Genomic DNA, 111,665 nt, shown 5'->3' with positions numbered 1-111,665 from the left:
GTGGCCCTGCGGATGGGTTTCATCGACGCCGAGGCCTGTCACGCTCTCGGTGCCGAGTTGGCGCATACCGACTACGGCCGGTACGTCCTGAACGTGGCGGCGCAAGCACGCTGAGCTTTGACTGCGCCGGGCCGGCGGAGCCGGCGCGGTACAGGTGGTCCGCGGTGTGTTTGGTTATGCGGACGGAACGGAACGGTCGGGCGAGAAGAGATTGATCAGGGCTGCTGTCAGGGCGACGGCGAAGAGCCCGACGATGACCAGCACTGGTATGCGGAAGGCGGTCAACCAGTCGCCGGTCCGGTCGAGGCTCGCGAAGAGGGCCGCACCGACGAGACCAACGCCCAGCCCGCCACCGAGTGCCTGCCCGGCCTCGAGCATCCCGCCAGCGCTTCCGCCCTGGGTCTGTGGCACGGGAGAGAGGGCAACGGTCAGGTTCGGGGCGATCACCAGGCCGCCGGCCACCCCCGAGGTGATCAGTCCGCCACCCAGCCCGACCAGAAGCAGCGGCAGCGTGGCCGCGTGCGGGGAGTCCGGGTCGGGAAGAAAGAGGTCGGCGACGAGTAGGGCGGTGAGCCCGACTCCCGCGAGGAGTAGACCCGAAACCACCAACGGTTTGCCGAACCGCCCCGCCTTGGACCCGGCGATCACGGCACTGATGGCGGCCCCCAGGGCCAGTGGGGTGAGCGCGATCCCGGTCACCAACTCGTCATGACCGAGTCCGTGTTGCAGATATTCCGACATCAGGTAGTAGATGCCGTCGTAGCCGGCGGTGTAGCAGATGGCGATGATGATCCCCGCCGAGAAGGAGCGGAACCGGAACAGCCTCATGTTGAACATCGGTTCACCGTGCCGGGCGTATCGCGTCTCCCAGCGCACGAACCCCACCAGCACCGCCACCGCCGTGGCCAGGAGCGTCCAGGTCAACCAACCCGGCATCTGCTCACCCTGGACCAGCCACAGAAAGCCCAGCCCGACCGTCAACAGGACGGCGCCCACCAGGTCCATTCGTGGCCGCTCGGCCCGCTCCGCGACGGGGAGCAATCGCCACCCGAGAACCGCGATGACGATCCCGATCGGCACGTTGACCAGAAAGGCCCACCGCCAGCCCCACTCGGCGCCCCCGACGGCGATGAACCCGCCGCCGAGTACCGGGCCGATCAGCCGGGCGACGCTGATCCCGGCGGTGACCGCTCCGAACGGGAATCCCCGTTCCCGGGGGGAGAATATCCGCTGGATTGTCCCTAACACCTGGGCGAGCGCCAGCCCGATGCCCGCACCCTGAACCAGTCGGGCGGCGATCAGCCACGCCTCGTGTGTGGCCAACGCCGCGGTTGCGCTGGCCACCACGAACGCCACCACGCCGGTCACGAAGATGTTGCGCCGGCCGTGTATGTCACCGAATCGGCCCGCGGGCACCAGCACCAGGCCGATCGCCAGGTAGAACGCCGACACCAGCCACTGCTGGGTACTCGAATCCAACTCGAGCGCCGTGCGGATCGTCGGCATCGCGATCACCACCAGGGCGATGTTGAGCCCGGCGATAAAGGTGATCAGCGCACTCACCACCACCACCGGGCCCCGCGGCACCGGACGACCGGATCCGGTCCGGGGCAGTCCCCGCTGATGCTCCGTGGTCACGACAGGGCTGCCCGAAGCGCTGAGCGAAGGGTCATGTACGCCATAACGATCCGCGGCGGAGCTTGGCCGCGCGGGAGGCTCCCTGCGGTCTCGACGCACCCGTGCTGGCACGTGGTCGATCGGTCCGTCGCCGAACGTGGTGCGCCCTGCCCAGCTGTTCCCGGCCGGCGGCGAATGTCACTGGTCCGTGGGATCGGTGTTGCGGCCGGGGCAGCGGCTGGCAGCATCGGTGCCGTTGCCAATCAAGAGGAGGCCCACCCTGAGCGCCCAACATCCTGCCGCCGTCCTCTTCGACATGGATGGCACCCTGGTGGACAGCGAGAAGCTGTGGGACATCGCGCTGCGCGAGCTGGCAGTCACCTACGGCGGCGTGCTCTCCGAGACCACCCGGCGGGCCATGATCGGAACGAGTATGGCGGCCTCGATGCAACTCCTCCACGAGGACCTGGGCCAGCCGGAACGCGACCTGCAGGCCAGTGCCGCGTGGATCAACGCGCGGATCCTGGAGCTGTTCGGCGACGGGCTGCAGTGGCGGCCGGGCGCGCTGACCCTGCTGCGCGCCGTCCGTGCCGCGCGGATCCCGACAGCCCTGGTCACCTCCAGCGCTCGGACGTTGGTGGAGGTTGCCCTCGACACCCTGGGGCGGGACAGCTTCGACGCGGTGGTGTGCGGGGACGAGGTGGACGCGGCCAAACCACACCCGATGCCCTACCTGACCGCGGCCCGGCTGCTCGGCGTGCCGATCGGCCGCTGCGTGGCGATCGAGGACTCCCCGGCCGGGGTGGCGAGTGCCCTCGCCGCGGGTGCGGCGGTACTCGCGGTACCGGCGGAGGTGCCGGTGGAGCCCTGCGCCGACGTACACCAACTGGCGAGCCTGGCCGCGGCAGACCTGGAGCTCCTGACGGCGTTGCTCGGGGAACGCTCGCGAGATGTCGCCTTCGGCGCTCGGTAGCGCGCGGCCGCTCCGGCCCTTCCCACAGCGTGTGGAAGGGCCCCGGTGCGCGGGGCCCTTCCAAGCTGGCTCAGTCGTGGGCGATGGCGCCCAGGACATCGATGCGGGCGGCGCGGACCGCGGGAATCACCGCGGCGAGGACGCCGACGAGTGCGCCGAGGCCGACCATTGTCCCCATGTCCGCCCAGGGCAACACCAGGTCGGTGATTCCCTCATCGCGCAACGCCTCGACGACGGCCGCACCGAGGCCGGCGCCGACGGCGATGCCGAGCAGCGCACCGAAGACCGAGATCACCACTGCCTCTACAGTGATCATGCCCATGGTCTGCGCCCGGCCGAGGCCGACCGCGCGGAGCAGCCCGAGCTCCCGGGTGCGTTCGAGCACCGACAGGGCCAGGGTGTTGATGATGCCGAGCACCGCGATCACGATGGCCAACAGCAGCAGGATCTGGATCATTCGTAACAGGCCGTCGAGCGGTTCGGTCTGCTGCTCGATGAACGCTTCCCGGTCGGCCACCGACACCTCCGGGCTGTCCGCCAGGAGCGGCTCCACCTGCGGCAGCACGTCAGCGGCCTGGGCGCCGGGCGTGAGCTGGATGAAGCCCGCGATCGGCTGGGGGATGGTGAAGCCCTGCGCCGCGGAGACCGGCAACGTGATTGGATCGAGGAGCTCATCGGCTTCGTAGATCCCGCTGACCGTGTAGGTCTTCGGCTCGGCGCGGGCCAACTGCACCGGCACGGTGGAGCCGACGGAGAGTCCGCGCGAGGCCGCCACATCCGAGCTGACCAGCATCTGATCCGGCCCGAGTCGACTGATGTCCCCGGCGGTGGCCCGCGCGCCGAAGATCTGCGTCAGCGTCGACACGTCGCTGTTGGCGCCCACCCAGGTGCGTTCGTCGCCGACCTGGGCCAGATCGCCGTATGCTCCACCGACCAGCGCCACCCCGGGCAGCGCCGCGGTCTTCTCCAGCACCGCCGGGTCGAAGGTCGGCGGTCGGGGCCCGGTCTGCGCGCCGCCGATCACCAACTCGGCCTTGATCTTGTCCTCGGCCAGGCTGCTGATGCTGCTCTTGGTGGAATCCAGAATGACGGTGACCCCGGTGACCAGGGCGATGCCGACCATCAGCGCGGCCGCCGTGATCGCCGTACGGCGCGGGTTTCGTCCGGAGTTGAGCCGGCCCAGCTTGCCCGGCATCCACCAGGAGAAGATCCCGCCGAGTAGACCGACCACCGGCCGGCTGATCATCGGGGTCAGGAGCGCCACCCCGATGAAGGCGAAGAGCACGCCGCCGAGGATGGTGATCAGGGCGTTGTCGCCGGCGTGCCCGCCGAGGCCCAGGAAGAGCAGTGTGGCGCCGGTTGAGGTCACCGCCGCGCCCGTCACCGTGACCTTGGTCAGCGGCCGGTCCGGGGTCGCGACGTCCTGCATCGCCGCGATCGGCGGAATCCGGGATGCCCGCAGCGCGGGCAGCAGTGCCGCCACCACCGTGATGATCAGGCCGACCCCGAACGCCCCGACAACCGCCGCCGGGGGCACAGCGATTCCCGCCAGGTCCAGCCCGCCGGAGAGATTGCCGAACAGGTACGCCAGCAGCGCGCCGATGCCGACGCCGGCGCCGAGGCCGAGCACGGAGGCGAGTAGGCCGACCGCCACCGCCTCCAGCACCACCGAGCCAATGATCTGGCGGCGGCCCGCCCCGACGGCGCGCATCAGCGCCAACTCCCGGGTGCGCTGGGCCACGATGATCGAAAATGTGTTGAGGATCAGGAACGTGCCCACCAGCAGTGCCACCGCGGCGAAGCCGAGCAGGATTCGGTTGAAGAAGGACAACCCCTCCTTCAGCGTCGCCGAGGCCTCCGCGGAGACCTCGGCGCCGGTCTTCACCTCGAAGTCGGCCCCGAGTGCGGCGGCGATGTCGTCGCGTAGCCGATCGTTGGCGACGCCGTCGGCGGCGGTGACCGTGACGTTGGTGAAGGCGTCGCCCTGGCCGAGCATCAACTGCTGCGCTACCGGAGTGGTGAACATGACCTCGTTGACGCCGCCGATGGCGTCGCGGCCGCCGCTGTAGCCGAAGACCCCGACGATGGTGAACTCCTGCTTCGGCTCGAGCGTGAGTACGCCCACTCGATCGCCGACAGCGACCCGGCCGGCCTTGGCCAGCCCGGCATTGACCAGAATCTCGTCGTCCGCCTGCGGCTCCCGGCCCTCGCGCAGCTGGACGAGATCGCTTGTGCCCACCCAGTTCGCACCGATTTGAGGCGGCCCGAAGGAGGTGACCACCTTGCCGTTGCTGCCGATCAGGCGCGCGCCGTCGGCGGCCACGATGCCGGTGGCGTCGGCCACCCCGGCAACGTTCCGGATTCGCTCCACCGTCTCGGCCGGCACCGGCGCCGCCACCGCCTCGCCCTCGAAGTCACCCACCTCCATTCTTGACTTCGCGGAGACGTTGACGTCCACCCCTTCGTACGCGTCGGCGAAGACGGCGTCGAAGGAACGGCCGAGGGTGTCGGTGAGCACGAACGCGCCCGAGACGAACATGACGCCGAGTACCACCGCCAACCCAGACAGGATCAGCCGGAGCTTGCGTGCCAGCAGGCTCTTGAGGGTCGCCCGGAACATCAGTCGCCCACCTCGACCTGGGTGTCGAGCTTCTTCATCGTGTCCAGCACCGTCTCCGCCGTCGGCTCGATCAGCTCGGAGACGATCTGTCCGTCGGCGAGGAAGACCACCCGGTCGGCGTAGGCGGCGGCGGTCGGATCATGGGTGACCATGACAATGGTCTGCCCGTGCTCCCGTACCGAGTTACGGAGGAACTTCAGCACCTCCGCGCCGGCCCGAGAGTCGAGGTTGCCGGTCGGCTCGTCCGCGAAGATCACCTGTGGGCGGCTGACCAGTGCCCGCGCGCACGCCACCCGCTGCTGCTGCCCACCGGAGAGCTGCGCCGGCCGGTGATCCAGCCGATCCCGCAGGCCGACGGTCTCGATCACCGTGTCGAACCAGGCTTGGTCCGGCTTGCGCCCAGCGATCGACAGCGGCAGCAGGATGTTTTCCTTTGCGGTCAACGTCGGCAGCAGGTTGAACTGTTGGAAGATGAATCCGACCTGCTCGCGGCGCAGCTTCGTCAGACCGGCATCCCCCAGGCCGGTGACCGTGGTCTCGCCGATCGAGACCGTGCCCCGGGTCACGGAGTCCAGCCCGGCGAGGCAGTGCATCAACGTTGACTTGCCCGACCCGGATGGACCCATGATCGCGGTGAATCGGCTCTGCTCGAACTCACAGCTGACCCCGCGAAGCGCGATCACCTGTGCCTCCCCGCTGCCGTACACCTTCCACACCTCGCTCGCGCGGGCCGCGGCCTGCGCCTGACGGCCTACCGTCGCGGTCACGTCTTCTCCCTCTCGTCGTTCGGTCCGCGCCGTCCCCCTCGGTCGGCGCGGCAGTCCCATCATGGGCGTTCCCCGGCCCGGATCCCTCCGACTTGGGGCGGAGCCGTGGCGGATTTTGTGCTGCGGGTACCCCCGATCGCCGCTCAGGGTTGTCCCTGAGCGCCCGTGGTGTCGTGCCGCGTCCCGACGGCTCGACCCGGCACGGTGAGGTCCAGTGATGGTCAACCCGTCCTGCCCGTTGTGGGTCACCGTAGGTGAGCGGGACAACCCGCGGTGCGGGGCGGACGGTCAGCTCCGGGGCCGGATCAGCCCGGCCCGTACGCCAGCACCACCGCCTGCACCCGGTGCCCACTCAACCGTTGGCGCCGGTCACTCGTCGGCGGCGGGGGAGATCGGCCGGGGCCGCGGGTCACGGAGCGAGTCGGCCGGGTCCGGGCCGACCGGGAACGGCGGCGGGGTGCCCCCGAAACTCGGACACAACCGCTGGTGGCTGCACCAGTCACAGAGTCGGCTTGGCCGCGGGCGGAAGTCCTGGGCGGCGGTGGCCGCCTCGATCGCCCGCCACAGCGCCACCACCGTGCGCTCGAATCGCACCAGTTCGTCGGCGTCCGGGGTGTAGTCGCAGACCTCCGCATCTTTGAGGTAGAGCAGCCGTAGTACCCGCGGCACCACGCCGCGGGTACGCCACAGCACCAGGGCGTAGAACTTGAGCTGGAACAGCGCCCGCGCCTCGAACGCCTCCCGCGGTGCGCCGCCGGTCTTGTAGTCGACCACCCGCAGCGCGCCATCCGGCGCCACGTCCAACCGGTCCAGGTAGCCCCGGATCAGCAGCTCCTCGTCCACCACCGCGGAGACCAGACTCTCCCGCTCGGCCGGCTCCAGGCGGCGCGGATCCTCCACCGCGAAGTAGCCCTGAAGCAGCCCCGTGGCCGAGCGCAGGAACGTCGATCGGGCCTCGGTGTCGTCGGCGAACAGGGCGGCCAGCTCCGGCTGCTCGGTGACCAGCCGTTCCCACTGCGGAGCCACCAGATCGCTGGCCGCCCTCGGGGTGCGACCCGCGGGGGACAGGTCGAACAGGTGTTCCAGTACGGCGTGGACCAGGGTGCCCCGGGCCTGCTCCACGCTGGGCTGCTCGGGTAGCCGGTCGATGCTGCGGAATCGGTAGAGCAACGGGCAGGTCTTGAAGTCGGCCGCCCGGGAGGGGGACAGCGAAGCTCGTACCGTGGCCGGCAGCTCCGCCGCGGGCGAGAGCTGCTGGGCTGCCACCGGATCCGCTGTCATGACCGGAAAGGGTAGGGCACCGGGGTGACAGCCTGGACCGCGCCGTCTGCAGGGCATGATCCGCTCCCGCGTAGCATCGGGCCGGTGGAGTCCAGAAGGCGAGTTCCGCACCGGTCGGCCGGGGTAACCGTCGGCCGGGTGATCGGGGTGCCGCTGCACCTCGAGTGGTCGATGCTGCTGCTCACCCTGGCCGTTACCGTGCTGTACGCCGAGTTCGCCCGGAAGGAACTCGCCCTCTCTCCGGCCAGTGGCTACCTGATCGGCCTCGGCTTCGTCGTCTCCCTGCTCGGATCGGTGCTGTTGCACGAGCTCGGTCATGCCCTCACCGCCCGCCGATTCGGGATCGGGGTCCGCCGCATCACCCTGGAATTACTCGGTGGCTACACCGAGATGGACCGCGATGCCCCGACGCCCCGGGTTGATCTGCTGGTGTCCCTCGCCGGGCCGGCGGTTTCCGCGGTACTCGGTGCGGTGGCGGTCGCCGTCACCCTGGCGTTACCCGAGCACACCCTGGGTCATCAGCTCGCCTTCCAGCTCGCGGTGAGCAACGTCGTGGTCGCGGTGTTCAACGTGTTGCCCGGGTTGCCGCTCGACGGCGGTCGCGCGCTGCGGGCCGCCGTCTGGGCCGCCACCCGGGACCGGCATCGGGCCACCGAGGTGGCGGGCTGGGTTGGTCGGGTTGTCGCCGTCGGCACGGGCGGGGCCGCCGTCGTAATAGCCCTGCTCGGGCCCCCGACGCCGCTGGTGCTACTCGCGATGCCGCTGATGTTGCTGGTCGCGTTCACCCTCTGGCGCGGTGCCGGGCAGTCCATTCGGCTGGCCCGGATCACCCGCCGGCTTCCGCTGATCGATCTCTCCCGGCTACCCCGTCCGGTCTGCGCCGTTCCGACCGGCACGCCACTCGCCGAGGCGCAGCGCCGCGCCGCCGGAACCGACCCACCGGCCGCGCTGCTGGTCACCGACTCCGCGGGCTGCCCACACGCCCTGGTCAACCCGGCTGCCGCCGCGGCGGTCGCGGTCAACCGTCGGCCCTGGTTGCCGGTGGACGAGGTGGCTCGGTCGTTGGCCGAGGTGCCGACCGTGTCGGTCGGCCTCGACGGCGAGCAGGTGATGGAGACCGTGCGGCAGCACCCGGGCGCACAGTACGTGGTGACCTCAGGCGAAGATGTCGTCGGCATCCTGTACCTCGCGGATCTTGCTCAACTGCTCGAACCCCACCGGAGATGAACACGTGACCGCACCGCCCTCCGACGCGCCCGACCAGCACGTCCCCGCACCGCCTCCAGCGCGCCGGGGGCCGTTTCAGCCCGGTGACCGGGTGCAGTTGACCGACCCGAAGGGTCGAATGCACACCGTCACCCTCGAGCCGGGCAAGGAGTTCCACACCCACCGCGGCATCCTGCACCACGACGCCCTGATCGGTCAGCCCGACGGCAGCGTCGTCAGCACCGCCGGCGGTGGTACGGCGTTCCTGGCCCTGCGCCCGCTGCTCGCCGACTACGTCCTGTCGATGCCGCGCGGCGCCCAGGTGATCTACCCGAAGGACTCGGCCCAGATCGTCGCGATGGGTGACGTCTTTCCCGGCGCGCGGGTGCTGGAGGCGGGGGCCGGGTCCGGCGCGCTGAGCTGCTCCCTACTGCGCGCCGTGGGCCCCACCGGAGAGCTGCACTCGTGGGAGGTGCGCGACGACTTCGCCCAGATCGCCCGACGAAACGTCGAGGCGTTCTTCGGCGGGCCGCACCCGGCCTGGCGGCTGCGGGTCGGGGACGTGGCGGCGAATCCGGAGACCGGCTTTGACCGGATCATCCTGGACATGCTCACGCCCTGGGAGAAGCTCGACATGGTCGAGCGGGCCCTGGTGCCCGGCGGGGTGCTGATCGGGTATGTCGCCACCACCCCGCAGCTTTCCGAGCTGGTGGAGGCGCTGCGGGAGCGGGGCGGCTGGACGGAGCCGCGGGCCTGGGAATCCCTGGTCCGGGACTGGCACGCGGAGGGGTTGGCCGTTCGGCCCGACCACCGCATGATCGCGCACACCGCGTTCCTGGTGTCTGCGCGTAAGCTCGCCCCGGGAGTTACCGCCCCACCTCGCCGGCGCAAGCCCAGCAAGGGGATGGAGGCCTACGCGCAGCGCCGTGCGGCGCTGCGGGAGGCGGCGGCCGCCCAGGCCGACTCGGCGGAGGAGGGACGACGGTCATGACGGTCGAGCGGGACGGCGGGGAATGACGCGACAGCGGCCGACCGGCGTGGACCGGTGGTGCGGGGAGGCGGAATGAAACGGCCGGGCCTGGGCGGCGGTGACGTGCCAGCGGTGTTTCCGGACTGGTCGCCGTATCGGGATCTCGAGTCCGCGGCACGCGCCTACCTGCGTGATCCGGATGTGGCCCTGGAGACTCTCGGCGGGGTGCTCCGCGGCGCCTCCGTGCTCGGCTTCACCCTGGAGCGGTTCGTCAACGAGGTCAACGGCGTCTGGCAGGAAGTGGTCATCTGCGACGGCAGCCGCCTGGTCCTGTGGCACGGCGAGGACATCCCGCCCGGGGACGGCCCACCCGGCTCGATGACCTCGTCGCTGCGGGTGGTTCCGGTCTCCTCGGTCACCGAGGTCGGCTGTCGGCGACGGCTCACCCGCGCCGACGACGGCACCGTGCGGGTGGAGGGCATCGATGTTTACCTGTTGTTGAGGTCACTGGACGAGGCGCCGCCGGGCGAGGAGGGGGCCAATTCTCCCCGGCATGACGCGTTGCGCTTCGGCAAGACCCTGGACGACGGCGGTGCCGGGCAGATTGCCCGCCTTGAGGAGTTTGCTCGGTTGGTTGCCTCGGCCGTCGGTCGGCCACTGCGCTGAGCAGCACCCACCCGGCGCCGAGCAGCGCCACCCGGCTGAGGGCTACCGCGTTCGCGTTCGGCGGGGAGCCACCCGGGTGCGCGCGACCGCACCACGCCCGGGGCGGCGCCCAACCGGCGGCAGCAGCGCCCATCCGGCGGTGGCGGTCAGTCCTCGGTTTCGGCGATCAGTCTTCGGCTTCCGGGCCGGCGACTGGCGTGCCGTCGCCGGTGCGGAGCACGTGGATGCACTCGCCCGGGCACTCCTTCGCCGAGTCGATGACCTCAAGGCGGAGGTGTTCCGGCACCTCCACCCGGCCGCCCGGGGCCTGCACCAGCTCACCGTCCGGCCCTTTGACATAGGCGAGTCCGTCGATGTCGAACTCGAAGACCTCTGGCGCGTACTGGACGCAGAGCCCGTCGCCCGTGCACAGGTCCTGGTCCACCCAGACCTGTAGCTGGCCCGTCGCGACCTCGATCACCGTTCCCCCAGGTTCGTCCGTCGTTCGCCTTGACGGTACCCGAACCGTCGGATCTGTTCCCGGGCCCACCCGGGGCGATCAAGGTTCGGTGACGAGGGTGTCGCATGGGACCGAATCGGCCTCATAGCGGCTAGTGTTAGGGCAGAACGTTCAAGCCCCGGGGAGGTGGGACGTGGCACGCAGCGACGACGTGGACTCGCGCGCCGCACGGTGGGAGAAGGAGGCCCACGATCTCTCCACGCAGGTCGCGTTCCTGCAAGAGGAACTCGCTCTGGTGCGGCGCAAGTTGACCGAAAGCCCCCGACAGGTCCGGCAGCTCGAAGAGCGGCTGGCGGCCGCCCAGGCGCAACTGGCGCGGCTGACTGAGAACAATGAGCGGCTCGTGAGCACTCTCAAGGAGGCGCGAGCGCAGATCGTGACGCTCAAGGAGGAGATCGACCGGCTCGCCCAGCCGCCGAGCGGCTACGGGGTCTTCCTGGCGCGCCACGACGATGGCACGGTGGACGTGTTCACCGGTGGCCGCAAGCTCCGGGTGGCCGTCTCACCGTCTCTGGAGGTCGCCGAGCTGCGCCGGGGGCAGGAGGTGCTGCTCAACGATGCGCTCAACATCGTTGACGCGTTCGGTTATGAGCGGGCCGGTGAGGTGGTCATGCTCAAGGAGGTGCTCGCCGGGCCGGACGGCGCTCCTGGCGACCGCGCCCTCGTGGTCTCCCACTCTGACGAGGAGCGCGTCGTGCACCTCGCGGAGACGTTGATCGACGCCCCGATTCGCGCGGGTGACTCCCTCATGATCGAGCCGCGCTCGGCGTACGCCTATGAGCGGATTCCGAAGAGTGAGGTCGAGGAGCTGGTCCTGGAGGAGGTGCCGGATGTCGACTACACCGACATCGGCGGCCTGCACGCGCAGATCGAGCAGATTCGCGACGCGGTGGAGCTGCCGTTCCTGCACGCTGACCTGTTCCGGGAGCACCAGCTTCGGCCGCCGAAGGGCATTCTGCTCTACGGGCCGCCGGGCTGTGGCAAGACGCTGATCGCCAAGGCGGTGGCCAACTCGCTGGCGAAGAAGATCGCCGAGCGACGTGGCGAGGAGAAGCACACCAGCTACTTTCTCAACATCAAGGGCCCGGAGCTGCTCAACAAGTACGTCGGCGAGACCGAGCGGCACATCCGGCTGGTCTTCCAGCGGGCCCGGGAGAAGGCCGGAGAGGGCACGCCGGTGATCGTGTTCTTCGACGAGATGGACTCCGTGTTCCGTACCCGGGGCTCCGGTGTCTCGTCGGATGTGGAGAACACCATCGTCCCGCAGCTGCTCAGCGAGATCGACGGGGTGGAGGGCCTGGAAAACGTCATCGTCATCGGCGCCTCCAACCGGGAGGACATGATCGACCCGGCGATCCTGCGGCCGGGTCGGCTCGATGTCAAAATCAAGATTGAGCGGCCGGATGCCGAGGCGGCGAAGGACATCTTCTCCAAGTACATCCTCCCCGGCCTGCCCCTGCACCCGGACGACCTGGCCGAGCACGGCAGCGATCCGCAGGCCACCGTGGCGGCGATGATCGATGCGGTCGTGCTGCGGATGTACTCGGAGACCGAGGAGAACCGCTTCCTCGAGGTCACCTACGCCAACGGCGACAAGGATGTCCTCTACTTCAAGGACTTCAACTCCGGGGCGATGATCCAGAACATCGTGGACCGAGGCAAGAAGATGGCCATCAAGGAGTTCCTCACCTCGGCCCGCAAGGGCCTGCGGCTGCAGCACCTTCTCGACGCCTGTGTTGACGAGTTCCGGGAGAACGAGGACCTACCCAACACCACCAACCCCGACGACTGGGCACGCATCTCCGGAAAGAAGGGCGAGCGGATCGTCTACATCCGTACGCTCGTCTCCGGCGGCAAGGGCGCCGATGCGGGCCGGTCCATCGAGACCGCCAGTAACACCGGCCAGTACCTCTGACGACGGAGGAAACGGGCCCGGGTCGTGGTTGGACCCGGGCCCGTTTCCTCCGCTGGGTACAGGCCCGTAACGGTCGCTGGGTAATTGCTCCGCACCGCCGCGTCACGATCGGGTGCGGTGCCGACTACTCTCGACGAAGGGATCGGTCGGGGCTAGTGAAGCGGGTAGGTTGATGAGCGTTAGACGGATCATGGGCACCGAGGTCGAGTACGGCATCTCCGTGCCCAGCCAGGCCGGGGCCAACCCGATGGTCACCTCCTCGCAGGTGGTCAACGCCTACGGGGCGCGCCCCGAGCTCAACCGCGGGGGGCGCGCTCGCTGGGACTACGAGGAGGAGTCGCCGCTGCGCGACGCCCGCGGTTTCACCTATTCCGGTGCCGCGTACGACCCGGCCGAGGCCCTCGCCGACGAGGATCTCGGCCTGGCCAACGTGATTCTCACCAACGGTGCCCGGCTCTACGTGGACCATGCCCATCCGGAGTATTCCACTCCCGAGGTGACCACGCCGTGGGACCTGGTGCGCTGGGACAAGGCGGGGGAACTGGTGATGGCCGAGGCAGCCCGTCGTGCCGCCACCATCCCCGGTAGCCACCCCATTCACCTCTACAAGAACAACACTGACAACAAGGGTGCCAGTTATGGCGCCCACGAGAACTACCTGATGCGGCGGCAGACTCCTTTCGCCGACATCGTCACATTTCTGACTCCGTTCTTCGTCACCCGGCAGATCGTCGCCGGGGCCGGGCGGGTCGGCCTCGGCCAGGACGGCGGGCAGAGCGGCTTCCAGATCTCCCAGCGCGCCGACTTCTTCGAGGTCGAGGTGGGGCTGGAGACCACGCTCAAGCGGCCCATCATCAACACGCGCGACGAGCCGCACGCCGATGCCGACAAGTACCGCCGGCTGCACGTCATCATCGGCGACGCCAACCTGTCGGAGATCTCCACGTACCTCAAGGTCGGCACGACCGCGCTGATCCTCACCATGATCGAGGAGAGGGCGCTCGTCCCTGACCTCGGCATCGCAGACCCGGTCAGCGAACTCCGTGCGGTCAGCCACGACCCCTCCCTCGGCCACCTCATGCGGCTGCGGGACGGGCGGCGGCTCAGCGCGTTGGATGTTCAGTGGGCCTACTACGAGCGGGTGCGCTCCTTCGTGGACGACCGGTACGGCAGTGACGTGGACCAGCAGACCGCCGACGTGCTGTCCCGTTGGGAGAGCGTGCTGGACCGCCTGGGCCGGGACGTCTTTCTCTGCGCTGACGAGCTCGACTGGGTGGCGAAGCTGCGGTTGCTGGAGGGCTACCGGGAGCGGGAGAAGCTCGGCTGGGGGGCGTCCAAGCTGCAACTGGTCGACCTGCAGTACTCCGATGTTCGCCCCGAGAAGGGGCTCTACCACCGGTTGGTGTCGCGCGGCGCGATGAGGACACTACTGCCGGCGGAGTCAGCCCAGGTCGCGATGACCGAGCCCCCGGAGGACACCCGGGCCTACTTCCGGGGCCGCTGTCTCGCCCAGTTCGCCTCCGAGGTGGTTGCGGCGAGTTGGGATTCGGTCATCTTCGACGTGGGCCGGGAGTCGCTGGTGCGGGTACCGATGATGGAGCCGGAGCGCGGCACCCGCGCGCACGTCGGTGCGCTCTTTGACCGCTGCGAGAGCGCCAAGGATCTGCTGGAGACGCTCACCGGTGGTTGAGCCGTCCCACGCGGTGGCCCGGGATCACGTGACTGACGCGCGGCAGACCATTTCGTCGTCCGCGCGAGGTAAGTTCGTCGCAGACGATCGTGGAGGAGGCAGCCATGGCGAGCCGTGACAGCGGTGGGCAGTCGCAGACCGGCCGGTCCCAGCAGAGCGAGGAGATCGAGGACGTCACGACGGAGGCGAGCGCGGAGGCCGCCGAGCGCCACGCCGAGATCACCGAGGACGTGGACGACCTACTCGACGAGATCGACTCCGTCCTTGAGGAGAACGCCGAGGAGTTCGTTCGGGGCTACGTGCAGAAGGGTGGCGAATAAGCACCGGGCGGGAGTCGCCACCATCTGGACACGATCACCGCCCCGGAAGGGTGCGGGTTACCCTGCTTTAACCGCAACAGTGGTCCTGGCTGGTTCCGGAGAGGTCCGGGCAGACCGACCAGGACGATCACGTACCTGAGAGGAACCACGTGGCAGCGGCTTTCGACCCATCCGGGCGTCTTCCGGATCTGTTCACCAACGCGGGAACGTCCTCCTTCTCCGCGTTCCTGAGCCAGGCGGCGCCGGAACTGCTGCCCGGACGACGGCCGCTGCCGCCCGGGATGGCCACGGACCTGACGCCGCACGCCACCACCATCATCGCCATCGCCGCCGCCGGTGGGGTCGTACTGGCAGGTGACCGTCGCGCCACCATGGGGAACCTGATCGCCCAGCGGGACATCGAGAAGGTGTATCCGGCGGACGCATATTCCCTGGTGGGCATGGCGGGTGCCGCCGGCATCGGGATCGAGCTGATCCGACTCTTCCGGGTCGAGCTGGAGCACTACGAGAAGATCGAGGGCGCGATGCTCTCGCTCGACGGTAAGGCCAACAGGTTGGCGGCGATGGTGCGGGGCAATCTCGGCGCGGCGATGCAGGGGCTCGCGGTGGTGCCGCTCTTCGCCGGGTTCGACCTGGCCGCAACGGACCCGGCGAAGGCCGGTCGGATCTTCAGCTTCGACGTGACCGGCGGTCCCTACGAGGAGGTCGGTTACGACGCGGTCGGCTCCGGCTCCTTGTTCGCCAAGTCGGCGCTGAAGAAGCGGTTCCGGTACGGGCTCTCCGTTGACGATGCGGTGCGCCTGGCCGTGGAGGCTCTGTACGACGCGGCTGACGATGACACCGCGACCGGCGGGCCGGACCTGACCCGGCGGATCTATCCGGTGGTGATGTCCGCCACGGCCGAGGGCACGCACCGACTCACCGAGGCGGAGACGGCGGCGATCGCCGAAAGCGTGGTCGCCGGCCGGATGGAGAATCCGGGCGGCTGAGCCCGCTACCCGACCCCCCCCACCGACCAGCACAGCGCCGTAAGGAGAACTTCTGTCGTGGCCATGCAGTTCTACGCCTCGCCCGAGCAGATCATGCGTGACCGCTCCGAGCTGGCCCGCAAGGGCATCGCCCGCGGGCGCAGCGCGGTGGTCCTGAGTTACGCCGGTGGGGTGCTCTTCGTCGCGGAGAACCTCTCCAGTGCCCTGCACAAGGTCGGTGAGATCTACGATCGGATCGGCTTCGCCGCCGTGGGCCGATACAACGAGTTCGAGAACCTGCGGCGGGCGGGTGTGCGGATGGCTGACCTGAACGGTTTGAGCTACGACCGGCGGGACGTGACCGGGCGGGCGCTCGCCAACGCGTTCGCGCAGACGCTTGGCGCGATCTTCACCGAGCAGTCCAAGCCGTTCGAGGTGGAGATCTGTGTCGCCCAGGTCGGGGCAACGGCGGCGGAGGACGAGCTGTACCGGTTGACCTACGACGGCTCTGTCAACGATGAGCCCGGCCGAATGGCGATGGGTGGTCAGACCGAGGCGATCGCTGCAGTGCTGAAGTCGAACCACCGTCCGGACATGTCACTGGGCGACGCGGTCAAGGTGGCGGTGCAGGCCCTGGGTAGCGTCGGCGGGGAGGGCGGGGCTGCTCGCGCGATCGCTGCCGACCAGTTGGAGGTCGCGATCCTGGACCGCGGCCGGGTCGGGCGGACCTTCCGGCGGGTTACCGGCGCGGCGTTGACGGCCCTGCTCGACGATGGCGAGGCCACGGCAGCATCGGCGGAAGCCTCAACCGAGGCGGCGGACTCGACCGACGCGGCGGAACGCCCCGATTCCTAAGCCCGCCAGCGGCCACCGAAAGCGGCCGTTCACGCCTCGATCAGCGGCTTCCACCAGGCCCGGTTCTCCCGGTACCAGTCGATGGTGGCGGCCAGACCCTGATCGAATTCGACGGCGGGTTCCCAGCCGAGGTCGCGCTTTGTTGCCGTGGAGTCGAGGGCGTACCGGCGGTCGTGGCCCTTTCGGTCGGTCACCGGTGTCACCCGATCCCAACCGACGTTGAATGCGGTGAGTAGCGAGCCGGTCAGTTCCCGGTTGGTCAGGGCAGTGCCCCCGCCGAGGTGGTACACCATTCCGGCCTGGCCGTCCCGCTGCGCCAGCGCGATGCCGCGGCAGTGGTCGTCCACGTGTAGCCAGTCCCGGATGTCGCCGCCGTCACCGTACAGCGGCAGGTTGTGTCCATCGATAAGGTTGGTGACGAAGCGCGGGATCAGCTTCTCGGGGTGCTGGTAGGGACCGTAGTTGTTGGCGCCCCGGGTGATGATCACGTCCAGTCCGTGGGTGCGGTGGTAGGAGAGGGCGAGCAGATCGGCGGCGGCTTTGCTGGCCGAGTACGGGGAACTGGGGTTCAGCGGCGCTGAGGGGGGCGCCGAGCCCTGGTCGATGGAGCCGTACACCTCGTCGGTGGAGACGTGGAGAAACCGTCCGGTGCGGTGCCGCAGCGCGGCGTCGAGCAGGACACCGGTGCCGCCCACGTTGGTGCTGACGAACGGGCTGGCGCCGTGGATGGAGCGGTCCACGTGGGACTCGGCGGCGAAGTGGACGATGACATCGTGTCCGGCGACGGTGGCGTCCACCAGCTTCACGTCGCGTACGTCGCCGCGGACGACGTTCAACCGGGGGTCGTCTCGGACGGGGGCGAGGCTGCCGTCGGTGCCGGCGTAGGTGAACGAGTCGAGCACGGTTACCCGGTCTGGCCGTGGAACTGGTTGTTTGTCGCTGAGTAGCCGGCGCACAAACGCTGAACCGATGAAGCCGGCCCCGCCGGTGACGAGGATCCTCACGGCTTGTACCGTACCCGGGGCCGGGCCGGCGTGGGCCATGGTCGACCCCCGAGCCGGCTGGGACGGGTGTGGTGAGCACTGCCCAGATGTCGCCTTGTGCGGCTAGTGTCTCATCATGGAGCGGCGAATCTTCGGCCTCGAGACCGAGTACGGCGTCACCTGCACCTATCGTGGGCAGCGCCGGTTGTCCCCCGACGAGGTCGCGCGGTACCTGTTCCGGCGGGTGGTGTCGTGGGGTCGGTCGAGCAATGTCTTCCTGCGCAACGGCGCCCGGCTGTACCTGGATGTCGGCTCGCACCCGGAGTACGCGACGCCGGAGTGCGACTCGGTGGCCGATCTGGTGGCGCACGACCGCGCCGGCGAGCGGATCCTGGAGGGACTGCTCGTCGACGCGGAGAAGCGGCTGCACGACGAGGGCATCGCGGGTGAGATCTACCTGTTCAAGAACAACACCGATTCGGCCGGGAACTCGTACGGGTGTCACGAGAACTTCCTCGTCTCCCGGCACGGCGAGTTCGGCCGGTTGGCGGATGTGTTGATCCCGTTCCTGGTCACCCGGCAGTTGATCTGCGGTGCAGGGAAGGTCCTGCAGACGCCGCGGGGGGCGGTCTACTGCCTGTCGCAGCGGGCCGAGCACATCTGGGAGGGGGTCTCCTCGGCGACCACCCGGAGCCGGCCGATCATCAACACCCGGGACGAGCCGCACGCGGACGCGGAGCGGTACCGCCGACTGCATGTGATCGTCGGCGACTCCAACATGAACGAGGTCACCACCATGCTGAAGGTGGGCGCCGCGGACATCGTGCTCCGGATGATCGAGTCCGGGGTGGTGATGCGGGACCTGACGCTGGAGAACCCGATCCGCGCGATCCGCGAGGTGTCGCACGACATCACCGGACGACGGAAGGTCCGGCTGGCTTCCGGAAAGGAGATCAGCGCGCTGGAGGTCCAGCAGGAGTATCTGGCGAAGGCCACGGAGTTCGTCGAGCGGCGCGGCGGCGATCAGACGGCGAAGCGGGTGGTGGAGCTCTGGGGTCGGGTGCTGCGAGCGGTGGAGACCGGTGATCTGGAGCCGGTGTCTCGGGAGATCGACTGGGTGACCAAGCTACGTCTGATCGAGCGTTATCAACGCAAGCATGAGCTGCCGTTGTCGCATCCGCGGGTGGCGCAGATGGATCTCGCCTACCACGACCTCCGTCGCGGCCGGGGTCTGTATGGCCTGCTGGAGCGGCGGGGCCAGGTGGACCGGGCGGCGACCGACCCGGAGATCTTCGAGGCGAAGGAGACGCCGCCGCAGACCACCCGGGCACGGCTGCGGGGCGAGTTCATCCGGCACGCCCAGGAGAAGCGGCGGGACTTCACCGTTGACTGGGTGCACCTGAAGCTTAACGACCAGGCGCAGCGCACCGTGTTGTGCAAGGACCCCTTCCGGGCGTACGACGAGCGGGTGGAGCGGCTGATCGCCAGCATGTGAGCGCGACGGGCGCGGATGAGTCACCCGGCGGTGCCGGGTAGGCTGGCCACGCCATGATGTCAAGTCACCCGGGCGGTTCCGGCTCCGAGAAGCAGAGCTGGACCGAGCGCCGCCGCCAGAAGATTCGTGCCGAGATCGAGCGCAACCGCCGCGGCGAGTACACCGTGCCCACCTGGGTGCTGGCGCTCGCCCTGGCCGCGATGGTGGTGGCGTGTGCCCTACTGGTGATCTTGGCCTGAGCGGCGGTCAGCGGGCGAGGCGCGCGGCGTGCCGCCCCGCCGCGGCGGCGGCGAGGAAGTAGGCGTGGTCCGCGTCCAGACCACGACCCATCGTCGACAGCGGCACCGGGCTGGCCCGCAGCGCGGCGTCGAGGCCGGTCACCGGCACCCGACGCACCTGGTGCCGAGCGGTGAGCGGGGCCAGCGCCGCCTCGACCGCCGTGGCCAGCGCCGGGTCGAGTTGGTTCGGTACGACCAAGTCGGCGGAGGCCAGGGCTACCCGGCCGTACGCGGTCAGGCTGTGGTGGGAGACGCCGTGGTGTCGGGGGCGGGGGTCCGCGGCGGAAATGCGGAGGGAACCGACCGGCCGCCCGCCCAGTGCGGCGATCGCGTTGACCGCCTCGCCGACCGCCACCCCGGAGAAGCCCCAGCGGGTGCCAGTACCGAGGTTGCCGGGGCCCTGGGCGACGACGGCCAGGTCGGCGTGGAGCACATGCCGCGCGGCGAGCAGGCCGGAGTGTAGGGTGCTCGCCTCCAGGTCGCCGCCGAACGCCTGCCCCACGCTGATCGTGCCGGCGAGGTGTCCGCGGAGCTCGGCGAGGGTGCGGGAGAACCACGCCGGCAGCGCGCCCCCATCGGTGAGCAGGTACGCCACCCGTGCGTCGGGTGCGTCGGCGCGGATCCCGGCGAGTACCGCCGGGAGAGCGGAGTGTAGGTCGGCGGTGACTACGGGTAGGCCGCCCAGGTCGTCGGCGTCGGCGAGGGCCGCCCGGTGCGGGGACGCCTCCTCGTCCACGCCGAGCAGGATCGGCTGTAGCGGGGTGTAGCGCGCTTTGACCAGGTGGCCGCCGGCCCGATTGTCCGCCGGTGCGGGCGGGTCCGGTGGCAGCCGGTCCGGCAGGGCCACGACCAGGGCGTAGCCGCCGGTGCCGAGGCCCATCAGCAGGGCGCCGACGTTGAGCAGCACCCGATCGCCGACGCGTGGTCGACCCACCAACTCAGGGTAGGCGAGCGCGCGCATCGTCGAGTCGTCGGGGAGGGTGACGGCCAACTCGACCGCGCCGCTCCACTCCCGTCGGACCGCCGTTACCGTTCCCGACCGCCAGCGCACCATGCGCGCGACGCTAGCGGTCGCGCCGGGTGGGCCCGGCGTCCGGGGGTGCCCTGGGCGGCGGGCCCCCGCCGGACCGGTCCCGGTGACCGACCGGGCGAGACGCGCGGCGTATAGGTACATGTGTTCGCAGCGTTGGCTGCTAGCGTCGTACCGTGTCGCGGACCCGTACCGAACGCCTGGTCAACCTGGTGATCTGTCTCCTGTCCACGCGACGGTTCCTGACCGCCGTGCAGATCGCCGCGACCGTGCCCGGCTACCAGCATGATCCGCACGATGTGCGGGACCACGAGGCGTTCCAACGCAAGTTTGAGCGGGACAAGGCCGAGCTGCGCGAGCTCGGTGTCCCGCTGGAGACCGGGACGGCCAGCGCCTTCGACCTCGAGCCGGGCTATCGCATCGCCCGCCGGCAGTATGCGTTGCCCGAGATCCCGCTGGAGCCGGACGAGGCCGCGGCGGTCGGCATCGCCGCCCGGCTGTGGCAGCACGCTGGTCTGGCCGCCGCCGCGTCGTCTGGGTTGGCGAAGCTGCGCGCGGCCGGCGTTGACGTGGACCCACAGGCCACGCTCGGGCTGGAGCCGATGGTGACCGTCGATCCGGCCTTCGCGCCGCTGACCGCGGCGGCCCGGGACCGCCGCGAGGTGGCCTTCGACTATCGGGTGCCGGACCGGGACGAGCCGTCTGCCCGCCGACTGCAGCCGTGGGGGGTGGTCTGCTGGCGGGGCCGGTGGTACGTGGTGGGGCATGACCTGGATCGGGCCGCGGCCCGCTGTTTCCGCCTCTCCCGGGTGGTGGGGGCGGTTCGGACGGTGGGCCCGTCGGGGGCGTATGAGCCGCCGGTCGAGGTGGACCTGATCAGCTATGTCGCTCGCTCGTCCGGTCCGGTGGAGCGGACCGGACGCGCCCGGGTGCTCGTCGCGCCCCACCGGGCCGCCGGGCTGCGCCGGTGGGCGGTGGAGACGACCTCGGGCTCTACCGGTGACCAGCTCGTCCTGCCGTACGCGGATCCGGAGGCGCTCGCCGGCCAGCTCGTCGGCTACGGCCCGGACGTGCGGGTGCTCGACCCACCGGAGGTGCGGGAGGCGGTCATCCAGCGACTCAAGGAGTTCGCCGCGCGCCACGACGTCGTTGCTGGGAGTGCCCGATGACCGGGTCGGCCCGGCCCGGGTCCCGTACCTCGGCGGACCGGTTGGCCCGGCTGCTCAACCTGGTGCCCTTCCTGTTGGCCCGGCCCGGCATCGAGATCGCCGAGGCCGCGGGTGACCTTGGGGTGACCGAGCGGCAGCTGCGGGAGGATCTGGAGCTGCTCTGGGTGTGCGGGCTGCCGGGTTACGGCCCGGGGGATCTGATCGACATGGCCTTCGACGGCGACCGGGTGACGATCACCTACGACGCCGGCATTGATCGGCCGTTGCGGCTGACTCCCGAAGAGGCCCTCGCGCTGGTCGTGGCGCTGCGCATGCTGGCGGAGACGCCGGGGGTGGCCAACCGGGAAGCGGTGGAGCGGGCCCTGGTCAAGATCGAGAATGCCGCGGGTGACCGGTTCGGCACCCCGGTCGCGGTACGGCTGCCGGCGGACAACCACCGGGTGGCGGAGCTGCGGGCGGCGGTGGAGAGCGGCCGGGCGCTGCGGATCACCTACTATTCGGTGGCCCGGGACGAGACGATCGAGCGGACCGTTGACCCCCTGCGAATGCTCGTCATCGGCGGCCGGGCGTACCTGGAGGCCTGGTGCCGCCGGGCGGAGGGGATGCGAATGTTCCGGGTCGACCGGATCGACGCGGTGACCCGGTTGGACGAGCCGGCGCGGGTGCCGGCGCAGGCGGTGCCGCACGACCTCACCGGCGGTGCGTTCCGGCCCACGGCGGACCTGCCGCTGGTCACCCTGCGCATTGGTCGGAGTGAGCGGTGGATCACCGAGTACTACCCGTGTGAGCGGGTCGAGTCAGGCGAGGGCGAGTGGCTGGTCTCGCTCCGGGTCACCGACCTGGACTGGGCCCGCCGCTTCGTGTTGGGCCTGGGCCCGGAGGTCACCGTGGTGGCGCCGGCGGAGCTGGCCGCACAGGTGCACGCCGCGGCGACCGCAGCCCTTGCGGCGTATGCCACCCCGCCGCCGGGCGCGGTGGCCGACCCGGCGACGGCGTCAGCGGGCCAGTAGGCTGGGTGCCGTGGTGGTGTGGATCGTGGTCGCGCTGGTGCTGCTCCCGTTCGTGCTGCTCGGGCTGGCCGTGCGGCCGGTGTTGACCCGGCTGCGTCGGCTGCGTCGGGCCGCGGTGGCGTTGCAACAGCACGCCGATGAGGCCGCGGCGCTCCAGACGACCGCGGTGGCGCTGCAGGCGCGGGCCGAGGGGCTACAGGAGCAGTTGGCGACCATCCAGCACCGGGCCGCAGCGGTCCGGTTCCGCCGCGGCGGGTAGCAACCGCGCCGCCCCGGCGGCCCGGGTCGGGGCGAAGCGGCCTGTTGGGGACATCCGCGGTTGGCCTAGACTTCACCCAGCCGGCATGGTCCCGTAGCGCCCAGCGGGTGGCAACGCCGCCGGACGCACGTACGATGGCTGCGACACCACCTGCCCGACACCGAGAGACCGGAGCTTCCCATGGGTGCCCTAAGGCCATGGCACATCGCCGTACTCGTGGTCGTGCTGATCCTGCTCTTCGGCGCGAAGCGGCTCCCCGACGCGGCCCGCTCGCTGGGCCGTTCGCTGCGGATCATCAAGGCCGAGACGAAGAGCCTGCACGACGACGACCGTGACCTGGCCGAGAAGGCCGACGCCCAGGCTGGCTACCAGCCGATGCCGCCGCAGGTGCAGCAGGGGCAGCCCTACCCTCAGCAGCCGTCCTACCCCGCCCCGCCGCAGCAGCAGCCGGTCGTTGACCCGGTGCAGCGCACCCGCGACAACTGATCGAGGGGCCCGACCACCGTGGCCTTCGCCCTGCGTAAACGCGGCCCGAGTAGTTTCCAGCGGGCCTCGGAAGGCTCGATGACGCTGGTCGAGCACGTCCGTGAGCTGCGCAACCGGCTGTTCAAGGCGTCGCTGGCGATCCTGGTCGGCTTCGGCATCGGCCTCTGGCTCGCCGGGCCGGTGCGCGGCATCCTGCAGCGGCCCTACTGCGAGCTTCCCCAGGCGCAGACCACCGACGGCGCCTGCGACTTCGTGCAGCTCGGCCCGGCTGACCTGTTCCTGCTCAACCTCAAGATCGGTCTGTGGGTGGGGTTGATCCTCGCCGCACCGGTCTGGCTGTACCAGCTGTGGGCCTTCATCGCCCCCGGTCTGCACAAGCACGAGCGGCGCTACGCCTACGCCTTTACCGCGCTCGCCGCGCCGCTGTTCGCCGCCGGCGCGGTGCTGGCGTACTTCGTGACCTCCAAGGGCCTGGAGTTCCTGCTTCAGGTCTCCGGCCCCGAGATCAATACCACTCTCGACATCACCCGGTACATCTCGTTCGTCACCAACCTGATCCTGCTGTTCGGGGTGGCGTTCGAGTTCCCGCTGATCGTGTTGATGCTCAACTTCGTCGGCGTTGCCAGCGCGAAGCGGTTGCTGGGCTGGTGGCGGGTGGCGGTGTTCGTGTTCTTCGCCTTCGCGGCGGTGGTCACGCCCACGCCCGACCCGTTCGGTATGACCGCGTTGGCGTTGTGCCTGTGTGCCCTCTACTTCGCGGCCGTCGGTGTCGCGTTCCTCAACGACAAACGTCGGGGCCGAGGCAAGGAGACCTACGCCGGCCTCGCCGACGACGAGGCGTCGCCGCTGACGGAGGGGAGTGACCCGATCGAGGCGAGCGCCCCGGTTGGGGCGCCGGAGTCGATCGCGGAGCCGGAGCCGGTCGCCAAGCCCACGCCGATCGAGCGCCGTTACGACGACATGACCTGACGCTGGCGTCCCCCTGCCCCAGCGGTGTCGGGTTGGGGGGTGCGTCCCCGGTCCCGGCCCGGTACGGTGCACGCCGTGACCGCAGTCGATTCCACCGGTGCCGGTCCTCCGGTCGCCGTCCTGGCCAACCCGAGCGCCGGCCGGGGGCGCCACCGCGGGCTACTACCCACTGTGGTGCACCGGCTGGCTGCCGGTGGCCACCCGGTGCGGTTGCTTGAAACGGGGACCCCGGCGCAGGCGCAGGCGGCCTGTCGCGCGGCGGTGGCCGACGGCGCGGTAGCGCTGGTCGCGGTCGGGGGTGATGGCACCGCGCACCTGGCGCTACAGGCGGTGGCGGGAACGCCGGTGCCGTTCGCGGTGGTTCCGACGGGGACCGGGAACGACTTCGCCGGTGACGCCGGCTTCCCGGCCGACCCCCTCGCCGCGGCCGACGTGATCGCCGCCGCGCTGCGGCACGGCCGCTCCCAGCCGATCGACCTGGCTCGTATCACCGCGGCGGACGGCACGCAGCGGTGGTACGGGGCGGTTCTCGCCGCTGGCATCGACGCCATCATCAACGAGCGGGCCAACCGGCTGCGGTGGCCCCGTGGCCCGCGCCGCTATGACCTGGCGATCCTGGTGGAGCTGGCCCGGCTGCGGCCCCGCCGTTACACGTTGCGCCTGGACGGGGTGACCCACGAGCTGGACGCCGTGTTGGTGGCGGTCGGCAACTGCGCCCGCTACGGCGGTGGGATGCGGATCTGCCCCGCCGCCGACCCGACCGACGGGCTGCTCGACGTCGTGGTTGGCGGGCGGTTCAACCGGCGGACGCTGCTGCGGATCAAACGCCGAATCTATCCGGGTACGCACGTTGACCACCCGCTGGTGCGTAGCTTCCGGGCGCGGACCGTGGAGGTGGCCGCCGCGGGCATCACCGGCTACGCCGACGGGGAACCGGTGGCCGAGTTGCCGGTGACGATCACCGCGGCCCCGGCGGCGGTGCGGCTGCTGCGCTGATCGCCGGTCAGCCCGGCCCAAGCTCCAGCCCCGCCCCGCCCGCCCCGTAGCCCGGTAGCCCGGCACGGCCCGGTCAGCCCGGCACAGCCAGGTCCAACACCGCGCCGAGCCCGTTCGGCCGGCCCGCCTCGCCGGTCGGGAGCACCAGCACCGCGCAGCCGGCCGCCACCGCGCCCGCGTCGGCAGGGGTGTCCCCCACCATGAGCACCCGTTCCGGGTCAACGGCCAGCGTCCCGCAGGCGTGCAGGAAGATACCCGGGTCGGGCTTGCAGCGCCCCACCTCGTACGACAGCACGTACCCGTCCACCAGGTCGGCGAGCCCCCAGGCGGCAAAGAGCGGCCGGATGTCGAAGCCGATATTGCTGACCACACCCACCCGTACCCCGGCGGCGCGCAGCGCGGCCAGGGTGGGGGCGGCGTCCGGGTACGGCACCCACCCCTGGGGCACCAGCAACCGCTCGTAGAGCGCGTCGGCGAGCCCATCGATCCCGGCGTCGATCGTCGCCGCGAGTCCGGTGTACGCACCGCGGTGCGCATGCGGGTACAGGTCCCGGTCGGCCCAGAGCTCGGCCAGCGCGGGCGGGACCCGTCGTGGCAGTGGCCCCCCGGCCCGGCCGGCGGTGACCAGCCGGTCGGCGAGGGCGGTGGCGCGGATCCGGTCCAGCGTGGTTCCACAGGTGGCAGCCGCCGCGGTCACCCAGTCGGTGGCCTCCTCTACCTGCGCGAGCGTCCCGTGGAAGTCGAAGAGCACCGCTTCCACGGGACGGCGGGATGCCGTCGGGGTAGCAGCACGACCCGGGGCGGTTGTCTGAGCGGGTTCGGTACGGTCCGGCACGTCGTGCACCCTACCGACCGCCGCGGACGGCTCCGGACGGGACGGCCTCGTGGGGCGTACCGGCGTGGCACGCACTAATCTTGGTCCCATGTCGAGCCCCGCCGAGCGGTACGCCGCGGCACGCCGCCGGGCCGCACAGGCCCCCCTGTCCCCGGCGTTGGACGAGTTCGCCCTCGACCTCGGCGTCGACCTGGACGACTTTCAGCGGGAGGCGTGCCAGGCGTTGGAGCGCGGCAGCGGTGTCCTGGTCTGCGCCCCCACCGGCGCCGGCAAGACGGTCGTCGGCGAGTTCGCCGTCCACCTGGCGCTGCGGGGCGGGAGCTCGGCCGACGCGGGGCGCCGCAAGTGCTTCTACACCACCCCGATCAAGGCGTTGTCAAATCAGAAGTACCACGATCTTGTCGACCGGCACGGCGCCGACCAGGTCGGGTTGCTCACCGGTGACAACGCGATCAACGGCGATGCGCCGGTGGTGGTGATGACCACCGAGGTACTGCGCAACATGCTCTACGCCGGCTCGGCGACGCTGCAGGGGCTGGCGTACGTGGTGATGGATGAGGTGCACTACCTCGCCGACCGGTTCCGTGGCGGCGTGTGGGAGGAGGTGATCATCCACCTGCCCGCCTCGGTCACGCTGGTGTCGCTGTCGGCCACGGTGTCCAACGCGGAGGAGTTCGCCGACTGGCTGGTCACCGTGCGCGGCGAGACCGAGGTCGTGGTCAGTGAGCACCGGCCGGTGCCGTTGTGGCAACACATGCTGGTTGGCCGGCGGATGTTCGACCTGTTCCATGACGCCGACGCCGCGCGCAAGCACGATGTGCATCCGGAGTTGCTGCGCTACAGCCGGGACACGCTGCGCCGCCTCGAGCTGGGGGAGGGGCGCGGTGCCGGCCCGGGGGGCCGCCGTGGGCCGCGCTGGCGCGGGCCGATGCGCCCGGACATCGTTGACCGGCTGGACCGCGAGGGGTTGCTGCCGGCGATTCTGTTCATCTTCAGCCGTGCTGGCTGCGACGCGGCGGTGCAGCAGTGTCTCGCCGCCGGGCTGCGGCTCACCGGCCCGGAGGAGCGGGCCGAGATCCGCCGGGTGGTGGAGAGCCGGATCACCACCATCCCCGGCGAGGACCTGTCGGTGCTCGGCTACTGGGACTGGCTGGACGGGTTGGAGCGGGGCCTCGCCGCACACCACGCCGGCATGTTGCCGGCGTTCAAGGAGGTCGTCGAGGAGCTGTTCGTCCGCGGGCTGGTGAAGGCGGTGTTCGCCACCGAGACCCTCGCGCTCGGCATCAACATGCCGGCCCGCTGCGTGGTGTTGGAACGCCTGGTCAAGTACAACGGCGAGGCGCACGTGGACCTGACGCCCGGCGAGTACACGCAGCTCACCGGCCGCGCCGGCCGACGCGGCATCGACGTGGAGGGGCACGCCGTGGTGGTCTGGTCCCCGGAGACCGACCCGCGGCACGTGGCCGGCCTGGCATCCACCCGTACGTACCCGCTGCGGTCGAGTTTCCGGCCGTCGTACAACACGGCCGTCAACCTGGTCGGCAGCGTGGGCACGGAGCCGGCCCGGGCGTTGCTGGAATCCTCGTTCGCGCAGTTCCAGGCGGACCGGTCGGTGGTCGGGCTGGCGCGGCAGGTCCAGCGCAACACCGAGACGGTCCAGGCGTACGGCGTGGAGGCGGCCTGCCAGCACGGGGACTTCGACGCCTACTTCGCGATTCGGGTGGCGATCGCCGACCGAGAGCGGGAGTTGGCCCGGCAGGGGCAGAGCCAGCGGAAGGCGGCGGCGATCGTCTCGCTGGAGCGGCTGCGGGTCGGCGACGTGATCCGGGTGCCGTCCGGCCGGCGAGCTGGCCTTGCGGTGGTGCTGGACCCGGCGGCCGCCGGCTTCGGGGAGCCCCGTCCGTTGGTGCTGACCCAGGACCGCTGGGCGGGCCGGGTGGGCCCGGGTGACTTCACCACCCCGGCGGAGGTGCTCACCCGGATTCGGGTGCCCAAACATTTCAACCACCGCTCCCCGGCCGCCCGCCGGGACCTCGCCGCCGCGGTCAGCGGTACCGGGTTGAATCGGCACGACAGCCGGCGGGGTGGCCGGTCGCGGCGCGGTGGTGGGGAGGACGACCGGCTCGTGCAGTTGCGCGCCGAGCTGCGCCGCCACCCGTGCCACGCCTGCCCGGAACGGGAGGAGCATGCCCGTTGGGCGGAGCGTCGCCGCCGGCTGGAGAAGGACACCGAGGAACTGCGGCAGCGGGTGACCGGCCGGACCGGTTCCCTGGCCCGCACCTTCGACCGGATCGTGGCGCTGTTGACGGCCCGCGGCTACCTGGCCGCCGACGGGGGCGTCACCGACGCCGGTCGGATGTTGAGCCGGATCTGGACGGAGGCGGACCTGCTGGTCGCCGAGTGCCTACGTCGTGGCGTGTGGAATGGGCTCAGCCCGGCCGAGTTGGCGGCGGCGGTGTCGGTGGTGGTCTTCGAGGCCCGCCGGGACGTTGACGAGCGTGCGTCGCTGCCGCGGGGCGCGGTGGCGACGGCGGTTGACGAGACGTTGAAGCTGTGGGGGGAGATCGAGGCCGACGAGGCGGCACAGGGGCTGACCGTGACCCGGGAGCCGGATCTCGGCTTCGCCTGGCCGGTCTACCGCTGGGCCCGTGGGGAGCCACTCGCGAAGGTCCTCGTCAGCGGCCACATCGACGGCGAGATGCCGGCCGGCGACTTCGTCCGCTGGGCCCGGCAGGTGGTGGACCTACTCGGCCAGTTGGCCGAATCCCGCGGCGCCTCGGCCGAGCTGCGCAGCACCGCGCGGCAGGCCATCGTTGCGGTGAACCGCGGGGTGCTCTCCTACCAGGCCACCGCCTGACGAGTCATGTCTCATCCGGCATCGGGCCGTCCCCAGCACCGGCGAGCGTGGTGCGGCTGGCGGCGGCGGTCAGTCGGCGCGGTGGGCCAGGGCGTCAACCAGGCGTCGGACGGCGCCGGCGAGGTTCCACCGCTCGGCGAGGTCGAGCAGCCGAGCGGGATCGGCCGGTGCGGCTGGCAGGTCGGTGGCCAGGGCGGGCAGCGGCACATCGAGGGCGACCCGGACCACCGTCGGGGCGACGGCCAGGTAGTCCCGCGCGGCGCTGAGTTTCGTCCGTAGCCCCGGCGCGAAACCGGCAGCTGGATCGTCCAGGGCGGCCAGCACACCGGCGATGTCGCCATACCGGTCAACGAGCCGGGCCGCGGTCTTCTCGCCGACGCCGGGAACCCCCGGCAGTCCGTCGCTGGGGTCGCCGCGCAGCGCGGCGAAGTCGGCGTAGCGGGCGGCGGGCACCCCGTATCGGGCCTGGACCGCAGCGTCGTCGCAGTCTGCCAGCTTCGCCACCCCCCGCCCGACATAGAGCAGCCGCACCCGGCGGGCGTCATCGACCAGCTGGAACAGGTCACGGTCACCGGAGACCACCTCGACGGGGCCCGGCTGGGTGACCGAGAGGGTGCCGAGCACGTCGTCGGCCTCGTAGCCGGTGGCGCCGACGCTGGTGATGCCGAGCGCGTCGAGCACGTCGAGGATCACCGGGACCTGCGGACCCAGCGTGTCGGGAACCACCTCACCCCCCTCCGGCGCCACCCGGTGCGCCTTGTATGACGGCAGGAGGGCCACCCGCCATTGGGGTCGCCAGTCGTGGTCCATCGCGCACACCATCCGGCCCGGCCGGCGGGTGCGGATCAGGCTCGCCAACATGTCGAGGAAGCCGCGGACAGCGTTGACCGGTTGGCCTTCGGGCCCGACGGCGGCGGACTCCGGAATGCCGAAGTATGCCCGAAAGTAGAGGCTGGGCGCGTCCACGAGCATGAGCGGGGCTGGCATGCGCGACAGCCTGGCACACCGCACCGACATCGGCGTGGATGCTGGCCGCGGCGGACCCGGCCGAGGACGTCCGCTACGCGTTCCGGTGCCGCGGGGGTGCGGGGAGCCGAACGACCGTTAAGCTGGGGGCGCGACGGCTCAACCCCACCCCCACGGAGCTCATCAACCCATGACTGTCGACCGGATCCTCCCCACCGACGAGGCCCACGACCTGCTGGACCTGGCCACCGAACTCGCCGACCGGGAGCTCGCGCCAAAGGCCGCCGACCACGAGGAGCGCGCCGAGTTCCCCCGGGAGGTGCTGCGCACTCTGGGCCGTTCGGGCCTGCTCGGCCTGCCGTACGCGGAGGAGTACGGCGGTGCCGCCCAGCCGTACGAGGTGTACCTGCAGGTGTTGGAGATTCTGGCCAGCCGCTGGCTCGCGGCCGCCGAGGCGATCAGCGTCCACACCCTGTCCTGCTTCCCACTCGCCGAGTACGGCACGGCGCAGCAGCGGAAGCTGCTGCCCGAGCTGATCGGTGGGGAGTTGCTGGGCGCGTACTGTCTCTCCGAGCCGCAGGGCGGTTCGGATGCCGCCAGTCTGACCACCCGGGCCGTGCTCGACGGCGAGGAGTACGTCGTCTCCGGCACGAAGGCGTGGATCACGCACGCCCACGTGGCGGACTTTTACAACATCTTCTGCCGTACCGGCGGCGCTGGGGCGTCCGGCATCTCCTGCCTGCTCGCGGACCGGAACCTGCCCGGGATCGAGCCGCAGCTGCCGGAGCGCACGATGGGGCTGCACGCCTCCCCGGTGGCGCAGGTCGTCTTCGAGGGGACGCGGGTGCCGGCGGAGCGGCTGATCGGCGGGGAGGGCAAGGGTTTCGGCATCGCGATGTCCGCGCTGGACTCGGGCCGGCTGGGGATCGCGGCCTGCGCGGTTGGCCTGGCCCAGGCGGCGCTGGACTACGCGGTCGGTTATGCCCGGGAGCGGCAGCAGTTCGGCCGGGCGATCGTCGACTTCCAGGGGCTGGGGTTCCTGCTCGCCGATGCCGCCACCCAGATCTCGGCGGCCCGGGCGCTGATGCTGGCGGCGGCCCGGCTGCGCGATGCGGGCCGGCCGTACTCGATCGAGGCGGCGAAGGCGAAGCTGTTCGCCACCGATGTGGCGATGCGGGTGACCACCGACGCGGTGCAGGTGCTGGGCGGCGCGGGCTACGTCGCTGATCATCCGGTGGAGCGGTACATGCGCGAGGCGAAGGTGCTCCAGATTGTTGAGGGGACCAACCAGATCCAGCGTCTGGTGATCTCCCGAGCGTTGGCGAAGGGCTGACGGAGGAGCGGGCCCGCGGCCGCGCCGCTGTTCTGGTGACCCAGCGTCGCGTGGTGGGCTTTTTCCCGGTAGGTTGCTCGCCGTGGAGGAGATCGACCGGGCCATCGTCGCGGAGCTGGCCGTGGACGGCCGGCTGTCATACACCGATCTCGCGGAGCGGGTGGGGTTGTCGGTCTCCGCGGTGCACCAGCGGGTCCGCCGGCTGGAGCAGCGTGGGGTCATCGGCGGGTACACGGCCCGGGTGTCCTTCGAGGCACTCGACCTACCGCTGACAGCATTCGTGGCGATTCGGCCGTTTGATCCCTCGCAGCCGGATGACGCGCCGGAGCGGCTGGCCCACCTACCGGAGATCGATTCGTGCTACTCGGTCGCGGGGGAGGACTTCTACCTGCTGTTGCTGCGGGTGGCCGGGCCGACCGACCTGGAGCGGGTGCTGCAGGAGATCCGGATGGCGGCGAGTGTGACCACGCGGACCACGGTGGTGTTGTCCACGCCGTACGAGGGCCGGCCGCCGAAGTTCAGTGCCGAGGGGTCTGGGCGGTCGCGGTCGCGGGGGCCGGGGGAGCCGGCTGGTTCCACCGAAGGATGACCGGTCGGCCGTGTTCGTGGCCGAGCACGCTGACGGTCGCGGTTTCGAGCCGGAACAGCGCCCCGGCGGAGGGCGCTAGGCCGAGCCACCGGGCGGTGAGCACCCGGAGGCTGTGCGCGTGTCCGACCACGGCGACGGTTCCGTGGTCGAGGACGGGGCCCAGTCGGGTGAGAAATCGGTCGAGCCGCGCCCCGACCTGGCGGGGGGACTCGCCACCGGGGCAGCCGTCGGTCCAGAGGTTCCAGTCGGGGTCTTCTTCGTGGACCTCGGCGGTGGTGCGGCCCTCGATCTCCCCGTAGTTCCACTCGGCAAGGTCGTTGTCCGTCCCGGTCGGGGTGAGGCCGGCGAGCCGTGCGGTGCGTACCGCACGGGCGCAGGGGCTGGTCAGGACGGTGGCGAAGTGCCGGCCGGTGAGCATCGGGCCGAGTGCGCGGGCTTGCCGTTCGCCGTCGGGGGTCAGCGCGAGGTCGGTGTAGGAGGTGTGCCGCCGACGGGCGCTCCACGTGGTCTCACCGTGTCTGATCAGGAGGAGCTCACCCATGCCTTCAGTCAACCACTGGGGTGTCGTTTCTTCCTGGCTAGCATCCTAGGATGCGTTACGCGATGCGCCCCCGCACACCAACCCAAACGAATAAATACCAGCAACACGGGAAACCCGATGTCGATGGCCGAAACGCCACGAGGGGAGAGCGGAGATGGGCTTCGCCACCAAGACGAAGAACCTGGTGGACGAGCTGACCGGCGCCACCAAGGAACGGGTGGGCGATGTCTGCGGCGACGAGCGGCTGCGGGTCGAAGGGGTCCGGCAGCGGGACGACGCCCGTGCTCGCCAGGCCAGGGAGGAACGCGCTGAGCAGTCGGATCACGAGTGGGATCGGACTGGGGCGCAGTGACGTGACCGCTTGACCCGGCGGGCCCGGCAGCATCTTGCTGCCGGGCCCGTCATTGTTCCGACTGGTACTGGCTTACGGCCGGGTCGCCGATGCCCCGTGCCGCCGATGGGGTGTGGTCACGGGCGGCGGATCGTGGTGGGTCAGTCGTCGCGGTGCGTTGCCCACCAGGCCTGACCGGTCTCCGGCAGGGTGTCGATCGGGTCGTAGTACGCGTACCGCTTGTTGAGCGCCTCCAGGTCAGCGGACTCGATGGAGGTGCGGTAGTTCTTGGTCCAGTACGAGATGCCCCGCTCTCGGTCGTATTCGGTGAGCATGTGCACCCAGCGCTTGCCGACGAAGGGAACATCGCAGACGATTCGCGGGGTGGCGTAGCCGGGCAGGTAGCCCATGATGTCGTGTTGGAGCTGTTGGGCGTGCCCGACCGGGACCCGCCAGTGCTCGGCGTTGGGGATCATGTCGCACAGATAGAAGTAGTACGGCAGGATGCCGGCTTCGCCCTGTAGCGCGAAGCAGAGATCAAGTAGGTCGGGCGTGGTGGCGTTGACGCCGCGCATGAGCACGCCCTGGTTGCGGACGTCGCGAACTCCGACGTTCAGGGCGGTCTGGGCGGCTTTGGCGACCAGCGGGGTGAGGGACTGGGCGTGGTTGACGTGGGTGTGGATCGCGAGGTTGACGCCCCGGCGGGCGGCGGTGCGGGCGACCCGCTCGAGGCCTTCGACGACATCAGCCCGGAGCCAGTGCTGGGGCAGGCCCATCAGGGCCTTGGTGGCGAGCCGGATGTCGCGCACGGTCTCGATGTCGAGCAGGCGCATCAGGTACGACTCGAGGTTCTTCCACGGCACGTTGGCCACGTCACCGCCGGAGACGACGACGTCGCGGACGCCAGGGTGGGCCCGGAGGTAGGTGATGTGGGCGTCGTAGCGGTCGACGGGTTTGAGGGTGAGCTTGAGTTTGTCGATGGCGGGGGTGGAGTTGCCGACCAGATCCATCCGGGTGCAGTGCCCGCAGTACTGCGGGCAGGTGGAGAGTAGTTCGGCGAGGACCTTGGTGGGGTAGCGGTGGGTGAGGCCCTCGGCGACCCACATGTCGTGTTCGTGCAGGGAGTCGCGGCTGGCGTACGGGTGTGAGGGCCAGTCGGTGCGTCGGTCGGAGGCGACGGGGATCATGTAGCGCCGGATCGGGTCGGCGTAGAGGGCGTCGGTGGTCATCGCCTCGAAGGGCACCATGGTGTTGAGCATCTGGGGTGGCACCAGCATGGACATGGTGGCCAGGGCCTTCTGGTCGGCTTCCAGGTCGGCGTAGAAGGTCTCGCCTACGAGGTCGCCGAGGACGGCGCGGAGTTGCTTGATGTTCTTGATGCAGTTGGTGCGTTGCCATTGGGCGGATTCCCACTGGTCGCGGCTGATGTGGCGCCAGCCGGGGAACCGGGTCCAGTCGGGTTCGACGAGGGGGGCTCGTCGGTATTCGTAGGGTTGGCCCGTGGTGGGGGCGGCGGGTGCGGGCTGGGCTGCGGAGATGGTTTCCGCGGGGTGGGTCTGGGTCACGGCCCCCTCCTTGTGGCTGGTGGTGTGGATGATCAGTGGCTCCGTAGGTACTGGAAATTATCCGGTGAAGTAATTATTCTGCCGTAAGTTTTCCCGCTTCGCGAGTTGCAGTCCGGGCTTCAGGCGGCTGGACAGGGAGGTCGTGGTGATTTCACCGGTGGGTTTGCACCGCGTTCTGGAGCCCGCGGGGGTGCTGCCGCAGGGGGCTTGGCGACTGGACGCGAGCCCGGCGATCGCCCCGAACGAGGTGCGGATCCGGGTGGAGCGATTGAACCTGGACGCGGCGAGCTTCCGGCAGTTGCGGGAGAAGCACGGCGGGGACGGCGCGCGGATCCGCGCCGAGGTTCTGGAGATCATCGCTGCGCGGGGCAAGATGCAGAACCCGGTGACCGGCTCGGGTGGCATGTTGATCGGCACGGTTGAGGAGACTGGTCGGCGGTCGCCGCTGGGGCTGCGGGTGGGCGACCGGGTGGCGACTCTGGTGTCGCTGACGCTGACGCCGTTGGCCGTCGCCGATGGGCTGGCCCGGTGGGATGGGCGCAGTGAGCAGGTCCCGTGTGACGGTCACGCGATCCTGTTTGCCCGCTCCATTGCGGCGGTGTTGCCGGCGGATCTGCATCCGGAGTTGTCGCTCGCCGCGCTGGATGTGTGCGGGGCCCCGGCGTTGACCGCGCGGGTGGTGGAGCGGTATGTGGCCGAGCGGGCGCGGGAGGCAGCGGCCGGGCCGGTCAGCGTCGCGGTGATTGGCGGTGCGGGCAAGAGTGGGTCGCTGTCGCTGGCCGCGGCGCGGCGGGCGGGCGCGGCGCGGACTGTCGGGGTGGTGCCGGTGGCGGGGGAGCGGGACGCGTTGGCGGCGGCCGGGCTGGCGGATGCGGTGGTGTTGGCTGATGCGCGGGATCCGGTGGCGCTGTCGGCGGCGGTGACGTCGGCGCTGGGGGCGCCGGCGGATGTGACGGTGGTGTGTGTGGATGCGCCAGGTTGTGAGCATGGGGCGGTGTTGGCCACGGCTGACGGTGGCACGGTGGTGTTCTTCTCGATGGCGACGAGTTTCGCGGCGGCGGCGTTGGGTGCGGAGGGCCTGGCAGCGGATGTGACGATGCTGGTGGGTAACGGGTATGCGCCGGGGCACGCGGAGCTCGCGTTGGATCTGGTGCGGGGCGAACCGGGGGTGCGTCGTCTCTTTGAGGCGCGGCTGGCGGCAGACTGATTGCCATGACGAACCCCTCGACGCTGTACCGCGGCGGTGTGCTGCATTGTCCTGCTGACCCGGGTGCGACTGCCTTGTTGGTCTCCGATGGCCGGATTGCCTGGTTGGGGGCGGACGCTGATGCGCCGGTTGCTGATCAGGTGGTGGAGCTGGATGGGGCGTTGGTGACGCCGGCGTTCGTCGACGCGCATGTGCACACGACCGACACCGGGTTGGGGCTGTCGGGGCTGGATGTGTCGGGTGTGCGGTCGGGGCGGGAGTTGTTGGCGGCGGTGGCGGCGTTCGCCGAGGGGTTGCCCCCTGATGGTGTGGTGCTGGGGCATGGCTGGGACGAGTCGGTCTGGCCGGTGCCGGTGCCTCCGGAGGCGGAGGAGTTGGGCCGGGCGGCGGCCGGGCGGCGGGTGTATCTGTCGCAGGCGTCGATGCATTCGGCGTTGGTGTCGACGGCGTTGCTGGCCGCGTGCCCGGGGGTGGTTGCCACGGTTGGCTTCGACGAGTCGGGGTGGTTGCGGCGGGATGCGCATCATGTGGTGCGGGCGGCGGCGTTTGGCACGGTTGGTCGGGTGCAGCGGGCGGCGGCGCAGCGGGCGGCGTTGGCGCATGCGGCGTCGTTGGGGATCGCGGCGGTGCATGAGTGTGGTGGGCCGGAGATTTCCGGCGAGGAGGACTTCACGGGGTTGTTGGGGATCTCCGGGGTGGGGGTGCCGGAGGTGTACGGGTACTGGGGTGAGTTGGGTGGTGCGCAGCGGGCTCGGGAGTTGGGTGCGGTGGGTGCCGGTGGGGATGTCTTCGCTGATGGGGCGTTGGGGGCGCAGACGGCCCAGTTGACGGTGCCGTATGCGGATGCGGGTGGGTGCGGGCATGGGTATCTGTCGACGGAGCAGGTGCGGGATCACTTGTTGGGGTGCGCGACGTACGGGGTGCAGGGCGGCTTTCACGCGATTGGGGATGCGGCGATCGCGACGGTGTTGGCGGGGTTCGCGGCGGTGGCGGAGCGGCTGGGCACGGATCGGGTGCGGGCGGCTCGGCACCGGGTGGAGCACGCGGAGCTCGTGAACAAGCAGATGATCGCCGGGTTTGTGGAGTATGGCGTGGTGGCGTCGGTGCAGCCGGCGTTTGACCGGTTGTGGGGTGGCGCGGGTCAGATGTATGAGTCGCGGTTGGGGCCGGATCGGGCGTTGGCTGCCAATCCCTTGGGGGCGATGCATTCGGTGGGGGTGTCGTTGGCGTTCGGGTCGGATTCGCCGGTGACTCCGGTGGATCCGTGGGGGTCGGTGCGGGCGGCGGTGGCGCATCACAATCCGGCGCAGCGGATGAGTGTGCGGGCGGCTTTCGCGGCGCATTCGCGGGGTGGCTGGCGTGCGGTGCGGCGGGATGGTGACGGGGTGTTGGCGTTGGGGGCGCCGGCGACGTTCGCGGTGTGGGATTCCCCGGCTGGGGTGGAGCGGGGGTTGCCGGTGTTGCAGGCGGAGGATCCGGAGGCGCGGGGTGCTTCGGATCCGACGCCGTTGCCGGTGTGTCGACGTACGGTGCTGCGTGGTGCGGTGATCTATGGGGAGGGCGGATTGTGACCGGGAAGCTCGATCTGGATCCGGTGTTGGTGGCGCGGGCGCGGGAGTTGGCTGCTCGGGCTGGGGCGCCGGTGGTGGAGTTGGCGCGTAGCCACACGACGGTGTCGCTGGAGCGGGCGGTGCTGCGGCTGGCCGGGGTGCAGGGGGCGGATCCGGATGGGATTCCGTGGGTGAACCGGTTGGTGGATGCGGTGGTCGCGGATGTGGGCTTGGGGCATGGGGTGGCTGCTCCGGTCTTCGATGCCTTGGCGCGGGAGCAGTTGGCGGATGTGACGCTGTTGGCGCAGAAGGCGGCGGCCGGGTCGGTGCGGTTCGAGGTTCCGGTGGGGCGGGCGGCGACGGCGTCGCGGCGGGCGTCGCGGCGGGCGGTCGCGGCGGGGGTGCGGCGGATTGATCGGCGGCGGGCCGAGCGGGAGCGGTTGGTGCGACGGTTCGGGGATCCGCCGCGGCGGCCGTGGATCTATCTGATCGTGGCGACGGGGGATATTTACGAGGACATTCCGCAGGCGCAGGCGGCGGCTCGGGCGGGGGCGGATGCGATCGCGGTGATCCGGTCTACGGGGCAGTCGTTGTTGGACTATGTGCCGGAGGGGGCGACTCGGGAGGGTTTTGCCGGTACGTATGCGACGCAGGAGAATTTCCGGCTGATGCGTGCGGCGTTGGACGAGTCGTCGCGGGAGTTGGGCCGGTATGTGCGGTTGACGAATTACGCGTCGGGGCTGTGTATGCCGGAGATGGCGGCGTTGGCGGGCCTTGAGCGGCTGGACATGATGTTGAACGATTCGATGTACGGCATCTTGTTCCGAGATATCAATCCGATTCGTACCTTCGTCGATCAGCGTTTCTCCCGGCAGGTGCACGCCCGGGCGGGGATCATCATCAATACCGGTGAGGATAACTACCTGACGACTGCCGATGCGGTGGATGAGGCGCACACGGTGACGGTGTCGCAGCTGCTCAATGAGTACTTCGCGCATGAGGCGGGGTTGGCGGACTGGCAGTTGGGGTTGGGGCACGCGTTTGAGATCAACCCGGATGTGCCGGATTCGTTGCGGTTGGAGTTGGCGCACGCGCTCTTGGCGCGGGAGTTGTTCCCGGATGCGCCGTTGAAGTGGATGCCCCCGACGAAGCACATGACCGGGGATGTGTTTCGGGGCAACCTGCTCGACGGCTTCTTCAACCTGGTGGGGGCGCTGACCGGGCAGGGGATTCTGCTGGTGGGGATGATGACGGAGGCGGTGGTGACGCCGTGGCTGTCGGATCGGGATATCGCCCTGCAGAACGTCCGGTATGTGCTGGGTGCCGCGGGTGGGCTGTACGAGGATTTCGTGCCGGCGTCGGGCGGGTTCATCCAGCAGCGGGCGCACCAGGTGCTGGGTTCGGCGGTGGAGTTGTTGGAGCGGATCGGGGAGCAGTCATTGTTGACGGCGATCGGTGCGGGCACGTTCGGGATCATGAAGCGGCCGGCGGACCGGGGTAGGGGGTTGGACGGGGTGGCGCGGCACGAGGGCGACTACTACAACCCGGCGGTGGAGATCCTGGAAGGGGCGGGGTCGTGACGGTAGTGCCGGAGCAGGCGGTGGTGCCGGCGAAGCAGGTCGTGCGGCCGTACGGGGACACCACCGGTGACGGCATGGTGCAGGTGTCGTTCACGTTGCCGCTGCCGCATGACAAGCGAGCCGAGGGTGCGGCGATCCAGCTGGCCGGGAAGATGGGCATCGACCCGGCGATGCTGGTGCATGCCCGGCCGATGGGGGACGGGTTCACCTTCTTCGTGGTGTATGGGCGGGTGAACCATCTGGTGGACACCTCGGCGGTGCGGGTGGTGGAGCGGGACTTTCCGTTGCTGTCGGCGAAGGAGGTCAACGCGGTGGTCAAGCGGCAGCTTCGGCGGAAGCTGTCGGTGGTGGGGGCGTGTATCGGCACCGATGCCCACACCGTGGGGATCGACGCGATTCTCAACGTCAAGGGCGTCGCCGGGGAGAAGGGGCTGGAGTACTACCGGGAGTTGCGGGTCAGCAATCTGGGCGCGCAGGTGGGGGTGCCGGATCTGGTGGCGGCGGCTCGGGCCGAGCGGGCGGATGCGGTGTTGGTGTCGCAGGTGGTGACGCAGCGGGATGCGCATCTGCACAACACCCGGGAGATGTCGGCGGCGATTCGGGAGGCGTGGCCGGCGGGGAAGCGGCCGTTGTTGATCGTCGGTGGGCCGCGTTTCGACGAGGCGATGACTGCCGAGCTGGGGGTGGACCGGATCTTCGGCCGCGGCACCACTCCGGGTGAGGTGGCCTCTTACCTGGTTCATGCGTTGATCACGAGCCGGAGGGCGGCGACGGTATGAGTGACCCGAGGGTCGGGGTGACGGTGGCGCACCGGCGGTATGTGCCCTACTCGCATGCGCACTACGCGGGCAGTCTGGTCGACGGGGCGTACGCGTTGGGTCTGTTCGGGGACGTCGCCACGGAGGTCTGCATCCGGACCGACGGGGATGAGGGGTTGTTCGCCGGCTATTCGGAGGTGCGGTTCCTGGCGCCGGTGCGCGCCGGTGACGTGGTGGAGGTGACCGGTCGGGTCACCCGGGTGGGTACGCGCAGCCGCACGCTGGAGTTGAGCTGTGTGGTGGTGTGTCGGGCCTGCCCGGATCGGGGGGAGTCCGCGGCCCAGGTGTGTGATCCGCCGATCGTGGCGGTCGCTGCGACGGGCACGGTGGTCGTGCCGCCGGTGACGTGAACGTCGCGATCTGCGCGGATGTCGGCTCCACGTACACGAAGGTGGCGGTGGTCGATCTCGGCGGCGCGGGTTTGGTTGCGACGGCGGCGGTGCCCACCACGGTGGGCAGTGACGTGTTGCGGGGGTTGGACGCGGCGGTCGCGGCGGCGACCGACGGCCTGCCGGTGGGGGACGCGCCGTGGTACGTGTGTTCGTCTGCTGGGGGCGGGCTGCGGTTGGCGGTGGTCGGCTACGAACAGCTGGTAACCGCGCAGGCGGGCCGTCGGGTGGGGCTGTCGGCGGGAGCGAACGTGGTGCATGTGGCCGCGGGTCGGCTTGACGCGGCGGGTCTCGCGGCGGTGCGGGCGGCCCGCCCGGATGTGCTGCTGCTGGTCGGCGGCACCGACGGCGGCGACGCGGAGACGTTGACGCACAACGCGGCCCGGCTGGCGCGGGCCCGCTGGCGGGTTCCGGTGGTCCTCGCCGGTAACGCCGAGGTCCGCGACGAGCTGGTGTCGATGCTGGTGTCTGCGCGGGTGCCGGTGACCGTGGCGGAGAATGTGCTGCCCCGGATCGGGGCGTTGGCGCCGGCTGGGGCGCGGGCGGCCATCCGCGAGGTGTTCCTGCGGCATGTGATCGGCGGCAAGCGGCTGTCGCGGGGTCCGCGGTTTCCGCGGCTGGTGCGCGCGGCCACCCCGGATGCGGTGCTGACCGGTGTGGAGTTGCTCGCGGACACGCTCGGCGGTGACCTGGCGGTGGTGGATGTCGGTGGGGCGACCACCGACGTGTACTCGGTGCTGACGCCGGATGAGCGGGAGAGCGGGCCGGGCCGGGAGGTGGCGGGCAGCCTGTGGCGGGCCCGTACCGTCGAGGGGGACCTGGGGGTGCGGTGGAGCGCTCCGGGTGTGGTGCGGGCGGCGGTGGAGGAGCGGCTGCTCGACGCGGCCGACGCCGAGGTGTTGGCGGTGGCGGCGCAGCGGCGGGCCGACGACCCGGCGTATCTTCCGGCGGGTGGGGCGCAGCGGGCGGCAGACACGCGGTTGGCTGCCCTGGCGGCCACGGTGGCGTTGCGGCGGCACGCCCGCGGGGCGGCCACCGGTGAACGCGCGGGACGGGATCTGCGGGATGTCCGGCTGCTGGTCGGTTCGGGTGGGGTGCTTCGGCATGCCGGGTCCGCGGATGCCGTGGGGGTGCTCACGGGGGTGCTCACCGACCACGCCGGTGGGTGGCCGTTGCCGCGTGCCGCCCGGCCGGTGGTTGACGTGGACTATGTGCTGGCCGCCGCCGGGTTACTCGCCGCCGGGCATCCGGTCGCGGCGCGGGCTCTTTGTGACCGGCTGCGCGCGGGGGGCTAGGACTGCCCTGGCTGCCCGATCTTCGGGTGGCTCGGTGCGGGCTGGGCCGGCGTGGATGGCGCGACACGCCGGGTGGTGGCGACGACTCGTCGGGGCCGGGTTGACAGCGCCCCGGGGGGAGCACGTACCGTCTTTGAGTCCTACTACGGGAAGCGGCTGTTGTTCGCTTCGTCCCTTCGTCCGCTGGCCGAGCGACACCGAGTGTGTGGTCGCGGCGGCCAGGTCCAGCGGGCGGGGGTCGGCGGGGCGGCGCGGACCGGCCGCGGTTACCGGTGTACGGGCAGGGTGAGAGGCACGGCCAGTAGACAACGGCCAGGCGGGGGCAGCCAGTCTGCCGTCCGGTCGGTCCGAAGGTCGGCGCGTCCCATTCTCGCCCCACCGGCCGGGAAGGGCCTGGGAGCATCGGGGCGCGGCGGTTGCCGCGCCCCGGTTTCCGTTTTCTCTGGAGGTGCCGGTCGCAGTGCGGCCGCCGTGGTCCGTACTGGCGGAGCGGCGCGGACCAGGCCGGGTACCCTTCGGCAGGTGATCGTGGAATCGCCGGCGAGGGCTGTGGGAATGATGCGGGAACGTCGGCTGCCGCTGCCGGTTGCGATTGTGGCGGCGGTCGGTGGGGGCGTGGCGTTGTTGCTGGCGTTTCCGCCGTACGGGGTGTGGCCGCTGGCGGCGGTCGGGGTGGCCCTGCTGGCCGGTGCTACCCACCGTCGGCGTCCGCGCGCCGGCGCTGGCCTCGGTTTCCTGACCGGGGTGGCGTTCTTCGCCCCGCTGCTGGGCTGGACCAACCTGCACACCGGCTCCTTGCCGTGGGTGCTGCTGTCGCTGTTGCAGGCCGGCTATCTGGCGCTGCTCGGCGCGGCCACCGCGTGGGTTTCTCCGTTGGTTGACCGGTTCCGGTGGGGGTGGCCGGTGGTGACCGGGGTGCTGTGGGTGGCGCAGGAGGCGCTGCGTGATCGCACTCCGTTCGGTGGTTTCCCGTGGGGTCGGCTGGCGTTCAGCCAGGACGGGTCGCCGCTGCTGCGGTTTGCGGCGCTGGGCGGGGCGCCGCTGGTGACCTTCGTGGTCGCGGTGATCGGTGGGCTCCTGGTGGCCGCTGCCTGGGCGGGCTGGGCGGCGTATCGCCACCCGGGCCGGCGGTGGATGCCGGCGGCGGGGGCGATGGTGGCGGCGCTGGCGGTGCCGGCTGTCGGGCTGCTCGTGCCGATCCGCGCCGACGGCGGTGGGGAGGCGGTGACGGTGGCGATCGTGCAGGGCAATGTGCCGCGGCTGGGACTGGACTTCAACGCCCAACGGCAGGCGGTGCTGAACAACCACGTGCAGGCCACCGTCGAGTTGGCCGACCAGGTGGCCGCTGGCGCCCGACCCCGCCCTGACTTGGTGGTGTGGCCGGAAAATTCCAGCGATATCGACCCGCTGCAGGACGTTTCCGCCGGGGAACGGATCCAGTCTGCTGCCGACGCGGTGGGCGTGCCGATCCTGGTGGGGGCGGTGCTGCGGGGCCCGGGGGAGGGGCAGGTACGCAACGCGGGGCTGCTGTGGCGGCCGGGGAGCGGCCCGGATCTCGACCAGTTGTACACGAAGCGGCATCCGGTGCCGTTCGCCGAGTATGTGCCGTTTCGTGATGTGGCCCGACTGGTCAGCAAACAGGTTGACCGGGTGCGGTCTGATTTCGTGCCGGGTAGCACCCCGGGTGTGCTGACCGCCGGTCCGGTGGTGCTCGGTGATGTGATCTGCTTCGAGGTCGCCTACGACGAGGTGGTCCGGGACACTGTTACCGGTGGGGCGCAGCTGCTGGTGGTGCAGACCAACAACGCGACTTTCGATGTGGCTGAGGCCCGGCAGCAGTTGGCCATGGTGCGGCTGCGGGCGGTCGAGCATGGTCGTCCGGCACTGATGGCCTCGACGGTGGGTGTTTCCGGGTTCGTTTCCCCGGATGGGCGGGTAAGCGATGCCACCGAGTTCAATACCCGCGCGATCGTGGTGCGGCAGCTGTACCTGGCCGACGGAGGCACCTTCGCGACCCGGGTCGGGTTGTGGCCGGAGGTGGCGCTGACGGTCCTGGCCGTAGCGGCCTTGGCCGCAGCCGGGGTGCGGCGACGTGCCCGCGGTGCGGCGACGGCCGGTACGCCGGCGCGAGGGAGGTAGGACGGTGCGTGACGAGACCGGTCATCCCGGGGTGGGGCGGGTGCTCGTGGTCATCCCGACCTACAACGAGGCCGACAACCTGACCTGGATTGTGGAACGGGTGCGGCGGGCGGTGCCGTCGGTGGACATTCTGATTGCCGACGACAACAGCCCGGATGGCACCGGTGCCGTCGCTGAGGCCCTCGCCGGGCGGGATCGGCGGGTGCATGTGCTGCACCGGGAGGGAAAGCAGGGGCTCGGCGCCGCCTATCTGGCCGGTTTTGGGTGGGCGCGCCAGCGCGGCTACGACGCGGTGGTGGAGATGGACGCCGACGGCTCGCATGCCCCGGAGGACCTGCCGGCGATGCTGGCCGCGGCCCGCGACGCGGACGTGGTGATCGGGTCGCGGTGGACCCGGGGCGCGCAGGTGGTCAACTGGCCGCTGCGGCGGCTGCTGTTGTCGCGCTGCGGCAACCTGTATGCGCGGCTGGCCCTGGGGATGCCAGTCTCCGACGCCACCGGCGGCTACCGGGTGTATCGGCTCAGTGCCTTGGACGCGTTGGACCTGGCGTCGGTGTGCTCGCAGGGGTATTCGTTCCAGGTGGAGTTGTCCCGGCTGGCGCACCGGGCCGGTGCGCGGATCGTGGAGGTGCCGATCACGTTCGCCGAGCGCGAACGCGGTAGCAGCAAGATGAGTCCGTACATCGTCGCCGAGGCGTTGTGGCGGATTACCGGGTGGGCGGTGGCGGACCGGCGGCTGGCCTTGCGCCGCGGGCTACACGGCACACCCACGGGGCAGGTGCGGTGGCCGTAGTGCCACTGCCCCGGTTCCCCTCCGGTGCCCGGTGGCGCCCCGCGCCCCGGCTGCTGGTGGTGCGGGCTGGCGGGGGCGCGGCCGTGTCATGCTGGACGGGCGGGACGACGTACTCCACCACCGGGGAACCAGGCGGTGGTGGGGGCATGGCGGGCGGGTGGTGAGGTGAGGATGCGCCGGGGACTGAGGTTCGTACCGTTGGCGTTGTTGCTGGCGGCGTTGGTGGAGCTGGCGGTGTTCGTGGCCGTTGGCCGCGCTGCCGGGTTCGGGATTGCGGTGCTGGCCGTGTTCGCGGCATCGCTGCTGGGCATGGCGCTGCTGCGCCGGGAGGGGATGCGCGCCTGGCGGGGCTTCCAGACCGCCGCGCGGGCTGGTCAACCGCCGGGCACGCAGGTCACCGATGGTCTGGTGGGGTTGCTCGGCGCGCTGTTGTTGGCCACCCCGGGTCTGCTCAGTGGGGCGCTGGGGCTGGTGCTGCTGGTGCCGCCGGTGCGCCGGCTGGCCCGCGCGGGGGTACGACACACGACTGAGCGGCGGGTGTCGTCGATGGTCGCCGGTGACCTGTTTGGGCCGCGCCGGGTGCGGGTGCACCGGGGCGCTCCGCAGCAGCCGCCGTCGTCGTCGGCGGAGCCGACCGTCGTTGACGGCGGCCAGCCCATCGAGGGCGAGATCGTCGAGCCCCGGCAGGGCTGAGGTGCGAACATTTCGCCCGCGCCCGCCGATCTCGACCCGGTGCCCGGGCTGGGCCGCCTCCGGTGCCGGGGGCTGACGGACCCGCGAGCCACGGCACCCGCCCCGGGCGGGATCGCCCAGGGCGGGTGCCGGAATGGGTGATTCAGTCGCGCCCGGTGTTCAGGCGCGCCCGCGGCGGGTGCGGACCTCCTTGAGTCGTTCGGCAAGAATGTCCTCAAGCTCGGCGATTGATCGCCGCTCCAACAGCATGTCCCAGTGGGTGCGCGGCGGCTTCGCCTTCTTCTGCTCTGGCTCGTTGCCGTCCACCAGCCGGGCGACGCTGCCGTCGAATTTGCATTCCCAGGTCATCGGGACCTCGGCGTCAACGGCGAACGGCACCTCGAACTGGTGACCCTTGGCGCACAGGTATTCGCGGGTCTGACGCGGCGCGAGCTCGGTGTTACGGTCAGATTCGTAGCTGACCGCGCCCAGACGGCTTCCGCGCAGCATGCGCTCGCCCATGATCGTCTTCCCCTCGTTTGTGGTGCTGGTCTGTTTCGGTGTAACAGTCGGTGTCCGTCGGGCCATTCCCGCCCGGTGGCACGTGACGGGCCGGCAACCAGGGTAGCCGGAGGGCAGCTCGGCCCGGCGGGGGTCGCCCCGACCTGGCCGAAAGTTCGCCGGGTGGCCGCACCGAGGTGATGTCGCCCGCGTGTCAGCGTACGGGCGTGGACGCCTCCCGGTGAGCCAGGGCAGCCGCCAGCTGGGCGACCTGGTCGGCGAGCTGGGCGACTCGCCGATGCGCCTCGTCCCGGTCGTTCTCGGCGGCCCGCAGCCGCGCCGTCAGCTCCGCCAGCTGGCCCTGCACGGTCGTCACGTCCTGCTGGGCGGCGGTCAGCTGCCCGCGTAGTGCTTCGCGCTGCTCAGCGAGGGTCGTCGCCTCCGCGTGCGCCCGTTCCGCGTCCCCCACCGCCTGCTGACGGTGCGCTTCGACCCGGTCCCGCTCGGCCACCGCCCGGTCCCGCTCCTGCGTCGCCGCCGCGGCCTGCGCCTGCGCCCGTTGGGTGTCCTGGCGGGCCTGTTGCGCGTCGGCGCGGTGCCCGCGGGCCTGTTCGGTCGCCGTGGCCTGCGCCTGCGTGGCCTGTTGGGCGGCCGCGCGGGCGGCGTCGCGTTCCGCGACCAGGTCCGCGGCGTGCTGCCGCTGAGCGGTGAGTGCGGCGTCGGTGCTGCGTAGCTGCGTACGGGCATCAAGTTCCTTGGCCCGTGCGGCGTCCCGGTCCTGTTGGGCCTGTCCCAGTAGCGCCTGTGCCGCGCTCGCCTCCTGGCGGGCCTGGTCCCGAGCCTTACGGGCCTGGTCGGCGTCCTCCGCGGCAGCGGTCGCCGCCGCGGCGGCGACCACCGCTTCGGCGCGGGCCTGCTCCTGGCCGGCAGTGGCGCTGCGGGCCTGCTCCCGGGCCTGGACAGCGGCGGCGGTGGCATCCTCGGCGGCGCGGCGTGCCTCGTCCCGATCGGTCTGCGCCGCCGCCACCTGGTGGGCCGCGTCGGCGCGCGCCTGGGCCAGTTGCTGTTCCACCCCGACCGGGGACAGCTGCGCGTGCAGCGTCTCGGTGAGCGACGCCACGATCTGGTCGAGCCGGTCCACCATCTCCCACGTGCGGGCGACCTGTCCGGGTAGCCCGGGGGCGTTGCGATGTCGCATCCGGCTGGTCCGGGCGGCCTGTTGGCAGGCGCCGTCGTTGTCCCGGCAGTAGCGGAAGGGGCGACCCGCTCCGGCCCGCTGCGGCACCGGGCGTCCGCAGTGGGCGCAGGGGCGGGGGTCGGCGGGTGCGGCCTGCTCGTCCATCGGACGCCGAGTCTAGATGCCGGCATCGCGGCCGCTGGCGCGGTGGGCTATCGGTCATCGCCGGCTGTGGGCTTACCGGCTCGAAGTGAGAAGAACAGCGGCAACTCGCCCTGCCCACCAGGGGGGAGAACCCATCCCAGCCCCTCCTGCTCGTGTAGGAACGGCCACGGCCGATCCAGCCATGGGAACTCGTGGAAGAACTCGATCACGAGCCCTGCCCCCGCGACAGCGGTGATCAGTTCCGCGACGCTGTGTGGCCACAGGTATTCCACCTCGGTGGCGACCTGAGCGTCCCGGTCAACGTAGCTGCCCTGCACCGGGTAGCCAACCGGCTCGGTTCTGGGGAAGTAGGGCCGGCTGACTCGAAGCTCGGACGCGGATGAGTCCAGGACCTCGGCTATCGGATGGATGTCGGTGACGTAGAAGACGCCACCGGGCGCCAGGAAGTGCGCCACCACCTGCGCCCACCGGGTCAGGTCCGGCAGCCAACCCAGCACCCCACGCGAGGTGTAGACCAGGTCGAAGGTTCCAGTCAGGACAGCCGGCAGGGTCAGGATGTCGCTGCAGACGAAGTGGGCGTCGACTTCGGTGTCGGCGGCGAGTTGGCGGGCGACGGCGACGGCGCGGGGGGAAAAGTCCACCCCCGTGACGGTCGCGCCCCGCCGCGCCCACGAGACCGTGTCGGTGCCGAGCTGGCACTGAAGGTGTAGCAGGCTCCGGCCCGCCACCTCGCCCACCTCGTCGACCTCGTACGACCGCAGCTTGCAGGCGCCCCGGCGTACCGACTCCAGGTCGTACCACGCTGACCGGGCGTGTATGTCCGCCCACTCGTCCCACAGCCCCCGATTCGACTCGAGGAATCGGTGCGCATTCATGTTGCTCACCTGGCTTCACGCCTCTCACCTGGCTGCACGCCCTACCGGACCCCCGCGTGAGTAGGGACCCTCCTGCTTTCGGCTCCGGACCGCCGTCAAGCTGTGGCTTCACCGTGCCACAGGCGGGCCGAGAACGTCCGCGGAAAGGCGATTCGTCGGGCTACCCGGTGCCAGGCGCCAACCGCGCGACGCCCCGCGGTGGTAGCACCGCCTCCCCACGCGGGCTTCAGCCTCACCCCCGGGCCCGCTGTCGTCGCGGCGGCTCACCGTCCTGGTGGACGGCGATACCGGCGATCACCAGACCGACCCCGACGATCTCCGGTGCGGTGGGGATCTGGGCCAGCACGACGACTCCGATCACGGTCGCGGTCGCCGGGAACAGGCAGACCAGGAGGGCGTAGGTGGCCCGGGACAGCCGGGCCATGGCGAGCTGGTCGATGACGTACGGGATGACCGACGAGGTGATGCCGACACCGACCCCGGCCGCCAGGGCGAGCACGTCCACGGCGGCGGGTGCGGCGTCAACGATGCCGACGGGTAGCGCGAGGACGGCGGCGATCAGCATGGACAGCGCGAGACCGTCGATGCCGGGCAGTTGCTGACCGCGGGCGACGCGGTGCCCGAGCACAATATAGGCGGCGAACAGCACGGCGTTGGCCGCGGCGAAGGCGATACCGAGCGGTTCGGCGACCAGGCGGACGTCGGCGAGCAGATACACCCCGGCAACCGCGCAGACCAACGCGATCAGGTTTCGGCGGGTTCTGGCCGCGTAGGCCGCCAACACGATGACCGGTAGGAATTCGACTGCGGCGACCGTGCCCAATGGCAGCCGCTCCAGCGCCAGGTAGAAGACGCTGTTCATGGCCGCCAGGACGGCGGCCCACCCGATCAACAGCCGGCGGGTGTCCTGGTCCAGGTGCCGCCAGCGCCGCCACGGCCGCCGCCACAACGCGAACACCGCGGCGGCGGCGGCGATCCGCAGCCACGCCACGCCCAGGGCGTCCACGCGGACGAAGAGCAGTACCGCGAAGGCTGGACCGAGATAGTGGAACACCGCACCGACGACAAAGTAGGCGTGCGGTGGTATCCGCGGTGCGGCCACCGCCGCCGAAGTCCGGGTGTCCGTGCGGAGAACTGATCGTGGCATTGCCCTATTGTCGAAGGCGCCAGCGCCTAGAACCATGCATGATCGAAGGCTAAAGGAGCATAACGATGACGCATCGTGAACCAAGACCCCCATCCGGCCTTCCAGATGGAAATTCGTTGCTCGACGACACCAATCGCCGTCTGCTCGGCGTACTGCGCGACGACCCACGCGCCAGCGCCGCCGAGTTGGCCCGGCAGGTCGGCATGTCCGCGCCGGCGGTGCGGGAGCGGCTGCACCGGCTCGAACACGCTGGCGTCATCCGCGGCTACCGCGTCGATATCGACCCCGCGGCCCTGGGCCTCCCCGTCGCCGCCTGGGTGCGGATCCAACCCGGTCCAGGCCAGCTGTCAAAGATCGCAGACCTGGCCGACCGCGTCCCCGAGGTCAGCGAGTGCCACCGGATCTCCGGCGAGGACTGCTTCCTCCTCAAGGTGCACGTAGCCGCCGTCGACGCCCTGGCGGCGGTCCTCGACCAGTTCCTGCTCCACGGCCAGACCACCAGTTCCTTCATCGTCTCCACCCCGGTGGCACCCCGCACCCCCGGACGAAGCTAGCTCTCGTCCGACGCGCCCGAACCCGAGGGCGGTACCGGTGCCCGCGTCGAGTGCTCGTCGCTGTCACGGTGCGGTGGCGTCAGCGCCTGCCGTGCCGCCCGCACCGCGTTCCGGAACACCATCGCCACCGTCGTCGGGCCGACCCCGCCGACACGGGGGGTCATCGCCCCCGCCACCGTCGCGCACGCCTCGTCCACGTCCGGCAGCAGCCGCCGCCCCGAGTACCGCACGCCACCACCGACGACAACCGCTCCTGGGCGCAGGTGCTCCGGGCGTACGAGACCCGGCACCCCCGCCGCCGCCACCAGAATCTCCGCTCGGCGGGTGTACCGCGGCCAGTCCGTCACGCCGGTGTGCACCACCGTCACCGCGGCGTTCGCCGTCGGCCGCTTCTGCGCCAGCAACATCGCCAGCGGACGCCCCAACGTGGCGCCCCGGCCCAGCACCACCACCTCTCGGCCGGCCACCGGCACCCCGTGGTACGCCAGTAACGCCTCGATTCCCGCCGGCGTACACGGTGCTGGTCCCGGCAGCCCCAACGCCAACCGGCCCAGGTTCACCGGGTGCATCCCATCCACGTCCTTCTCCGGATCCAACGCCTGCATCGCCCGGTCGAAGTCCAGGTGCCGGGGAACGGGGTGCTGCACCAACACCCCGTGCACCGCCGTGTCCGCACTCAACTGCGTCACCACCGCCCGCAGGTCCGCCTGCGACGCCGACGCCGGCAGCTGCACATGTGGGGAGGCGAACCCCAACCGTTCGGCCTGGCGCTGCTTGATCCGGATGTACCCGACGCTCGCGTCGTCGTCGCCCACCAGCACTGTGGCCAGGGCCGGGGTCATCCCGGCCGCCCGTAACTGCGTGACCTCCCGCGCCACCTCGGCCAGGATCTGCTCGGCTACCGGTCCACCCGGCAGTGACCGGGCGACCGACATCGACGTGGACATGGCTCACCTCGCCCCCACGGAAGGCCCAGGCGGTCGACCCTCCGCGGCGAGCTCCCCGATGGTAAATCCCATCCTCGTTGCCGCCAGTCGCGTCGATTCAGCCTGCCACAGCCCACCCAGGGTGAGAAAGTCCTGGCCGGCGCAGCTGTCACCGCCGATCGGATCAGGTGCGTGCGCTGGCCGTTGCCGGACCGCGGCAGGGGCGTGGAGGGCGGTACGCGGGCCGCTGGACCGTACCCGAGACAATGACCGACGTGGACGTTCGATATGACGAGGTTCTCGACCCGCTGCGGCAGGCGTATGACACTCGCGCGGCCTGGCGCGACGGGCTGACCAAGCAACCGTGGAAGGTGGCGGAGCGTCAGGCGTTCCGGGACCGGCTGGCATCGGGTGCGCGGCTGCTGGAGGTCGGCGCGGGCACCGGGCAGGACAGCGCGTTCTTCCAGCAGGAGGGGCTGGTCGTCGTTGCGGCCGACCTGTCACCGGTGATGGTCGAGCACTGCCGGGCCAAGGGCATCGACGCCCACGTGATGGACTTTCTGCACCTGGACTTTCCGGCCGGCTCCTTTGACGCGGTATTCGCGATGAACTGCCTGCTGCACGTGCCCAACCACGATCTGCCTGCGGTTCTGGCCGCAATCCGGGCCGTCCTGCGTCCCGGTGGCCTCTACTTCGTCGGCGTGTACGGCGGCGACGAGAGCACCGAGGGTCCCAGCGACGATGACCGGCACGTGCCACCGCGCTTCTTCTCGTGGCGCACCGACGAACAGCTGCTCGGCTTTGCCACCGCCGCGCAGTTCGACGTGGTGGACTTCCACCTGGTCGACACCGGTTATGGCTACTGCTTCCAGTCGTTGACCCTGCGACGTCCGGACCGCGACTGAGGGTCCGGCAGCAGCGGACCCGTGGGGTCACGGTGCGTCGCGGGTTGGCGGTGGCGGTCTTCGCCGCCGCCGGCCCTGGCACTTCGCCGCCGGGGCACTACGCTGACGAGTGTGAACATCCGTCCCACCCCCTTGACCGGTGCGATCGTGATGCGTCTGCTGGAGGAGTCCGATGCGGGGCCGCTGAGCGAGGCGTACCTTCTCAATCGTGAGTACCTCCAGCCGTGGGAGCCACGGCGGGCGGATGCCGACTTCACGTTAGCGGGGCAGCGGAGTCGGGTTCAGGATCAGCTCCGGCTCCTGGAATCAGGCCAGACTCTGCCCTGGGTGTTGGACGAGGGGGGTCGGGTTGTTGGGACGTTGACGCTGTCCAACGTCGTACTCGGACCGTTCCGCAGCGCCAACATCGGCTACTGGATCGACCATGGGTATGCCGGGCGGGGGCTCGCCACCCAGGCTGTCGCGCATGCCTGCCGGCTTGCCGACGAGGTGGCCGACCTTCACCGGCTTGAGGCCGGCACCCACGTGCGCAACACCGGAAGTCAGCGCGTTCTCACCAAAGCTGGGTTCACGCGGATCGGCACCGCGCCCAACTACCTGCACGTCGACGGCGCCTGGCAGGACCATCTGATCTATCAGCGAATCCTGAACGAACGTCCTCCGGCGTGCGGCCGCGTCCAGGACCGTCAGACCGTCGGGGGGCCGTCGGACCGGTCGGACGGGCCAGGGCGGGTGTAGCGGAGGAACAGGTTGCCCTGCTCGTCGAGGAGGGACCGGTGGAGCTGCCACTGCCCGCCCGCGGGTCGCCCCGCCGGACCGGCGGTGATCCGCGGACCGGCCACCGCCGGTAGCTGGGGGGTGACCGTCACGCAGATCTCGTCGAGCAGGTCCGCCTGGGCCAACTGGCCGGCCAGCGAGGGGCCACCTTCGCAGACGATGCGTCGGTGCCCCCGCTGTCGCAGCAGCTGGATAGCCTGGTTGAGGTCGACGTTGTAGTCGCCGGCGACCAGGAGTTCGGCGGCTTCGGCTACCGCCGTGCTGGCCTCGGCCGCCGCAGCGGCGGAGACGATCAGGATCGGCCGTGGCTGGGGGTGACCTCCGATGCTGGGCTGGAACAACGGGCCACCCAGGTCGAGATCGAGGCTGCGGGTGACAACCGCGACGGCCGGATAGGGCGGTAGGCCGTTGGCCCGTCGACGGGCGATCTCGGGAGCCGACAGGGCGGTCTGGCCGTACTGCTCGGCACGGATCGTGCCCGCCCCCAGCAGCAGCAGGTCGGCGTCTCGTTTGATCAGGCGATAGACCCGCTGGTCACCGCTGCTGGTCAGCGCGGCGCTGGAACCATTCACCGCCGCGAGACCGTCGATGCTCGACACCGCGACGAGGCGTACGTGACCCTCGGTGTGGGAGGGCAGCGCGTAGCGTTCGTGAAGTTCGTCCTCGTCCAGGTCGATCAGCCCAGCGGCGGGCCACACGTCGCGGATTCGAGCACCGGCGGCGGGCGGCGGCGGGCCCGCCAGCCGCCAGACCAACTCGGCGAGCCGTTGGGTGAGAAGACCCGGAAGGTGGGTGCGGGCCGCGACATCCGTGCCGCTGTCGCGGTGCGGTCCGGCACCGTGTCGTTGGCCCCGCACGAGGTACTCCCGGCCGGTGCGGTCCATGGCGTAGCCAACGTGCTGGCCGTCGATCTCACCCGAGACGGCGACCGCGTCAACACCGAGGTCCCGCTGCGTGTTGCCGATGCCACGATGACGGCGGCACTGGTCGACCCAGTGGGCCAGCAGGTCGAGCGGGCCATCCGAATCGACGCCGCTGGCGAGGATGGCGGGCACGGTCGGCTTCGGCGACCGATGGCTGATCGTAAGTAGCGTCGGTGGGCCTCCCCAGCGCCGGGTGACGCTGAGTTCTTCCAACACCGACAGGATCGAACTGCTCGGGTCCCGGTGGGCTGATGTCATACCTGACCGTTTCGCGCTGGTGGTGGCGTGCTGGTCTGACCCGACCAGCACCGGAGTTGCCCCGGTTGACGACTCATCCGGTTGGGCCCGGGGCGCTGGTGGGGCGGCGCGGTTCCCGCTTGGGAAACACCGTGTGCGCGAGGGGCCAGAAGACGAGCCAGATCGCCATCGCCAGGCTGAGCCGCCCGATCCACCCCCAGAGTTCCTGGGTCCGCTCGGCGTCACCGACGAAGGCGACACCAGCGAGCAGGAGAGCGCAGGCAACAGCCCAGCCGAGCAGGCCCCGGCCCCACTCGCGCCACTCGTGTCGGGTGCGCTCCGGTCCGTACCGTGGCGCCCGAGTCGGTGGCGGCCCGCCGGCGAAACGGTGTGCGAAGCGTACGTCGGCCCAGCGAACCATGCGGTGACCGAACGCCACGGAGAAACCGAGGTACGCCGCGGCGAGGCCATGGGCGGCGGTGGCGGTCCCGCCGCGGCGGAGGTCGATCGTCGTGGCGGCGAGCAGGACGAGGTCGACCATCGGGACCGCCAGGAGCAGGACGGCGCCGACGCGGGGAAGGCGAAGCGGGTACCGGGCCAGTAGTCCGGCCGCGAGCAGCAGCCAGAAGGCCACCTCACAGGCGACGATCATCGCGACAAGCACCCATACCCCCTTTTTGGCACGCTGTACGATCACCGTAGCAGGGGCTGTCATCGACTGCCGGAGGAGCCGTGCCGAAAATCGTTGACCACGCCGCGCGCCGCGCCGAGCTGGCCGAGGCGATGTGGCGCGTCGTCTACCGCGATGGCGTCGCCGCAGCCACGGTGCGAAGCATCGCTGCCGAGGCCGGCTGGTCACCCAGTGCGTTGCGGCACTATTTTGCCACCCAGGCCGAATTGTTGACCTTCGCCATGGAGCACGTGATCGCGAGGGCGACCGAACGCTTCGCCGCGGAGAGCTGGGCCGGGCCACCCCGCGAGACCGTTCAGCGGGCGTTGGAGGAGTTCCTGCCGCTGGATCGACAGCGCCGCAGAGCGGCTGAGGTGTGGCTGTGGCTGACCTTGCACGCCCAGGTTGACCCGGCTGCCCAGGCGCGACTCCGCGAGGCCGACGACGGCGTCCGGGGGGTCGTCGATGTCGCTGTCAACGCCCTCGCGGCGGCCGGGCTGGTGGCTCGGGGTGCTGACCTCAGCGCGGAGAAGGCCCGACTGCATGCCCTACTCGACGGGCTCACCCTGCACGCGCTGGTGCGTACCGAGCTCATGCCGCCTGACCGCCTCCGCGTGTTGCTCGCCGAGCACCTCGACAGCCTGACGAGCGCCCGGGACGACGACGCGGCCCGGTAGCCCCGATCACCGGGGTGCCGCGTGGGTCAGGAAGTTCAGGGGTCCTCGGCTGTTGACCTTCAGGTTGGTTGAGGGCTCAGGATGGTCGGCGTGGCAGCACAAGAGGATCGGATGACGATCGGGGTCTTCGCGCGGACCGCGCAGGTCAGCACCAGCGCCCTGCGCTTCTACGACGACTGCGGTCTCGTGCGCCCCGTTGCGGTTGACCCGATCACCGGATACCGGTACTACTCGCCGGATCAGCTCGACGAGGTCACCCTGATCCGTCAACTGCGGAAGTTGGGGCTGCCGTTGGGGGAGGTACGGCGGGTGCTTGCCGGCCCCGCCAGGGTGGCCGAGCAGCTGTTGGCGGCTCACCTGAGCTCGATGGAACGCGCGGTCGAGGACGCCCGGGTCGCCCGCACCACCGCGCTGAGCCTGATCCGAGATCGGGAAGGCGCCACGCTGGTCCTGTCTGGACAGCGACTTGCCGAGGCGATCGGGCAGGTGGTGTCGGCCGCGGATGCCAGCGCCGGCATCCCCGCGCTCGGCGGGGTCCTGATCGAGGTGACCGAGGATGAGCTGCGGTTGGTGGCGACCGACCGGTATCGGTTAGCGGTCCGGTCGCTGCCGAACGACCGGCGGCAGGTGCCGGCGACGGCCGTTGTTGACGCAGCCCACCTGGACCGGGCGCGGCAGTGGATCGGCAACCAGGCGCACCTGCGACTCGGGTACGCCGATTCGTACGTCCAGCTCACCGGTCCCGGTGGCCAACAGCGGCTACCGACAGTTGCGGGAGCCTTCCCCGCGTACCGGATCGTCCTCGACGGACTGCCCGAGGTGCGGACCCAGGTGGTCGCGTCGCGGGACCTACTGCTGGCCGCCGTCGCCGATGATCCACAGGTACGCCTGGACTTCGTGATGCACGGCGATCTGACCGTGACGTCCTCGCCTGGTCGGGGGACGCCGAGAGTGGTTCCCGCAGACATCACCGGAGCGCCGGTGGCGATCAGCTTCCGCGCCGCCACGCTGTACCCGGCGCTGGCGGCAGCGGCCAGCATCGGGCCGGACGTGATGCTGCAGATCAGCCAACCCCACCTGCCCGTTGTCTCTCGCTGCGCCGATGATGGCGATCTCACCACCGTGGTGATGCCGGTGGCGGCCAGCCCACAATCCGAAACCTGAGGAGAACCATGGACCAGTCCGTGCGAGCCGCCGCCGACGAGACGATGGCGAGCATCGGCGCCGCGGTGGAGCTCGGCCGATCCGGGCAGCGCTCGCAGGCCCGCGATGCTCTCACCGCGCTCTGGGAGCAGATCGGCGCCACCGGCGATGCGCTACACCGGTGCACTCTCGCCCACTACCTGGCCGATTTGCAGGACACGACCCAGGCTGAACTCGAGTGGGACGAGCGTGCCCTCGCCGCCGCTGGCGACCTTACCGATGACCGTGCTCGGCGGTACGACCACGCGTGGCAGGTGCGGCTGCTCCTACCCTCGCTGCACCTCAACCTCGCCGATGACCATCGGCGCTTGGGTGATCCCACGCGAGCGCGGAAGCATCTGGCCCAGGCCCAAAGTCTGGTTACGGACCTCCCGACGACCAGTACGGCGGCATGATCCGCAGCGGCGTCCAGCACGTTTGTGCGGCTTTGGCGGCAGGCTCGACCCAGCGCCTCGACCCCCATCGGTCAGCACCGTAGTCCGGCATAACCAGTCAAGTTTGTTATAGACAGGTCACGATATAGTTAAGTAGATTAACAAAGCGCGCCGCATGGAGTCCCTGTCCCGACCCCAGCCACGGCCGAGCTGATCGGGCGATGTCTCTAGGAGGACCGATGAAGCTGGGCATGAGGACTGTGGCCCTGGCCGGCGTCTTCGCGGTCGTGGCCGCGGCGGCCATGGTGGCCACCACCGCCACCGCGGCGGCCGCGCCGACCGCGACGTTCGTCAAGGTTTCCGACTGGGGTAGTGGCTGGGAAGGCCGATACACCATCACCAACGGGGGAAGCAGCACGCTGACCTCCTGGCAGGTCGACTTCGACCTGCCGGCGGGCACCAGCATCGGCACGTACTGGAACGCGCTGATGGACCGCGACGGGCAGCGCTACCGTTTCACCAACCAGCACTGGAACGGCACAGTCACACCGGGCGCCTCGGTGACGTTCGGCTTCCTCGGCTCCGGCTCCGGCCATCCGAGCGGCTGTCGACTCAACGGCCAGCCGTGCCAGCCGACAGCTCCTCCGACGACCAGTCCACCCTCACCCTCACCGACCACCGCACCTCCTGGTAGCACGCCGGTCGCGGCGAACGGACAGCTGAGGGTCTGTGGTGAACAGCTCTGTAACGACAACGGCAAGGCGATCCAACTGCGGGGCATGAGCACGCACGGTCTGCAGTGGTACGCCAACTGCGCGACCAACGCCTCCCTTGACGTCCTCGCCCACCAGTGGGGCGCCGACGTCCTGCGGATCTCGATGTACATCCAGGAAGGTGGCTACGAGACCGACCCGCGTGGCTTTACCGACCTGGTCCATGAGTACATCGAGATGGCTACCGCTCGCGGCCTCTACGCGATCGTCGACTGGCACATGCTCACGCCGGGCGACCCCAACTACAACCTGTCGCGCGCGCAGACCTTCTTCGCCGAGATCGCCGACCGGCACCGGGACAAGGTGAACGTCCTCTACGAGATCGCGAACGAGCCGAACGGGGTCAGCTGGGGCGCGGTCAAGAGCTACGCCGACCAGGTCATCCCGGTGATCCGAGAGCGGGACCCGGAGGCTGTGGTGCTGGTCGGCACTCCCGACTGGTCGTCGCTCGGGGTCTCCGGAAGCGGCGGCGGCGTGGACGCCATCACCGCCAACCCGGTGGCGGCCAGCAACCTGATGTACGTCTTCCACTTCTACGCGGCATCGCATCGCGACCTGTACTACAACACCCTGGCGGCGGCGGCCGACCAGATTCCGATCTTCGTGACCGAGTTCGGCACCCAGCAGTACACCGGCGACGGTCCGAACGACTTCACCATGTCCCAGCGCTACCTCGACCTGATGGCGAGCAAGAAGATCAGTTGGGTCAACTGGAACTACTCCGACGACTTCCGCTCCGGCGCGGTCTTCACCACCGGAACGTGTGCCAGTGGCGACTTCGGCGGCACCGGCCCGCTCAAGCCGGCCGGTGGTTGGATCCGTGACCGCATGCGTACCGCTGACGACTTCTGACCGCCCCTCCACCCGGATCACAAACCGCCGCCCCGGTCGATCAGCCGCCGGGTGGCGGCTTCCGTACCGGCGCGCGCCGCAGGAATGCCCACCACGTACGGGAAAGTCACCTCCGGGGCTCTCGGTTCACCTGCTCCAGGCCCGTGCTGTCGTCGGCGCGTGCCGTAGCCGCTGGCGTAGCGGGCAACAGCGGCGGGCACCGACGAGCGATCTCGCCGCGGACCACCGCGAGTTCCTGCCCAACCCGGTCCGACCAAGTAGCCGTCCCGCTACAACGAATCGGTGACTCTGCCAGCCGCCTGGGCCGACCTGGCCGAACTGCAGGACTCGCCACGGCGCGTTCACATGCGGATGGCCTGCGGCTGGTAGTGCTCTTCGAGGTATTGCATCTGCTTCTCGGTCAGCGAAACGTCCACCGCCGCAACCGCATCATCAATGTGCCGTTCCTTGGTGGCCCCGACGATGGGGGCGGTCACCCCAGACTTACCCAGCAGCCAGGCGAGACCGACCTGCGCTGGTGGGAGAGCGCACTCGTTGGCGACTTGGGCCACCCGGTGCAGGATCCGCTCATCGCCGCGCCCGTACAGCGCCTCCCGGCGGTCGGCGTCGCCGCCGGACGCACGAGCGGTGGTTGTTGCCTCGGTCGTTCCGGCGCGGGCGACCAGTCCACGGGCCAGCGGGCTCCACGGGATGACGCCGACTCCCTGGTCGCGGCAGAGCGGGATCATCTCCCGTTCTTCTTCTCGGTAGAGCAGGTTGTAGTGATTCTGCATGGCAACGAACCGAGTCCACCCGGACATGTCGGCAGCGTGTTGCGCCTTGGCGAACTGCCAGGCGGCCATGCTGGAGGCACCGAGGTACCGGGCCTTTCCGGCGCGTACCACCTCGTGCAGGGCCTCCATCGTTTCCTCGATCGGTGTCTGGTCGTCCCAGCGGTGGATCTGGTAGAGGTCCACATGATCGGTGCCGAGCCGGCGCAGCGACTCGTCAATGGCAGTGTGAATGCGCTTGCGGGACAGCCCACCGTCGTTGGGCCCACTGCCCATCGGGAAGAAGACCTTGGTGGCAAGGACGTAGTCGTCCCGCCGCGAGAAGATCTTGCCCAGCAGACGGCCGGTGACCTCCTCACTCGTTCCTGACGAGTACATGTCGGCGGTGTCGAAGAAGGTGACTCCGGCATCCACCGCCCGCCGGACGAGAGGTTCGGCGGCGTCCTCGCTGAGCACCCACCCATCGCTCTTGCCGCGATCGCCGTAGCTCATCATTCCCAGACAGATCCGCGAGACCTTCAGCCCTGTCCTGCCCAAACGTACGTACTGCACTCGGTTTGCCCCCCACGCGACAACGAGATCACCGTGACCCTACGGGCAGGTGTGTGGTAGCACGCAATGCCTGAGACCTCCGTCACCTGAAGCTCTCTCGGTCTGGTGTCTCCGAGGTGCCCCCGCTCAACGGGCCGGGCGCCGCGCCTGCTCTGGTAAGGCCAACCGGCTGACCTCGTCTCGCGCCACCGCTGGCAGATTCCGGTACCTGGTTCGCAACGTGTCCGGATCACACCGTGCGCGGGGTGGCTGTCACTGTCGCGCGGCGGTGAGAGCGTCGTACCCCCTTCCTAGCCTGGGATTCGTCACACCCGGTGACCCGGCCCGGTTTCCCGATGGCCGGTTTCCCTCGAGGAGTTACGGTGCTCAACCACATTGCCGTCCACGTGCGTGACTTCGACGCCAGCCGTGTCTTCTACGATGCCGTCCTGACCACCCTTGGGGGGCGTCGCCTGTTGGAGTCCCCGACCCAGGTCGGCTATGGCACCGACACTCCTGACTTCTGGCTCTATCCGCTGCGTGGCGCGGACGAGGGAGCCGAGGTGCACATCGCCTTCACCGCGGCTGACCGGGCTACCGTGCGGGCGTTCCACGACGCCGCGGTGGCGGCCGGGGCGGAGGTGCTGCATGCCCCCAGAATCTGGCCGGAATACCACCCGAACTACTTCGGTGCTTTCGTCCGCGACCCGGATGGCAACAACGTCGAGGCGGTCTGCCATGAGCCGGAGTGATCGCCGCCCCGGCTACGCCTGGCACACGCTCGGAGGGCACCTCGACACCTCGGCGTCTTGTGGGGAGACACCGGTGCCGGAGGCTTCGAACAACGATGCGGACGATGTACGCGAACTGCTTTCTGAACGCGTCCTGCTGACCCGCCGCCGCACACCTTGGCGACATCGGGGGTGGCCCCTCAGCCGACAGTCCTGATGCCACGAACCAAGATCGGGGCAGTGCTGTGCTGGCGAGGAACGTGGGCTGGCAGGCAGAAGTCGTCTCGGCGCGGGACGCCCGGGTGGCGTATGCGGGCGCGCGAGTAGCGGTGGCGTCCCCTGGGCCCGTCCGGCTGGCGGATCGTCGTCGTTGGGGCCGCGAACCCGCCGGAGCTCAGCCGGTCGGCGGCTCGTCCGCGCCCGCGGTCTCGGCCGCGTCGGCCTCCTCCTTGGTGCGGTGCACCGCCTGGTCGGCGTGCTGCGGTGGGCTGTAGATCGTGTAGAGCACCAACGGGTTCGGCCCGGTATTGACAAAGTTGTGCCTGGTGCCCGCCGGCACCACGATCTGACTGCTCCGCTCGATTTCGCGCCTTTCGCCGGCAACCCGCGCTTCGCCGGCGCCGCTGACGAAGGTCAGAATCTGGTCCGCATGCTCGTGCACCTCGTCGCCGATCTCACCCCCGGGTGGGATCGTCATGACCACCAGTTGGAGGTGCTTACCGGTCCACAGCACCCTTCGGAAGTCCGAATTCGTCTCAGCCACCGTCACGATCGTGTTATCAATCATGCCCTGCCCATACCCGCTACGGCCGAACACCATGCCGCTGCCGCCAAGGCGCGCCTGCGGCGGCAGCGGCCTCGGGTCAGAGTGGCTCCCCGAGGGGCCCGTACTCGTCGGCCAGGTTTTCGGCCCAGTGGGCGGCGAAGTCCGGTTGGCTGCCGTCAACGTCGGTAAACCCGTACTCCCGGTAGAGGCCCCAGGTGGCCAGGGCGCGTCCGGTCTTGGCCAGGACGTTGGGGTCCGCGGCCAGCGCGGCGACAGCCCGACCGAGGTAGGCCGGGGTTTCGGAGTGGGCGAAGTTGGGGTCCTGGGCCACCCCGTCGCGCCAGTTGGCCTCGGTGACACCGAAGTGTTCCAGCACGGCCTCCGAACGGAGAAAGCCCGGCGTGATGGCTACGGCCGCCACGCCGTGGGGCTTGAGCTCGGCCGCCTGGGCGACGGCGAGGCGGATGACCGCGGATTTCGCCAGATCGTAGAAGAGGCTGCCGCGGTAGCGGGCGGTGTTGCCGTCGGTCACCTCCACCACCAGGCCGCTGCGGCGGGCGACCAGGAGGGGGAGCGCGTACCGGCTGGTGATGATGTGGGTCTCCACCGCCTGCCGCAGCAACCGCAGACCGGTATCGAGCTCCTGTTCCCACAGTGGATGCTCCCAGTCGGTGAGCGGATCGCCGCCCCACACCGAGTTGACCAGGATGTCGAGTTGGCCGTCCTGCTCGGCGGTGACCTGGTGGATGAGCGCCTGGACCTCGCCGGGACGGCTGTGGTCGGTGCGAACGGCGATACCCAGTCCGCCGGCGGCGGTGACGCGCTCGGCGGTCTGTTCGATGGTCTCCGGCCGGGCGAGGTCGGAGCGTTCGCCGGCGCTGCTTCGTCCGGTGACGTACACCGTCGCACCGGCGGCGCCGAGTTCGACGGCGATGCCCCGTCCGCCACCGCGGGTGCCGCCGGCGACCAGGGCGACCTTTCCGGCCAGCGGGCGTGCGTCAATGGTCATGACTCCTCCAGATCAGGATTGGCGTGCGGCGGCAGGTGGGGCGCCAGCACGGCGTCGAGCTCCTGCCGAAGCCGCTGTTCGAGGCGGCCTTCGCGCTCCAGCGCCCAGTTCAGGCCGGCGCCGGCGGTGACCGCCTGCACCGTGCGGGCCAGCGCCGCGGGGCTACTGTCGGTGCGGAGTTCACCGGTGTCCGCTGCCTCGGTGAGTAGCTGCTCGATCATTCGTTGCTGGGTGTGGTGAATGGTCAGGGCGCGTTCGTAGAGCTGCGGATCACCGAGGTCCATACACAGGAACGCCAGGTGATTGGCGTAGCTCTCCGGGGTGCTCAGCGCCGCCACGGACCGCACCATCAGCGTCGTCAGGGCCCCGAGCGCCGAGTCGTGCGTGCGACGCACTCGCCCAACCAGCTCGTTGATGTCCTTCTCCGTCTGGTTGGCGAGGGCGAGGAGTAGGCCATGTTTGGAGCCGAAGCGTTGCGCCAGGGTTGCCGGTGCCAGCCCGACCGCGCGTGCCACGGCGGCCAACGTGAGACCCGCCGGGCCCACCTGACCCATGACGTGCGTCGTCGCACGCAGGATCACCACGTCGTCAACTCCGCGCGGACGTCCCACCGGCATCACCCCACATTAATAAATGGTCGTTCATTTATTAAATCAGGTGGGGGTCGCCCCGGGCAAATCCCGCCGCTACCCGTGCCCACGTCCGCTGGTCAGGGCCGATCCACCGTTACCGCTGCCGTAGTTCGCGGCGGGCGCAGCCGTAGCCGAACGCGGCCAACAGCGCTGCCGCGGTGGCGAGGAAGATCGCCGTGCTGCCGTAGGCTTCGGCCACCAGACCGGCGGCGATCGTGGAGAGCGGAAACAGACTCAACGCGGCGAAGACGATCGCGCTCATCACCCGGCCAAGTAGGTGCGGCGCGGTGCTCTGCTGCACGATCGTGATCACCAGTACATTCGTGACGGTGCTGGCGAGGCCGGCCACCGACAGCGCGACCACGGCGCCGAGATAGCCGGCGAAGGGCACCAACGCGACAGCGACACCCAACACCAGGCCCGAGATCATCGCCGTCGATCCGCGTCGGGGCAGCCCCGCCACACCGGCGGAGCAGAGCCCACCCACCAGCGAGCCGGCCGTGAAGGCGGCGAGCAGACCGCCCAGCCCACCCGCACCAGCGGCGAAATCGTCGTTGTTCAGCGACGGTAGACCGACCCGGACCATTCCGCCGACGGTGAGGTTGGCGGTCGCGGTGACCAGCAGCACGGTACGCAACAGCGCCGACTCCCGAAGCAGCTGCCAGAAACCGATCTCTGGACCGGCCGGCGGCGTCCCGTCGGCCGGCTCCGGCGTCGGTGCCGCGCCGCCACCAGTGGCGGCCGCCACCGGCATCGCCGCAGCGCGCCCCACACCGCCGATCATCGCCAGGCAGGCCGCCGAAACGGCGAAGGTCACGGCGTCCACACCGAACGCCACCGCTGGCGAGAGGGCGATCACCACGAGCCCGGCCGCACCCGGACTGATCATTCCGGCCGCGAACGTGGCGGTGCTGTGCAATCCGTTGCCAGCCTGCAACTGCTCGGCGGGCAGCAGCCGCGGGGTGATCGCGTAGGCAGCGGGCTGGAACAGCCCGGCGCCGAGTCCGGTGCCGGCCACCAACACCGCTACGGCGACCATGCCGCCAGCTCCGGTCACGGCGACCACGACGATGCCGGCGGTGAACAGCACCCGAATCAGGTCAGAGATCAGCATCACCGGCCACGGGCCGATCCGGTCGGAGAAGACCCCGCCCAGCGGTGTCGTCACCAGCCGGCACAGCCCATAGCCGGCCACCAGTAGGCCGAGATCGCGCGCGCCGCCGCCGAACTGGTAGACCAGAAACGGAAGCGCCACCGTGTGAAAGGCATCACCAAAGACAGAGATCAATTCGGCCGCGAACAGCAGCCGGTAGCCGCGGATGCGCAGGGGAGCGAAGCTGAGCTGCGGCCGGAACCGGCGAGTGATGGAGGTGGCCGCCGTCGTAGCCTCAGCCATGGAGGGATACCGGAAGTGACTCCAGTCCACGCAACATGATCGTGTCTCGCCACCGGAGCTGACGCACCTCCGCGGCGAGCGCCAGCCTCGGGTGCCGCCTCAGTAGGGCACCGAGAGCCACCTCACCTTCGAGTTTTCCGAGAAACGCGCCGAGGCAGCGGTGCAGGCCGTGGCCGAAGGCGAGATGTCCGGTGTCGCGCCGGTCGAGGATCAAACGGTCGGCGTCCGGGAACCGGTCGGGGTCCCGATTGGCGCCGCCGAGCGACACCAGCACCAGCTCACCGGCGGGAATCACGACATCGTCAACAGCGACGGGCGTGGTGGTGAACCGTAGCGTTGCCATGGCGACCGGGGACTCGTAGCGGAGGAACTCATCTATCGCCTCCGGCAGCGCGTGCTGGTTTGCCAGCAGCCACCGGTGCTGGTCGGGGTTGCGCATCAGGGCGAGGGTGGCGGTGCCGAGCAGGTTGACGGTCGTCTCGTGCCCACCAATCAGGAGCAGGAAGACCATGCCGATGATCTCGTCGTCGGTCAGCTGGCCCGCGTCGCGCGCGGCCAGCAACTCCGTCAGGATGTCGTCGCCGGGCCGGGTCTGTCGTATCCGTAGCTGAACCGCGATGTAGTCGGTCATTTCCCGCAGTGCCGTGGCGAAGGCGGCAGGGTCGTCGTCGTGCGTCAGGATCGCCGTTGACCAGGATCGGTAGGCGTTTCGCTCCTCAGCCGGGAAGCCAAGCAGCTCACAGATGACCAACATCGGCAGCGGGAAGGCGAAGTCCTGCACCAGGTCCACTGTCGTTCGACCGGTGAGCCCGTCCAGCAAGGAGGTGGTGATGCGTTCCACCAGTGGTCGCATCGCCGCCACCCGTCGAGCGGTGAACGCGCCCTGAACGTGGCGCCGCAACCGGGTGTGGTCCGGCGGGTCGCTGTTGAGCATGTGGACGATGTCACCGCCGAGGGTGACCCCGGCGACCCGGTTGTCGGCCAGGGCCTGGGCGCGGCGGGCGTCCTGCCCGAATCGTGGGTCGGCCAGCGCCGCCCGCACATCCCGGTAGCGCGCGATGACCCACATCGGGATGCCCTCGTCGCTGTGCAGGATCGATACCGGGCCGTTGGCGCGGATACGGGCCAACGTCGGGTACGGATCGGCGATATACGGCACCGGTGGCGGGGTCGACGTGCCGGTCACGGTCTCCACGGCTCTCCTCGCGGTTGGGGCGGTTGGGGCGGTTGGCGGGAGAAGGGCCTGCCTACACGCTCAGGGCAGGAGACGGCCACCGGTACGCCCGGGTCGGCAGCCACCACAGATACCCGGACTGCTCGGCGATCAGCCGTGCCTCGGTCAGCTCCTCACGCACGGGAACGGGCAGCTGCCCGGCCGGGACGCCCTCCGCCAACTCGGTGATCGCCGCCAGATGCGCTGGTTCGTCGATGGTGTACATCTCCAGCGTGCCGAGCCGCCGGTCGCGTACCTCGGTGAACCCCGGGCCCCGCCGGGACACGCACATCCCCAGAAAGAACGACGTCTGCCAGCCCCGTACCGCCGCGTCGTCGTCGACACCATCCACCCGAGCCGGCGGATACAGATGGTTGAACAGGCCTCGACCCGCGCAGCCGTCGTGACAACGAGCTACCCACTCCACCGAGACCGCGTGGGCCGTCAACTCCCGGAGCAACACCAGGGTGCGGGCGGCGACGACGCCCGCGTCCGGACACAGGTCGACCGGGTCGGCGATCCGGACCTGCCGGACGCCCAGGTGGTAGAGCTCGGCGACGAGGGGTTCCCACGGGCCGGTGATCCGTCGGGTACCGAGAGACATACCCGGGACCTGGGCGGTGGTGGGCTCGTAGTCGCGGGACAATTCGATCTCGACCCCGCTTGCGCCCCACTCGGTCAGCTCGGTGAGCTCAGGCGACGACGGTGGCACGCGATTCCTCCTCAAGTCGCCGGACCTCAGCTCGGCGGTGATCGATTCGGGTCAGTACCTGATTGTTGGACTCCACGGCGAGGTGCACCTGGTGGCCACCGTCGTGAAACAGCAGGCCCAGCGCGGTCCACCGGGACAGCAGCGGCTCGACGGCCGCCGCCCCGCCGGGCACCTTCGCGGCGAGGGTCGCGACCGTACGGGGCTGGCCCAGGAGCCGAAACAGCTCGACCTCGGCCGGCGTGGTCAGCTCCAGCACGGTCCAGTCGTAGCTGGCGCGTCGACTGACCAACACGATCCGGTCGGCAAGCTCCTGGTACGTGAGCCGGCTGACCGGATACTGCGCCTGCCAGGTGCCGAGTGCCGCGTCGAGGTCGGCGGCCTGGGCCCCGTCGATGCCGTTCGGCGCCGACGTGAAGATGTACGCCAGGTCGGCGAGCTCGGTCTCGGGCAGCCGGTAGATCTCGGTGTACTGGGGGGCCGGCCGCAGGACGGCGAACCCCAGTTCCGGGCGGTCGAAGTAGGGGCTGTACCGCTCGATGGCGATCCGGGTGGAGCTGATCGGCGGCTCCAGATGGTGCAGGGCCGGCAGCTGCGCGACGACGCTGGTGTAGTCCCGTGCCGTCTCACCGGGAAACCCGTACAGGTAGTTCCAGCTCGCCGTCACACCCGCGCTCTGCGCGTCGCGCAACGCCCGTACGTTCTGGCAACCGGTGACGCCCTTGTCCATCAGCCGCAGCACGTTGGTGCTGAGGCTCTCCACCCCGGGCTGGACCTGTACGGCACCGCCGTCGCTCAGCTGCTGGAAGTGGTGCCGGCGCAGGTTGGCCTTGACTTCGAAGTGGAGGCGCAGGTCGTACTCCGACTCGGCCAGCCAGCGCAGCACCGTGTCGAAGTACGCCATGTCCAGGATGTTGTCCACGACGATGAAGTCGAGCAGTTGGTGGCGGCGCGCCAAATCGAGGAGCTCGTCAAGGAACCGGGCTGGGCTCTTGCTACGAAACTGCATGAACGACCCGTTGAGCCCGCAGAACGTACAGTGGTGCTTCTCGCCCCACCAGCAACCGCGGGAACCTTCGACGACCAGTTTGGGCGCTACCCAGTCCGCCGCCACCGAGGCGTCCAGTCGCTCCAGGTAGCCGGTGTAGTCGGGAGCCACAATGTGGGTTGGCGGCAGGGGAGCGGACGACATCTCGTTGGCCTGTCCCCTGCCGTCGCGGTCCCGCCAGCACAGGCCGGCGATCCTGGCCAGCTCCGTCCGGTCGGGTGCGGTGGTCAGCGGATCGAGCGCGTCCAGTAGGTGCGGGAAAGCGACCTCCCCCTCACCCCGCACGACGTAGTCGACGTAGGGAAAGTTGCGGTGCAGTGCCGCCCCCTGTGGCCCGTCGCAGTTGGCGCCACCGAACACGATCTGGGTCTGCGGCCGTAGTTGTTTCAGCAGCCGGGCGACGGCCAGGCTGGCGGTATTCTGCTGGAACGTGGTGGTGAAGCCGACGACATCGGGCGATGTCGCCGCCAGTTCGGTCGCGAGCCCGCGGATGAATTCGGGCACCACCCGGTGCATCGACCCGGTCCGTGCGATCTCGGCGTCGGCGGTGCCGTTGCTGGCCAGCAGCCGGGCGTAGGAGTCGAACGATCGGTCTGCCTCGTCGAGCAGGCCGGAGAAGACCCAGTCGCCGGCGCCGAGGAAGTAGGAGGATTCCGAGAAGTACTGATAGTCGGCCAACGTGAGGTTGGTGACTCGGGCCGCCCAGTCGACGAAGTCGAGGTTCGCGTAGCGGACCTCGACTTCGTGGCCACCCCGGCTGGCTGCCGTACGCAGGATGCCCAGCGCCAGCGACGGAACATCGATCGAGCCCCACGGCATGCTGACCAGGACGACCTTCATTGCGGATCCTTCCGTTGGTGGGCTCCGTCCCGGAGCGGGCTGCTCCGGAACGGAGCCGTTGAACTCGCGCGGTTACCGCTGGTGGCTACTCGCTGACCGCCACCTTGTCGGCCGCTGGATCGGTCCCGCCGCTCCGTTCGGCCGCAACTGCCCGGTCCATGTCGAGGAACATCTTCACCACGACCGCCCCGCGCTCCCGCTCGTTGGTGGCGATCGGGTCATGCCGTACGCTGCGTCGCTTCATGCGATTCACCTCCCTCCCTGGCTGGTTGGCTGGTACGGACGGCCGTCCGCTGTGGCCGCCCGGGTTCGGTCCGGTCCCAGTGCCTGGCCGGCGTACCGGAGTAGTTCGTCGAACGCGTGGGTCTGGCTGGCGGCGTCGCCGAGATGGCCGCCGGACATCCAGTGCAGTTGGTGCGGCACCCGGCGGTGGCGTAGTGCAGCGACGTAGCGTCGCACCTGGCCCGGCGGGCAGCGGTCGTCGTCGCTGGCGGCAGCGATGAACAGGGGGCCACGTACCTGGTCCAGGTAGGTCATTGGATTGGCCGCGCGGTATCGCTGCGGTACGTCGTCGGGCCCGCCGCCGAAGAGTTCGTCGTCCACCTCGCGCAGCGCCGGCGTGGTGCCGCGGTAGGCGGCCGGGTAGTCGGCGATGGGGGCGACGGCGAGGCCGACCGACCAGTCGGCCGGTGTGACTCCCATCGCGAGGAGAACCAGGTACCCGCCCCACGAGTATCCGCACAGGCCGACCCGGCCTGGTGCGGCGACGCCGCGGTGGAGCAGGTGTCGCCGCACCGAGGTGAGGTCGTCCAGTTGGGCCAGCCCGACCCGATGGCCGTATCCCCGTTGCCACTGCGGCCCGTACCCGGTCGAGCCCCGGTAGTTGGTGCGCACCACCGCGTACCCGGCGCGCACCAGCAGTTCAACCCGAGGGTCGTAGGCGTCGCGGTCATGTAGGGACGGCCCGCCGTGGACCAGGAACAGGGTCGGCCACGGCCCGGCACCGGGCGGGGTGGCCAGGAAGCTGTGGATCCGGCCGTAGGGCTGATGGGTCCACAGTTCGCTGCGCCGGGCTGTTCCGGTCGGTTGCGCCGGGCCAGCCGCTCGTGGTGCCCCCCGGGCCGTTGCGCCGGGTTCGGCGACCCGGCGCTGGGGCGGCACCGACTCACCGGTCCAGACGTAGTGGATGTCGCCGCCGGGGGCGCAGGTCAGATCCAGGATCGTGCCGGGTGGGGTGGCGATGGCCGCGGGTTTACCACCGGTGAGGTCGGCCAGCAGTAGCCGGCTGCGACCGGCCTGGTCGTGTTGGATGAGCACCTGCCCGTCCGTGCCGTACCAGTGGGCAGTGACCTCGGTGTCGTAGGAGAGGGCTTCGGCCAGTGCGATACCCCGGTCCCGCTGCCAGGTGCCGACCCGATACCGCTCTGGTGTCTCGACTATGACCAGCAGCTGCGGGTGGGACCGGTCGCCGGGGCGGAACTCAAGCGTCCAGATTCGCCGGCGGTAGCTGCCAGCTACGACGTCGAGCCTGCCGTCGCTGAGGCGAATGACACTGATCGCCGTGTCGCTGTCGGCCCGCCCGGCCAGTGCGACCGTATCTCCGTCAGCGGTCAGGTCGACCAGTGTCGCGTAGCCCGCCGCGGCGGCCACCAGTTGCCCGGCTCCGCCGGGTCTGCCCACGTAGCACCGGGTCTCGGTTTCGGTGCCGATGCCGACCGCGACCCGACCCCCGGAAGCGTCGAAGGCGATCCCGGCCTGCCGGCCGGGCGGCAGGCCGGCGAGGGCGGTGGATGGTGTCGTCGGGTCGGTAGCGGTGGGCCGGAACGGTTGCCGTCGCCAGCGCCCGATCCCGGCCGGGTTCGCGTCGAACCACCAGAAGTGCCGACCGTCGGGTTCGATGTCGTAGCCGGTCACGCCGTTCGGGGCGGTGGTGCGGACCTGCCGCTGGTCGGTGCGTCGGTCCCAGGTCAGGACCTGGGCCAGGCCGTTATCGATGCAGACCTCGACGGACTTCTCAGGCCGCTGGGCAGCGAAGGCAGGCGCGTAAGGAATGTGCACAGTCACCCCGATCCAGGCCAGGCACCTACCGGATCGTATTCGTTCAATTGCTTTGGGTAAATAGGCGGTCGCTGTCGGCTGCCTGAGTTTCGGAATCGTTCCTCAAGCCAGAGAAATCATTAGTTGTCGCGTTTTGGGTGCTGGAGCTGGGTCATGACGTTAGCGTCGGCTCATGTGGCTTCGTGCTGTCCTGGGTGCCATCCTCACGGTGATGGGAGCAGGCCAGCTTGTTTCATGGCACGTGATGCCGGACATCCTCGCCGCGTACCAGGTCGCGCCCGCGGCGGCGTTGCCGTGGCTGGCAGCGGTGCTGATCCTGGCGGAACTGGCCGGTGGGCTCTGGCTACTGACCCGACCGCGGTCGTGCGCGCTGACCCCGGTCTGGATCTACGTGGGGGTGGCGGTGGCCTGGGCTGGCCTGGCGGCGCAGGCGTTCGCACGCGGGCTGACGGTCGACAACTGTGGTTGCTTCGGGCGCTTCCTGATCCAGGGACTCGGCTGGTTCGTGCTGCTCCAGGACGCCCTGCTGCTGCTCTATGCCGGACTGCTACTGCGCGCCACCCGCAAGGCTCGGGCACGGTCGGCAGCAGCCGGCGCGACAGGCTGAGTAGAGCGGCGCAGCGGAGTCGGCGCCGCGGCCCAGAACGGTTCAGGGTACGAGCCAGTCAGACCCATGGTTGCTCCACAACCAGGAAAGGTACCGCCGTAGCTCCTGCGGTGTGGCGAGCCAGCCCTTGTTCAGGTAGGTGAGGATGCGCTTCACCTCGCCGGGAATCAGGTCCTCGGAGGTGACGCTCGGTGTAGGTCCTCTCCGCCGGGTTCCCGCTCGTGACCAGCAGGTGGCGGAGGCGGGGGTTTGCCTCCCAAGCCCGGATCGCGTGGGTGAAGCGCCACTCTTCCCCCTGGCCGGTCGCCACCGCGACGGCATCGATGTGGTTGGTAGCTGCCGGAGGGATGGACAGGATCATTGTGATGGCCTTGGTCACTTCGAGGAGTTGACCGGCCGAGAAGCCATCCAGTTCTTCGTCCGGCACAAACCGGGCAATCGCCGACGCGGTGCTCATCCGGGGCTCCAATCGGGGGACGGGGCAGGGCTCCAGGGGCGGGGGCAGGACTCCGGGGACCGGGCGCCCGTGCGCTAGGAAGGTCGCCATGACAGAAGGATCTTCTCTTGGCAGCGCGGGTCGGGCCATGGCGGTGGCGACGTTGGCTTCCCGGGCCGTCGGTTTCGTCCGGCTGGTGGTGCTGGCCTCCGCGCTGGGAATGGGGAGTCGTCTGCTGGACAGCTACAACGTGGCGAACACCCTGCCCAATGCCGTCTACGAGCTTGTCCTCGGAGGTGCGATGGCCAGCGTGGTGGTGCCACTGCTGGTGCGTGCGGCACTGACCGAGCCCGATGCCGGGGTGCTCTACACCCAGCGGCTGCTGTCGCTGCTGGTCTACGGGCTCGGGGCAGTCACGCTGGTAGCGATGGTCCTCGCCCCGTGGCTGGTCGCGGTCTACACGCCGGGCTTCTCTGACGAGCAGCGCGACCTGGCGGTGCTGCTGTGCCGGTTCTTCCTGCCCCAGATCCTGTTCTACGGCCTCAGCGCCTCCGCCGGCGCCGTACTCAACACCCGGGGCCGGTTCGCCGCGCCGATGTGGGCGCCGGTTGTCAACAGTCTGATCGTGATCGGGGTCGGGCTGACCTACCTCGCGATCGGCGGCACCACCAGCATCACGTCGATGCCCACCGGGCAGCTGCTGTTGCTCGCCGTGGGCACCACCGCGGGCGTCTTCGCCCAGATGGCCCTGGTGGTGTGGGCGCTGGCACGCAGCGGCTTCACCCTTCGCCCCCGGCTCAACCCACGGGGTATCGGGATCCGACGAATCGGCCGGCTCGGCGGCTGGGTCCTCGTGTCGGTCGTCGCCGCCCAGATCCTGCTCGCGGTGGCCACCCGGGTCGCCTCGATCAGCGAACCGGGCGGGGTCAGCGTCTTCCAGACCGCGCTCGCGGTGTTCCAGATGCCGTTCGGGGTCATCGTCATGTCGGTGATGACCGCCATGTTGCCCCGGCTCAGTCGCCACGCCGCCGGCCGCCAGCACGCCCACATCGTCGAGGACCTGTCCCAGGCGGTACGGCTGGCCGTCGTCGCCGTCGCCCCGATCGCGGTCGCCCTGACGGTCCTCGGCCCGCAGATCGCCACGCTGTTGTTCGCCCACGGCCGCAGTTCACCGTCGGCGATCGCCCTGCTGGGGACAGTGGTGGCAGCCTTCGGGGTGGCCCTGGTGCCGTTCACCGGCTTCATGATTCTGCAACGCGGGTTCTACGCCCTGCAGGACACCAAGACACCCGCGGTCATCACCGTCGGAGTCACCGCCGTCGGCGTGGCCGGATGCTTCGCCGCGTCGCGGCTCCTACCCCGCGCCAGCGCCGTGGTCGGGGTTCCCCTCGCGTACGCGGTCGCCTACACGGCGGGCCTCACCGCTGCTGCCCTACTCCTGCGCCGCCGACTGGGCCGGATCGACGGGCACCGGCTACTTCGTACGCATGCCCGGGTAGCGGTCGCCGGCGGCCTCTCCGGTGGCTGTGGTGGCCTCACGGTCTATGCCCTCGCCCCACTGTTCGACTCCCCGAACAGCGGGGCGCTGATCACCGTGGCCACGGCGGGCATCATCGGCTGCGCCGTCTACGTTGTGGTGGCCCGCCTGGTGCACCTCACCGAGCTGCGGCAACTCGTGACAACCGCTCTGGGGCCTGTGTCTGAGTCGGTGATAGCCACTCGTTGATCGCGATGAACTGGGGCTGTCCCGCGCACCCACCCGGGTCCGCCACCACAGGAGCCTTCCCGGGCGGGAGTCACCCGGCAGATCTATCAGGCGTCGTGCACCGAACCGTCCGGTCCAGGAACTGGAGAATCTGACTATTCTTCCATCGGGCGATCTCGATACCGGACGCGTCGCCGAGGTGTCCCAACCACCGCAGAATGGGTAGTACGACGGTAGCGTCATGGAAGTCCAGGTGCTTTGTCCCGGGCGCTGTCAACTCGTGGAACTCGGCCTGTGCGGTCTCCCGGGCGAAATCGTTGCTGCCAGAGTTCAACTCACTGTAGATCATCAGGTACGGAACGCTGAGTGGGTCGTGAGGGCGTTCACTGTAGAGCCCGCCATCAATGTTGATGGCTGCGGTGCACCGGTTGTCGATCTTGCTGAGCTCGCTGGCGACCGCCCCTCCCAGGGAGAGCCCCATCGTGGCGATCGGCCGCCCTGACCCCAGTTCGTCGGTGGGATACCCGGGAACAGCGGCCAGGATGGTGGGAAGTCGATCAAGTACATGCTGTGAGTCTTCGGTACGTCGGGCAACGACGGTAGCTGTGCTGGTGCTCAACCGGTAGAGCTCCGCAGAGATTCGGGCGCGCTCGGATCGGGTGAGCCTACCCCGCAGCTCGCGGTTGATCTCCTGGATCCGGCTGGCTGTGGCCGGGGCGACGGCTGCGTCCGTTTCCTCCAACTCGGCACGCTGGTCGATGTGCCTGACACTCACCACGACATAGCCGTGGCTTGCCAGCGATTCCATCAGGAGCGAGTTCTCCGCGGTGATGGACACGAGCCCGGGCTGGTAGAGGACCACCGGCGCGGTAGTAGCGTGTCGGCTGGCGTGGGCGCCACGAATCGCATGCGTCCGTACCTGCTTCAGGTAGCCGGCGAGCCGCCGTAGCCCGGAGGGGATCCCGGGAGCTTCGTGGAATTCGGACCACAGGGCTTCGCCTTCCGAATGTCGTTGAGCCAGGTTTGCTTCCGTCGGGTACCACGTGGTGACGAAGAGTCGCCTGCGTCCCATGCGTGCTGCCGTCCTGATGTCACGCTCGTCCGCTGTCGTGATCACGCCAACCCCGAACGGGCCGTCGGGCTGCGGGAGGCTTGGAAGGGGAAAGCCGACTACCAACGCGGCAGACACTGTCGACAACGCCAGAGCGACCAGCCCGCCGACGATGCGTACGCCAACGGGCAGTTCTGTGACGACAGCGACGCAGAGCCAGGCGACGGCGAGGTAGGCCGGTGCCATCTGCCACCGGGCGCTGTTGTTGACCAGGCGGAGGATGCTGAGTGCGGTCACCGCGACGATCGCCGGCAGCGTCACGCTCGTCGGAGTGGCAAAGAGGATCAGCGTCGTGGTGAGGGCGGTAGCAGTTAGAGTGGCGCGTTCGACAAAGGTCCACATCATCGATTCCGCCGGTCCGACGCGCCCGGGACGCGGGCGACACCGAGGTAGCCACATACGAAGTCGGCGAGTTCCTCGGCGAACTCGTCGGCATCGGTGGGAAGGTTCCAGCCGGACATCCCCTCTGGGTGAAGCAGGCGTCCCAGGAACATCAGGTTGAAGAAGTACGCAGTCATGCTGGCCGCTCGGGCCAGGTCCGAATGGCGTATCTCGTCGGCGTGACCCTGTAGCAGTGAGCGAAAGCCGGACACGGCAACCTCCTCCCGGTGCCGCCAGTGCTCGTCGAGCAGGTCCGGGTGCAACCGAGACTGGAGGTAGGCCGGCTGCATGACATAGCGCAGGTCCTCGGATTGACGCCATGCCGCACGGCCGACTTGGACGAGTGCCTCACGCAGCGAGGTGTGGCTGCTCGGCACGGGGCTGTCCCGGGAGAAGTCGTCCCACCAATGCGTAACCCGGCGCAGGTAGAGGGCGACGAGGATGGCGACCGCGGCGTTCTGATTGTCGAACCGCTGGTAGACCGACGCCACGGACACACCGGCCCGGTTGGCGATCTGCGCGACGCTGATCTCGTCGAAGTTCTCTTCATGCAGCAGTTCGTCCAGTGCGGTGATGAGCTTGTCCCGGGTCTCGCGGGAGCGCCGCTGCGTGGCGGGTTTGGTGCCGGGCGACGCACCGTCCACAGAACTAAACATGACTCAGGTTTACCTTATTTTCGGAGGGATCTCAACCGACTCGCCTAGCTGGTAGTTCGAGGTTGCGGGGTAAGCCGGGTGCGCGGCGAGCGCTGCCTCGACGTGTGGTGAGACGCGTCGCCAGTGGACCCGGACGCCTTCGCCCGCGCCCTGCGCGACGCGTTGATCACCTACCCGGACGCGGGCGTCGCGGTGGCCGCGCACCGGCTGGGACACCTACGGCCGTCGCAGTGCTAGCCGGCAGCAGCTTCTGCGGATCCGCTGCGGGAACGAGCCCAAGCCACCAGCCGGGTCACCTCCGCCACGGTGGCCGGGCCCGGATTGACCACACTGACCCAACCCCGCACGGCGTAGACCGGATGGGGCAGCAGACGGTCCGTCTCCGCGAAGTCGAGCCGGTCGCGGTGTACGTGGAACTCCTCCGGGCCGTAGCCGAACAGGTTGCGGAACTCGGTGCGTCCCACCTCGATGCTCAGCCGGTACCGTCCGGGGTCGGCCAGGCGGGACCCTTCGTCGAAGCCCGGGACGTCGTGCCCGACGATCGTGGCGAACGGTCGCACCCGGTCCGCGCCGGTGAAGAAGAACCGGTCGCCCCACATGTGGGGCGGGCGCTCAGGGCCCGGCAGGATCCGGCTCTCGGTCACCCCCGTCAGGCCGGCGATCCGGGCCGCGTCGGCCGCCCCCGGTTCGGAACCGATGTGCAGGATCGCGTCGCACGTCCCGACCGTCGCCGCTTCCAGCGACGACAGCCCGAGCAGGTCGGCCGCGCGTTCACGTAGCTCGTCGCCGGTGGGCGGCGGAAAAATCCCGGTCTCGGCGCCGAGTTGGTGCTCGTAGGTGCCGGGCTCCGGCGGCCCGAGACCCAGCGGCCCGCTCGCCCCGAGACTGCCGGCCACGTACACGTACCTCCTGCCGAGCGAGGCAGACACGATCGAGCCGGCGCCGTTCCACTGGAAGGCCAGGTCCTGGCCCTCCCAGTGGCTTTCCCACCGGCCCGGGTGCCGTTGCAGGTGGAGGTTGTGGGCGGAGACCAGGACCGGCCCCCGGTCCCGTTCGCGGGCGAGGATGTCCAGCAGATTTTGCGCCATCAGCGCATCCCGGACGGCGAGCAGGCCACCGATGCGCTGCGACTGGGTGCCCGGTACGGCCATCGCGCCGTGGTAAGTGAGCAGGCCGACAACCACGCTGGCGAGGACCGTGGCGCGGTTCCAGGACTCCAGCGATGTCTCCCGGACCAGGCGAGGCGCGTCGGCGTACAGCTGGGTGCGGAAGTCCTCGGCGATACCGCGTAGCGTCGTCGCCTCCCGTGATCGGCCGGGAGATCGCGTCGCGTCGTACATGATTTCGGGAGCGGTCCAGCGCTCCTCAGCGCCGACGAGGCCGTCCAGGTCAGAGACGGTTTCGCCGAGGTAGTCGCGCAGTTCACGCAGGATCGGCCCGGGACTGGGTGCGCCGGTGATCTCGGTGGGGGCGTCGAAGCCGTGGAAGGTGACGCGCTCGTCGGGCGGCAGCTTTTCGTTGTGGGCGCGCAGCCAGTCGACCAGTTCGCGGCTGGCGGGGTGGGTGCCCCAGCCGTGGCTGATGCCGGTACTCAGGTCCACCTCGTCGCGGCGACCCTGCACGTAGTCGTTGACGGCGAGCCCGGCGGCCCGGTCCGATTCGATGGCGATGGACCGGAAGCCGTGACCGACGAGGGTTTCGAGGATCCGATTGCGTAGGTGGGGGAAGGCCGGCTCCCCGTGGTAGGGCTCGCCGATCGCGAGCAGCCGCGGCCGGTGGGCGCGGACAAGGGCCTGCAACTCCGTATCGAAAGCCATGACCTTAACCGTATCGTTGAACCTTCGATTTAAACTATGGCCATCGATTACCAGGAGATTTGCTGTTGAAGTTTCAAAAGGCGGTTTACCGTCCGGTGGATCTGGCCCGGGTGCACGGGCTCTCCGCGCAGGCGGTCCGCAACTACGAGGCGGCCGGAGTGATCCCGCCGGCTTCGCGGACGCCGAGCGGCTACCGCAGCTACACCGACAACCATGCGGGCGCGCTGAGCGCCTACGTCGCGCTTGTTCGGGGGTACGGCTTCCAGCCGGCCGGGGAGATCATGAGATCGGTCCTCCGGGGCGACCTTCCCTCCGCCCTGGCTGTCGTCGATGCCGCCCACATCCTGCTGCAACGCGACCGGGAGACCCTGGACCAGGTCGCCGCGGCGGCCGTCGTGCTGGCGTCCGGATCCACCTCGGCCGCGCCCGGTCCGGCCGCGTCGGTCTCCGTCGGTGCACTCGCCCGCCGGCTCGGTGTCACCCCAGCGACGCTGCGTAAATGGGAGCGGGCGGGGATCCTGGCCCCAGCTCGGTCCCGGACCGCGCGGGTCTACTCACCCGAGGACGTACGGGACGCCGAGCTCGCCCACCTCCTGCGACGCGGGGGCTACCTGCTGCACCACATCGCTGCCGTGATCGAACAGGTGCGCGCCGCCGGTGGGGCCGGCCCACTGGCGGCGTCGATCGAACAGTGGCGGGAGCGGATCGCCGCCCGCGGCCGGGCGATGCTCACCGGATCCGCTCGCCTCGCGGACTACCTCTCCTACCTTGAGCTGACTCGCGGTGACATCGCCACCTCAGCTATGGACTCACCAGGCCAGCACCCGGCGGGCTGACTCGTACTCCTTGGTTAGCTCGTCGTCGATGCGAGACGAACGCTGCTGGGTGAGCACCACCGCCGGATCGTGCCGCTCAACGCCCTCGAGCATCAGGTGGCGCAGACCGGTGGGTGGATGAGAGGAGAACAGCGACGCCTCCTCGCGGCCCGACAGCTGCCGCAACAGCGGCAGCTGGTCGGCACTGGCCGCCAGCGACTCGGCAACCGCCGCCTGCCACCGTTGGGGACCGTGCCCCGCCCTGGACTCCCGGCGTACGGCGAGCGACATTGACTCGACCCGTAGCGTGGCATCCAGCAGGCTCGTCGCAGCGGCTGTTCCCGCGGCCTTCGCAGACATCTCGTCAGCCAGGTACTCGGCCCGTTGACTGTCTCGAAGCGCCACGCACACGAGTGCCACATGCAGCACGAACAACAGACGAGACAGCGGGTATTGGATGACACGCCCAAGGGCCGCCCCGATCCACTCGATGAGGCCGGGGGCGGTCGACGGCGCCGGGCGGAGAAGGTCCGCCGCGGAGCCGAGGGTGGTGAACGCCGGCTGGGTGAGCAGCATCCGCCGCGGGTCGCCGTTGACGAAGTGGCCGAGTTCGTGACCGAGCAGGGCGACGCGTTCCTGCGGTGCGAGGGACCCCCAGTACGGCAGTCCGAGACACAGCACCCGACGGCGGATGCCGATCGTTGCCGCGTACGCGTTGAAGTCGGCGTTGACGGCAATCACGTCGGGAGCCGGCGCCCCTACCGCCTGCGCCACCTCGTCAACCAGGGCGAAAAGCTCGGGTGCGCGGTCTCGACGGAGGACGTCGGCGTCGGGGTCGAGCCGCCCGAAGCGGGGCCGTAGTCCGACGGCGAGGGCGAGCAGAGGAACCGCCAGCAGCAGCGACGGGCTCGGGAAGGAGAAGGCGAGGAGCAGCCAGATCCCGGTGACAGCGAGGGCCACCACGCCCAGGAACAACAAGCAGGATGCGGTGGCGGTGACGACGGCGGCTGCGCCGACGCCACTACTGCCCAGCGAGCGCCCGAGTAGCCGGTCACACTGGCGACGGGTCATGCGGTACCCGATGTCATGGATCCGTCGGTCCAGCCAGCGCCAGCCGAAAAACGGGCCGATGCGCTCAGCGTCGTACGCTTTGAGGTTCCACTCGCAGGCTGGGCACCACGGCAGGGCCTCGCGCGGAGCGACTGTGGCAGTGCCGCATTCCGGGCAGGTGTCACCGATAGCCCTTGTGTCGATCATGAGCGCTGATTCTGCCGACCAACACTGGCACCTGGTACTGCCCGTTCGGCCGATCTGCCGGCGGTTAGGTTCCGTGTGTCCCGGGTACCGGGTGGCGTACGACGGCTGGTCGGTTTGCCAGCCATTCCTGGCGGGTGGTCGCGTATTCGACCTCACCGTGTTCGCTGCCGGGCAGCGGGGCGTCGAAGTCCAGGTGGAAGGTGCGTACGTAGTCCAGCCCGACCGCGGCCATGGTCGCGCGCGAGGGCAGGTTCACCGCCATCGTCTCGGCGAAGATGCGGTGCAGGCCCAGGTCGGCGAAGCCGTGCCGGATCAGTTCCCGGGCGCCCTCGCTGGCCAGGCCCTGACGCCAGTACCGGCGCAGTAGTCGGTAGCCCAACTCCGCCTGCCCCTCGACCGGCCCCTGATCCGCACGCTCCGGCGGCTGCAGAATCCACCATCCGACAAACGAGCCCGCCACCAACCCGGCCCAGAAACCGAGGCCGGGAACCACCGACGCGGTGGCGATTCGCCGCCGATGCGCCTGCTCCACCTCCGCCCGCTGCCGCGGCCGGCCCAGATAACGCATGACTTCCGGATCTGCATCGAGCTGGACCTCACCCTCCAGGTGATCGTCGCCCAACGGCACGAGTTGGATTCGCGCGGTCCACAAGGTCGCCTGGGTCACGAGCGGCATACTGCCCTGGTCGAGCGGCTCGCCTCAATCGATTTCCGCTGCGCGGTGGCATCCAGGGATGCTGGGTATCGGCAGCGGGCGGTGCGGCGGTGGCACACCGGACAGACGATCCTCACTCGCCGGAAGCGTTGTGGCCGGCGCCTTTGGTTGCCGCCTCGTCGTCCAGTTTTCCACCTGGGTGCACCTCGGACGACGAGCTACCGGTTACTTCCTGCTCGGCCAAGCCCGCAGGAAGTGAGCCGCCGAGGAGATTGGTGCCGTCACTGTAAGGTTCTTTCGGTATCGTGAAGTATCACAACTCCATGATCGATTACCGATAGGATCTTCCCCTGCGACTAACCTCCACGCAGGTTTAGTTACCACACCAAGCCGCACTCGGCGACATCATCAACCGATCACGCAATCACCGGTAGTTCACGCCATACGAATTCATGTAAGCGAACTCGTGGCAACGTGCCTCCGATCGGCCATTGTGGCCGGACCAGCTACCATAAGCAGTATATTCGCTTCCGCTGTTCTCAGTGCAGCGCACAAACTGCTGGAATTGATTCCAGTTGCCGCCGTTGCAGATTGACCACCTCAAGCCGCCATACGAGCCCAGCGAAGTGCCTCCAAGGGTGCACGACTGTGCTGCGCTTGCCGGAGAGGCTGGCGAGAACAGGGTCATGGGAGCTGCGATTGCGAGTGCTGCAATAACGGTCCGCAGGCCTTTTGTGCGATTCAACGAACACTCCGGCTCAGCACCGAGATTTGTCCGACGTGGCTTCAGGGCGGCGCCCACCTGAAGGCACTTCCCACGAAGCACTGGGAGATAGCCTGCGTGACGGATCCTCGGAGCCAACGGATGACGGCTCTTCGGAATTGGATGGAGTTCGCGGTTGGCGGTGACCCGGTGGCGCAGGCTTGCATCGGCAATCATCAAAGTAGCTGGCTACCCTCCGCCGTGGCACGCAGGTCACCCGCCGAGGGCGACGGGAGGCCGTGCGCCTCCATCGCGGTGCCACCCCCAACCGGCCACCACGAAGGCTCCTATAATCGACGAGGTCAGGGGTTCTGCTGCACCGATACACCGATCGTCGCCGCTGCCCGACTCCACACGTCGGCCCAGGAGTTGGCATGACGTCACAACCGGCTCCCGTCTTCGACCAGCTCCTGCTTCGTGACCCGCACCGGCGGTACAACGCGCTGCGGGACGAGGCTCCGGTGCATCACATCCGCACGCCAGACGGCGCGCCCGCGTGGCTCGTCACCCGCTACGACGACGTACGAGCGGCATTCACCGACCCGCGTCTGTCGGTCGACAAGCGCCTCAGCAGCACCGATGGTGAGCACGGTTCGTCGCTGCCCCCCGAGCTGGATGCGCATCTACTTAACCGTGACCCACCCGACCACACTCGACTCCGACGTCTCGCAGCGGCCGCCTTCACCCCTCGCCGCGTCGCCGACCTGCGCCCCGCGGTGGAGCGGATCGTCAGCACGCTGCTGGACGGTCTCGTCGGCCACGACCAGGCGGAGCTGATCGGCTCCCTCGCGTCACCGTTGCCCCTGCAGGTCATGCAGGAACTCCTGGGCCTGCCCACCCAGACCAGCGTCGACTTTCGGAGGTGGACGAACACTCTGCTCTCCGCCGACGCCAACCAGCCCGCCCAGTCCCGATCGGCCATGGCCAACATGCGCCGCTTCCTGGTCGAACAGCTGGCACACAAGAGGGCACGGCCCGGCGACGACCTGCTGACGGGTCTCCTCGCCGCCCGTGAGGACGACGACCGGCTCACCGACGACGAACTCGTCGCGATGCTCTTCCTGCTGATGTTCGCCGGCTACGACAACACCGCCGCGCTCATCGGCAACGTAGTCCACGCGCTGCTCACCAACACGGAGCTACCGGCGGCGGTACGCACCGGGTCGCTGGCCCTCGACGAACTCGTCGACGGTGTTCTGCGGTGGAACCCCTCCTTCCCGCTGGCAGTACGACGATTCGCCCGCGAACCCATCACCATCGCCGGCCAGACGATCCCCGCCGGTGATCGCATCTGGCTCTGTCTGGCCAGCGCGAACCGCGACCCCGCACAGTTCACTGCACCCGACACACTCGGTACGACCGGCATGCGGCGCCCGCACCTGTCCTTCGGGCACGGCATCCACTACTGCCTGGGCGCACCACTCGCCCGGCTCCAGACGACCGTGGCCGTCACCATCCTGCTCGACCGTTTTCCCGGGATCCGGCTGGCCGTGCCGGCCCACGACATCCGGTGGCGGGAATCGTTTCGACTACGCGGGCTGGTCGCCCTACCGGTGTTCCTGTAGGGCGACTGGGTGGCAGCGGGGCGGGCCAGCGTCGCCGCCCCGGCCCGCGAGCGCCGACGCGGGGGCGGGCAGGTAGGGGGAGATGTTGCGCCAGACACGCTCGATGTATTCCTCCTTCTCGCCGACCGGGACGACATAGTGCAGCGCGCCTTCGGCGGCGTCCTTGCCCTGGAGGCGGGCGATAGCCCAGGCGGCGAGGTAGTGCGAGGCCAGGCAGCCGCCCGCGGTGGCGACGTTGTCCTTCGCGTAGAAGGGCTGGTTAAGCACCTTGACGCCGGCGGCGATAACCCAGGGCTTAGTGATCGGGTCGGTGCAGGCGGGGATGTCGTGGAGCAGACCAAGCTTGGCCAGTACGAGTGCGCCCGAGCACTGCGCCGCGATGAGTTGGCGCGAGGGATCCAGATCGCGTAGGACGTTCATGATTGCCGGGTCTTCGACGACTTCACGGGTGGCAATGCCGCTGCCGACGATTACGGCGTCAGCGGCGCATGCCTGCTCAAGGGTGGACATTTGCTCGATAACCACCCCGTTCATCGACGTCACCGTGGGGCTAGGGGTGGCGATCGTGACGCGCCAGCCGTCGGTCTTGATGCGGTTGAGCACACCGAGCGCGATCAGGGAGTCGAGTTCGTTGTAGCCCTCAAAGGTGAGGATGGCGATATGCACGGTGGCTGTCCTTCCGGCTGGGCGGGTCTGGACCGACGGTAGGAGCCAGCGAACAGAACAGTCAAAAAATTGTCATGGATACAATTCGGCGTATGGCATCCGCACGTTACAAAGCCCTGGTGGACGCGTTCGCATCCGACATCCGCGCGGGGCGGCTCGCCGCAGGTACGCGGCTGCCGACCCACCGTGGGCTCGCCGCCCGCGAGGGCATCGCCGTGGTCACCGCAACCCGGGTGTACGCCGAACTGGAAGTGATGGGCCTGGTCAGCCGGGAACAGGGCCGCGGCACGTTCGTACGCGACCCCGCGGTTCCGGTCGGCCATGGCATCGATCAGCAGGCAGTCGCCACGGATGCGGTCGACCTCAACTTCAACTATCCGTCGCTGCCCGGCCAGGCCGCCCTCCTACGGCAGGCCCTGCGGGAGGTGGCCACCTCCGGTGACCTCGACTCCCTGCTGCGCTACCAACCGCATCGAGGCCGTCCCCGGGACAGAGCCTCGATCGCGCGGCACTTGAGGCGTCGCGGAATCACCGCCGACGCGGATCAGATCCTCATCGTCACCGGCGCGCAGCACGGCCTGGCCGTCACCGTCATGGCCGGGCTCAATGCCGGCGACGTCGTCGTGGTTGACGCACTCACCTACCCGGGCTTCAAGGTGCTCGCACACGCCTTCCACCTCGACCTGCAGCCCATTCCCACAACTACCGACGGACCGGACCTCGAAGCCCTCGAAAAGCTGTGCGCGGCCCGCCCGGTGCGCGCGATCTACACCATGCCCACCCTGCACAACCCGCTAGGCTGGGTTATGCCGGCGGCCGACCGCGTCCGTCTGATCGAGATTGCCCGACGGAATGGCGCGATCATCATTGAAGACGCCTCCTACGCCTACCTGGTCGAGGACCCCCCACCGCCGTTGGCCGCGACCGCGCCGGAGATCACCGTCTACGTCTCGGGACTGTCCAAGAGCATCGCCACGGGCCTGCGGGTCGGCTTCGTCCTCGCTCCGCCGACCACCGTGCCCGCACTCGAACGCGCGATCCGGGCCACCACCTGGAACACCCCGGCACTGACCACCGCGATCATCTGCCGCTGGCTCGAAGACGGCACGGCGGACCAGCTAGAAGCGCAAAAGCGCGACGACGCCAGGGCCCGCCAAGCACTCGCCCGACAAGAACTGGCGGGCCTGCCGCTCATCAGCCACCCCTCGTCTTACTTCGCCTGGCTGCCGCTGCCCGACGACGCACGCGCCGATCGCCTGACCGCCACCCTCGCGCGGCACCACATCTCGGTCACCACGGCGCAGCCGTTCACCACCACGGTGCACACACCGCAGGCGATCCGCCTCGCCCTGGGCTCCACCGACCTCGACAGCCTCCAATCGACGCTGCGTACCGTGCGACGCCTCGCCTTCGAGGACACCTACGCCTGACTGCCACGGTGAACGGCCGCGGGTGCGGTCACCGTCGAGTTCAGCGCATCGGTGGAGGCGGACCCGGGAGGTGCCGGCTGCCGCGCAGGTCCGCGGCCAATGCGGGTGGCGGGTCCGGAGCTTCCGCAGGAACGCTTCATACGCGCTGGTAAGCGTGAAATGCCGGAACGACTTCGCTCGGCCGAGCTTCGGGTCATCCGGAGAGGATGGGGTCTGCTGCACCGATGGGTGACGGTTCCAGTTACGCGGCCTGACTGGCCGGTGGGGTCATGGTGGTCTCGTACTCGTTAGGGGTCAACCGGGACAGAGAGTGTCGTCGGCGGCGGTGGTAGGTCCGTTCGATCCAGGTCACGATCGCGGTCCTGAGCTGCTGGCGGGTGGTCCAGGTCCGCCGGTCGAGGACGTTGTTCTGCAGCAGGCCGAAGAACGATTCCATGGCGGCGTTGTCGCCGGCGGCGCCGACTCTGCCCATCGATCCGGTCATGTGATGCTGGTGCAGGGCGTGGACAAATTTTCGCCCTGCGACCCACGGTCGGTGTGCAGCACGCAGCCGGCCAGCCGGCCGCGTCGGGCTACGGCGTTGTACAGGGCGTTGACGGCCAGCCGGGACTTCATCCGTGAGTCGATGGAGTAGCCGACAATCCGCCTCGACCACGCGTCCTTGATCGCGCACAGGTAGAGCTTGCCCTCGCCGGTGCGGTGTTCGGTGATGTCGGCCAGCCACAACCGGTTCGGGCCCGCTGGCGGTGAAGTCCCGTTGCACGAGGTCGTTGTGAACCGGTGGACCGACCTTGCCGCCCTTGCCGCGCTTCTTGCGCTTACCGAAGGCGCTCCACCAGCCATTGTCCGAGCAGATCTTCCACCCGGTGCGCTCGGCCATCGCCTGGCCGGCGGCGCGGGCCTCATCGACCAGGAACCGGTACCCGAACTCCGGGTCATCGCGGTGGGCATCGACCAGGGCGTTCGCGCGATGAGCGGCGACGAGTTCGGCGTCACCGACGCTGCCGGCCGAGCCACCGGTAGTAGGGCTGACGAGCGATGTTCAATACCCGGCACGTCACCGCGACGGGGATCCCGTCGGCGGCCAGCTCGCTCACGAGCGGGTAGAGCCTTTTCCCGGCAGATGCGCCTGCGACAAGTAAGCAGCGGCCCGACGCAGGACCTCGTTCTCCTGCAGCAAGCGGATCCGTTTGCGGGCCTCGCGCAGCTCGGCTGACTCGCCACTGGGCGTGCCGGGCTTCGCGCCGGCGTCGATGTCGGCCTGACGCAGCCACTTGAACAACGTCATCGGGTGGACCCCGAAGTCCTTCGCGATCTGCTCGACCGTCACTCCCGCCTCGCGGTCACGAGCCACCCGCACGACGTCATCACGGAACTCTCGGGGGTAAGGCTTGGGCACAGCGACATCCTTCCAGCCCGCCCACAGGGCAAGCCAACTCAGATGTCACCTACTGGTACAGCAGACCCGAACGACGCCGACCGCAGATGCTCCCTGGGTGTCGGCGTACGAGTTGCAGTACAGAGCTGCGTACGCCACCGAGTACACAGCAGCTCTCGATACCCGCAAGCTCAGCGGCGTGCTGATGGCCGCGCCGCCGTCAGCACGCAGAGACCATCGTTTACGCAGAGCGACGTTCACCGGGCCCTGACGATGTCCGGATCTGCCGATGACCGGATGCAGGCGATCCATCCGGACGGTAGTGACGAGCAGCGATGGATTTTACGGACCGCTCGGCGATGCGGTTGTCCGTGGCTCGTCGCGACGAGCCAGCCGGCCGAGCTCAGGCAGGGAACGAAGCAATGCCGGCAGGGCGCCAAACACGAGGGGAAGGCCGCCCAACTCGTTGATCCCGACCCACGCGATGTCGTCATGCTCCTCAGGAGCACGGTTGATCGGAGAGCCAACCCAGTCCCCGATCAGCCAGACGCTCACGTGAACGGCGTCCTCACCACTGCCGGCATGCCAGTCGCCCAACCGGGAAGAGGACTCCATCACAATGTGAACGCCCAGCTCCTCTCGCATCTCACGCGCGAAGGCTTGTAGTTCCGGCTCACCCGCTTCGACATGCCCGCCGGGCAAATCCCAGAGATCCGGATATGCCCGGCGGGTCGGGCTGCGGTGTACCAGCAGGATCGCGCCGTTCTCCACGAGTGCGCCACAGACGACCATATGCACGGCGGGATGAGAGCACAGGGGTAGGACAAGTTCGCTTCAGCCGAAGGCCACAGCCGACGGTGACACTCAGACGTCCGGATCTGCCGCTGACGGCGCCGCACCAGCGCCGGTCGTGCCGAGAACGGGACCATCGATCATGCCGAAGTGCGGGCGAGTGCAAGGCGTCACCTATCGCGGCTGATACCAGAGGTAGGGACGTTCCTCACCGGGCAACAGCAAGTCGATCCGCCGCAGGGGGAGTCTCTCCAGCGCCGCACGGGATGTCCACTCGCCCGGCAGGATGCGGAAGAGATGCATTTTTATCGGCCAGTCGTTGACCAGCCAGTCGTTTACGGCTTCCGCGACCACCTCTGCCAGTCCGGTGCCTTGTTGGTCCTGACGAAGCCAGAAGGTGACCATCGCGGAGTCTGGCGGGAAGGTGTCCATCGTCTGCGGTTTTGCTCGTACCCGACGCAGGTACTCGTGGAGCGGGTTCAGGTACAGGCATCCGAGCGCTTCGCCTTCCAAGGTTGCAAGCAGGACGAAGGTGAAGGCGCGGCGGGCCTCATGGTCGGCTTGGTGCTTCGCGACAAGCTTCAGGTCTTGCTGCAAGGTGAACCCTTCAACGGGCCACCGACCATCGCTATGCACGCGAACGACATCCGGGCTTGCCATGTAGGCGGCGTAGTCCAAGGCGGCGACGTCCTTGGTCAGCGGCTTCGCCACAAATGTGGCGTGCTGCAGTCGATGTGGCACTGGTGCGCCAGGGCCAAGCACTTTCACCTCCTGGTTGGGGCAACCGCTGCAGTCACACACTCCAAGCCATCCAGACGTCCGGATCTGCCGCTGAGCACGCGCGACCCCTTACCAAACTAGAGGTGGTCGCAGTACGGAGAGCAACGACGGCCAAGGGCGTGGCCCAGGTCCCGCAGAAAGGTGCCCAGGCGCTCGGCCTCTTCGGCCGTGGGCGGAGTGATGGCTGCGCCGGCCGCGATGTGCTCTCCGGCCTCGTAGAGCGCGACGTACAGATCTTCCGCGGTGGTGCGGTCGAGCCGCAGAACGATGTCATCGCGCATGCGCAGACCCTAATCGCACGTCTCGCAGCACCGGTTGGCCAAGGTCGGGTGCGCGGATCTGCCGCGGGCCACGGAGCGCCGCCGGCCGTCCCAGTGCGGCGGCGCACGGACGCGCCGGATTGAGTGCGGTCAGCGTGTTCGGCTCTGCCAGACCGGCTGCTGGGGCTCGTCGTTGTGCACGATGATGTCGACGTGATGGGTCGGGCGCACCGTAGCGAAGTAGAGCTGTTGGGAGGGGATGTAACGCTCGCGCCAGCGCCGTTCGACTTCGGCCGGAAATGACACCCGGCGTTCTCGGATTACGGCACGATCCACGGTCTTCTCGAGTGCGGTCGAAACGAAGATGCGCAGGTCCCACCGTTCAATCAGTTCCGGGCGCATGAGGAAGACGCCGTCGAAGATCAGCACGGCGTCGGCGGGGGCAGTGGTGACCGGCGTGGACAGCGCAACATCCGCTGTGCGGTCGTAGACCGCGTGTTGAAAGTGTCGATCGCCGCCGGGGCCGAGCGGATCGAGCAGAACCCGGTTCAGCGCGTCGTAGTCGTGGGTGTCGAAGTAGCAGCCTTCGGCCGAGTACTCGCCTCGCGGATAGCGCTGTGCCCGGGGGAAGAGGAAATCGTCGATCGTCGCGCGGATGACGTCGCGGCGCTGTGACGTAAGACGACGGCCAGCTCGTCAGCGAGCGTGGTCTTGCCTGCGGCGGGCGGTCCGTCGATGGCAACCCGTGTCGGATGTGCGATCGTGACGGACCCGACTGCCTCAGCCAAGCGGCCGAGCAGCTCGTCGCGGGTGCCTTGGTCCATGTCCGGTCCCGTCCTAGTTTCGTGAAGGCCGCCGGTCCAGCCGACCTTACGCGCTCCAGCACTGATCTCTTGCCGCGCGCTACTGGCGGACACGCTCAGCTACGACGCAGCACACCGACCACCTTGCCGAGAACTACCGCGCGGTCACCGAGGATGACGGGGTAGCGCGGGTTGCGGGGTAGCAGGTCCACGGCGCCATCGCGGATGCGCAAGAAATTGACGGTGGCCTCGTCGTCGATCATCGCGGCAATGCTGTCGCCACTGTCAGCCACCGCTTGCTGCCGCACCACGACGACATCCCCGTCCGCGATGCCAGCTTCGACCATCGAGTCTCCGCGGACATGCAGCGCGAACAGCCTTCCCTGGCCGACGAGCTTCCTGGGCTGGGTCAGGACTTCCTCGACGTACTCCTCGGCCAGAATGGGAGCGCCGACAGCGATCGAGCCCAGCAGCGGCACCTGAACGCCAGAGCGCGTCCGGACCGCCAGAGGCGTCTGGGCGTCGCGATGGGCGGGCGTCAACGGCGCGTGGCCCGCGTGCAGCCCGGCGCAGGAAGCCACGCTGTTGGAGCACCTTCAGGTGGTGCGCCACCGACGATGGGGACCCGAGCCCGACCGCAGCACCTATCTCCCGCACCGTCGGTGGATACCCGTAGCGTTCGACCCACTGCCGTATCACGGCCAGGACCTGCTGTTGACGAGGACTTAAGCCGGACAGGTCCGGAGGCAGGTCCGAGGATGTCATCCTCGGACGATACCCCTCGTGTTCGATCAAATGTACTAACCGCTCCGCGTGGCCAGCTCGGTCTACCAGGTACGTCACCCCCGGGGTTCGGTTCAACCAGGAGCACGGCACCCGTCTCACTGGGTCGGGTCGCAGATAGCCGGGCCAACGACTTCACCTTCGGCGGGAAGTCGCAGATCCACTGGGACAGGACAACCAGCACTCGACCACGCGGCAGCGACCGCGAACCTCGGTACACCATAACAGTCATTATGATGTACCGAGATTTTGTCCGCTTTGTGACTTCCTTTGGATTTCCGGATTACCAATAACAAAAATTCGATAATTGGCCACTGGTTGTGCCTGAAGATGAGGGAGAGCGTTGGTGCCGCTGATGTGGCGGCGTGCGGTGCTGAACAATCCGGCGCTCGGCGGTGCTCGCGCCTTGTGGGAGACCGGGGTCTTCCGTGGGAGGCCGTCTGGGGTGTCAATGAATCTCGAACGTAATCACTGCCGGAGCCTGCGAACCTGCGCCGGCTCAAGCGGGAGATCGAACGGCAGTGGGGCACCGTGGCGTTGATTGACACCGGCATCAAGGCCGCCGCGGCCGGCGATCACGGGCACAGCGAGGACGACCTGCGGTATGTGCGCCGCCGATTCTTATCGACCGAGAGCGCACGGGCGATGGCCGTGGAGATCACCAACGCCACCTTCGCCGTGCGCTCCGAGAGCATCTGGGGCACTGGGTCGACGGCGGTGGCCAGCGACTCGACGCACTTCGGTGCTTACGACCAGAACATCTTCACCCAGTGGCACTCGCGCTACGGTGGCCGCGGCGTGCTCATCTACTGGCACGTCGAACGCACGTCTATGGCGATCCACTCCCAGCTGATCTCCTGCACTGCGTCCGAGGTCGCCGCGATGGTAGAGGGCGCGGTCCGGCACGGCACCACGATGCAGGTGGAGGCGAACTATACCGACAGCCACGGCCAGTCCGAGATCGGCTTCGGCATCACCCGGCTGCTCGGCTTCGACCTGCTGCCGCGCATCAAGCGGATCAACCACGTCAAGCTGTACCGCCCCGCCGCTGGCGAGGCTGGTGCCTGGCCGGGGTTGGCGCCGGCGATGATGGCCGGGCGATCCGCTGGGATCTGGTCGCCGAGCACCTCCGCGCCCGGCAGTGCGGCTGGCCCGGTGTCCGGACCGGGCGCTACGGCAGAGCTGCCGTAGCGCGCGTGCGCCTGGTCGTGCTCAGGGACCGGCGATGCTCGTGCGCGTCCCGGTGGCCTGCTCCGGTCCTGTGCCGGGTGGGGTTCTGAGGCGGCCGAGGCCGGGCAGGAACCGGCCCACTCGGGTGGCGTAGGCGGTGTAGGCCGCGCCGTGCAGGCGGATCAGGTAGGGCTCCTCGGCGGCGCGGACCTGCAGCTGCACCGACACGACCAGCGCCAGTGTGGCGGCTAGGGAGATCAGGTTGGGGGTCATCAGGGTGATGCCGAGGCTGGTGGCGGTCATCGCGGTGAAGATCGGGTTGCGGGCGAGGGCGAAGACGCCGGTGGTGACGAGCGCGGTGCGCTCGCCGGGGTCGAACCCGATGCGCCAGGAGGCGCCCATGTGCAACTGCGAGACGAGGGTGGCCAGCACCCCGGCCACAGCCAGGACCAGTCCGGCTGTGCCCACCACCCGGTGGTCGAGCACGCCGAGCGGGGGCAGGCCCGCGATCGCGGAGACCGGGCCGGCCGGGCCGAGCAGCAACGCGGCGGCGAACAGCAGCTTCGCCCACCATCGGAGGGTGCCGGCCGGCCCGGCGTCCAGGCGCAGCCCGGTATCGCCGGTGCGGCGCCATTGCACGACGCTGCGCCATCCGAACGCCAGCGCCAGCCCGGCCAGGTAGATGGTCAGAGCGGCTACGGCCATCACCGCGCCCCGGACTCGGTCGTGTCGCAGCAGCCGTCGCCGCAGCCACCGGCGGTCGCGTCACCAGTGGTAGCGACGGCCGGGGTGGCGTGCAGGGCGGCGTTGGGCGCGCAGCAGGTGTCGCCCTTCCACGCCTCGCGGCCTTCCTTGACGGCGACGGCGGCGATAACCAGGGCGGCGATCGGGTCGGCCCAGGACCAGCCGAACAGGCTGTTGACCGCCAGGCCGACGAGTAGGACCGCGGACAGGTAGGTGCACAGCAGGGTCTGCTTGGAGTCGGCCACCGCCGTGCGGGAACCGAGTTCGCGGCCGGCCCGGCGCTGCGCGTACGACAGCACCGGCATCACCAGTAGCGACACCGTGGCCAGCACCAGGCCGACGCTGGAGTGCTCAGCCTCGGCGCCACCGAGCAGCGCGCGCACCGACTCCACGGTGATGTACGCGGCGAGGACGAAGAACGACACGGCGATGATGCGCAGCGCCGTCTTCTCCCGCGCTTCGGGGTCTCGGCCAGCGAACTGCCACGCCACCGCGGCCGCGGAGGCCACCTCGATGATCGAGTCCAGGCCGAAGCCGATCAGCGCCGTCGACGAGGCGAGGGTGCCGGCGGTGATCGCCACGACCGCCTCGATCACGTTGTAGGTGATCGTCGCGGCGACGAACAGCCGCACCCGGCGGGCGAGCACCGCCCGCCGGGCTGGTGTCGGTCCGGCCGGGGTGAGCTGGATCAGGGGCAGGCTCATCAGCAGCAGCCCTTCGAGTCGGAGTCCGGGCACGCGGCCGGGTCCACGGCCAGGACCAGGCCGAGCAGGTCACCCAGGGCATGCGCCAGCCGCGGGTCGGCCAACTCGTAGCGGGTACGTCGGCCCTCCGGCGCGGCGACCACCAGGCCGCAGCCGCGCAGGCAGGTGAGATGGTTGGACAGGTTCTGCCGGGTCGTGCCCAGCAGCTCGGCCAGCTCCGCCGGATATCCGGGCCCGTCGCGCAGCGCCAGCAGCAGCCGCGCCCGGATCGGATCCGACAGCGCGTGGCCGAAGCGAGCCAGCACTTGCCCGTACGTCAACGTCTCCACACCCACAATAGTACACCCGATGCTGTACTAACGGCAGGGGATGCGTACTGCCTCACAGGGAACCCCCAGCAGCCGCTCAGCCACTGAATAAAGCCGCCGCTGTATCCTCGCCGGGGTTGTGGAAGGGGCGCCCGAGCGGACGGGCCCGCCGGATGAAGGGATGCTGATGGGGACGAACAACGCTCGTAAGCGCACGGCTAAGGGGCCCTCGGGCGCCGGCGGCGCCCGGCCCGGTCGTCCAGGAACGGGTGTGCCCCACGGCGGCACGGGGTCCGCCCGCGCGGCGGGAGCGGCCCCGTCCAAGGCTGCCCAGTCGGCGGCCAAGGCAACGCGGAAGATCCGCAAGACGGGCATGAGCACGAACCTCAAGGCGACCCTCGGCGTGCTGGCCATCGCGCTCGCCGTGCTGGCCGGCGTGGTGCTGGTCAACCGCGGCGGCGACAGCACGCCGGCGGCCGTGGCCGAGGCGGTCGTGCGCCCCGACAGCCACCGGCTGTCCACCGCGGTGGACAGCAAGACCACCGTGGTGGAGTTCCTCGACTTCGAGTGCGAGTCCTGCTTGGCCGCCTACCCGAGCGTGGAGAAGCTACGCGCCGAATACGGCGACCGGATCACCTACGTGGTGCGGTACTTCCCGATCGCCAGTCACCCGAACTCCTACAACGCCGCGCACGCCGCCGAGGCCGCCGCCCGGCAGGGCAAGTTCGAGGCGATGTACAAGAAGCTGTTCGACACCGCCACGGTGTGGGGTCACCAGCAGCAGTCGCAGGCCGCCGTGTTCGAGGGCTACGCCCAGGAACTGGGCCTGGACATGACCCGGTTCAAGGCCGACGTGGCCAGCACTCAGGTCGCCGACCGGGTCAAGGCTGACGCCTCCGACGGCGAAGCCCTCGGCGTGCAGGGCACCCCGACGTTCTTCATCAACGGCGAGAAGTTCGCCGGCCGCCCCGACTACGCCGGTCTCAAGGCCGCCGTCGACGCCTCGCTGAACTCGTGACCGCGACCCTGGCCGACACCGCTGCCAAGCATCCGGCCGGTGACCCGCCCACCCTGGGCTACCGGGTGATCGGTTGGACGCTTACCATCGGCGGGCTGATCGGCGCCCTCGCCGCGTTCGTCCTGACCGTCGAGAAGATCGCCCTGCTCAGGGACCCCGGCTACACGCCGACCTGCTCGATCAACCCGATCCTGTCCTGCGGCTCCATCATGGCCACCGGCCAGGCCGAGGTGTTCGGATTCCCGAACCCGCTCATCGGCCTGGCCACCTTCCCCGTCGTCGCCGCTACCGGCGCCGCCCTGATCGCCGGCACCCGGCTGCCCCGCTGGTGGTGGCTCACCCTGCAGGCCGGCACCGTGTTCGGCGTCGGGTTCGTGCACTGGCTGTCCTTCCAGAGCCTCTACCGCATCGGCGCGCTCTGCCCGTACTGCATGGTCGTCTGGGTCGTCATGATCGTGCTGTTCACCTACACCACCCTGCACAACCTTGACCGCGGCCACCTGCCCGCGCCGCGGCGGCTCACCGACACGCTGCTGCAGGTGCACAGCACCATCCCCACCGTCTGGCTGCTGATCCTCACCGCGCTGATCGGTCTGAAGTTCTGGGACTACTGGCGCACCCTGCTCTGACCACCCCCGCCCAGGGCGGAGCCTCAGTCCCGGCGGGGGTCAGGTGCCCGAGCCGATGCGGCGCGCTCGATCGCTCGGTACACCGTCGAGCGGGCGACGCCGAACAACTCGGCCAGCTCGGCGCTGGTGTGCTCGCCGGCCGCGTGCAACGCCACGAGATGCGTCTCCTGCCGCGGGTTCAGCTTGGGCTGCTTGCCGCGTACGCCACCGAAGGCACAGCAGCTATCGACATCTGCGAGTGCGGCGGCGAGCTCGCGGCCGAGCTGGCTCAGCAAAGATCGACTACAGTCGGTCATGTTGGCCGACTCGGCGGCGTCCGGATCTGCCGAAAGTAGTGCGTTCTTCGTGCCGCGGCGGCGAAAGGGATGCCGGTAAGCCTTGGGTGTTCGGGGCCGGCGCGAATGACGATGATGCGGTGGTCGTCGAGTCGACGACGTACCAGATCCGGCCGGCGAGCCGTAGAGTGCCCGGCGTGTCTGATCATCCGTCCGGTTGTTCCTGCTGCTATGAGCCTCTTGACCCACAGACTTCGACATCCGGTCGGCTGCTTCTGATCCGATCCTTGCCCTGTCGGAACAGGAACGGGCGGCGGTGTGGGGCGCGGTCGGAACCTGATGCAGGCCGAGGGGTAGGAGCCTTCGTGCGCGGCTCGTAGCCGTCAATCACACGATTTGCCGCGATCAAAGCGCACGGACCTGCACGCACGCAACGTCGCAGCCCTGACCACCCTGGCGGCACCGGAACACCGTCGCCAGCTTCGACGGGCGGCAGCCAGGTTGTTGAGGACCGCGTGGATTTACCCTGGTGCGTGCCCGCCCATGATCTGCCCCTCATCGCCTGCGGCGGGCCCTCCCTGCCCGGTCATTTCCGCCGGCTACGAGCGGGTCATCGGCTTCGCCGCAACAGCGGAGGAAGCCGCGGAGCTGGTAGTCGAGAACCTGCCGCCCGCCCCGACGCTCACTGGCTCGACGCACTGATCTGGCCGTCCGAGTGTGGCGGCCGTCGGACGGGGGGCTTCGAGCCGGTCAGCTCACACGGGGCCGTCGAGATAGCCGACGTCGGTAGAACCTGACGCGACGCGGACGCGATACCCCCAGTGCCGTAAGACCTGGGCGATCTTCGCGGCGCCGGCCGGGTTGGCGGAGTGGACGTTGATGACGCCGACGTCAAAGGGGCGCTTGTCGAAGGCGGCCCGCTCCAGGACCGCCACGACCGGCCAGATCGTGTCGTCCCCGCCGAGATCGTGGTCTAGCCACAGCTCGTCCAAGCGCCGGTCCCGGCACCGTTCGAGGAGTTCAACTCCTGCGGCGCTGGTACGGGCCACCTGGGCACCACGGCCATCCACGAACGAACGAAGGTCATCGATCAGGACAATCGTTCGGCGGGCATCCACGCGATGATGATGCCTGGCAGCATCGTGTTGCGACATCCGGATTTGCGGCGGATCGGGGGTAGGTCACTGCTGCAGGCTGTCACCGATAGGACTACCGGCCGTCTTCCCACCGTGCGGCCGCCCACGCTCGTTCGAACTCCTCACGATCGATCTCCTGGTTCGGCAACTGCGGATCGAAAAGATCTACCATCGGCGGATTCAAGGGCCAGTCCTCGGAGTCGGTCTTGATCCCGGTGCCGTCCTCGGCTACCTCCACCTGCCGGACAAGGCGACCGTCCGGCCCGATCTCCATCAGGTACGTCGCCGGCTCGTCGCCGTCCCACACCTGACGCAAGAACAGCACCTGCTTGTCGGCGAGCGCGCCGAAACCGGGCAGCGCGCGCTGCTTGTCGCGCGTGGCGCGTAGTTCGTTCAAACCGGCAGGAGGAGTCGCCGTATCGATGTCTACCTCGTCGAGATTCCAGCCCTCGGCGCGCGCGACAGCGGCGGGGTCGTCGACGACCTCGACCTGGGCGAAGGTTTCCCGCACCTCGCGGACCGACCTGGCGCGAATCCACCACCACAGGCCACCCATGCCGTAGTCGTGAAGAACGAGGTACCGCTGCGTCGACATCACATCAGCATGCCTGGCAAGCGCTCCATGCCGCCGACCGGGGCGACTGGTCGCTGCCCATCCGCTCATGCCGCGATCCGGGAGGTAGCCCACGTCCATCGACTACTCATCGTGAGCAACAGGCGTGCGTTCACCGGGGCGGTCGGCGCCACAACGTCCCCCAGCGCTACTCACCCGGGTCCTGCACATGTGGCGTGCCTGGCTCTGCGCCGGAACCGGTACGTCGACAGGTGTCGTGCTGTTCGGCCGAGGATCCCCGCGAGCCCTTGTCGACGCGGACGTGGAGCTTGCCGAACCGGCCCAGGTCCCATTTCACATCGGCCAAGTCACCACTGAGATCAATGTTGCGGATCCAATTGCGGCGACCTTACCGGCCCCTGCCGATGGGTGCCACCCCGGAGAAGAGGCATCTCGCAACGACCTCAGAAACGGCGTCGTGAAGCAGGCCGCCCTGACAAAGCTCCAGCCATGTCCAGCCGTATCGAAGTTTCGTTGTTGCTGGCATGACGGACCGAGTGGAAGCGATCGATGCGATGGCGGGGTTTCAGCTTGGTCGGGCTGTCGCTGGCGCCGGAGCACCGGCGCGGGCACGGCGCGTTGTATGACGCGCTCAACCACGGCCATATCGAGGTGCAGGCGCTGCGCGGGCAACTGGCCAAGACGCGGTAAGGACGAACACCGGATGATCCCGGGCTGGCCGTACTCGTTTGTCGCCGCGCTGGAGACCGGTCGCACCTCGTGGACCGCGCTGTTGGACGCGGTCCGGTTGCCGCCGGGCGCGGACGTCACCGCGATAACGTGCGCGCAGATCCGGCAGCTCGTCGACCGGCTGACCGACGCCGGCCAATGGCAGGCTGGCGACCGCGACATCGTGATCGTGTTGGATGCCGGCTACGAAGCGCCGCGGATCGCCTGGCTGCTGCGCGACCTGCCGGTGGAGACCCTCGGCCGGATGCGTTCGGACGCGGTCGCAGCCAGCGCACCGGCCCCGGTCAGGGTTGTCGTGGCGGAAGACCGATCAGGTGATACACCGGCGGCCGCCGAGTCTGCCCCAGGCCAGGCAGTCGATGCAGCTGCGGCGGCCCGATCATGTCGGCGGTCCGGCACCGGGCCGAGCTCATGCTGGTGGCAGCGAGCGTCCGTCCCGGCGCCGCGGCGCCACCACGATCATGGCACCGACCGCGGCTTGTTGGGGCGTCTGCTCCGCTGCGGGTCGGGTGACCTTGTCCGGCTCCGGGATGAGCACGTCGGCCACGCCGCAGCCGAGGACGGCGCAGATCACGTCGAGGTCGTCGAGCTTGATGCTGGCCGGCTGTCCGGACCACAACCCGGACATCTTCCCCGCGGAGATGCTCAGGCCTCGTTCGGCGAGCATGCGCTGCAGCTCGCTGGCCTTCCAGATGCCGCGTTGGGCGGCTGCTAGCCGCAGGTTCCACTTCACGGCGTCACCAATCCCTTCAGCCGTTCGGCCGCCCGTTGCTGCTCGGCCACCCAGGCGTCCTCCACATGGGTGCGATGGACATGGACGTAATGCAAGGTGGTGGCGATCCAGGCATGTCCGAGGACCTCCTGGATCGCGATCAGGTCCATCCCGCCGGCATACAGCTGGCTGGCGCAGTAGTGCCGCAACACGTGAGGAGTCAGCGCCTCGGGCCGCTCCGGCAGGTGAATGCGCGCGGCCGCGGCGAGTGAGGCGCGCACCGCGTCGTCGCCGACACGGGCGGCACTGCCGTCGGCGCGCCGGCGTTCGGAGGGAAACAGCGGGGCCCCGGGCCGGGCGTGGTCGTCATCGAAGTGTCCCCACACATCCTCGACGAACCAGCGCAGGGTCGCTCCGGAGTTGTTGATCAGCGGAACCATCCGTTCCCGTGGGCCGGAGCCCCGGGCGCCCTTGCCGTTGCGCACGTGCAGTTTGTCGAACCAGCCCAGGTCCCACTTGACGTCGGCAAGATCGAGGCTGCGCAGCTCGTTGACCCGAAGTCCGACCTCGGCCACTGGAGTCACGTCGTAGAAGCCGCCGAAGTGCTCGTACTCGTCACCATCGAGATACGCCTGATACTCATCGCCGTCCATCAGGCAGACCCTGGCGGTCGAACCACGCAACCTGATCTCGAACACCGCACCGCCCGCGCACGTACCGAAGTTCCAGTAGAGGTGATCCACACGCTATGTGTAACCGACGACCACAGTTGGTAGAAAGCCCCGTGGGCGTAGGTCGTCAACATTCGCCGACTCCAGGGGGACGAGGAGTCCCTCCTGAAGGGGGGTGTCTGGGTTTCACACCGCGTCGGCGGGATCTGTCACAGGGCACCTGACCTGCACTGTGAGTGGCTGTGCCGGTCCGCCGGTGGTTGCTCGTTCGACGACCAGGTGACGAACCCCTACGGATCCCCTGATGGAAGGGCTAACGCCGCTCGCAGTCAGATGCTCGGAAGGCCAGGCGGCAGCGTGTTGCCAGCGAAGCGTTCCGCCGGCACCGGACCACGCGACCGTGACAAGCTTCCCGGTCTGGCCGATGTGACCGGCGCCCGCGTTTTGGCCGAGATCGGCGACGACCGCGCCCGGTTCGCCGATGCCCGCGCGTTGAAGGCCTACGCCGGCGCGGCCCCGGTCACCCGCGCGTCCGGGCGCAGCGTCTCCATCACCCACCGCAAGGTGAAAAACGATCGACTTGCCGCTGCCGGTTATCTGTGGGCCTTCGTCGCCGCCACCTACGCCGAACCCGCCAAGCAGCACTACCAGCGCCGCCGAGGTCACGGCGGCCCCCATCCCGCAGCCCTACGCCACCTGTTCAACCGGCTGCTTGGCTGTCTCCATCACTGCTTGGCCACCGAACAGCTATACGACCCGACCAAGGCCTTCGCCCAGGTAACGCCGACAAGCCCCTGAGTCAGTCCCGTACTGCTCGGGCAACTGCATCCAGCAGATCCCGGGCACCGGCACAAACATCGGGGTCAGATTCGACCAGCAAGCCCTCAACCACGGCTCGGAACCGCAAGCGATCCCCCGGCTCGGCGCAGGACAGCTCGAACAGGATGCTGCCCAAGGCAACGTAGATGTGATCCGAGGTCTCCGGCTCCGCGACGTGCCAGGCCGCAGCCAGCAGTCGCAGCGCCGGTGCGTCACCACGCCGCAGCAGCGCCTCAGCAGTCGCGTCGGTCACCGCGGTGTTATCACGATCGAGAAGGAGAGCGCGCACCGCGACATCCACCGGCTCCTGCCCGACAACAACACTCAGACAGCGCCCGGCCTCCACCCGGTCCGACCACACCTGTGACCGAACCAAGCGCACAGCTTCGTCCGTATCCACTGGCAAATCATCCCCTGCCCTTGACCCTCAACGGACATCGGAGGTCTTGCACTATTAGTGACTCCAGCGCCAACGGCATCCGAGGCGATCTGGCGCTAAGCGCACGAGGTTCCGTCGCACCTTGGCTTACTCCCAGGTTCAGAACGGACTGAAGAACAGGCCGGCGCTTTGGGCTGCCTCAGCGTAGGCGGCGGGTCGATCGGTGTTGGTGGGCGAGGTAGATGAAGGTGGCGCCGGTGAAGATGAGCAGGATAGCGGTGGTAAGGGTGATGGGCAGGCTGGCGCTGCCGGTTGTGGGCAGATCGGGTGGTGCGGTGGAGCCCGGCGGTGGTGCGGTGGAGCCCGGCGGTGGTGCGACCAGAGCCATGCTGTGGGCGGCGCCGGCGGCGATGGCGGTGACCGTGGTGCCTGCGGGCAGGCTGACCTCGACAGGTGTGTTGCTGTCGGTGGTGGTTCCGTCGCCCAACCGGCCGTCGGAGTTGCTGCCCCAGGCGAGGACGGTGCCGGCGGAGGTCACGGCCAGACTATGACTTGCGCCGGCGGCGATGGCGGTGACCGTGGTGCCTGCGGGCAGGCTGACCTCGACAGGTGTGTTGCTGTCGGTGGTGGTTCCGTCGCCCAACCGGCCGTCGGAGTTGCTGCCCCAGGCAAGGACGGTGCCGGCGGACGTCACCGCCAGACTGTGGTCGTTGCCGGCGGCGATGGCGGTGACCGTGGTGTCCGCGGGCAGGTCGACGGCTACGGGCGTGCTGCTGTCGGTGGTGGTTCCGTCGCCCAACTGGCCGTCGGAGTTTAGGCCCCAGGCGAGGACGGTGCCGGTGGACGTCACCGCCAGGCCATGGCCGATGCCGCCGGCGATGGCGGTGACCGTGGTGCCCGCCGGCAGGCTGACGGGGACCGGTGTGCTGCTGCGGGTGGTGGTCCCGTCGCCCAGCTCGCCCCGGTCGTTGTCGCCCCAGGCAAGGGCGGTACCGGAGGAGGTGAGCGCGTAACTGTGGTCGTCACCGGCGGCGATGGCAGTGACGGTGGTGCCCACCGGCAGGCTGACCTTGACGGGTGTGATGCTGTCCGTGGTGCTCTCGTCGCCCAGCTGGCCAAAACGGTTGTCGCCCCAGGCAAGGGCGGTACCGGAGGAGGTGACCGCCAGACTGTGATCGTTGCCGGCGGCGATGGCGGTGACCGTGGTGTCCGCGGGCAGGTCGACGGCTACGGGCGTGCTGCTGTCCGTAGTGGTCCCGTCGCCTAGCTCGCCGTCTTTGTTGTCACCCCAGGCGAGGACGGTGTCCGACGCATCAGAGGCTACTGCTGGCTCGTTCTGCGCTACCGCGGGCGACACACCGGCCGATTGTGAGAGCGTCACAGCTAGGGCGAGGCAGAACCACCCGGCAACGGCCCGACCCGCCCGGTGTGCTCGAACGCTACGACTTGCCCGCTGACAGATTCCCTGCATTGTCCCTAACCTCCGATCGGTGCGCGCCTATATTCCGAGGAAATTACGCCTCGGCCTATGTCCATCCAGGCGCGAGCACCGAACCGCTCGCAGGATGCCGCAGCCACCGTTGCAGCGTCTTCCAACGCCGTCGGGAAAATCCCGCCCAGCTGTGTAGTAGTAGTAGCAGAACGCGCCGTGAAAGCCCGGGACTCCCGAAGCTACGGCGAGCCGCTGGATCACGTGCCGATCGACAGCAGAGGCTGGCCGGTCGGCCCCGGACAGTACCGCCGAGGTTGGCACGTCTTGTGGGTTGGCGCGTTCGCCGCTCGCGTGCGCGTTTTTGCGGTGCGACCGGTCGCACGGACCGTCCCGGGCGGCCAGGGCTGAAGCAGCCTGTGCGCTCGCCGCGGGTGCGGCATTGCCGCGGCTTGTTTCAGGGGGCCGTGCCCGGGGGTGTCTCCCCGGTTGGCCCGTGAAAATCAACTATTTGGCCCTTGGTGTCGTCGTTCTTACCAACACCCCCGTGTACGAGCATGACGCTGCGGCCCTGGACCGGACGGTGGACGAAGCGGTCTGGGCAGCCGTTGAGCGAGTTGTGCTGGGGTTGAACGCTGCCGATGAGAGTCAGGCGCCATCGAGACCGGGGAGCGGGAAGAGCTCGCCGAGTACATCGACGCTGTTCTGACGAACGCCGGCGTGGATGTTGCTGCCCTTACCGCCGGGCGCGCGGCCTCAGCCGGGCAGAGCTGACTGACTCCTGGCGAGACTGGTGATCGTCCGCTGCGCTGGCGACTCATGCGGTGTCGCCGAGCAGCCGACGGGCCGCCTCCAAAGCGTCAGCGTAACCGGTGTCCGGCACATCGGTGTCCGACAGGAAGGCCTCGATCGTGTCGAGGTGTTCAGGCTGCAAACCACGGTTGGCTAGAGGTGCGATCAGCAGAGCGCGGCCGGTCGCGACGAGTTCGTCGTGTACCGGTCCGTTGGTAGGCACGGCGTCGTCGTCGGTCCAGATCAGCCGGTGTCCCTGGTCTAGGACGGCGTGCGCGGCGGCGAGTTTGGCTGCGGGTGCCGCGCTGTGACTGATCGGGCCGGTCCAGGAGCGTTCCAGCGGCGGCAGGGCGAAGAGGCGCTCGACCTGGTCGGCGTCGGCGCACCAGGTCGAGCACCAGCGCAGGGTGACGCTTCCAGCCTGGTGCAGGGCCCGGATGCGGGTGATCAGGGCCGGCGCCCAGCGCAGCCGGTACGGATGGCCGCCGCCGTAGGCGGTGCCGTTGCGGGGTGCGGCGCTCCAGCCGGGCCGGGTGGCGTTGAGTACGCCGTCGACGTCGAGCAGCCAGACCGGCCGGTTCACTGAGCTCCGCCTTTCGCGGTGACGGCTGCGGGCGCCGTGGTGCGTCCGGTGGCGGGGTCGGTGCGAATGACGTACCAGGGCATGCATACCCTCCGTCAGGTGGCTGATCCGCCGCCCGCAACCACGCGGTATCCGGAGGGCTGCGGTCAACTCCGGGGTGTGGTGCGGCTTGCGGGCCCGGTCTCGGGGCTTGCCGATGATGGCCGGCCCGGCGGCGTGTGGTCAACCTGCCGGAGGGCGGCGGTCAACTGGTCCAGGCCCAGCGAACCCAGCTCCAGCGCGCGCCGGTGGAACGCGCGCCGGTCACCGGGGAAGGACGAGCGGCCGGTCAGCCACGCCCGCTCGCCCGCCTTGTAGGCCAGTGCCTGTCCGGGCCGGCCCAGGTATCGCCCGAGCTCGGCCAGGGCGTACGGCCCCTGGTGACAGCGGTCGCGCAGCAGGGCCAGCGCGGCATCCGGCGTCCACACTGATCGATCACCGAACGGCGCCGGCAGCCGCAGGTGCAGGCCGATGTCGAGCACCACCCGGGCCGCTCGCAGGAGCTGCATGAACAGATGTCCCAGCCGCGCACCCGGTTGTTCGTAGAGCCCGAGTTCGTCCATGAACCGCTCCGCGTAGAGGGCCCAACCCTCCTGACCGGCGGAGAGGCCCCCGAGCAGGTTCAGCCGCTGCCCGAGACCTCCCCGTAACACCTCGGAGCCGAGGTGAAGATGATGGCCGGGGACACCCTCGTGATAGGCGGTGCTGTAGGCGATCCAGGTCGGGAAAGTCGTCGCGTCCTCCGGTAGGGACCACCAGACCCGGCCAGGCCGCGCCAGGTCCCGCGACGGCCCGATGTAGGCGACGCCGGACGACGTGGTCAACCGCGACTCGATCCGACGCAGCGGGGCCGGAATGTCGAAGTGCACGCCGTCCAGCCGCTCCATGGCCGCCTCCAACAGCTCCTGCAGCCACGCGCCGAACGCCTCCCTGCTGTGCAGCGTGCCGGGCGCGTCGGGGCCGGCGAACTCGGCAAGCACCTCGGGCATACTCCCGCCCAGGGCCTTCGCTTCCGCGATCAGCTCTGCCTCTACCGTTCGGAACTCGTCCCAGCCCCAGTCGTACAGCTCGCGCAGATCGGGCTGGGCCGCGAGGAAGGTGCGCACCCAGAGCGCGTACCGCTGCTGACCGAACGCCTCCTCCGCGACGGCGCGCGGTGCCAGGTCCGCGGTCAGTAACTCGGCCAGCTTCTGGTACGCCGTCCGCGCGGCCGTCGCTGCGGCCTGCAACGACGTCCGCTGAGGCCCTGCGCCGTAGCGGTCAACCAGGGCAATATCGTGGTCGATCCAGCTGCGGCAGCGTTGGATGACGAGCTCCACCTGACGCCGTGCCGGCAGGTTGCCGCGCTCCGCGGCGAGTAAGAGGCTGCGGGCGTACCCGTCCAGGGCGGCGGGGATCGCGGCCAGGCGCGCGCTGACCCGAGCCCAACCCTCCTCGAAGGCCGCCCTCTCGGCGCCGTGGCCGGGAACCGCGGCCTCGACGGCCTGGCGGATGAGCTGGAGTGGACCGGTGGCCGCCGCGTGCAGTTCGCGCAGGTCCTCCCCGGCGTCGTGCAGGGCGACCCGCGTTTGCAGCCGTTCGACGAGGTGGGCGTGCAGCGGGGTCGCGATGGGCAGGGCGGCACCCAAGGTCTTGAGCTCGCGCAGGGCGTGGGCTGAGAGGTCGGCGCGGGTCTGGTGCCCCTCCGGGCCGTAGTCGGTGAGCCCGTCGACATCCTGCTCACCCGCCTCGACGACCGCCGCGCAGGGATCAAGGTCAGCCATCTCAGAAAGGAGCCGAGCCGCGAAGTCCTCGATCACGGCGGCAATGCTAACTCGTAGCAGCTGGACAACGGATCCGGTGGTAGCTGGCGGTCGCCCGAACCGGGCAGCCCCGCCCACCGAGTCAGAGAGCCAGTGCGACCGCGGCCCCGCTCAGCAGGAGGAGCCCGCTCGACAAGCATGTTCGGTGCGCACCGACGATCGGGCCGGGGCCGCCGACGCGCTCGGCGCGGTGGCTGACGAGCGCGGCGGCGAGCGAGATCGCAGCACCCAGCACGATGTAGAGCGGGGTTCCGTAGAGCCACGAGTAGGGCGCGAAATGCACGACCAGCAGGATGACCAGGCCCAGCGGCACCAAGGTGTACTGCCTACTCAGGACCAGAAGGATGACGACCGGAAGGCCAAGCAGCTGACCGGTGGCCATCGTCACCGACAGCGAGTCGAGGGCGGCATGGTGGGGCGGGGGCGGCCCGGGGGTCAGGAGCGTCATCGCCAGGGCCACCGGCAGCGCGACCATGCCCTGGAAGAGCGTGACGATGGCGGCGGTCCGCGGACTTGCCCTCGCCCACGCCATGGCGGCGACAAGCCAAGTGATGCCGTACGCGGCCAGGAACGCCCACCCGTGTCGGTTCGCCGCGGCGAGTGCTCGCGTGTACTCCTCGACATCCATGGATCATGGCCTCCGAGCCCATCGGTCGTCAGAGTGAGGTTGTGCTGCCTTGCGGCAGGGACGGTACGACCGCTTCCAGGAACCTGGCCGGCTGGTCTCGGTGCACATAATGACCCGCGGTGATTGTGACCAGCCTGGCGTTCGGCATCCGTGCCGCCGCGGCCGCCAGCAACGCCTGCCGGTCGTCGCTGACCTGACCCACATCGATCGAATCGGTCATCCGGCCACTGTAGCCACGGGGACGCCGATCGTCGGGGTGGTCATGAGGAGCCGACATCCCGATCGATAGGCAGCACTGTCCTGGTCGGTCAGGCCGCCCAGACGTCGTACGCCGCGTGCTGGCCCGCTACGACCCAGGCGGCAAGATGCTCACATGACAGCTCTGACCGCCGAACTCGTGGTGGATGGTTGTGCTCCCCAGAGCCCGGTTCTCGCCCCTGATGGCCGCATGGTGTGTTACGTGCTGGTTCCCACCAGCCGAGTCGGCGACCACCTCGACACCGAGTTGTGGCTGGTCGACGTTGACGGTAGCGGTGCGGCACGCCGGGTGACCGCGGATATCGCGACGGAGTCCCTGCCGCGCTGGTCCACGGACTCGGGCACGCTGTTCTTCCTGTCCGACCGTGTCGAGCGCGGTGTCCCGCAGTTGTACCGGCTCACCCTCGCTGACGGCATCGTGACCGGGTTGACCGGCTGGCGGGCCGGTATCACCGATCATCTGCCCCTCGCCGACCGCGACCAGGTCGCTCTGCTCGCGCGGGATGAACCCACCGAGGAGGACGAGCGCCGCGCCCGGGACCGCGACGACGCTGTCGTCGTCGGGGTGCGGGAGCCGCAGACCAGGTTGCGACTGCTCAACCTCGACACCGGCCAGGTCAGCACGCCGAACGTGTTCGGCGATCGGCACGTCGTCGAACTGCGCCAACGACCGGACGGCGGCCCGCTCGCCGTGCTCACCCAAGCCAGCGCCGACAACGACTACGGTCCCCGCACCGCCCGACTGCACCTGTTCGACTACCGCTCCGGAACCGCGGAGGACCTTGGGCCGGTCGCCGCCGACGCGCGTTCACTGGCGTGGTGGCCGGCGGAGGACGGTTGGCACCTCGGCTACCTTGCCCTCACCCCACCGGGCCTACAGGCCGGTAGCGCCGTGTTCGACCTTGCCCTGGACGATCGTGTCCTGCGGAACCGCACCGCCGGGCTGTCGATGTGCCCCACCGAACTGTGCCAAACCGACGCCGCCGCGCTGGTGGTGTTCGCCGACGGACTGAACACCACCCTGGCCCGGCTCGACCCCCACAAACTCACACCCCTGTCGCAGCACCGGGGACGTCTCGATGGCCTCACCGCCACCCGTACCGGCGCGGAGGTCGCCGCGCTGACCGGCAGCCGGTATCAACTCACCAACGTTCACTTCGGGTCGGTGGCCGGGCCGCTGCGAAGAATCACCGACACCCGTCCGGAACTGGCCGGGATCCCGCTCGGCACGCAGCAACCACTGACCTACCACGCCGCCGATGGTCTCGCCCTGGACGGTCTGCTCGTACTCCCGGTGGGAAAGACCGCAGCTGAGGGGCCGTTCCCGCTGGTCACGATCGTGCACGGGGGACCGTACGACCGGCACGCCGACCGCTGCCAGTTGTTCTGGTTCCCCAGCGGCCAATGGTTGGCCACCGCCGGCTATGCGGTGTTTCTGCCCAACCCGCGTGGTGGTCAGGGCCACGGTCACCAGTTCGCCGCCCGCGTGGCGGGCCGGGTGGGCCAGGAGGAGTGGACCGACATTCTGACCGGCATCGACCTGCTCGTCGCCCGGGGCGTCGCCGACCCCGATCGGCTGGGCATCGCCGGGTCGAGCCACGGCGGCTTCATGTCCGCCTGGGCTGTCGGCCAGACCGACCGGTTCCGCGCCGCACTGGTCGGCGCCGGCGTCACCGACTGGGGCATGCTCGCCGCGACCGGGGAGAACGGCCAGTTCGAAGCCGCACTCGGCGGCAGCACCGGCTGGTCCGGCATCGGACCGCACCCACATGACGCTGTCAGCCCGATCTCCTTCGCCAGCCGCATCCGCACTCCGGTGCTGATAATGCACGGCGCCGAGGACACCAACGTCCCGCTCGGCCAGGCGGTGTATCTCCATCGGGCGCTACGCCACTTCGGCGTTGAGCACGAGTTCGTGATCTATCCGAGGGAGGGGCACGCCATCCGCGAGCGCGCCCACCAACTCGACGTCCTACAGCGCACGCGCGTCTGGTTCGACCGCTGGCTCTGCCCGGAACGGTGACGCCCGCCGCGAGTGCCGCCCGGGTCGGGGCAGGGTGAGCTGTTCGACCCGGGCGGCACCGGCGGTGTTTCGGGGATCAGGCGTTCAGGACGTGCAGGACGGCCAGCACGGCGGCGGCGACTGCGAACACCACGGGAACCAGGACCGCCGGGATCGGGTCCTTCGCGCGGGCATGGTAGCTCGCTGCCCCGATCAGCAGCAGGGTCAAACCGACCGCGGCAGCGACCGCGATCGGCCACCAGAGCAGGCCCAGCAGCAGGCCCGCCACCGCGAGGAGCTCGAGGCCGCCGATCAGCTGGGTGCGGGCGGGGGAGACCCCCAGGTGGGCCATCCGCTCCCGCATCTGGGCCTGGCCGACGACCTTCGGGACAGCCGCGGCCAAGATCACCGCGGCGAGAAGCAGGGTTAGAACGACGACGGGGATACCCACAACCTGTCCTTCGGGTAGTGGCGGACGATTTGCCGACCGTAACAGGGCCGGCCCCAGGGCTAAGGTGCGGCGCCGAGGGGTGCGACGACAAGCATCCACATCGGCATCACCTGGTTCGATGTCGCCGACTTCTGCCGCGCGTACGGGCCACAGGCCGGCGCCGAGGTCATCGACGTCGTTCCGGACCGGCTGCAGGCGCTCATCGAGTTCATACGCGACCAGGCCAGCCGGGGCAACGAGGCGTTCCAGCAGCACGTCGCGGACGGGCACACCGACCTCTACGAGGCGGACATCAGCTACGTACGCGTCCACCGTGACACCCTGCGTGCCGCGTTCGACGTGGACTGAGGCGGGTGTCGGCACCCGTTGGTGGTGGCGAGCCGGGCACCGTCGCGGTTACCGGAAGAGCCCAGACCGCTACCCATTGTAGTTGATGCCCAGGATGTAACGGACTGGTGCAGCCCTAGACTGCCCCACCGTCGGCTGTCCGCCCGACCCGGCTATTTCGAGGGCGGGGGTGAAGGCCGTTGAGGGCGGCGGCGACGACGCTGTCGGCGTACTCGCTGGTGAGGGGGCCGCTTCGTTGTAGCCAGCGGTTGAGCACCGGCCCCCAGATGATGTCCACCGCCACGTCGAGATCGAGGTCCGCGGCGAGTTGGCCGGCCCGTTGGGCGCTGCGCAGCCGATGTCGTTTGGCGTGCCGCATCGGCTTGTCCAGGCGTTCGGCATAGGCGGCGGCCAGTTCGGGGTCGTGTGTGATCTCGGTGGCCAGCGCGCGCATTGGCTGGTCGTAGCGCGGGTCGGTGAGCTCCACGACAGTGGCGCGCAGGACCGCGGTCAGGTCTGCGTGCAGGTCGCCGGTGTCCGGAAGGAGTACCGGCTCACCCGCACCGTCCTCATTGAGCATGAGGAACGCGTCGAGAATGACGACGCCCTTGGAGGGCCACCAGCGATAGATGGTCTGCTTTCCTACTCCGGCGCGCGCGGCGATGCCCTCGATGGTGAGTTTGGCGTAGCCGACCTCCTGCAGTAGGTCGAACGCGGCCGTGAGAATGGCCCGCCGGGAGCTCTCCCGCCGACGGCTGGGGTTGGGTGCCATCCCAACATCATAGCTAGCGAGACGAATCGCATCGTCTTGTAAGAGGGGGTCAGCAGGAGTAACATCGCTACCGAGACGTTACGTCTCGTCTTGTAGGTCACCCTGTTGAAGACTGGAGAACCCATGCGCGACCCATCCGACACCGCCGCCCGCACCTGGTTCATCACCGGAGCCAGCCGCGGCCTGGGCCGTGCCTTCACCACGGCCGCGCTCGAACGAGGGGACCGGGTGGTCGCCGCCGCCCGGACCATCGCCGCCGAAGACTTCGATGAGCGCCACAGCGAACGGCTGCTTGCGCTGCCGCTTGACCTGACCGACCGTACGGCGGTCTTCGCCGCCGTAGCCACCGCGATCGAACACTTTGGGCGCCTCGACATCGTCGTCAACAACGCCGGCACCCTGTCCCTGGGTATGATCGAGGAATTCACCGAGGAACAGGCGCGGACCCAGTTCGACGTGAACCTCTTCGCCGCGCTCTGGGTCTCCCAGGCCGTCCTGCCGCAGCTACGCACCCAACGGGCCGGCCACATCGTGCAGATCTCCAGCATCGCCGCCCTCGGCGGCTTCCCCAGCACCGGTCTGTACAGCGCGAGCAAATTCGCGCTCGAAGGCATGAGTGAAGCCCTTGCGCTGGAGGCGGCCGCCTTCAATGTCAAAGTCAGCATCGTGCAGCCCGGTGGCTACTGGACCAACCTCTACCAGGACATGACCACCACCACGGAGGCGGATGCCTACGATCCGCTCCGTGCCCAGGTGCAGGCGCAGTGGGCGCACGGGTCGGTCGACAGCGACCCCCGCCTCGCCGCCGAAGCCCTGCTCACCCTCGTCGACAGCGACGAACCACCGCTGCGGCTACTGCTCGGCGGCACGGTCTACGATCTGGCCTTTGACCTCTCCCGCCGCCGGATGGACACCTGGGCCAGTTGGGAACAGGTCAGCCGGGCCGCCGAGCACCCCGTCCCAGCACCCGAAGGCCTTCGATAGCGACCTCCCACACCTGCCCCGGGAGGCTAGCTCTCGTCCCGGACGTGCAGGACGATCGCCGACACGTCGGGGCCACCCTGCGTGAGCGCGGAAGCGACCAACCGGTCCACCGCCTGCTGCGGAGTTGCGGCGGCCGCCAGGGTCGTGTGCAGGTGCTCAGGTGACACGTAGGAGCTGAGCCCATCTGAACAGAGCAGGATCCGATCGCCGGAGGCCAAGGCCAACACGGTGATGTCGGATGAGCGGCCATCGGGATCGCCATCCAGAAAGCGCGTCAGCTTGTCGGAGAGATGGGGCACCCCGGCGGCGCCGGCGACCAGGTTCCGGTACAGGTGATCCTCGGTGATCTGAATGGTGCGATCCCGCTGCGGGCCCGTCGCCGGCAGGAGATAGGCCCGAGAGTCACCGACATTGGCCAGGGCGGCCGCCGTACCGGCACTGAGCAGTGCGACCAGGGTGGTCCCCATGCCCGCAAGGCTCGGTGCGGCGGCAACCCGGTGCCGCACCGCACTGTTCGCGGCCTGCACCGCCTCTCCCAGCACCACCGGCAGCGCCGCGGGGTCCACTGCCCGGTCGTAGCGCCGCACTGCCTCGATCACGGTGGTACTGGCGACATCGCCGGCACCATGGTTACCGAGACCATCGGCGACCGCGAACAGACACCGCCCCACGTGAATGGCGTCCTCGTTGCGTCGTCGACCGAGCCCCACGTGACAGCTCCCCGCAACGTCGATGCGCAGACTCACCGTTGCGGGTCATCCTCCGGGCGCGCGTTGATCATTTCAGGCCACGGTTCCCGCGCCGACCTACCACGATGCAGGAGGTGGATGGTCTCGACCCGGTCACTGGCGACCACGCACTCGGTCACCTCGACCGGCTCCCCGTCGTCGCCAGAAACACCCACCCGAATGATCTCCAGCACCGGAAGGCCCACCGAGATCTCCAACAGGGCGGCCTCCCGCGTACTGGGCATCCGCGCGCGGTGGATCTCCATCCAGGTGATCGGCCAGTGGCCTCCAACCTCCAGCCGGTGTTGCCAACCGTCCGGCCCGGCGGGCGGGGAGTGCGACCCAGACCCGTTCGCTGCCCGCGGATGGATCCAGGAGGTACTGACCTGGAAGGGCGGCTCCGCCTCGGGGCCGGTGACCCCGAACCGGCGCATCACCGGGGTACCAGGCTCAACCTTGAGCAGCTCGGCGATGCGCCGATCGTTGAGGGGGTCAACAGCCGCCACCGGCGCGATGTGCTCCCGCCACACCTCCGGACGGGTAGCCGGCGGGAAGCAGTAGCCGCTGACAGCGACGTTCCGCTGCACCAGATCCCCCCGGGGCCGACGTGGACGGGCCGCTCCGTACCGCACGATGACCCCCGCTCCGCAAACCCCCAAACCCAGCCGTCCCCTACTTCTTCTACACCCAGCAGCCGGCCGAGGGTGACCGAACGCGGACTATCCGATGGCCCGACGGAACCGGTCAGCCAGGCTGGTAAGCCGGCTGACCGGTTCGTTGGCGAACACGATCCGCAGGTAGTGCGCTCCGCTGGGGCCCCAGCCGTCCATCGCCGTGGCCGCCACCTTCGCCCGGTCGAACAAGAGCCCCGCCAGCTCGGCTGGCGTCAACCCCAGGGGTCGGGTGTCCATGAGCAGCGACCAGCCGCCATGTGGCCGAACAACCGGATAATCCGAAAGCTGCTGCAGGACCGCGTCGCAGCGCCGCTGCCACTGTTGGGTGGCGGCGGTGACATCAGCCTCGGCGTCGGGTGCGTCGAGCGCGGCCGCCACCGCCCCCTGCGCCAGCCCAACCTGGCAGACCACATTGGCCATGCCGACGAGCTTGATGTCGGCGAGAATCGCGGCCGGGGCCACGACCCACCCGACCCGCCAGCCGATCAGCCGCAGTTCCTTCGATGCCGAACCGACGGTGATGGTGCGCCCGGCGAGGCCATCATGAGCGGCTGGATGGCTGGGGCGAAGGCCGTCGAAACGGATCCGTTCCATCGCCGCGTCGTAGATCAGCCAGGCATCGTGTCGCGCACAGGCAGCAGACAACGCGGCCCAGTGCTCCGCGTCCAGGACCAGCCCGGAGGGCATGGCCGGGCCCATCATCAGCACCGCGGCGGTGTTGGGTCCCACCGCGCCGGCGAGGTGTTCCGGATCCACCACCCAGCCGGCCGGCGTGGGCGTGGCGGGCACGAAACGCGGCACCCCACCAGCAAGCCGGACCCGGTTGACCAGACCGGCGTAGATGGGGTCAACCAGCACCACCTCCTGACCCGGCTCCACGGTCGCCAGCAGCGTGTTCAGGATGCCGTTCAGTCCACCAGCGACGCTGACACACTCGGTGTCAGGGTCGTACCGCCGGCCCGCGACGCGCGACACATGAGCTGCGGCGGCCGCGCGAAGGGAACGCTGTCCCTGGAAGGGTAGGTAGCTGTTGGCCGCGTCGTCGTCGATCGCGGCCCGGGTCGCGGCGACCGCCACGGCCGGTGGTCTCAGATCGGTGTCCAGATTCTCCAGGCGAAGAAAGTCCGGGTCGGCTACCGCGTCCGCGGCGTCGCCGACCAGATCAACGCCGATGCCCGGAATGTCGCGTAGGCGGCTGACGGTCATGTGACCCTCCTCAAACGTCCCGCTCCGTTCGCTTCCCTGGAACGAACGTAACACTAGACTGGTACGCATGGATTTGGCACGCACGGTCGGCTCGAATGTGCACCGACTGCGACACACCGCAGGCATGTCCCTCGCCGACCTGGCCGCAGCCGGCGACCTCAGCAAGACCACCCTGCACAGCATCGAGCAGGGGCACGGCAACCCAACCCTCAGCACCCTGTGGGCCCTGGCCGCGGCGCTGAGGGTGTCGCTCGGTGAGCTACTCGAGACGCCCACCCCCAACACCGACGTCGTACGCGCCGACGACCCCCAACCCCGCGTCAGTGGGGACGCGGTCAGCGCCCGCCTACTCCACCGCATCCAACTGCGCGGCACCGTGGAGGTCTACGACATCGACGTGGCCCAGACCATCCAGCACTCGCCCGCCCACCTGCCCGGCGTGCAGGAGTGCCTCATCCTCACCCACGGAAGCATCACCACCGGCCCCACCGACGCCCCCGCCACCCTGGCCGAGCACGACTCCATCCGGTTCGACGCCAACCGCCCGCACCAGTACCAGGGCCACGACCGGCACAACCGGGCAGTCCTGCTGATGTTGCACCCCGAAACCTGAGCCCGCCGGGTCGCGCGACCCTCCGCCAGCGCTTCGTCCACAACACGCCGACATCCAACGATATCTCTCAATCATGTCACTGCTTCGTAAGATTTGCATTAATCAATACGAGTAGTGTCGGCGAGGAGATCGACAAGGGAGGCGGCAATGCGTCGGTACGCGACCGAACTCATCGGAACATACTTCCTGCTCCTGACGATCGGCCTGGTAGTCACCACGATGAACGCCCTAGCGCCCGTGGCAATAGGCGGAATTCTCATGGTCATGATCTACGCCGGAGGACACATATCCGGGGCCCACTTCAACCCCGCCGTAACACTGGCCGTTCTCATCCGGGGCCGCATCAGGGGAGCCGACGCCGGAGGGTACATCCTGGCCCAACTCCTCGGCGGTCTCGCCGGCGCGGTGACCAGCCAACTCATCCTCGACAACGCAAAGCCGACAGCGCTGTCACCGGCAGGGCGCGAGATCTGGATGGCACTGGCGGTGGAAGCCCTCTTCACCTTCGCCCTCGCCTACGTGGTGCTCAACGTCGCCACCAGCCGCAGCCACCCGGATAACTCCTTCTACGGCCTGGCAATCGGGGGAACCGTCCTGGTGGGGGTGGTTACGGTCGGTGGAATATCCGGCGCGGCCTTCAATCCGGCAGTCGCCTTCGGTGGCGCCGCCATCGGCCTCTTCGCCTGGTCGTCAATCTGGATCCACCTACTCGCCCAAGCCATCGGAGCGACGCTCGCGGCGATGGCTTTCCTCGCCCTCAGCGAGCAGGACCGCGAACCCGCCTGACCCCGGCGGCTGGCCCCGGCAGCGCCCGGGACCAGCCGCCGCATCACGTCGACAACAAATCCGCCAGCACCCGATGGGTGCGATTCGAGCGCACCGCGGCCCGCTGTTGACCCGCCGTCACCTCGATGTATGCCTGCGATGA

Annotated in this window: 108 protein-coding genes, 7 pseudogenes and 1 riboswitch (2 of these 116 only partly in view); of the genes and pseudogenes, 53 read left to right on the top strand and 62 right to left on the bottom strand. The window is 69.5% G+C overall.

The genetic code is table 11. The features are described from left to right. A protein-coding gene (gene rfbA / locus SALPAC3_RS0103140; RefSeq protein WP_018219814.1) for a glucose-1-phosphate thymidylyltransferase RfbA crosses the window boundary here: on the top strand, positions 1-114 show its end. 759 nt of this gene lie to the left of the window's left edge; only the last 114 of its 873 coding nucleotides appear in the window; its start codon lies off the left edge, out of view; the stop codon is at positions 112-114. Between the two features lie 60 nt (positions 115-174). On the opposite strand, the gene SALPAC3_RS0103135 is transcribed toward rfbA, so the two are convergent. Beyond that, on the bottom strand, positions 175-1,572 hold the full coding sequence (locus tag SALPAC3_RS0103135) for an MFS transporter (protein WP_408640407.1): 1,398 nt from the start codon (positions 1,570-1,572) through the stop codon (positions 175-177). A 301-nt stretch (positions 1,573-1,873) separates the two neighbouring features. On the opposite strand from SALPAC3_RS0103135, the gene SALPAC3_RS0103130 reads away from it, so the two are divergent. Then, the gene (locus SALPAC3_RS0103130) at positions 1,874-2,590 is read left to right on the top strand and encodes an HAD family hydrolase (RefSeq protein ID WP_408640397.1); all 717 of its coding nucleotides are present in this window, start codon (positions 1,874-1,876) and stop codon (positions 2,588-2,590) included. Positions 2,591-2,660: 70 nt separating this feature from the next. Here the strand turns inward: SALPAC3_RS0103130 and SALPAC3_RS0103125 are convergent, their stop codons facing one another. The 3 genes from SALPAC3_RS0103125 to SALPAC3_RS0103115 all read right to left on the bottom strand — a co-directional run bounded on the left by SALPAC3_RS0103125 (position 2,661) and on the right by SALPAC3_RS0103115 (position 7,258). Further along, positions 2,661-5,210 carry an ABC transporter permease gene (locus SALPAC3_RS0103125; protein ID WP_018219811.1) on the bottom strand — a complete coding sequence of 850 codons (2,550 nt, stop codon included), beginning with the start codon at positions 5,208-5,210 and terminating at the stop codon, positions 2,661-2,663. Continuing rightward, positions 5,210-5,977, bottom strand: coding sequence for an ABC transporter ATP-binding protein (locus tag SALPAC3_RS0103120; RefSeq protein WP_018219810.1), 768 nt, complete (start codon positions 5,975-5,977; stop codon positions 5,210-5,212). The genes SALPAC3_RS0103125 and SALPAC3_RS0103120 overlap by 1 nt, the downstream gene beginning before the upstream one ends. Before the next feature lie 369 nt (positions 5,978-6,346). Further along, positions 6,347-7,258: a RecB family exonuclease gene (locus SALPAC3_RS0103115; protein WP_018219809.1), complete on the bottom strand. Its 912-nt coding sequence runs from the start codon at positions 7,256-7,258 to the stop codon at positions 6,347-6,349. Between the two features lie 138 nt (positions 7,259-7,396). Here SALPAC3_RS0103115 and SALPAC3_RS0103110 point away from each other — a divergent pair, with 138 nt between their 5' ends. The 3 genes from SALPAC3_RS0103110 to SALPAC3_RS0103100 all read left to right on the top strand — a co-directional run bounded on the left by SALPAC3_RS0103110 (position 7,397) and on the right by SALPAC3_RS0103100 (position 10,100). Continuing rightward, entirely contained in the window at positions 7,397-8,485 is a 1,089-nt protein-coding gene (locus SALPAC3_RS0103110; protein ID WP_018219808.1) for a M50 family metallopeptidase, read from the top strand. A 4-nt stretch (positions 8,486-8,489) separates the two neighbouring features. Beyond that, positions 8,490-9,455: a tRNA (adenine-N1)-methyltransferase gene (locus SALPAC3_RS0103105; RefSeq protein WP_026185192.1), complete on the top strand. Its 966-nt coding sequence runs from the start codon at positions 8,490-8,492 to the stop codon at positions 9,453-9,455. 72 nt (positions 9,456-9,527) lie between these two features. Then, complete coding sequence (locus SALPAC3_RS0103100) at positions 9,528-10,100, top strand: hypothetical protein (protein ID WP_018219806.1); 573 nt, start codon at positions 9,528-9,530, stop codon at positions 10,098-10,100. Positions 10,101-10,266: 166 nt separating this feature from the next. Here the strand turns inward: SALPAC3_RS0103100 and SALPAC3_RS0103095 are convergent, their stop codons facing one another. Continuing rightward, a complete protein-coding gene (locus SALPAC3_RS0103095) occupies positions 10,267-10,560 on the bottom strand; it encodes a ferredoxin (protein ID WP_018219805.1) in 294 nt (97 codons plus the stop codon). 172 nt (positions 10,561-10,732) lie between these two features. On the opposite strand from SALPAC3_RS0103095, the gene arc reads away from it, so the two are divergent. The 5 genes from arc to prcA all read left to right on the top strand — a co-directional run bounded on the left by arc (position 10,733) and on the right by prcA (position 16,347). Continuing rightward, positions 10,733-12,514: a proteasome ATPase gene (arc, locus tag SALPAC3_RS0103090; RefSeq protein ID WP_018219804.1), complete on the top strand. Its 1,782-nt coding sequence runs from the start codon at positions 10,733-10,735 to the stop codon at positions 12,512-12,514. A gap of 172 nt (positions 12,515-12,686) precedes the next feature. Then, positions 12,687-14,204, top strand: coding sequence for a depupylase/deamidase Dop (dop, locus tag SALPAC3_RS0103085; protein WP_033660365.1), 1,518 nt, complete (start codon positions 12,687-12,689; stop codon positions 14,202-14,204). A 104-nt stretch (positions 14,205-14,308) separates the two neighbouring features. Continuing rightward, positions 14,309-14,524: a ubiquitin-like protein Pup gene (locus SALPAC3_RS0103080; protein WP_018219802.1), complete on the top strand. Its 216-nt coding sequence runs from the start codon at positions 14,309-14,311 to the stop codon at positions 14,522-14,524. Positions 14,525-14,673: 149 nt separating this feature from the next. Then, complete coding sequence (prcB, locus tag SALPAC3_RS0103075) at positions 14,674-15,513, top strand: proteasome subunit beta (RefSeq protein ID WP_018219801.1); 840 nt, start codon at positions 14,674-14,676, stop codon at positions 15,511-15,513. A gap of 57 nt (positions 15,514-15,570) precedes the next feature. After that, the gene (prcA, locus tag SALPAC3_RS0103070; protein ID WP_018219800.1) at positions 15,571-16,347 is read left to right on the top strand and encodes a proteasome subunit alpha; all 777 of its coding nucleotides are present in this window, start codon (positions 15,571-15,573) and stop codon (positions 16,345-16,347) included. 29 nt (positions 16,348-16,376) lie between these two features. On the opposite strand, the gene rfbB is transcribed toward prcA, so the two are convergent. Next, positions 16,377-17,351 carry a dTDP-glucose 4,6-dehydratase gene (gene rfbB, locus SALPAC3_RS0103065; protein ID WP_018219799.1) on the bottom strand — a complete coding sequence of 325 codons (975 nt, stop codon included), beginning with the start codon at positions 17,349-17,351 and terminating at the stop codon, positions 16,377-16,379. A 115-nt stretch (positions 17,352-17,466) separates the two neighbouring features. Here rfbB and pafA point away from each other — a divergent pair, with 115 nt between their 5' ends. Both pafA and SALPAC3_RS0103055 read left to right on the top strand, forming a co-directional pair. After that, positions 17,467-18,825, top strand: coding sequence for a Pup--protein ligase (gene pafA, locus SALPAC3_RS0103060; RefSeq protein ID WP_018219798.1), 1,359 nt, complete (start codon positions 17,467-17,469; stop codon positions 18,823-18,825). 53 nt (positions 18,826-18,878) lie between these two features. Then, the gene (locus tag SALPAC3_RS0103055) at positions 18,879-19,064 is read left to right on the top strand and encodes a hypothetical protein (RefSeq protein WP_018219797.1); all 186 of its coding nucleotides are present in this window, start codon (positions 18,879-18,881) and stop codon (positions 19,062-19,064) included. A gap of 7 nt (positions 19,065-19,071) precedes the next feature. Here SALPAC3_RS0103055 and SALPAC3_RS0103050 read toward each other — a convergent pair whose 3' ends face one another. Next, positions 19,072-20,157 (bottom strand): DUF3866 family protein, encoded by a 1,086-nt coding sequence (locus SALPAC3_RS0103050; RefSeq protein ID WP_018219796.1) that lies wholly within the window; start codon positions 20,155-20,157, stop codon positions 19,072-19,074. Between the two features lie 152 nt (positions 20,158-20,309). On the opposite strand from SALPAC3_RS0103050, the gene SALPAC3_RS0103045 reads away from it, so the two are divergent. From SALPAC3_RS0103045 to SALPAC3_RS0103020, 6 genes are all read left to right on the top strand, one after another. Further along, positions 20,310-21,302 carry a helix-turn-helix transcriptional regulator gene (locus SALPAC3_RS0103045; RefSeq protein ID WP_018219795.1) on the top strand — a complete coding sequence of 331 codons (993 nt, stop codon included), beginning with the start codon at positions 20,310-20,312 and terminating at the stop codon, positions 21,300-21,302. Continuing rightward, positions 21,299-22,312: a helix-turn-helix transcriptional regulator gene (locus SALPAC3_RS0103040; RefSeq protein ID WP_018219794.1), complete on the top strand. Its 1,014-nt coding sequence runs from the start codon at positions 21,299-21,301 to the stop codon at positions 22,310-22,312. The genes SALPAC3_RS0103045 and SALPAC3_RS0103040 overlap by 4 nt, the downstream gene beginning before the upstream one ends. Before the next feature lie 10 nt (positions 22,313-22,322). Then, on the top strand, positions 22,323-22,571 hold the full coding sequence (locus SALPAC3_RS0103035; RefSeq protein WP_018827321.1) for a hypothetical protein: 249 nt from the start codon (positions 22,323-22,325) through the stop codon (positions 22,569-22,571). A gap of 180 nt (positions 22,572-22,751) precedes the next feature. Continuing rightward, a complete protein-coding gene (gene tatA / locus SALPAC3_RS0103030; protein ID WP_018219792.1) occupies positions 22,752-23,057 on the top strand; it encodes a Sec-independent protein translocase subunit TatA in 306 nt (101 codons plus the stop codon). Positions 23,058-23,075: 18 nt separating this feature from the next. After that, positions 23,076-24,026, top strand: coding sequence for a twin-arginine translocase subunit TatC (gene tatC / locus SALPAC3_RS0103025; RefSeq protein ID WP_018811733.1), 951 nt, complete (start codon positions 23,076-23,078; stop codon positions 24,024-24,026). Positions 24,027-24,101: 75 nt separating this feature from the next. Next, complete coding sequence (locus SALPAC3_RS0103020; protein WP_018219790.1) at positions 24,102-25,022, top strand: diacylglycerol kinase family protein; 921 nt, start codon at positions 24,102-24,104, stop codon at positions 25,020-25,022. Between the two features lie 73 nt (positions 25,023-25,095). Here SALPAC3_RS0103020 and SALPAC3_RS0103015 read toward each other — a convergent pair whose 3' ends face one another. After that, the gene (locus SALPAC3_RS0103015; RefSeq protein ID WP_026185191.1) at positions 25,096-25,857 is read right to left on the bottom strand and encodes an HAD family hydrolase; all 762 of its coding nucleotides are present in this window, start codon (positions 25,855-25,857) and stop codon (positions 25,096-25,098) included. A gap of 88 nt (positions 25,858-25,945) precedes the next feature. Between SALPAC3_RS0103015 and SALPAC3_RS0103010 the strand changes: the two genes are divergently transcribed. Beyond that, positions 25,946-28,714 carry a DEAD/DEAH box helicase gene (locus tag SALPAC3_RS0103010; protein WP_018219788.1) on the top strand — a complete coding sequence of 923 codons (2,769 nt, stop codon included), beginning with the start codon at positions 25,946-25,948 and terminating at the stop codon, positions 28,712-28,714. 69 nt (positions 28,715-28,783) lie between these two features. Here SALPAC3_RS0103010 and SALPAC3_RS0103005 read toward each other — a convergent pair whose 3' ends face one another. Beyond that, positions 28,784-29,701 carry a 5'-3' exonuclease gene (locus tag SALPAC3_RS0103005; RefSeq protein ID WP_018827325.1) on the bottom strand — a complete coding sequence of 306 codons (918 nt, stop codon included), beginning with the start codon at positions 29,699-29,701 and terminating at the stop codon, positions 28,784-28,786. A 169-nt stretch (positions 29,702-29,870) separates the two neighbouring features. Here SALPAC3_RS0103005 and SALPAC3_RS0102995 point away from each other — a divergent pair, with 169 nt between their 5' ends. Then, entirely contained in the window at positions 29,871-31,013 is a 1,143-nt protein-coding gene (locus SALPAC3_RS0102995) for an acyl-CoA dehydrogenase family protein (RefSeq protein ID WP_018219786.1), read from the top strand. Between the two features lie 82 nt (positions 31,014-31,095). Further along, on the top strand, positions 31,096-31,602 hold the full coding sequence (locus tag SALPAC3_RS0102990; protein WP_018219785.1) for an Lrp/AsnC family transcriptional regulator: 507 nt from the start codon (positions 31,096-31,098) through the stop codon (positions 31,600-31,602). Here the strand turns inward: SALPAC3_RS0102990 and SALPAC3_RS0102985 are convergent. Further along, complete coding sequence (locus tag SALPAC3_RS0102985; RefSeq protein WP_018219784.1) at positions 31,532-32,143, bottom strand: histidine phosphatase family protein; 612 nt, start codon at positions 32,141-32,143, stop codon at positions 31,532-31,534. The two genes, SALPAC3_RS0102990 and SALPAC3_RS0102985, sit on opposite strands and share 71 nt — an antisense overlap. Before the next feature lie 154 nt (positions 32,144-32,297). Here SALPAC3_RS0102985 and SALPAC3_RS0102980 point away from each other — a divergent pair, with 154 nt between their 5' ends. After that, positions 32,298-32,495, top strand: a complete 198-nt coding sequence (locus tag SALPAC3_RS0102980) for a CsbD family protein (RefSeq protein WP_018219783.1) — start codon at positions 32,298-32,300, stop codon at positions 32,493-32,495. 140 nt (positions 32,496-32,635) lie between these two features. Here the strand turns inward: SALPAC3_RS0102980 and SALPAC3_RS0102975 are convergent, their stop codons facing one another. Further along, positions 32,636-34,039, bottom strand: coding sequence for a KamA family radical SAM protein (locus tag SALPAC3_RS0102975; protein WP_018219782.1), 1,404 nt, complete (start codon positions 34,037-34,039; stop codon positions 32,636-32,638). A gap of 148 nt (positions 34,040-34,187) precedes the next feature. On the opposite strand from SALPAC3_RS0102975, the gene kdd reads away from it, so the two are divergent. The 9 genes from kdd to SALPAC3_RS0102930 all read left to right on the top strand — a co-directional run bounded on the left by kdd (position 34,188) and on the right by SALPAC3_RS0102930 (position 44,503). Beyond that, positions 34,188-35,246 (top strand): L-erythro-3,5-diaminohexanoate dehydrogenase, encoded by a 1,059-nt coding sequence (gene kdd, locus SALPAC3_RS0102970; RefSeq protein ID WP_026185190.1) that lies wholly within the window; start codon positions 34,188-34,190, stop codon positions 35,244-35,246. Positions 35,247-35,251: 5 nt separating this feature from the next. Beyond that, on the top strand, positions 35,252-36,817 hold the full coding sequence (locus SALPAC3_RS0102965) for an amidohydrolase (RefSeq protein WP_018219780.1): 1,566 nt from the start codon (positions 35,252-35,254) through the stop codon (positions 36,815-36,817). Continuing rightward, a complete protein-coding gene (gene kamD / locus SALPAC3_RS0102960) occupies positions 36,814-38,376 on the top strand; it encodes a lysine 5,6-aminomutase subunit alpha (RefSeq protein ID WP_018219779.1) in 1,563 nt (520 codons plus the stop codon). The genes SALPAC3_RS0102965 and kamD overlap by 4 nt, the downstream gene beginning before the upstream one ends. Continuing rightward, positions 38,373-39,155 carry a lysine 5,6-aminomutase subunit beta gene (kamE, locus tag SALPAC3_RS0102955; protein ID WP_026185189.1) on the top strand — a complete coding sequence of 261 codons (783 nt, stop codon included), beginning with the start codon at positions 38,373-38,375 and terminating at the stop codon, positions 39,153-39,155. Before kamD ends, kamE begins: the two co-directional genes overlap by 4 nt. Further along, positions 39,152-39,544 carry a 3-aminobutyryl-CoA ammonia lyase gene (gene kal, locus SALPAC3_RS0102950; protein WP_018219777.1) on the top strand — a complete coding sequence of 131 codons (393 nt, stop codon included), beginning with the start codon at positions 39,152-39,154 and terminating at the stop codon, positions 39,542-39,544. The genes kamE and kal overlap by 4 nt, the downstream gene beginning before the upstream one ends. Next, complete coding sequence (locus SALPAC3_RS0102945) at positions 39,541-40,878, top strand: glutamate mutase L (RefSeq protein WP_018219776.1); 1,338 nt, start codon at positions 39,541-39,543, stop codon at positions 40,876-40,878. The genes kal and SALPAC3_RS0102945 overlap by 4 nt, the downstream gene beginning before the upstream one ends. Before the next feature lie 471 nt (positions 40,879-41,349). Continuing rightward, positions 41,350-43,017 (top strand): apolipoprotein N-acyltransferase, encoded by a 1,668-nt coding sequence (gene lnt / locus SALPAC3_RS0102940; RefSeq protein ID WP_026185188.1) that lies wholly within the window; start codon positions 41,350-41,352, stop codon positions 43,015-43,017. Between the two features lie 4 nt (positions 43,018-43,021). Then, entirely contained in the window at positions 43,022-43,810 is a 789-nt protein-coding gene (locus SALPAC3_RS0102935) for a polyprenol monophosphomannose synthase (RefSeq protein ID WP_018219774.1), read from the top strand. 171 nt (positions 43,811-43,981) lie between these two features. After that, a complete protein-coding gene (locus SALPAC3_RS0102930; RefSeq protein WP_018219773.1) occupies positions 43,982-44,503 on the top strand; it encodes an FxsA family protein in 522 nt (173 codons plus the stop codon). A 159-nt stretch (positions 44,504-44,662) separates the two neighbouring features. On the opposite strand, the gene SALPAC3_RS0102925 is transcribed toward SALPAC3_RS0102930, so the two are convergent. The 4 genes from SALPAC3_RS0102925 to SALPAC3_RS0102910 all read right to left on the bottom strand — a co-directional run bounded on the left by SALPAC3_RS0102925 (position 44,663) and on the right by SALPAC3_RS0102910 (position 48,347). Continuing rightward, positions 44,663-45,004: an RNA polymerase-binding protein RbpA gene (locus SALPAC3_RS0102925; protein WP_012013503.1), complete on the bottom strand. Its 342-nt coding sequence runs from the start codon at positions 45,002-45,004 to the stop codon at positions 44,663-44,665. A 193-nt stretch (positions 45,005-45,197) separates the two neighbouring features. Continuing rightward, positions 45,198-46,325, bottom strand: coding sequence for a coiled-coil domain-containing protein (locus SALPAC3_RS0102920; RefSeq protein WP_026185187.1), 1,128 nt, complete (start codon positions 46,323-46,325; stop codon positions 45,198-45,200). Positions 46,326-46,372: 47 nt separating this feature from the next. Next, positions 46,373-47,200 (bottom strand): class I SAM-dependent methyltransferase, encoded by an 828-nt coding sequence (locus SALPAC3_RS0102915; protein ID WP_018219771.1) that lies wholly within the window; start codon positions 47,198-47,200, stop codon positions 46,373-46,375. A 232-nt stretch (positions 47,201-47,432) separates the two neighbouring features. Beyond that, on the bottom strand, positions 47,433-48,347 hold the full coding sequence (locus SALPAC3_RS0102910; protein ID WP_026185185.1) for an EamA family transporter: 915 nt from the start codon (positions 48,345-48,347) through the stop codon (positions 47,433-47,435). 65 nt (positions 48,348-48,412) lie between these two features. Between SALPAC3_RS0102910 and SALPAC3_RS0102905 the strand changes: the two genes are divergently transcribed. Next, positions 48,413-48,901 carry an Lrp/AsnC family transcriptional regulator gene (locus SALPAC3_RS0102905; RefSeq protein ID WP_026185184.1) on the top strand — a complete coding sequence of 163 codons (489 nt, stop codon included), beginning with the start codon at positions 48,413-48,415 and terminating at the stop codon, positions 48,899-48,901. Here the strand turns inward: SALPAC3_RS0102905 and SALPAC3_RS0102900 are convergent. Further along, positions 48,898-49,848, bottom strand: coding sequence for a bifunctional 5,10-methylenetetrahydrofolate dehydrogenase/5,10-methenyltetrahydrofolate cyclohydrolase (locus SALPAC3_RS0102900; RefSeq protein ID WP_018219768.1), 951 nt, complete (start codon positions 49,846-49,848; stop codon positions 48,898-48,900). The two genes, SALPAC3_RS0102905 and SALPAC3_RS0102900, sit on opposite strands and share 4 nt — an antisense overlap. A gap of 16 nt (positions 49,849-49,864) precedes the next feature. Next, a riboswitch (ZMP/ZTP riboswitch) is annotated at positions 49,865-49,945 on the bottom strand. Between the two features lie 148 nt (positions 49,946-50,093). On the opposite strand from SALPAC3_RS0102900, the gene SALPAC3_RS0102895 reads away from it, so the two are divergent. Then, positions 50,094-50,732, top strand: a complete 639-nt coding sequence (locus SALPAC3_RS0102895; protein ID WP_018219767.1) for a class I SAM-dependent methyltransferase — start codon at positions 50,094-50,096, stop codon at positions 50,730-50,732. Between the two features lie 111 nt (positions 50,733-50,843). Continuing rightward, on the top strand, positions 50,844-51,470 hold the full coding sequence (locus SALPAC3_RS0102890; RefSeq protein WP_018219766.1) for a GNAT family N-acetyltransferase: 627 nt from the start codon (positions 50,844-50,846) through the stop codon (positions 51,468-51,470). Here SALPAC3_RS0102890 and SALPAC3_RS0102885 read toward each other — a convergent pair. Both SALPAC3_RS0102885 and SALPAC3_RS0102880 read right to left on the bottom strand, forming a co-directional pair. Continuing rightward, positions 51,419-52,690 carry a dihydrofolate reductase family protein gene (locus tag SALPAC3_RS0102885; RefSeq protein ID WP_018219765.1) on the bottom strand — a complete coding sequence of 424 codons (1,272 nt, stop codon included), beginning with the start codon at positions 52,688-52,690 and terminating at the stop codon, positions 51,419-51,421. The two genes, SALPAC3_RS0102890 and SALPAC3_RS0102885, sit on opposite strands and share 52 nt — an antisense overlap. Positions 52,691-52,763: 73 nt before the next feature. Beyond that, a complete protein-coding gene (locus SALPAC3_RS0102880; protein ID WP_018219764.1) occupies positions 52,764-53,333 on the bottom strand; it encodes a hypothetical protein in 570 nt (189 codons plus the stop codon). 68 nt (positions 53,334-53,401) lie between these two features. Between SALPAC3_RS0102880 and SALPAC3_RS0102875 the strand changes: the two genes are divergently transcribed. From SALPAC3_RS0102875 to SALPAC3_RS0102860, 4 genes and pseudogenes are all read left to right on the top strand, one after another. Then, a complete protein-coding gene (locus SALPAC3_RS0102875) occupies positions 53,402-54,016 on the top strand; it encodes a TetR/AcrR family transcriptional regulator (protein WP_018219763.1) in 615 nt (204 codons plus the stop codon). 81 nt (positions 54,017-54,097) lie between these two features. Continuing rightward, entirely contained in the window at positions 54,098-55,180 is a 1,083-nt protein-coding gene (locus SALPAC3_RS0102870) for a DNA polymerase III subunit beta family protein (protein WP_026185182.1), read from the top strand. An 8-nt stretch (positions 55,181-55,188) separates the two neighbouring features. Then, positions 55,189-55,697 (top strand): annotated as a pseudogene (locus tag SALPAC3_RS25285) (hypothetical protein). Between the two features lie 135 nt (positions 55,698-55,832). Continuing rightward, positions 55,833-57,218, top strand: a complete 1,386-nt coding sequence (locus tag SALPAC3_RS0102860; RefSeq protein ID WP_026185181.1) for a cellulase family glycosylhydrolase — start codon at positions 55,833-55,835, stop codon at positions 57,216-57,218. Positions 57,219-57,559: 341 nt separating this feature from the next. Here SALPAC3_RS0102860 and SALPAC3_RS0102855 read toward each other — a convergent pair whose 3' ends face one another. After that, positions 57,560-58,540: an aldo/keto reductase gene (locus SALPAC3_RS0102855; RefSeq protein ID WP_033774807.1), complete on the bottom strand. Its 981-nt coding sequence runs from the start codon at positions 58,538-58,540 to the stop codon at positions 57,560-57,562. Between the two features lie 362 nt (positions 58,541-58,902). On the opposite strand from SALPAC3_RS0102855, the gene SALPAC3_RS0102845 reads away from it, so the two are divergent. Then, positions 58,903-59,271: a VOC family protein gene (locus SALPAC3_RS0102845; RefSeq protein WP_018219758.1), complete on the top strand. Its 369-nt coding sequence runs from the start codon at positions 58,903-58,905 to the stop codon at positions 59,269-59,271. Between the two features lie 373 nt (positions 59,272-59,644). On the opposite strand, the gene SALPAC3_RS0102840 is transcribed toward SALPAC3_RS0102845, so the two are convergent. The 9 genes from SALPAC3_RS0102840 to SALPAC3_RS0102800 form a co-directional block, all read right to left on the bottom strand. Then, positions 59,645-60,070 carry a cupin domain-containing protein gene (locus SALPAC3_RS0102840; protein ID WP_026185180.1) on the bottom strand — a complete coding sequence of 142 codons (426 nt, stop codon included), beginning with the start codon at positions 60,068-60,070 and terminating at the stop codon, positions 59,645-59,647. 43 nt (positions 60,071-60,113) lie between these two features. Next, entirely contained in the window at positions 60,114-61,025 is a 912-nt protein-coding gene (locus tag SALPAC3_RS0102835) for an SDR family oxidoreductase (protein ID WP_018219756.1), read from the bottom strand. Beyond that, a complete protein-coding gene (locus tag SALPAC3_RS0102830; RefSeq protein ID WP_026185179.1) occupies positions 61,022-61,645 on the bottom strand; it encodes a TetR/AcrR family transcriptional regulator in 624 nt (207 codons plus the stop codon). The genes SALPAC3_RS0102835 and SALPAC3_RS0102830 overlap by 4 nt, the downstream gene beginning before the upstream one ends. 106 nt (positions 61,646-61,751) lie before the next feature. Further along, a complete protein-coding gene (locus SALPAC3_RS0102825) occupies positions 61,752-63,053 on the bottom strand; it encodes an MFS transporter (protein WP_018219754.1) in 1,302 nt (433 codons plus the stop codon). Beyond that, complete coding sequence (locus SALPAC3_RS0102820) at positions 63,046-64,248, bottom strand: cytochrome P450 family protein (RefSeq protein WP_018219753.1); 1,203 nt, start codon at positions 64,246-64,248, stop codon at positions 63,046-63,048. The genes SALPAC3_RS0102825 and SALPAC3_RS0102820 overlap by 8 nt, the downstream gene beginning before the upstream one ends. A gap of 52 nt (positions 64,249-64,300) precedes the next feature. After that, positions 64,301-64,978, bottom strand: coding sequence for a DUF5825 family protein (locus SALPAC3_RS0102815; RefSeq protein ID WP_018219752.1), 678 nt, complete (start codon positions 64,976-64,978; stop codon positions 64,301-64,303). Continuing rightward, positions 64,959-66,863 (bottom strand): RiPP maturation radical SAM C-methyltransferase, encoded by a 1,905-nt coding sequence (locus tag SALPAC3_RS0102810; protein WP_018219751.1) that lies wholly within the window; start codon positions 66,861-66,863, stop codon positions 64,959-64,961. The genes SALPAC3_RS0102815 and SALPAC3_RS0102810 overlap by 20 nt, the downstream gene beginning before the upstream one ends. Positions 66,864-66,948: 85 nt before the next feature. Further along, a complete protein-coding gene (locus SALPAC3_RS28230) occupies positions 66,949-67,107 on the bottom strand; it encodes a hypothetical protein (protein WP_018215451.1) in 159 nt (52 codons plus the stop codon). Positions 67,108-67,112: 5 nt separating this feature from the next. Beyond that, positions 67,113-68,927, bottom strand: coding sequence for an alpha/beta hydrolase family protein (locus tag SALPAC3_RS0102800; RefSeq protein ID WP_018219750.1), 1,815 nt, complete (start codon positions 68,925-68,927; stop codon positions 67,113-67,115). A 166-nt stretch (positions 68,928-69,093) separates the two neighbouring features. Between SALPAC3_RS0102800 and SALPAC3_RS0102795 the strand changes: the two genes are divergently transcribed. Continuing rightward, positions 69,094-69,528, top strand: coding sequence for a MauE/DoxX family redox-associated membrane protein (locus tag SALPAC3_RS0102795; protein ID WP_026185177.1), 435 nt, complete (start codon positions 69,094-69,096; stop codon positions 69,526-69,528). A gap of 42 nt (positions 69,529-69,570) precedes the next feature. Here the strand turns inward: SALPAC3_RS0102795 and SALPAC3_RS26610 are convergent. Continuing rightward, positions 69,571-69,985 (bottom strand): annotated as a pseudogene (locus SALPAC3_RS26610) (hypothetical protein). A gap of 127 nt (positions 69,986-70,112) precedes the next feature. On the opposite strand from SALPAC3_RS26610, the gene murJ reads away from it, so the two are divergent. Then, a complete protein-coding gene (gene murJ, locus SALPAC3_RS0102790) occupies positions 70,113-71,690 on the top strand; it encodes a murein biosynthesis integral membrane protein MurJ (RefSeq protein ID WP_018219747.1) in 1,578 nt (525 codons plus the stop codon). A 70-nt stretch (positions 71,691-71,760) separates the two neighbouring features. Here murJ and SALPAC3_RS0102785 read toward each other — a convergent pair whose 3' ends face one another. The 3 genes from SALPAC3_RS0102785 to SALPAC3_RS0102770 form a co-directional block, all read right to left on the bottom strand. Further along, entirely contained in the window at positions 71,761-73,122 is a 1,362-nt protein-coding gene (locus tag SALPAC3_RS0102785; protein ID WP_018219746.1) for an alpha/beta hydrolase, read from the bottom strand. Beyond that, on the bottom strand, positions 73,122-73,817 hold the full coding sequence (locus tag SALPAC3_RS0102780; protein WP_033774806.1) for a TetR/AcrR family transcriptional regulator: 696 nt from the start codon (positions 73,815-73,817) through the stop codon (positions 73,122-73,124). Before SALPAC3_RS0102780 ends, SALPAC3_RS0102785 begins: the two co-directional genes overlap by 1 nt. Positions 73,818-74,050: 233 nt before the next feature. Next, on the bottom strand, positions 74,051-75,634 hold the full coding sequence (locus SALPAC3_RS0102770) for a DUF6194 family protein (RefSeq protein ID WP_018219743.1): 1,584 nt from the start codon (positions 75,632-75,634) through the stop codon (positions 74,051-74,053). 59 nt (positions 75,635-75,693) lie between these two features. On the opposite strand from SALPAC3_RS0102770, the gene SALPAC3_RS0102765 reads away from it, so the two are divergent. After that, a complete protein-coding gene (locus SALPAC3_RS0102765; RefSeq protein ID WP_018219742.1) occupies positions 75,694-76,470 on the top strand; it encodes a MerR family transcriptional regulator in 777 nt (258 codons plus the stop codon). Here the strand turns inward: SALPAC3_RS0102765 and SALPAC3_RS0102760 are convergent. Continuing rightward, on the bottom strand, positions 76,444-77,706 hold the full coding sequence (locus SALPAC3_RS0102760; RefSeq protein WP_018219741.1) for a M48 family metalloprotease: 1,263 nt from the start codon (positions 77,704-77,706) through the stop codon (positions 76,444-76,446). The genes SALPAC3_RS0102765 and SALPAC3_RS0102760 overlap by 27 nt on opposite strands. A gap of 64 nt (positions 77,707-77,770) precedes the next feature. Next, positions 77,771-78,382, bottom strand: a complete 612-nt coding sequence (locus SALPAC3_RS0102755; RefSeq protein ID WP_018219740.1) for a GNAT family N-acetyltransferase — start codon at positions 78,380-78,382, stop codon at positions 77,771-77,773. A gap of 1,116 nt (positions 78,383-79,498) precedes the next feature. Here SALPAC3_RS0102755 and SALPAC3_RS0102750 point away from each other — a divergent pair. Beyond that, the gene (locus SALPAC3_RS0102750; protein ID WP_018219739.1) at positions 79,499-80,689 is read left to right on the top strand and encodes a cytochrome P450 family protein; all 1,191 of its coding nucleotides are present in this window, start codon (positions 79,499-79,501) and stop codon (positions 80,687-80,689) included. On the opposite strand, the gene SALPAC3_RS0102745 is transcribed toward SALPAC3_RS0102750, so the two are convergent. After that, entirely contained in the window at positions 80,672-81,355 is a 684-nt protein-coding gene (locus SALPAC3_RS0102745; RefSeq protein WP_018219738.1) for a DJ-1/PfpI family protein, read from the bottom strand. The two genes, SALPAC3_RS0102750 and SALPAC3_RS0102745, sit on opposite strands and share 18 nt — an antisense overlap. Positions 81,356-81,447: 92 nt before the next feature. Here SALPAC3_RS0102745 and SALPAC3_RS0102740 point away from each other — a divergent pair, with 92 nt between their 5' ends. Beyond that, complete coding sequence (locus tag SALPAC3_RS0102740) at positions 81,448-82,785, top strand: aminotransferase-like domain-containing protein (RefSeq protein WP_018219737.1); 1,338 nt, start codon at positions 81,448-81,450, stop codon at positions 82,783-82,785. 241 nt (positions 82,786-83,026) lie between these two features. Here the strand turns inward: SALPAC3_RS0102740 and SALPAC3_RS27825 are convergent. From SALPAC3_RS27825 to SALPAC3_RS26585, 7 genes and pseudogenes are all read right to left on the bottom strand, one after another. Further along, positions 83,027-84,184 (bottom strand): annotated as a pseudogene (locus SALPAC3_RS27825) (IS3 family transposase). Positions 84,185-84,505: 321 nt separating this feature from the next. Next, the gene (locus SALPAC3_RS25275) at positions 84,506-84,955 is read right to left on the bottom strand and encodes an NUDIX domain-containing protein (RefSeq protein WP_018219735.1); all 450 of its coding nucleotides are present in this window, start codon (positions 84,953-84,955) and stop codon (positions 84,506-84,508) included. Between the two features lie 174 nt (positions 84,956-85,129). Next, positions 85,130-85,666, bottom strand: a complete 537-nt coding sequence (locus SALPAC3_RS0102715) for a GNAT family N-acetyltransferase (RefSeq protein ID WP_026185174.1) — start codon at positions 85,664-85,666, stop codon at positions 85,130-85,132. Positions 85,667-85,812: 146 nt separating this feature from the next. Further along, positions 85,813-86,016, bottom strand: a complete 204-nt coding sequence (locus SALPAC3_RS0102710) for a hypothetical protein (protein WP_018219733.1) — start codon at positions 86,014-86,016, stop codon at positions 85,813-85,815. Positions 86,017-86,145: 129 nt separating this feature from the next. After that, a pseudogene (locus SALPAC3_RS25270) lies at positions 86,146-86,819 on the bottom strand (cytidylate kinase family protein). Between the two features lie 95 nt (positions 86,820-86,914). Beyond that, entirely contained in the window at positions 86,915-87,379 is a 465-nt protein-coding gene (gene lexA / locus SALPAC3_RS26590; protein WP_232430448.1) for a transcriptional repressor LexA, read from the bottom strand. A gap of 22 nt (positions 87,380-87,401) precedes the next feature. After that, a pseudogene (locus tag SALPAC3_RS26585) lies at positions 87,402-87,563 on the bottom strand (LexA family protein); the annotation flags it as partial. A gap of 549 nt (positions 87,564-88,112) precedes the next feature. Between SALPAC3_RS26585 and SALPAC3_RS25260 the strand changes: the two are divergent. Continuing rightward, the gene (locus tag SALPAC3_RS25260) at positions 88,113-88,772 is read left to right on the top strand and encodes a Tn3 family transposase (protein WP_050563677.1); all 660 of its coding nucleotides are present in this window, start codon (positions 88,113-88,115) and stop codon (positions 88,770-88,772) included. Between the two features lie 21 nt (positions 88,773-88,793). On the opposite strand, the gene SALPAC3_RS0102690 is transcribed toward SALPAC3_RS25260, so the two are convergent. The 3 genes from SALPAC3_RS0102690 to SALPAC3_RS0102680 are packed head-to-tail and all read right to left on the bottom strand — an operon-like array spanning position 88,794 to position 90,534. Continuing rightward, positions 88,794-89,456, bottom strand: coding sequence for a methyltransferase family protein (locus SALPAC3_RS0102690; protein ID WP_018219729.1), 663 nt, complete (start codon positions 89,454-89,456; stop codon positions 88,794-88,796). Then, complete coding sequence (locus SALPAC3_RS0102685) at positions 89,456-90,199, bottom strand: cation efflux transmembrane domain-containing protein (protein WP_026185173.1); 744 nt, start codon at positions 90,197-90,199, stop codon at positions 89,456-89,458. The genes SALPAC3_RS0102690 and SALPAC3_RS0102685 overlap by 1 nt, the downstream gene beginning before the upstream one ends. Further along, the gene (locus SALPAC3_RS0102680) at positions 90,199-90,534 is read right to left on the bottom strand and encodes an ArsR/SmtB family transcription factor (protein WP_018724890.1); all 336 of its coding nucleotides are present in this window, start codon (positions 90,532-90,534) and stop codon (positions 90,199-90,201) included. The genes SALPAC3_RS0102685 and SALPAC3_RS0102680 overlap by 1 nt, the downstream gene beginning before the upstream one ends. 346 nt (positions 90,535-90,880) lie before the next feature. Between SALPAC3_RS0102680 and SALPAC3_RS0102675 the strand changes: the two genes are divergently transcribed. Further along, a complete protein-coding gene (locus SALPAC3_RS0102675; RefSeq protein WP_018219726.1) occupies positions 90,881-91,525 on the top strand; it encodes a DsbA family protein in 645 nt (214 codons plus the stop codon). Beyond that, on the top strand, positions 91,522-92,154 hold the full coding sequence (locus SALPAC3_RS0102670; protein WP_018219725.1) for a vitamin K epoxide reductase family protein: 633 nt from the start codon (positions 91,522-91,524) through the stop codon (positions 92,152-92,154). Before SALPAC3_RS0102675 ends, SALPAC3_RS0102670 begins: the two co-directional genes overlap by 4 nt. 23 nt (positions 92,155-92,177) lie before the next feature. On the opposite strand, the gene SALPAC3_RS0102665 is transcribed toward SALPAC3_RS0102670, so the two are convergent. From SALPAC3_RS0102665 to SALPAC3_RS0102655, 3 genes are all read right to left on the bottom strand, one after another. Beyond that, positions 92,178-92,429, bottom strand: a complete 252-nt coding sequence (locus tag SALPAC3_RS0102665; protein ID WP_018219724.1) for a helix-turn-helix domain-containing protein — start codon at positions 92,427-92,429, stop codon at positions 92,178-92,180. A 755-nt stretch (positions 92,430-93,184) separates the two neighbouring features. Beyond that, positions 93,185-93,583 carry a cyclic-phosphate processing receiver domain-containing protein gene (locus tag SALPAC3_RS0102660; protein WP_408640396.1) on the bottom strand — a complete coding sequence of 133 codons (399 nt, stop codon included), beginning with the start codon at positions 93,581-93,583 and terminating at the stop codon, positions 93,185-93,187. Positions 93,584-93,638: 55 nt separating this feature from the next. Continuing rightward, complete coding sequence (locus SALPAC3_RS0102655) at positions 93,639-94,259, bottom strand: hypothetical protein (protein WP_232430447.1); 621 nt, start codon at positions 94,257-94,259, stop codon at positions 93,639-93,641. Positions 94,260-94,706: 447 nt separating this feature from the next. On the opposite strand from SALPAC3_RS0102655, the pseudogene SALPAC3_RS29160 reads away from it, so the two are divergent. Continuing rightward, positions 94,707-95,190: pseudogene (locus SALPAC3_RS29160) on the top strand (transposase); the annotation flags it as partial. A gap of 87 nt (positions 95,191-95,277) precedes the next feature. Here the strand turns inward: SALPAC3_RS29160 and SALPAC3_RS26580 are convergent. Then, positions 95,278-95,601, bottom strand: a complete 324-nt coding sequence (locus tag SALPAC3_RS26580; RefSeq protein WP_027647004.1) for a helix-turn-helix domain-containing protein — start codon at positions 95,599-95,601, stop codon at positions 95,278-95,280. Next, the gene (locus SALPAC3_RS25255; RefSeq protein ID WP_018219719.1) at positions 95,598-96,323 is read right to left on the bottom strand and encodes a tyrosine-type recombinase/integrase; all 726 of its coding nucleotides are present in this window, start codon (positions 96,321-96,323) and stop codon (positions 95,598-95,600) included. The genes SALPAC3_RS26580 and SALPAC3_RS25255 overlap by 4 nt, the downstream gene beginning before the upstream one ends. 339 nt (positions 96,324-96,662) lie before the next feature. Here SALPAC3_RS25255 and SALPAC3_RS0102635 point away from each other — a divergent pair. Next, positions 96,663-97,049 (top strand): annotated as a pseudogene (locus SALPAC3_RS0102635) (transposase); the annotation flags it as partial. Between the two features lies 1 nt (position 97,050). Here the strand turns inward: SALPAC3_RS0102635 and SALPAC3_RS0102630 are convergent. The 6 genes from SALPAC3_RS0102630 to SALPAC3_RS0102605 form a co-directional block, all read right to left on the bottom strand. After that, positions 97,051-97,323: a hypothetical protein gene (locus tag SALPAC3_RS0102630; protein ID WP_232430446.1), complete on the bottom strand. Its 273-nt coding sequence runs from the start codon at positions 97,321-97,323 to the stop codon at positions 97,051-97,053. Positions 97,324-97,648: 325 nt separating this feature from the next. Then, positions 97,649-98,920, bottom strand: a complete 1,272-nt coding sequence (locus SALPAC3_RS0102625) for an RCC1 domain-containing protein (protein ID WP_080635110.1) — start codon at positions 98,918-98,920, stop codon at positions 97,649-97,651. Positions 98,921-99,695: 775 nt separating this feature from the next. Continuing rightward, a complete protein-coding gene (locus SALPAC3_RS0102620) occupies positions 99,696-100,253 on the bottom strand; it encodes a hypothetical protein (RefSeq protein WP_018219716.1) in 558 nt (185 codons plus the stop codon). Between the two features lie 146 nt (positions 100,254-100,399). After that, on the bottom strand, positions 100,400-102,091 hold the full coding sequence (locus SALPAC3_RS0102615) for a DUF885 domain-containing protein (protein ID WP_018219715.1): 1,692 nt from the start codon (positions 102,089-102,091) through the stop codon (positions 100,400-100,402). 85 nt (positions 102,092-102,176) lie between these two features. Next, positions 102,177-102,722 carry a DUF7010 family protein gene (locus SALPAC3_RS0102610; protein ID WP_018219714.1) on the bottom strand — a complete coding sequence of 182 codons (546 nt, stop codon included), beginning with the start codon at positions 102,720-102,722 and terminating at the stop codon, positions 102,177-102,179. Between the two features lie 28 nt (positions 102,723-102,750). After that, positions 102,751-102,942, bottom strand: coding sequence for a hypothetical protein (locus tag SALPAC3_RS0102605; RefSeq protein ID WP_018219713.1), 192 nt, complete (start codon positions 102,940-102,942; stop codon positions 102,751-102,753). A gap of 153 nt (positions 102,943-103,095) precedes the next feature. Here SALPAC3_RS0102605 and SALPAC3_RS0102600 point away from each other — a divergent pair, with 153 nt between their 5' ends. Then, entirely contained in the window at positions 103,096-105,003 is a 1,908-nt protein-coding gene (locus SALPAC3_RS0102600) for a S9 family peptidase (RefSeq protein ID WP_026185171.1), read from the top strand. A gap of 76 nt (positions 105,004-105,079) precedes the next feature. On the opposite strand, the gene SALPAC3_RS0102595 is transcribed toward SALPAC3_RS0102600, so the two are convergent. Then, a complete protein-coding gene (locus SALPAC3_RS0102595) occupies positions 105,080-105,433 on the bottom strand; it encodes a DoxX family protein (protein ID WP_026185170.1) in 354 nt (117 codons plus the stop codon). A 463-nt stretch (positions 105,434-105,896) separates the two neighbouring features. After that, complete coding sequence (locus SALPAC3_RS0102590; protein ID WP_018219710.1) at positions 105,897-106,532, bottom strand: TetR/AcrR family transcriptional regulator; 636 nt, start codon at positions 106,530-106,532, stop codon at positions 105,897-105,899. A gap of 123 nt (positions 106,533-106,655) precedes the next feature. Here SALPAC3_RS0102590 and SALPAC3_RS0102585 point away from each other — a divergent pair, with 123 nt between their 5' ends. After that, positions 106,656-107,516, top strand: coding sequence for an SDR family NAD(P)-dependent oxidoreductase (locus tag SALPAC3_RS0102585; RefSeq protein ID WP_018219709.1), 861 nt, complete (start codon positions 106,656-106,658; stop codon positions 107,514-107,516). A gap of 26 nt (positions 107,517-107,542) precedes the next feature. Here the strand turns inward: SALPAC3_RS0102585 and SALPAC3_RS0102580 are convergent, their stop codons facing one another. The 3 genes from SALPAC3_RS0102580 to SALPAC3_RS0102570 form a co-directional block, all read right to left on the bottom strand. Then, the gene (locus SALPAC3_RS0102580; protein ID WP_026185169.1) at positions 107,543-108,262 is read right to left on the bottom strand and encodes a PP2C family protein-serine/threonine phosphatase; all 720 of its coding nucleotides are present in this window, start codon (positions 108,260-108,262) and stop codon (positions 107,543-107,545) included. Beyond that, positions 108,259-108,831 carry a UTRA domain-containing protein gene (locus tag SALPAC3_RS0102575; protein ID WP_018219707.1) on the bottom strand — a complete coding sequence of 191 codons (573 nt, stop codon included), beginning with the start codon at positions 108,829-108,831 and terminating at the stop codon, positions 108,259-108,261. The genes SALPAC3_RS0102580 and SALPAC3_RS0102575 overlap by 4 nt, the downstream gene beginning before the upstream one ends. 132 nt (positions 108,832-108,963) lie before the next feature. Beyond that, positions 108,964-110,124: a pyridoxal phosphate-dependent aminotransferase gene (locus tag SALPAC3_RS0102570; RefSeq protein WP_018219706.1), complete on the bottom strand. Its 1,161-nt coding sequence runs from the start codon at positions 110,122-110,124 to the stop codon at positions 108,964-108,966. 67 nt (positions 110,125-110,191) lie between these two features. Between SALPAC3_RS0102570 and SALPAC3_RS0102565 the strand changes: the two genes are divergently transcribed. Next, on the top strand, positions 110,192-110,737 hold the full coding sequence (locus SALPAC3_RS0102565; RefSeq protein ID WP_018219705.1) for an XRE family transcriptional regulator: 546 nt from the start codon (positions 110,192-110,194) through the stop codon (positions 110,735-110,737). Between the two features lie 147 nt (positions 110,738-110,884). Next, positions 110,885-111,523, top strand: a complete 639-nt coding sequence (locus SALPAC3_RS0102560; protein WP_018219704.1) for an MIP/aquaporin family protein — start codon at positions 110,885-110,887, stop codon at positions 111,521-111,523. Positions 111,524-111,566: 43 nt separating this feature from the next. Here the strand turns inward: SALPAC3_RS0102560 and SALPAC3_RS0102555 are convergent, their stop codons facing one another. After that, positions 111,567-111,665: the end of a tyrosine-type recombinase/integrase gene (locus tag SALPAC3_RS0102555; RefSeq protein WP_026185167.1), read on the bottom strand. 894 nt of this gene lie beyond the right edge of the window; only the last 99 of its 993 coding nucleotides appear in the window; its start codon lies off the right edge, out of view — the gene reads right to left on this strand; its stop codon occupies positions 111,567-111,569.

It is taken from the genome of Salinispora pacifica DSM 45544 (genome assembly GCF_000378845.1).
Taxonomy (GTDB): Bacteria; Actinomycetota; Actinomycetes; order Mycobacteriales; family Micromonosporaceae; genus Micromonospora; species Micromonospora pacifica.
This window is presented reverse-complemented; position numbering and strand designations above follow the sequence as displayed.

Coding starts and splice junctions, on each gene's coding strand:
- SALPAC3_RS0103125 (WP_018219811.1), bottom strand. CDS start 5,210: ATGTTCCGGGCGACCCTCAAGAGCCTGCTGGCACGCAAGCTCCGGCTG.
- SALPAC3_RS0103115 (WP_018219809.1), bottom strand. CDS start 7,258: ATGACAGCGGATCCGGTGGCAGCCCAGCAGCTCTCGCCCGCGGCGGAG.
- SALPAC3_RS0103100 (WP_018219806.1), top strand. CDS start 9,528: ATGAAACGGCCGGGCCTGGGCGGCGGTGACGTGCCAGCGGTGTTTCCG.
- dop (WP_033660365.1), top strand. CDS start 12,687: ATGAGCGTTAGACGGATCATGGGCACCGAGGTCGAGTACGGCATCTCC.
- SALPAC3_RS0103080 (WP_018219802.1), top strand. CDS start 14,309: ATGGCGAGCCGTGACAGCGGTGGGCAGTCGCAGACCGGCCGGTCCCAG.
- pafA (WP_018219798.1), top strand. CDS start 17,467: ATGGAGCGGCGAATCTTCGGCCTCGAGACCGAGTACGGCGTCACCTGC.
- SALPAC3_RS0103055 (WP_018219797.1), top strand. CDS start 18,879: ATGATGTCAAGTCACCCGGGCGGTTCCGGCTCCGAGAAGCAGAGCTGG.
- SALPAC3_RS0103050 (WP_018219796.1), bottom strand. CDS start 20,157: ATGGTGCGCTGGCGGTCGGGAACGGTAACGGCGGTCCGACGGGAGTGG.
- SALPAC3_RS0103040 (WP_018219794.1), top strand. CDS start 21,299: ATGACCGGGTCGGCCCGGCCCGGGTCCCGTACCTCGGCGGACCGGTTG.
- tatA (WP_018219792.1), top strand. CDS start 22,752: ATGGGTGCCCTAAGGCCATGGCACATCGCCGTACTCGTGGTCGTGCTG.
- SALPAC3_RS0103010 (WP_018219788.1), top strand. CDS start 25,946: ATGTCGAGCCCCGCCGAGCGGTACGCCGCGGCACGCCGCCGGGCCGCA.
- SALPAC3_RS0103005 (WP_018827325.1), bottom strand. CDS start 29,701: ATGCCAGCCCCGCTCATGCTCGTGGACGCGCCCAGCCTCTACTTTCGG.
- SALPAC3_RS0102995 (WP_018219786.1), top strand. CDS start 29,871: ATGACTGTCGACCGGATCCTCCCCACCGACGAGGCCCACGACCTGCTG.
- SALPAC3_RS0102985 (WP_018219784.1), bottom strand. CDS start 32,143: ATGGGTGAGCTCCTCCTGATCAGACACGGTGAGACCACGTGGAGCGCC.
- SALPAC3_RS0102980 (WP_018219783.1), top strand. CDS start 32,298: ATGGGCTTCGCCACCAAGACGAAGAACCTGGTGGACGAGCTGACCGGC.
- SALPAC3_RS0102965 (WP_018219780.1), top strand. CDS start 35,252: ATGACGAACCCCTCGACGCTGTACCGCGGCGGTGTGCTGCATTGTCCT.
- kal (WP_018219777.1), top strand. CDS start 39,152: ATGAGTGACCCGAGGGTCGGGGTGACGGTGGCGCACCGGCGGTATGTG.
- SALPAC3_RS0102930 (WP_018219773.1), top strand. CDS start 43,982: ATGCGCCGGGGACTGAGGTTCGTACCGTTGGCGTTGTTGCTGGCGGCG.
- SALPAC3_RS0102925 (WP_012013503.1), bottom strand. CDS start 45,004: ATGGGCGAGCGCATGCTGCGCGGAAGCCGTCTGGGCGCGGTCAGCTAC.
- SALPAC3_RS0102920 (WP_026185187.1), bottom strand. CDS start 46,325: ATGGACGAGCAGGCCGCACCCGCCGACCCCCGCCCCTGCGCCCACTGC.
- SALPAC3_RS0102915 (WP_018219771.1), bottom strand. CDS start 47,200: ATGAATGCGCACCGATTCCTCGAGTCGAATCGGGGGCTGTGGGACGAG.
- SALPAC3_RS0102910 (WP_026185185.1), bottom strand. CDS start 48,347: ATGCCACGATCAGTTCTCCGCACGGACACCCGGACTTCGGCGGCGGTG.
- SALPAC3_RS0102905 (WP_026185184.1), top strand. CDS start 48,413: ATGACGCATCGTGAACCAAGACCCCCATCCGGCCTTCCAGATGGAAAT.
- SALPAC3_RS0102900 (WP_018219768.1), bottom strand. CDS start 49,848: ATGTCCACGTCGATGTCGGTCGCCCGGTCACTGCCGGGTGGACCGGTA.
- SALPAC3_RS0102895 (WP_018219767.1), top strand. CDS start 50,094: ATGACCGACGTGGACGTTCGATATGACGAGGTTCTCGACCCGCTGCGG.
- SALPAC3_RS0102885 (WP_018219765.1), bottom strand. CDS start 52,690: ATGACATCAGCCCACCGGGACCCGAGCAGTTCGATCCTGTCGGTGTTG.
- SALPAC3_RS0102870 (WP_026185182.1), top strand. CDS start 54,098: ATGGTCGGCGTGGCAGCACAAGAGGATCGGATGACGATCGGGGTCTTC.
- SALPAC3_RS0102860 (WP_026185181.1), top strand. CDS start 55,833: ATGAAGCTGGGCATGAGGACTGTGGCCCTGGCCGGCGTCTTCGCGGTC.
- SALPAC3_RS0102840 (WP_026185180.1), bottom strand. CDS start 60,070: ATGGTGTTCGGCCGTAGCGGGTATGGGCAGGGCATGATTGATAACACG.
- SALPAC3_RS0102835 (WP_018219756.1), bottom strand. CDS start 61,025: ATGACCATTGACGCACGCCCGCTGGCCGGAAAGGTCGCCCTGGTCGCC.
- SALPAC3_RS0102825 (WP_018219754.1), bottom strand. CDS start 63,053: ATGGCTGAGGCTACGACGGCGGCCACCTCCATCACTCGCCGGTTCCGG.
- SALPAC3_RS0102810 (WP_018219751.1), bottom strand. CDS start 66,863: ATGAAGGTCGTCCTGGTCAGCATGCCGTGGGGCTCGATCGATGTTCCG.
- SALPAC3_RS28230 (WP_018215451.1), bottom strand. CDS start 67,107: ATGAAGCGACGCAGCGTACGGCATGACCCGATCGCCACCAACGAGCGG.
- SALPAC3_RS0102795 (WP_026185177.1), top strand. CDS start 69,094: ATGTGGCTTCGTGCTGTCCTGGGTGCCATCCTCACGGTGATGGGAGCA.
- murJ (WP_018219747.1), top strand. CDS start 70,113: ATGGCGGTGGCGACGTTGGCTTCCCGGGCCGTCGGTTTCGTCCGGCTG.
- SALPAC3_RS0102785 (WP_018219746.1), bottom strand. CDS start 73,122: ATGTGGACCTTTGTCGAACGCGCCACTCTAACTGCTACCGCCCTCACC.
- SALPAC3_RS0102780 (WP_033774806.1), bottom strand. CDS start 73,817: ATGTTTAGTTCTGTGGACGGTGCGTCGCCCGGCACCAAACCCGCCACG.
- SALPAC3_RS0102770 (WP_018219743.1), bottom strand. CDS start 75,634: ATGGCTTTCGATACGGAGTTGCAGGCCCTTGTCCGCGCCCACCGGCCG.
- SALPAC3_RS0102760 (WP_018219741.1), bottom strand. CDS start 77,706: ATGATCGACACAAGGGCTATCGGTGACACCTGCCCGGAATGCGGCACT.
- SALPAC3_RS0102755 (WP_018219740.1), bottom strand. CDS start 78,382: ATGCCGCTCGTGACCCAGGCGACCTTGTGGACCGCGCGAATCCAACTC.
- SALPAC3_RS0102750 (WP_018219739.1), top strand. CDS start 79,499: ATGACGTCACAACCGGCTCCCGTCTTCGACCAGCTCCTGCTTCGTGAC.
- SALPAC3_RS0102740 (WP_018219737.1), top strand. CDS start 81,448: ATGGCATCCGCACGTTACAAAGCCCTGGTGGACGCGTTCGCATCCGAC.
- SALPAC3_RS25275 (WP_018219735.1), bottom strand. CDS start 84,955: ATGGTCGTCTGTGGCGCACTCGTGGAGAACGGCGCGATCCTGCTGGTA.
- SALPAC3_RS0102710 (WP_018219733.1), bottom strand. CDS start 86,016: ATGCGCGATGACATCGTTCTGCGGCTCGACCGCACCACCGCGGAAGAT.
- SALPAC3_RS0102690 (WP_018219729.1), bottom strand. CDS start 89,456: ATGGCCGTAGCCGCTCTGACCATCTACCTGGCCGGGCTGGCGCTGGCG.
- SALPAC3_RS0102685 (WP_026185173.1), bottom strand. CDS start 90,199: ATGAGCCTGCCCCTGATCCAGCTCACCCCGGCCGGACCGACACCAGCC.
- SALPAC3_RS0102675 (WP_018219726.1), top strand. CDS start 90,881: ATGAGCACGAACCTCAAGGCGACCCTCGGCGTGCTGGCCATCGCGCTC.
- SALPAC3_RS0102660 (WP_408640396.1), bottom strand. CDS start 93,583: ATGTCGCAACACGATGCTGCCAGGCATCATCATCGCGTGGATGCCCGC.
- SALPAC3_RS0102655 (WP_232430447.1), bottom strand. CDS start 94,259: ATGGACGTGGGCTACCTCCCGGATCGCGGCATGAGCGGATGGGCAGCG.
- SALPAC3_RS0102625 (WP_080635110.1), bottom strand. CDS start 98,920: ATGCAGGGAATCTGTCAGCGGGCAAGTCGTAGCGTTCGAGCACACCGG.
- SALPAC3_RS0102610 (WP_018219714.1), bottom strand. CDS start 102,722: ATGGATGTCGAGGAGTACACGCGAGCACTCGCCGCGGCGAACCGACAC.
- SALPAC3_RS0102605 (WP_018219713.1), bottom strand. CDS start 102,942: ATGACCGATTCGATCGATGTGGGTCAGGTCAGCGACGACCGGCAGGCG.
- SALPAC3_RS0102600 (WP_026185171.1), top strand. CDS start 103,096: ATGACAGCTCTGACCGCCGAACTCGTGGTGGATGGTTGTGCTCCCCAG.
- SALPAC3_RS0102590 (WP_018219710.1), bottom strand. CDS start 106,532: ATGGCACCCAACCCCAGCCGTCGGCGGGAGAGCTCCCGGCGGGCCATT.
- SALPAC3_RS0102585 (WP_018219709.1), top strand. CDS start 106,656: ATGCGCGACCCATCCGACACCGCCGCCCGCACCTGGTTCATCACCGGA.
- SALPAC3_RS0102570 (WP_018219706.1), bottom strand. CDS start 110,124: ATGACCGTCAGCCGCCTACGCGACATTCCGGGCATCGGCGTTGATCTG.
- SALPAC3_RS0102565 (WP_018219705.1), top strand. CDS start 110,192: ATGGATTTGGCACGCACGGTCGGCTCGAATGTGCACCGACTGCGACAC.
- SALPAC3_RS0102560 (WP_018219704.1), top strand. CDS start 110,885: ATGCGTCGGTACGCGACCGAACTCATCGGAACATACTTCCTGCTCCTG.